Consider the following 115,343-nt stretch of genomic DNA (forward strand, 5'->3'; position numbering starts at 1 on the left):
TCGGCTTCAGCGCGGCCTGAATCGCGGCAAAAATAGCATCAGGTTCGCTCATGCGACCCAGACCGTATTCGCCACAGGCCATATCCCCTTCATCAGGCCCGCTGAACAGCACGCCATCAGCGCGCAAGGTCGCCAGATTGCGCTGCGTGGCCGGGTGATGCCACATGCGGACATTCATGGCTGGCGCCATCAGAACGCGCTTGTCGGTGGCGAGCAAAAGCGTGGTTGCAAGATCATCGGCCTGCCCGTTGGCCGCAGAGGCCATCAGATTGGCCGTCGCTGGAGCCACCACCACCAATTCGGCCTGACGCGACAGGCTGATATGGCCCATTTCAGTCTCATCGGTCAGGTCAAAAAGGTCCGTATAGACCTTGTCCCCTGACAGGGCGGCGGCACTCAAGGGCGTGACGAACTGCTGGGCGGCCTTCGTCAAGACAACGCGCACCGCCAGACCCGCCTTTTTGATCAGGCGGATCAGCTCCAATGATTTGTAGGCGGCAATGCCGCCGCCGACGATCAGCAGTATACGAGGTGGGCTTGCAACAGTCATAAGAAGGTCTTTAATGGCCTTTGCGAGGGTCTGGCAAGACATATGGGGGACGCATGAGGATCGCACAACGCCTTCTTGTGGCATGGGGGCTTCTGTTGCTTGCGGCCTGCGATGCCGGGCCGTCGGCCGTCCTATCGGATGAAAAGAGCGAGGCCCCGGCAAGGCAGGTGGCCCCGGTCGAAGCCGCGGCGCCCCGCGCCACCCCGTCTGAGGCACTATCGCCAGTTCAGGCCGATGCCCCGGCAAAGCGCGAAGACAGCGACGCCATACGTCTGCCCGTCGGCCCGCAGGTGGAAATCACCTCCACCCACTATGGTGACTGGCCTTTGTGGTCGTCGAACCGCAAATACAGCGCCTATCAAAACGCCACCCATCATTTTGAAAAGCATGGGGGCGAGGTGGGTGCGCGGTCGTATGAGGAATGGCTAGGCATGGTGCACGGTTTTATCCATGCACCGCCCGAGGGGGTTGAAACCCTGGTTCGTAACAATGGCGACACTTTGTTTTATGATTCCAGGCGCAATGTCTTTGCCGTAATGACAAAAAACCGAGCGCCGCGCACCCTGTTCCGCCCCTCAGAGGGGGCCCGCTACTGGCAGAAACAGAAACAGATCGAGGCGAAGCGCCGTACAATCACGCGTGATAATTTTGACCCCAGCGTCGATTAAATTCTTTTTAGATAAAATGATTTAAGGTGGGCGTAAGTGATAACCTCCCGGTCAGAGCTGTGATATCCTTAAGTAAAAGCCTGCGTGCCCTTTTCAGCGTCTCCGCCAATGATCCCGAACTGGCGGTGGCGCAGTTTCACGCCTTGTCACGGCAGGTGCCCCTGCTCTATTTCCTGCTGATCGTCAGCTCTCTGGCCGTCAGCTATACTTTTTCCCACCTAGCCCCTCTGTGGCTGTCGGTATGGCTGCCGGGCACCTTGTGCCTGATCGCCGGTGTTCGCGGGATTCACTGGTGGCGCAAGCGTCATCAAACCGTGACCCCTGACTTTGCCGTCGCTCAGCTTCGCCGCACCACCAAGATGGCGGCATTTCTGGCTATTGGGTTTATGAGCTGGGGCCTGAGCCTGCACCCCTACGGCGATCCCCACGCGCAGGGCCATGTTATCTTCTACATGGGCATCACGGTCGTTGGCTGTATCTTCTGCCTTATGCATCTGAGATCGGCCGCTATTCTGGTGACATTGATCGTCAATGTGCCCTTTATTCTGTTTTTCGGTTTGTGGGGTGATCAGACTGAACAGGCGATTGCCGTGAATATTGTGCTAGTCAGCGCAGCCATCCTGACCATTCTGATGACGCACTATCGCGACTTTGCTGACCTGGTGCGTTCGCGTCGCGACCTGATGACCAAGCAAGCCGAAACACAGGCCTTATCCGACGAAAACTTTCGCATAGCCAATCTCGACGCTCTGACCGAACTGCCCAACCGCCGCCGCTTCTTTCACGATCTGGAAAAGGCCTTTGCCGAGGCGCAGGCCGGACGGTTGGCCCTGTCCGTCGGGGTGCTTGATCTCGATGGCTTCAAGCCGATCAATGACACCTATGGCCACGCCACTGGTGACCGGGTGTTGAGCGAAACCGCGCGCCGGCTTGAAAAGGCCTGCCTGGGCTTTATCGACGCTAAGGCCGACATCTACCGGCTGGGGGGAGATGAGTTTGGTCTGATCGTGCGCGATGCGGCGTCCGACGAGGCTTTAAGTGAGGTCGGTCGCGATCTGACCGATGTTGTACGCCTGCCCTTTACCATCGGCAGCACACACGCCCACATGGCCTGCTCCATCGGCATGGCGACGTGGTGCGAGACCATACAGTCAGCGGAAATCCTGTTCGAGAATGCCGACTATGCGCTCTATTATGCGAAGCGCAATCTGCGCGGTCAGACCGTTCTGTTCAGCGACAAGCACGCGGCAGAAATCCGTACCCAGACGCAGATCGAACGCCATCTTCTGTCCGCCGATCTCGAACAGGAGCTGATCCAGCTGTTTCAGCCGATTGTCGATCTGAAAAGCGGTCGTGTGCTGTCTTTTGAGGCTCTGGCTCGCTGGTACAGCCCGCAATTGGGGCTGGTTGCGCCAGATGTGTTTATCCCTGTGGCCGAACGCGCCGGCCTGATTGGTGGCGTCACCCGAGTGCTTCTGGAAAAGGCGCTGCGTGAAATGCGTAACTGGCCTGAGGATATCGGTCTGTCTTTCAATCTGTCAGCCCATGACATCTGCGCCGCCGAAGGGGTGGTGCGACTGGTAGCCATCGTCAATGCGTCCGGCATTGACCCCCGACGCATCGACTTTGAAATCACTGAAACGGCGATGGCGCACGATTTCGTCAAGGCCCGTCAGTCCATGCAAATGCTAAAAACCCTCGGCTGCCACCTGTCTCTGGACGATTTCGGCACCGGCTATTCGTCGCTGAGCTATGTCCACCGCCTGCCGCTTGACCGCATCAAGGTCGATCGCAGCTTCGTTACTGATATCGAAAACGACAGCGCCAGTAAGGTGGTGCGCTCCATGACCGGGCTTTGCAGCGACATGGGACTGAAATCGATCATCGAGGGCGTCGAAACTCAGGAACAGCTGGGACGCTTGCGCGAAATGGGCTGCGACATGGCGCAGGGCTATCTATTCGCGAAGCCGATGCATCCCAGCATGATCGCCGGTTATCTGGCCGACACCAACCGAATTAAAGCCAGCCACGCCGTTTAAAAACCCAGTAGGGCACCAGCACAGCCACGCCCATAAGACCCAGCGCCAGTGGGTAGCCCAACGCCCAGTGCAGTTCCGGCATGTGGTCGAAATTCATGCCGTAAATGCCAGCGACCAGTGCTGGCGGCAGGAAAAAAACCGCCGTGGTCGAAAAGATCTTGCCGATCTGGTTCTGTTCGACATTGATCATCCCCAGCGCGGCATCAAGCTGAAAGCTGATCTTGTTCGACAGGAAGGTCGTCTGCTCAGCGATGGACTGCGTATCCTTAATAAGGGTGCCCAAAGCGCGGCTATGATCGGACTGACCGGCGGGCGTATGGGTACGCAGAAAGCCCGCCACCCGCTGAAGGCTCGATATGCTTTCGTGGATGCGTGAGTTGAGGTCGGCCAGCAAGCCTAGTGACTGCAGCACACCGTGCATGATGTCCGATGGCGTACCCTTCTCGCCTTCAAATCCGCGCGGTGAAAAGATGCGCCGCGACAGGCCGTCAAGACCGGCAATCACCTCATCGGAATGGACCACGGTTCGCAGCACAATGGCTTCCAGCAAGCCCGTCAGGACGTCCACACTGTCCGGAAAGGCCTTTGGCGTCAAAAGCAAGCGTTCCTGAAGCGATAGAAAGGGCGGCGGATCGATATCGCGCAGCGTAATCAGGAAATCCGGCGTCAGGATAAAGGTCACCGTTCCGCAGGCGCGCGCGTCGCGGTCGTCGCTAATGACGGCGGCGGTCATATAGGCGGTACCATCGCGCGTGTACATGCGGTTGAGCGCGTGGTTGCGCCAGGTTTCTTCACGCGTCGGCAGGGCGATATTGAGGTTTTGCGGCAGATGCCGCAGTTCCTCTTCGGTGGGGTTGAGCAGGTCGATCCACACCGGTTCGTCCGGGACGTTCTGGTCGGCCTTTTGCTGGGTTTCCGAGATACGCTCGCCGATGCGGTGGAAAATGGTGATCATGCAACGACCCTTTTCCGTTCATCCTGCGCCCAAAGCCTTGCTTAATATTTAAACTGGAGAGGCGTGGCCGCGCTCAGGCGCGCGGCGCCTGTTCTCAAAACCGACTGATGGCGATCCACACCATAACGCCCAGAGCCAGTACCGAGGCGATCAGGGCCAGGGTCGAGACGGTGCGGCTGTGGCGCAGTTCGGATTGCAGGGAGATGAACGCCCGCCTTTCGCGTTCGCGGTCCGCCTCATCGTCGTCATCCAGCTTTAGCTTATGCGCCAGCTTGTCGATCAGGCGGCGCGCCTCGGCGACCGGCGACAGTTCCGACTGAATGAAGTCGCGCACCACCGGCCGGGCGGCTTCCCAGATATCATGTTCCGGATAGATGCGCCGCGCCACGCCTTCGACACTGACCATGGTCTTTTGCAGCAGGACCAGTTCAGGCCGCAGGTGCATGTCGAACTGCGCCGTGATCTCAAACAGTTGCGTGAGAAGCCGTCCCATCGACACCTCGGTCGCGGCCCGCCCCAGCACTGGCTCCCCCACGGCGCGCAGGGCCTGCGCGAAGGCCTGAACATCGTGATGCTTGGGGACGTAGCCCGCTTCGAAATGCACCTCGGCCACGCGCTTATAGTTGCGGCGCAGGAAGCCCCACAGCATTTCGGCCAGATAGAGCCGTTCCTTGGGCTTGAGCCGCCCGACAATGCCGAAATCAATCGCCGTCAGCTTATCCGGGGCCTGCGCAAACAGATTGCCCTCGTGCAGGTCGGCATGGAACATGCCGTGGTTCAGCGCCTGAGACAGGAAGGCGCGGATCAGGTTGTCGGCCATGGCCTGCGGCTGAAGACCCGGCTGGGTCAGGGCTTCGGGACGGCTGAGCGGGATGCCTTTGGCCCATTCGATGACCAGAACGCGCTTAGCCACATGGTGCCAGACGACTTTTGGTGCCGACATATAGGGTTCGGCATTGATGATCTGCCCCAGTTCGTCCGCTGCCGAGGCCTCAAGCCGCAGGTCCAGCTCCAGCAGGAGCGACTGCGCCACCGTAGCGACAAAGGCTTCGGGCTCCAGACGGCGCGAGGCGGGCGACAGAAAGGCGATGATTTTGGCCGCCAGCGTCATCATGGCGATGTCGTCGGCAATGATCTGCTCGATGCCGGGGCGCAGAATCTTCACCGCCACCTGCCGCCCGTCTTTCAGGATGGCGCGGTGCGCCTGCGCGATGGAGGCGGCCCCGATGACTTCGCCAAATTCAAAGAAGACGCCATCGACCGGCTTTTCCAGCGCCTCTTCGACCAGACGTCGCGCCGTCGCCGCATCAAACGGCGGCAACTGATCCTTCAGGTGGCTGAGGTCGCGGATAAATTCATCCCCGAAGATGTCGCCGCGCGTTGAAAGCACCTGCCCCAGCTTGATAAAGGCCGGGCCCAGCTTTTCAAAGGCACGGGCATAGCGTAGCCCCACGCGGTCCTGTGGCCCGCGACGCGCAAAGAAAAAGCGCAGGGAATTGGAAAAGAAACGCGAAGGCGGATTGAGCTGATAGCTCAGTTCGCGCGGGATCAGCACGTCCTCACGCATCAGGACGAACCCGGCCTTGATCAGGCGGAAAAACGAAGAGAACACCGACGCCAAGGCTTACGTCCAGCCGTAATGCAGGGCGCACACCCCGCCGGTGAAGTTGGTAAAGCCCGTGCGACGGAAACCCGCCTTGTCCATCATGCCGCGGAAAGTCTCCTGATCCGGGAAGCGTTTGATGCTTTCGACCAGATACTGATAGGAATCGCGGTCATTGGCGATCATTTGCCCCATGAAGGGGATGATTTTAAAAGCGTAAAATTCGTAGCTGCTTTCAATGAGTCCGGTCGTCGGATGTGAAAATTCCAGACAGAAGAAGCGACCGCCGGGCTTTAGTACGCGTTTGGCCTCATTGAGCGCTACCTGCACGTCGGCGACGTTACGGATACCAAACGAGATGATGTAGGCGTCTACGCTATTGTCGGCGACAGCGAGATTCATAGCATCGCCGACTGACCAGGTGATTTCCGGCTCAGAACCCTTTTGGATGCCGGCCTCGATCATCGCCTGATTATAGTCGATGATGCGGATCTCCGCGTCTTTGCCGCCTCGGCGGGCCTTGGCGGCCCGCGCTAGCCTAGCCAGACGCCGCGCAATGTCGCCCGTGCCGCCTGCACAGTCGATGATCACTTCACCTGGCTGCGGGTTGAGCTTGGCACAGGCCGCGTCCTTCCACAGGTGGTGGACGCCCACCGACATGACGTCGTTCATCAGGTCGTATTTGGCGGCGACGTTTTTGAACACGCCGTGGACCAGATTGACCTTTTCCTTCGCCTCCACATCGCGGAAGCCGAAGGTGGACATTTTGGGGGATTCGGAAGGGGCCGTCTGTTCGCTCATGCGAGGGTTTTTAGACCAGCCGCGCGGCTTTGGCGATAAGGAAAGTCCTTATTTGGACGCCTGCGTCGTTTTTTCCCGCCCGATCAGGGCCAGAGCCGCCTTAGCGCGGTATTCGTCCAGCGACACCTTATGGTCTTCGTTGTCGTCATAGAGCGAGATGAAGAATTTGGCATCGGCCTTTATCGCCTCCGGATCATTGCCCGTATGCGGCAGACGCGGGGCCTCGTCTTCGGTGATGAAGCCGTCGCGAGTGCGGTCAAATTCGGCAAAGATACGCTTGATTTCGGCTTCACGCTGCGCAGGGGTCATCTTGTCCGTGCGCTCGGTAAAGTTGGGCTTGTGCTTCGGGTCGATGACGTCCTGCGCCACCACCGCGCCCGGCACAGCCAACAGGGCCAGTGAAATCAGGGTCGCACGCATGAAGAGTCTCCCGGACAGTATCTTACGCATCATATGAGAGTTTACCCTGCCCATTCAATGGGGCGGCATTGGGGCGGGCAAAAGAGGGCCTTATGAGGATGCGCCTATGTAGAGGCCGATACTCTGGCGACTATACCGTCACCGACGAAGAACGCGACTGGCACGCCGAGCGCGTAAAGCTCTTGCAGGACACCGTCGCCAAGACACGGTTTACGCCCCACGCCAAGGGGGTCAAAAGAGCGGGGTTTATGCGGCTTGAACGGCGGGCTCGAGGGAGAACAGCTCGAACTTCCTATAAATTAGCTTAAGAGATACAAAGGATTTATTGACGCTCAAGCTTTGACGTCGACTTAATATAAGCTACGACAAAGAATAAAACAAATCCAAACAAACCATTCCATATAGCAGGAACAGTCAAAATACGCCCTAATTTTTCGGACTCGTGCATTCGACCGATAACTATAGGAATTCCTATATACATAGCAATCGATATCTGAAAGACATAAGCTTGCCAAGAAATTTCCTTTAGAAAAAGGCCTCCTGTCCGTTGATACCAATATGTTTTTGATCTGGAAACAGACATTGAAAAATCTCACTTTTTAGCAAATATTTCCTTAAACCAATTCTTAGTATCCTCTACAAGCTTAGGGATATTAGTCGTTGTCGTTTTGTAATTTGATGCACTGGCTCCTACGTTGTAGTTGCGCTCCCGCATATGCTGGCTGACCTTAAGCTATCAGGCGTCATTACAGGAGGACATCATGACGGCGACAGCGGACTATTTCGTAGGATTGGATATATCACAGAAGACCACTTCGATCTGTGTCATCGACGCGGCAGGCAAAATATTCTGTGAAGGGAAAAGCCTGACACGCCCGGAAGATGTCAGAGGATGGCTTGCCAATCGGTTGGAGGATGGCAAGACACTTAGCATAGGCCTCGAAGCCGGGACCATGAGCAGCTGGATGTATTCAGGGCTCGTCAGGTTCGGCTTTTCGGTCATCTGCATGGAGACCTTCCAGGCACACCGCTTCCTCGCGACATACCGCAACAAGACGGACAAAAATGACGCTCGTGGTCTGGCCCAACTTCTGCGCATGGGAGGGGAAGACTTCCTGCGTGTTGTCCAGATCCGTTCCCAGGCATCGCAAGAAACGCGGGTATTACTGGCAATGCGTGATCACCTGGTCAGCCAGAAAGTCAGCCTTGAGAACCATATCGCCGGCGTGCTGAAGCCCTTTGGTATCATCGTCGAACGCGGCGCCGTACCGGCCGAGACCTTCTTTAGGCGTACTGTCGAAGCGCTAGCCATCGCAGAACGTGACGGCGTGCATGTCCGGGATTTCGTGCTGCCCTCACTCTTGCTGTACCGGACCGCTGCCGAGAAGATCCAGCCGTTGACGGCCCGGATCGAGGAAATCGCCAACAGCATAGACGTGGTACGCAGGTTCATGGACATTCCGGGTGTCGGCCCTGTCACGGCGTTGTCGGTCTATGCAGCGATCGACAATCCTCACAGATTTACAAAATCGTCGGATGTAGCGGCTTACTTCGGCCTGACGCCAAAACAGTATCAGTCCGGAGAGTTCAACAAGATGGGGGCGATCTCCCGCCGCGGTGATCCCGGAACAAGACGCGTGCTGGTAATCGCCGCCACTGTTCTGCTTAGTGCTTCCCAGGAGTGGAACACGCTCAAGGCTTGGGGCGTGCGACTGGCGAAAAGGATCGGGTTTTCGAAGGCGCGCATCGCCGTCGCCCGGAAACTAGTGATGATCATGCACCGTATTTGGGTCAACAACGACCGTTTCCGACCCAAGCTCCTTTCAGCCGAGGAGCGCAAACTCCTGAAACAGGAAGTGGCGCCGAAACCTCCGAGATTCAGCGATAGGCCCCCAGAGGCGATCGCCTGAACGAAAACCCCGGTGAGATCTGAAGCCGGGGGTCTTGCAGCAAGACGGCAGATGGGTGAGTGACGTGCGGTCGGGTGGCCGGCGGACGGCACATATGTGCAATTCGCGTTGAGGCCGTGGCTCCTATTGGTCCCGCCTGTTTGTTCTGAATTGAACAACGTAATGTAGCTGCGGTTTCGCCAATTGACCGCATGACTACGGAGAGACTCCTGATCTCGCTGCCAGACATACAATTAGACTAAAATGGTGACGGGCTTCGCCCGCACACAGACAACTGTGTCTGCTTGCCAACTTACAAACGCAAAATTGTTTGAGAATTCAGTTGCTTAAAATGGCGTTGACAACCGCGCAACTAGAGACCCACCTTATACACCATATCAGCCAGTTATTGTTTTACGCTGCCTGATGTCGGGACTGAGGCGCCCCCAGGCCCAACCGAGGCATTGCTGGTGTTTGCGTCGCCAAGCAATTGGTTTGTATTCGTGGCATTTGAAACAAGCCCTCCTGTCGAAGCACCTGCTGAGCCGCCCACCGCCGCTTGCTTATCGTTGTTTTCTCCAGCCATACCGCCATAAGTAAGCTGCACATCGCCAATGAGATTGCCCTTTCCGTCATGCGAAATGACAGCGGCGACGTTAATCTGAATAGCGGCACCATGTGTGGCGCCACCTCCCCCCGCCTACACTTCCATAAACTCCTGCCGTTCCCTTAGGAACAGTTTCCGCAATAGCGTTAGCGTTCGTGCCGTCAGGGCACACGGTGTGGCCTCCGTTACAAGCGTCCAGTCCGGTTGGATCCGTCTTATTTGTTGGATCCCCACCGGTGTAGGCATACAGGTTCAGGTCGTCCTTTGATCCGACAGGGTCGGTTTGTAAAAACTGTCACCCCTGACGCGGCAGATCGTATCGGGATGGATTTTCCCCCGTTGCCTCCGTGGCTTACGGCGCATTTTCGCCGTCGCGATACACGCGCTGGCTAAAAATCGCCTTGAGGCGGTTTTCTTCAGATTTCAAAGACCTTCAGACGCACGATGGCACACACCCGCGCACGTGGGAAGACCGGATTCAGTCTGGCTGAGAGGAAGATAGGGCAGATATCAGGCGATGGCGCTGAGGCCGTTCTTCCGGACGACGGACAGAAGCCGCAGCGCGGGACCGCCAGGACGCTTCTGGCCGCGCTCCCAGTCCGATACCAGGTTCGCCGACACGTTCAGATACCGGGCAAACACACCCTGTGAGACGTGCTCATGCTCGCGGATGGCGCGGATGTCTTCCGGGCTCAGCATGGGTGCCGGTGCCAGGCAGGCCTCATCGAAGTGACGCATCGTCCGCTTGTCGATTGCACCCTCATCATGCAGCCCTTCCATCATCTCGTGCAGGGCCGCAAAGGCTTCGCTCTTATAGGTCTTCGTCATCGCTCGTCACCTCTACCCATTTGCCTGTCTCCACCTGGACGGCTATCTGTGCCTCGGTCAGGCCCAGCACAAACCCGGCGGCCAGACGATATTCCTTCAGTTCCTCCGGCCCCAGATTGGCCTTGTCGTTCTTGGCGAAGCCATAAACGAACACGGCTCGATCCTGCGCCTTAAACAGGATGATGGTTCGGTAGCCACCGGATTTCCCGGCACCAGGCCGTGCCACGCGCTGCTTGATCACCCCGCCGCCCAGATCAGCGTCGATCAGACCTGTCTCGGCATTTCGGATCGCCTCAACAAGCGTCGTGTCCTCGATTTTCTCTTTCCGCGCAAACTTCGCGAACCAGACATTCTTGTAGATGCGCGCGGAGGGAGGCTGGGATGTCATGTAACCTTCTATCACACTTAGTGTGAGCTTTCAAACGTCGTCCCGGTCGTCGTCATCGTCGTCCGACAGGATCAGGTCGAGGCCCTGCAAGTCGGGCGGCGACAGGCCGTCACCCGGTGTGCGCAGGCTTGTGGCTCCCGGATGCGTGCGGGTATGGATCGCCTGAAGCTGGGCGACGGAGACCCGCGTATAGACCTGAGTGCTCTCAAGGTTCTCGTGGCCAAGCAAGGCCTGGATATAGCGGATATCCGCCCCGCCCTCTAACATCAGGGTCGCGGCCGTATGCCGGAACAGATGGCACGCCCCGGCCTTGCCGATATTGGCGCGTGCGACGTAGCCCTATAACAGCCAGAATCTCCAGATTCCGGCCTTTTCTCACACCCCAGAGGCATAAAAAACGATGTGCAGACAACAGCTTACCGGCTCAGAGAGACGGCCTTTTATCTTGCGGCCATTGAGCATTCCGGCCGAGTTCTAAATTTTTGAGCTCGTGGAGGCTCGTTTAGCTATGATTGCAACAATTATGATTGCCAAAGAAACAGCAAACGACCCCATCAAGCCAAATTTCAAAATAAAACTCTCAAGTTTGTCGACGTATACAATCCCGCCGTGAGTATCATAAGGAAATAGAAAATTACCATATGGCTTGGAAATATTCCGGACAGTTACAATTTTTGCTAAATGATTCACGTAAAATCCAAACAGAAACGTAAACATAAGTGCTGCATAGACCATAAGTTTTTTCATTAATCACCTATCTATTGCAAATGTTCCCAGGGCCTGGGTAGCAGCCGGACGGTTGAACTTCACCTTTCGGCAATTGGGGGTCTACAACAGTATTGTTTATATCACCGGAAACACTCCCCCCTGCGCCAGGACTAATTGAAATTGACCCAGAAATTACGTCCTGCCCCTTAGAATTTTGTGCTGTTGCGATTGAACCGGACACAGGACCCAGTTGCCCTGTAGCTCCTGTGCTCGCCCCTTTTTGGTCATCGACAGTACCATTTGCCACACTCACCGTAACAACGGGCCCTGCATTCGTTCCACCTCCAGCTGACGGGCCATAGGATGTCGTTGCAACAGTCTTGGCATTACCAGACGTATCAACAGCCACGCCAGTCTGAGTAGAACCATGGGCCCCTGCTGTTCCGGCAGCAGCATTTCCTGTCGCTCCCGCTGTTATAATCAAGGTTGTTCCTGGCGCGTTATTATGACCGGTAGCTTTGGCAAATTCATCCTGCTTCTGTCGCGTTTCAGGCGAAGCGGTTCCATGACATCCCCAAGGATTACAAACCTGAGCTAATCCAGTTGGGTCACTTGCATTGATCGGGTCCCCACCCACATACCCATACAAATTCAGATCATCTTTGCTGCCGATGGGGTCGGTTTGTAAAAAGCGTCCACCACTCAGGTCGTAGCGTTAATTGACACCTTACCGGCTATCGGGCCCGTAATTGCCGGTGGCGCTGTCGCTGGCTACGGTTTCGGCGGCGGCAGTGGCGGGCGCTTCGATTTTCAGCGCCGGAGCCTGTGCCCCTTCGAGCTTGGACGGCGCGTGCAGATCGTCACGCACATAGTGGTACATGCGCTCATCCGAACAGGCGCAGACGCGGATGTGCTGGGTGCCATCGCGCCAGATGATCAGCGGATAGCGGATCGGCACGCCATTATCGCCCAGAAGCGGTTCCAGTTTGGCGATAAAGTCACGGCTGGCCTGCACCACCGCTGAGCGCGCCAGATCATCGTCGGCGGCGCGGAAGGTCGGCTGCCACGCCTCTTCGCTGGCGGCACGCCATTGCTTGTAGAGCGGATAGGAGCGGTTGAGCCAGATTTCGGCGATGGTCGAACGTTCCGAGGCGGTCGTTGTCACCCTGCCTTCGACATCCATCGGCGCGAAGGGCACGAGGCGGATATCGGCGCCAATGGCTTCGAACTTCGGCAGTTCCTGATCTTCCCACACCTTGCATGTCGCGCAGTTGCGATAGGTAATGACCCAGATTTCCGGTCCCTCCTTGCCCGACGCCGCATAGCCCGACGAATCAAGAAGCTCCTGAATATCCTTCTGCTTTTGCGTGATGGTTACGGGGGCCCAGCGCACGAAATTGTCCCAGTACAGCCAGTAGCCGGTAATGCCCAGCACAGCCGCAACAATCAGGAACAGTATGGCGTAGAGTATATGCTTTCTGGTCATCCGGCGCTCAGCCCCTCTTGAACCTGATGACTATACGCGCGTTATGCGGCATCTGTTAAGGGTTTGGTTAACAGATTCAGCCCCATGACAAGGCAACAAGGCCGAATATGATACCAGTGAGGGCCGCAAACCACAGCCACAGATAGGGGCCCCTGGCCTTCGGGCGGCGGGAATCCTCACTTTTGGGGGCTGGGTTCGGGGTGTGCGAAGCGGGCATGAGATAGCCTTAGCAAGAATAACGGGACAGCGAAAGACTGAGGAGGGGCAGGATGGCGTTACCGACGCCGCGTAACATTGTCGAAGAACTGATTATCGAGCGCGCACCGCGTCTGGCCTCATCGGTTGCGTGGCCCGTGGCGCGACCGCTGTTGTATAGCCTTTTGGGCTACGAACGGGCCGTGCGTATGGCGCAGGCGATTGCGGACCTGTCCGGAGCCGAAGCGCTCGACTATATCTCCCGCCTTCTGTCGCTTGAGGTCATGGCGCGCGGGGTCGAGCGTATCCCGGCCACGGGGCGCTGCGTCGTCATCTGCAATCACCCGACCGGCATAGCCGATGGCATTGCGGTCTATCACTGTCTGCGGAAAGTGCGCGCCGACATTACCTTTTTCGCCAATGCCGACGCCTTGCGGGTCAATCCGCGCTTCGCAGAGGTGCTGATCCCGGTCGAGTGGGTCGAGGCCAAGCGCACGCGCGAAAAGACCCGCGCCACGCTGAGTGCGGCACGCGCGGCGTTCGAAAGTGAAAAATGTGTGGTGCTGTTTCCCGCCGGGCGGCTGGCGCGACGCGGGGCGGACGGACAACTCAGCGATCCGCCGTGGCAGACCACCGCCTTGTCGCTGGCGCAGAAATACGACGCGCCTGTGGTGCCCATGCACCTGTCGGGGCCTAATTCGGTATGGTTTCATGCCTTCAACCGCGTCTCGCAGGAATTGCGCGACATCACCCTGTTCCATGAGTTTCTGAACAAGGCGGGTCAGCGGTTTGACCTGACGGTGGGGCCGCTCATGCCGCCCCATAAGCTCGACGCCGAGGTGGGCCTGTTGTGCGAGCGGCTGAAGACCTATATCGAACGGGAACTGCCGCTCGATCCGGACCGCCCTGCCCTATGACCTTTTCCGACGATTGCTTTCTGGCCGACGATAGTACCACTGCAGAGTGGGGGGCGTGGCTGGCCACGCAGCTCAAAGAGGGGGACGTGGTCTATCTGCTGGGCGATCTGGGGGCCGGAAAATCGACCCTGGCGCGCGGGCTGATCCGGGCGCTGACCACGCCAGACGAAGACGTGCCGTCGCCGACCTTCACCCTTGTTCAAACCTATGAAGGTCGTGATTTCGACATTGCGCATTTCGACCTCTATCGCCTGACCGACCCGGAAGAGGTGCATGAGACCGGCTTGTTTGAGCTGGCCGATACCCATCTCTGTCTGATCGAATGGCCACAAAGATTGGGGCATTTCGCCTTTGACGCCCCATGGATCGTGCGCCTAAAAGAAGAGGCTGCGGGCCGTCGCGTGACGCTTAAGCGGCCCGCCCCATAAGAGCTTTAAATGACCGATCGAGAAGACCTCCGCGTCCGTTTTCTGCAACAGGCGGGCCTTGCCGAAGCACGGCGCGACCCGCTGCCCGGTGATGCCTCGACTCGGCGCTATGAGCGCCTGACGCGGTCAGACGGCTCAACCCTGATGCTGATGGATCAACCGCCGACGGGCGCGCAGCCCTGCCCGCCGGACGCCAGTATCGAAGACCGACAACGGCTTGGTTATTTTGCACAGACTCGTCTGTCTGCGGGGGATATGACAGCGTTTGTCGGGGCCGCGACCTATCTGAGCGCACGGGGCTTTTCGGCGCCGAGTGTCTATGACAGCGATCTGGACAACGGCCTGATCCTGCACGAAGACCTCGGCAATGCCCTGTTTGCCCGTCTGATCGAAGAGGGGGAGCACGAAGCGCCGCTGTATCTTTCGGCGGTGTCCGTGCTGGCCAAACTGCACGAGGCGCCACCGCCCGCCATGGTGGGTGAGTGGCCGTTGCTGACCTATGACGCGCTGGCGCTGAAAACCGGTGCCGACCTGTTTTTGGAATGGTTGCCGCAGTATGATCCCGGCTTGCGCTTTTCTGAACAGGCGCGCGCCGATTGGGACGGCCTGTGGGCCCCGTTGCGCGCCGAAGCCGAGGCCAGCGCCAGCGTCTTCATCCACCGCGATTACCACGCCGAAAACCTGCTGTGGCTTGGGGAGCGCGAAGGCGTGGCGCGCGTCGGCCTGATTGATTTTCAGGACTGCCTGAAGGCGCATCCGGCGTGGGACCTGCATTCGCTGTTGCAGGACGCGCGCCGCGACGTGTCACGTGAGGTGGAGGCGCTTTGTCTCGACCACTATTTCAGCCTGCGCCCCGAACAGGACCGCGAGGCCTTCATGCGCCTCTACACAGCGCTGGCGGCGCTCAATCAGGCGCGTATTCTGGGCGTCTTCGCCCGGTTGGTCACGCGCGACCACAAACCGCGCTATGAGGCCTTCATGCCGCGCATGTGGCGACATCTGGGGCGCAATCTCACGGCACCCGCACTGACCGGGGTGCGCAACTGGTTTATGGCCAACGGTCTGGGGGGCCGCATCGCATGACACAGATCAAAACCGCTATGGTGTTAGCCGCAGGGCTGGGCACGCGGATGCGGCCCCTGACCGATGACCGGCCCAAGGCCTTGGTCGAAGTGGGCGGACGCACGCTGATCGACCACATGATCGACCGGCTGAAAAGCGCGGGCGTCGAACGTTGCGTGGTCAATGTCCACTATTTCGCCGATCGGCTGGAGGCGCAGCTCAAAAGCCGCAACGATGTCGAGATCATCATTTCCGATGAGCGCGACAAGCTGCTGGAAACCGGTGGCGGCCTGAAAAAAGCGCGTCCGCTGCTGGGCGATGATCCGGTACTGGTGGCCAATATCGACAGTGTATGGATCGAAGACGGCGGCCATGACCGCGCCATTGCTGATATGCTTGAGCGATGGAAGCCTGACGCCATGGACGCCCTGTTGCTGCTGGCCGATATGGCGCGCTCCAGCGGTTTTGATGGGGCAGGCGACTTCTTCCTTGGTGAGGATCAGCGTCTGAGCTTCCGCGGTCAGGCGGAATCCGCGCCCTTCAACTATATGGGCGTGCACATCACCCATCCGGACATAGTGGCGGATGTGGCCGAAGACGCCTTTTCCCTGACGCCGATCTGGCGGCAAAAAGCGGCCGAGGGTCGCCTGTTCGGGGCGCGGATGCACGGCAACTGGATGCATGTCGGTGACCCTGCTGCGCGCGATGCCGCCGAAGCGCGGTTGCAACGGGCATGAAAAGCCGCGACCTCTTCGTCACCCCGGCCCCGCGCTGGTACTCCATTCCGTCCGGGCGACCGTTCCTTGATGATCTGGCACGGGGACTGTGTGAGGCGCTGTGTGATGACCTGCCGCACGCCCTGATTCTCACCCCGACCCGACGCGGCGCGCGTCAGATGGCGCACGCCTTTACCGATCAGTGCCGGGCCAAGGCCCTTCTGCTGCCGCAGGTGCGAGCACTGGGTGATCTCGAAGAGGGGGAGCCACCCTTTGATCTGGAGCATTTGGGGCTCGACCTGCCGCCCGCCCTGTCGGCGACGCGGCGGCGCTTCGAACTGGCGAAGCTGATCAAGGCGCATTACGAAAGCGATGTGCCGCTCAACGCGCGAACGGCCCTGGAACTCGCGGATTCTTTGGCAAAATTTTTCGACTCTTTGGCTCTGGAAGAGGTAAGGGCCGCAGATAGACTGGACCGTCTTGTCCATGATCCGGACCTGTTGCACGACGGTATGGCAGCTTTGGCCGAACACTGGCAGGTATCAGCGCGGTTTCTGGCCATTGCCGTCGATCTGTGGCCGAAGCGTCTGGCTGAACTCGACAGGATGGACCCCAGTCAGAGGCTGGTGACGCTGATTCATCGCCTTGGCGATCAGTGGGAAAAGACCCCACCCACCCAACCGGTCATTATCGCCGGGACCACCGGCACCACACCGGCTACGGCGCGGCTGATGGGGCTGGCCTCGCGTTTTGAGCAAGGGGCCGTCGTCCTGCCCGGTCTCGACCTGTCGCTGGCCGAGGACGTGTGGGCACAGGTCGGCGATTCGCACCCGCAGGGGGCCATGAAGGCCCTGCTGGATCGCCACCGGGTCAGCCGTGAAGTCGTCCATACCTGGCCCGTATCGATCGAAGCTGACCGCGCGCGTCACGCCCGCCGGCGCGTCCTCAACGAAGCCCTGCGTCCCGCCGAGGCCACCAAGGACTGGCGTACCCAGATTGCCGCGCTGAAGGCGGGATCGGAAACCGCCATTAAGGACGGCTTGAGCGGCCTGAGCCACATCGAAGGCCGCAATGACGAGGAAGCCGCCGCCGTCATCGCCCTTCTGATGCGCGAAGCGCTGGAAACACCGGGCAAGACGGCCGCTCTGATCACACCTGATATCACCCTTTCGCGACGGGTAACGGCCCGTCTGTCGCGCTGGGGCGTGCGGCCTGACTCCTCAGCAGGGGACGCCCTGATCCACAGCCCGGTCGGGCGCTTCCTGCACAGCCTGCTGGATCTGATTCTGGAGCCCTTCGATGCAGTGAAGCTTCTGGCTTTGTTGAAGCATTCTCTGTCTCGCTTCGCCGACGACCGCCACGTGAATATATTGGAAATCATAGGCTTACGAGGCGCCAAACCCCGTGATGCCGACGAGGTTCTAAGCCGTCTGACGCAGAAAGAGGCTGTTGAGGCCGCTGCCCTGTGGCAGGACTATATCGGCACCTGCGCGGTCTGGCATAAGCCAAAGACAGACCTGTCCGAATATGTTCGAACCCTCACCGTCTGGGCCGAATCCGTGGCCGCGCACGACGGGCAGGCCCTATGGAGCGGTGCGGCAGGCGCTGCGGCGTCCGCGCTTCTGGCCGATCTGATCGCCGAAGGGCGCGATTTCGTGGTCGAGGACGATCAGGTCTTTGTCGATATTCTGCGCCGGGCGCTACGCACGGCTACCGTGCGCACGGGGGGGCACACCCATCCGCGCCTGACCATATTGGGGGCTATCGAAGCGCGGATGTTCTCCGCCGACCGACTGATTCTGGCCGGTCTGGAAGAAGGGGTGTGGCCGCAGGCGGCCGAAATCGACCCCTTCCTGTCACGCCCGATGCGCAAGGCGCTGGGCCTGCCCTCGCCCGAACGCCGCACCGGCTTGTCGGCGCATGACTTTGTGCAAGGCGCCAGTCAGCCGGAGGTGTGGATGGTGACGCGCCAGCGCCGCGAAGGCGAGCCGCAGGTGCAGTCGCGCTGGCTGTGGCGGCTGGAAACCCTGACCACCGGGGCGGGCGAACACCTGCCGACCCAACCGCAATGGCTCGATTGGGCACGGCGCATGGACGGCCCGTTGAGCGTCGTGCCTGAGGCCCTGAAACCCGCCGCCCGGCCCCAGCCTGCGCCACCGGTCGAGGCGCGACCCCTGCAACTGCCGGTGACGCAGGTCGAGATGCTGGAACGCGACCCCTATGCCGTCTATGCGCGCTACGTGCTGGGCCTCAAACCGCTCGACCGGCCGAACGAGCCCTTCGAGGCCCTGCGTCGCGGCACCGCCATCCACGCCGTTGCCGAAAAATTCGCGGTGGACGACATGCCTCTTGGCGAGGCCGGGGTGCAGGTCTTTTGCGACCTGCTGGAGGCGCAATTGCGCGCCGAAAACCTCAGCGAGGCGCAACTGGCCCTGCAACGCCCGCTGTTTCCCCTGCTGGCGCGCGACTATGTGGCCTTTGAGGCCGAGCGTCGCGCTGACCGTCCGCGCCTTCTGATCGAAGAGTCAGGCAAGCTGACCATTGACCTGCCGCGTGGCCCCTTCACCCTGACCGCCAAGGCAGACCGCGTGGAAATTCATGAGCGCGGCGTCGATGTGATCGACTTCAAGACCGGTCAGCCACCGTCACCCAGGGCGGTGATTGCCGGCTTCTACCCGCAGCTCACCCTGACTGCCGCCATCCTCAAATACGGCAGCTTCAACGGGTTTGAGGACATCCATCGCGCCAAGGGTCTGGGTGAACTGGTCTATGTTCGGTTGGGGCAGGATGTGGTCAAACCGCGCGTGGTTTACGACAAAAAGAATCCGCTGAGCGCTGATGAGATGGCCGATCGCGCGCTGAGCCGCCTCAAGACGCGCCTGATGCAGTATGAAAACCCCAGACAGGGCTATCTGTCCTGGCGCGCGCCGCAATACCGGCTGGAGCGCGGCGGTGATTATGACCAGTTGGCACGGCATTATGAATGGCACGTTCTGGGCGACCGCGAGGCCGAACCCGCAACGGAGGAGGGCGAATGAACCCGCAAAACGCCGCCGCCGATCCGGAAGTGTCGTGCTTCCTGACCGCCAATGCCGGTTCGGGCAAGACCTCGACGCTCGTCAACCGCGTCGCGCGTCTGCTGCTGCGTGGGGCGAAGCCGGAGCACATTCTGTGCGTCACCTATACCAAGGCCGCCGCCGCCGAGATGCAGGGCCGTCTGTATGAGCGGCTGGGCGGCTGGGCCGTGGCCGAAGACAATAAGCTGGCCGATCAGTTGCGAGCCATCGACGAAAACCCTGATGATCTGGCCACGGCGCGCGCCCTGTTTGCCAAGGCGCTGGAAACACCGGGCGGGCTGAAGATTCAGACCATCCACGCCTTTTGCGAAAAGCTGCTGCGGCGGTTTCCGCTTGAGGCGGGTTTAAGTCCGTCGTTTCAGGTGCTGGACGATCTGATTGCGCGTGATCTGGCGCAAAAGGCGCTGGAAGGCCTGTTGACCCTACCCGAAGGCGGGCACCGCGACCGCCTGATCCGCACGCTGAAAGCCCAGAAGTTTGAACAGCTTCTGTCGCAGTTCATCTATCAGCACGACCGCATCCGCGAGGCGCTGGATAACCTTTTGGCCGACGCCGAACACAACGGTCTGTCTTTTAGTGGTTACCTGTTCAAACGCCTCGATCTCGACCCGCCAATGACGCCGGAACAGGTGGTCGATGCCTTTGCCGACGGCCTGAACTGGGACGTGATACCCGAAATGGCGCGGTCACTGGCCACAATCACTACCAAGGGCAATCAGAGCCTGTCGGAAACCTTGCTGCGCCTGTCCGAAACGCGCAAAACCGGCGAGCCGTTTGATTTTGAAGCGCTCTATGCCGTGTTCTACACCGCCAAGGGCGAGCCGCGCAAAGACCTGTGCTCGACAAAGAGCGCTCAAGCTGACCGCGATACGCTGGAACGCTGGCGCGAACCGCTGGCCGAGGCGGTGGAAAAGCGCAAGGCCGCCGAAACCGCACTCAACACCCTCTATGCGGTGCGACTGTTTGAAGATTTCAGCCATATCTATCAGGACCTGAAACGCCGCACCGGGGCGCTCGATTTTCAGGATTTGATCAGCCGCGCCAAGCGTCTCCTGTCCGGGGCCTCCATGTCACAATGGGTGCTGTTCAAGATGGATGGCGGGCTGGAGCACATCTTGGTGGATGAAGCGCAAGATACATCAGCCGATCAGTGGGACATCGTAGATGCGCTGGCCGGTGAGTTCTTTTCAGGCGCTGGTATTGTATTCCGGGACTCGAATGTTGACCGCACAATCTTCGCTGTGGGCGACGAGAAGCAGTCAATTTATGGCTTCCAGGGTGCCAAACCCGATCTTTTCATCGGAAAATCTCAGCAGTATCAGGCTTTGATTGGTGACAGGTTCAAAGCGCCCGAAATGTTGCAAAGCTGGCGGTCATTACCGCAAGTTTTGGAATTTGTTGATAAGACCTTCGATGGTCCAGACCTATCGGAAGCGCTGACGCTCACCCAAGCCAAGCTCATCAAGCATGAAGCGGGCCGACAAGCACCTTTGGCCATGGTCGAGCTGTGGCCGCCCCTCTATCCCCTGCCTGTGCCCGATCTGGGCGAGAGCGATGACGAAGACATCGCGCCCGTCGACGCCTCCGGTGCGGCCCCGGCCAAGCGGCTGGCGCAACAACTGGCTTTCCATATCGCACAGGACATCAAACAGGGCCGCAGCGTTATCGACAAGGCGTCTCGCCAGGCGCGCCCTATGCACGCCGGCGATGTGCTCATTCTGGTGCGCAAGCGTGACGCCCTGTTCGAACATATTATCCGTGAGCTGAAGCAGGCGGGCGTACCGGTTTCGGGAGCTGACCGGCTCAAACTGTCGGACCACATCGCGTTTCAGGACCTGCGCGCCCTGATGCGCGTCTGTTTGCAGGCAGGCGATAGCCTGTCTCTGGCCGCCGTCCTGCGCAGCCCCCTATGCGACCTAAGCGAAGACGACCTGTTCACCCTGGCGCGCGTCGAAAAGGCCAGTCTGTGGCAGGCGCTGAACCGTCTGGCCGAAGAGAAACCGCGCTTTTCCGAAGCGCAGAACTTCATTGGCTGGGCCTTGTCCGAAGCGCCACAGCGCACGGCGTTCGATTTTCTCGGGCTGGTGCTCAATCGCCGCGATGGCGCGGGCCGCACCCAGCGTCAGCGCTTCGTCACGCGGTTGGGCGTCGAGTGTGAGGATGTGCTGGATGAGACGCTGAACCTGGCGCTGAAAGGCGAAGGGGTGGGGGCGATTGGCCTGATCGACTTCCTGAACCTGTGTGAATTCAATGCCTCGGAGATCAAGCGCGAACAGGAAGAGGGCGGCGACCGCGTGCGGGTGATGACCGTGCACGGCTCCAAAGGTCTCGAAGCGCCGTGGGTGATTCTGCCCATGGCCCCCGGTTTCAAATCGACGCGCAATGGCGACCTGCTGCTGATGTCGGATGAGGGTGATCTGCTGGTGTCGGCGCGCGGCAAGGACGGTGACCCGCAAGCCGTCAGCGCGGTCAAATCCGCCCGTGCCTTACGCGAAGCCAAGGAGGGCTTGCGGCTGTTCTATGTGGCCCTGACGCGGGCGCGCGATCGCCTGACCCTGTGCGGCTATCGCGGCAGCCGCGCGGCGAATGGCCCCTTCCCCGACTGGTACGATCTGGCGCAGGACGGTTTCGACCGCCTGCCGCGTGAGGCTGTCACGGCAGTGGGGCTGGACACAGTGGTTGAATTCGGTGCTCCGAAAGCGCCTTCCGAAAAGTGGGAACCGGTTTTCGGAAGCGAAGGCGCGTCTAAAAATGCTCAGGACCCTTCTGAAAAAACGGAAATTCTTTTATTCGGCGCACGCGCGCCGTTAATGACCGCTGAGGCGCAAGCCGCTCATATACAGACCGGTCTGCCTGCCTTCATTTCCGCCGCACCCACCCCCGATCCAGAAGCCGATGTCGTCTGGCGTGCTGTGTCGCAGCTCAGTGACGAGGATCGTTCCGCCGAAGACCGCGCCCCTTCGCCTCTGGCGGAACAGAAGGGGCAGGGACGTTTCGGGCGCGGTCTGAAAATCCATAAGCTGTTTGAAATCCTGCCGGCCCTGCCCGTAGCCGACCGTGATGAGGTGGCCGCACGCTGGCTAAAGCGGCAGCCCGATCTCGACGACGCCCAGCGCGACGAAATCCGTCAGGCGGTGATGGGGGTGCTGACCGATGCGCGCTTTGCCGACGCCTTCGGGCCCGATTCGCGGCCGGAAGTGGCGCTGGCCGGACAGGTTGGTGTCAATACGCGCGGCGAAGCGGTGTTTATGTCCGGACGCATCGACCGGCTGGTGATTGGGCCCGAGCGCGTGCTGGTCATCGACTACAAATCGAACCGCCCCGCCCCGGACAGCGCCGAAGAGGCCGCGGCCGACTATCAGCGGCAAATGGCGGGTTACGTTGCGCTTTTGCGGCAGATCTATCCGGACAAGTCCGTCGAAGCGGCGCTGTTGTGGACGGACGGACCGAAGCTGACGCCCTTAAGCGAGGCTTTAGTAAATCTCAGGCTCAGCGAAATCAGGGGCCATTGATTTCTGATGCGGGCTTACTTACCTTTGTGACAAGTTTGAATCTGTGCCCATTTCGGGCGAGATAGGAAGTGCACCCATGTCCACCGCCACCGTCAAGGTTACCGACGAGACCTTTGAAAACGACGTCCTCAAATCCGACAAGCCGGTTCTGGTCGATTTCTGGGCCGAATGGTGCGGCCCGTGTAAGCAGATCGCCCCTATTCTCGACGAAGTGGCCGAAGCCTATGGCGACAAGCTGACCGTGTCGAAGATCAATATCGACGATTCCCCCCTGACGCCGTCGAAGTTCGGCGTGCGCGGCATCCCGACCATGATGCTGTTCAAGGACGGCAAGATGACCTCGATGAAGGTCGGTGCCATGCCGAAGTCGAAGCTGGTCGAATGGCTGGCCGAAGCCGGTATCGCCTAGTTTTAAAGCCAAAAGCTGATAGGGTGCGGGCGTGGAGCGCAGGCTTCACGCCCGCATTGTTTTTTTGCACTCCCCCCGGCACATCAGCGACATGGCGGCAACAGCGTACAATATTCTGATCAATGGTAAGGCGGGCACGGTCCTGAACCTGGGGCACGACTCTATCACGGCGGCGATTGAAGCCAGTGGTATGGCGGTGAACGAACTGCTGTTCGCCGAGCCCTCTGAGATGGAAGCGGCCCTCGACCGCTTCGCTCAGTCTCCGCATCCTCTGCTGGTGGGCGGCGGTGACGGCACCTTGCGCTCGTGCGCCGATACCCTCAGCCGCAAGAACAAGGCCTTTGGCATCCTGCCGTTCGGCACTATGAATTTGTTGGCGCACGATCTGGGGATGAACACGCTGGATGAGGCGCTGAAAGCCTATGCCACAGGCGCTTCAGAAACGCGGATCGACGCCGGTGAAATCAATGGCGAGCTGTTTCTGTGCTGCGCCTCGGTCGGCGTTATGCCCGAAGCCTCGGTGTTTCGCGAACAACACCGCACCAATAACTTCCTGCTGATGGTGCCCTACTTGTTCTGGTTCGTGGCTGACTATTTCGAACGGCGCAAAAATGCGCGCATCGTGCTTCAGAATGGCAAGCGCCTGCATCGCTTCCGTTCGCCCGCCGTCGTCATTTCAGCCAATCGCTATGCCGATACGACGCGCATCGACGAGAGCAATTTCAAACGCAATGACCTTCAGGGCGGGGAACTGGCGGCCTATATCGCTTCGACCCGCACCCGCGTCTCGCACCTGCGCTTTCTGACGCGGCTTCTGGTCGGCAACTGGAAGTCGGACCCGGACCTGACCGAACTGACCGGGACGCAGATGACGCTGTGGACCCGTCATCGCAAGGAAAAGGTCTCGGTTGATGGCGAGGTGACGGACCTCAAGACGCCGCTGGATATCAAGCTCAAAGCGCGCTACGTGCCCCTGCTGATCCCGTTGCGCGAGGCCTGAATGCGCGTAGCCCATATTTCCGACCTGCACTTCGGGGCGCACGACCGGCGCGTGACCGAAACCCTGATCAGCACCCTGATCGAGCTGGAACCCGATCTGGTGCTGGCCAGCGGCGACATCACGCAGGATGCGACGGTGGCTGAATTTGTCGAAGCCGCAGACTTTTTCAAACTTTTGCCCATGCCGGCCTTTGTCATTCCTGGCAATCACGACCTGCCGGGCCTTGACCTGCGCCGCTTCATCCAACCGTGGAAGCGATACCGCGACCATATTGCCAGAGAGCTTGAGCCCGAACTGCACGCGGATCTGGTCGATATCAAGGGCATCAATTCGGCGCGCATGATCCTGCCGGCGCTCAACTGGGCTTACGGTTCGATCAGCGCGCGTCAAAGACAGGATATTGCCGATTTCTTTGGGGCTTCGACGACGCCGTGGCGCGTGCTGACCGTGCATCACCCGCCGCTTAACCCGTCGGAATTTCCGCTGGATGTGACGGTGTTCAACAGCGACAAATTGCTGAAAACCGTCGGCGAGCAAAAGGTCGATATCGTGCTGTCCGGGCACCAGCATCACGCCTATGTCGAAACGCGCGTGATCAATGGGCACACCACCCTGTTTGTCTGCGCCTCGACCGCCATGTCGGTGCGTATTCGCAAACAACCGCAGGGCTTCAATCTGCTGGATTTCACCGACAAGAGCGTGCGTATCGAACTTCACCAGCTCAGCGGCGATCGCTTTGTGACCCAGTCGGCGGTGACTCACACCAAGGTGTAGCCCCTCTCGACAAGTTGCAGGATTTACGAAATAAGGACCGCATGTTGTCCGCCCTGCCTGTCGATCCGTCCAAATACACCGCCTTTTTGGGGGCGATGTTCCTGATGGCCATTACGCCGGGACCGGCCAACCTGTTCTGCATCTCCACTGGACTGGGACGTTCCGCACCCAGGGTTCTGATGGGGGTGTTCGGCATCAATACGGCCACCCTGATCTGGTTTGTGGCCGCCGCTTTCGGCCTGCACCTTCTGATCACCACCCTGCCCGTCGTCTTTCACGCGATGACGGTTGCCGGGGCCGTCTATCTTTTGTGGATCGCGGTCAAGACCATACGGGCGCGCAAATCGCACAGCGCGCATGAGCTGGACCTGCCTGCAAATGCGCAGACCCTGGCCCGCGAAGGTCTATGGGCGACGTGGAAGGACGGTTTCATGGTGCAGTTCCTGAACCCCAAGGTCACTCTTTTCTTCACCGCTGTTCTGCCACCCTTTCTGGCGCTTGACCGCCCGATGACGACGCAGATGCCGGTCTTTGCCGCCACAGCCATCGGCATGGATGTGATCACCATGACAACCTATGGCCTGAGCGGTCTGGCCCTGACGCGCTTCCTCAGCCGGGGTCGCAATCGCGAATATTTCGAGGTCTGTGTCGGCGGGCTGCTGGGCCTGATCGCTGTCGTCATACTGATGCACAGCGCCGCCGAGCTGTTGCGTTAAGCGGCTTCTTTTCGCTTGATTTCCATGCGGTCTGTGCGACCCTGCTCCTCAGGTTTAACAGCGAAGGGAGGTGATCCGATGTCTAATCGTCATAGGCCGAAGGCGGCAGATAAGGAGATCACGATCCAGCTTGTGGGTACGGATCGCCTTTGAGGCCATAACGGCTAAAGACAAGAGAGAGGGCTGTGTGATGTCACGCAGTCCTCTTTTTGTATTCAGGCTTTACTTCTGTGGGGATCAAATCCCCGTCGTCTTCTCGATGGTTTCGCTGACATCGTATTCGCGATCATTGTCCTGACCGCTCAGCGTGTCGGCATCGAGGTCGGCACCGGTATCCTTATCCAGAGGCGTAAGGTCGTCTTCATCTTCCTCGAGCCCTTCATTTTCAGGGCCTTCGTCGTCGGTGAGGTCTTCGTCTGTGTTGCGATCGGTCTCATTCGGCGTAATTTCCGCCGCCTGACCAATAGCGTTGGCCGGATCGGTGTCTGCCGGAATTTGGGTCTGTTCCATCATGCGGGGCTCTCCTTTGAAAGTTCCAGTCTGAGCCCTTCGCCAATAAGGATCGAGGCGGAGCATAGGGGCTCACCATAAGGATTGGCCGCGTCAGCGAGGCGATGACTTTTTTAGGTCTTCGTAAACAGGTCTTAACCCTTTGCATGCGATTAACCGGGCTTAACCATAAGCCTAGAGACTGCCCCGCATGAGCACGGTTACCGCCCTCGTCTGGAATCATCTGGAGTCCCGTTTCACCTATGTCTGGCGTTCGGTGCCGATGGCGCGCCTGCGCGGGGCGCTGGTGTGCCTTCTGGGTCTGGCCTCGCTGATGGCCTATGCCTCCTATCGGGCGACCGACGCGAGCTGGAATACGGCCAGTGCCGAGCCCGTGCACAATTTTCTGGGCGGCTTTGGGGCGATCATTGCCGATATTGGCCTGCAATCCCTGGGGCTGGCCGCGTGGCCGATGGCGGCCCTGATGACGTGGTTCGGTCTGGCGCGCCTGATGCAACTTGACCCCGATGAAGGCCGTCGCACCCTGCGTATCCACAGCCTATATGGCGCCCTGTTCGTGCTGATGCTGGCGGCGGCGCTGGCGCCCCTGCATCTGGGCGACGCCAATTCGCCCTCGATTGGCGGGTTTTGGGGTACAGGCACGCACCATCTGCTCAAAAGCCTGTTCGATTTCATGCGCCTGCCCGCCGGTGAGGTAATCGCCAGCCTGATCTTCGGCGCGGCCGCCTTGTGGGCGTTTAACCAGGCCCTGCGCCTGACGTCTGAGAGCTATGTCCGCGCCGCGGGTTTCGTTCTGGGCGGTTTCCGGGGCGCGCTGACCGCCTCCGGCCTGCCGGAAAAGGTCAATGCCGCCGTGACGCGCGAGCCCAAGGCGAAGGCGAAACGCAGCCAGAAGGCGCCGCAGCCCTTCATTGACGAGACCGATTACACGCCCGACGCCATGCCCGAGCCGGTGGTCAATAGCCGCTCCCCCGCTACGCCGGTATATGACGAAGACGCCCCGCCCTTCGATATTGACGATCTCGACCCTGAATCCGAACTGTCGGCCCCGGCCCCGCGTCAGGCCGCTCCGGAACCGAAAATCCGTATGGAGGCTCCGCGCCCGAAACCCTCAGCGCGCGAACAGGATGAGCGTCAGTCGAGCTTTGAGTTCCTCAAGCCGGGCAATTTCCGCCTGCCCGAACTGTCCATCCTCGCCAAGCCCAAGCCGCGCGCCGCTGGTTATGACGAGGCAGCCCTGCGCCAGAACGCCCGTATGCTGGAAAGCGTGCTGGCCGAATTCGGGGTTAAGGGCGTCATCGACCAGATCCGCCCCGGCCCCGTCGTCACGCTTTATGAGCTGGCCCCGGCGGCCGGGGTGAAGGGCGCGCGCGTCGTGGCGCTGGCTGACGACATTGCCCGCAACATGTCGGCGCGCTCCTGCCGCGTCTCCATCGTGCAGGGCCGCAACGCCATCGGTATCGAGCTGCCCAATGCGGTGCGCGAAACGGTCTATCTGCGCGACATGCTGGCTTCGGCCGAGTTTGAAAAATCGAGCCACATCCTGCCGATGGTGCTGGGGGAAAACATCGGCGGCGAACCCTACGTCACCGACCTCGCCAAGATGCCGCACCTTCTGATCGCCGGGACCACGGGTTCGGGTAAGTCGGTCGGCGTCAACGCCATGATCCTGTCGATCCTCTACCGGCTCGATCCGGAACAGTGCAAATTCATCATGATCGACCCCAAGATGCTGGAACTGTCGGTCTATGACGGAATTCCGCACCTGATCGCCCCCGTCGTGACCGACCCCAAAAAGGCCGTGGTGGCGCTGAAATGGGTCGTCAAGGAGATGGAAGACCGCTATCGCCGCATGTCGAAGATCGGCGTGCGCAATGTCGCCTCCTTTAATGAGCGCGCCAAGGCGACCGCCGCCGAGGGCAAGAACTTTATCCGCAAGGTCCAGACGGGTTTTGACGAAACGGGTCAGCCCATCTTCGAGATCGAGGAAATGGTGCCGGAGCCCATGCCCTATATCGTCGTGATCATCGACGAGGTCGCCGATCTGATGATGGTGGCAGGCAAGGACATCGAAGGCGCGGTGCAACGCCTCGCCCAGATGGCGCGCGCCGCGGGTATCCACCTGATTATGGCCACGCAACGCCCGTCGGTCGATGTCATCACCGGCACGATCAAGGCCAACTTCCCGACCCGCATCTCCTTCCAGGTGACGTCCAAGATCGACTCGCGCACCATCCTGGGTGAGCAAGGCGCCGAGCAGCTCCTCGGTCAGGGCGACATGCTGTACATGGCAGGCGGCGGGCGCATCACCCGCCTGCACGGGCCGTTTGTCGCCGACTCCGAGGTCGAGGCCGTGGCCGAATATTTGCGCTCGCAAGGTTCTCCCAACTACCTCGAAGACATCACCGCCGGTGGCGACGATGACGGCGATGGCGAGTCCGGCGGCTTTGGCGGCGAAGGCGGCGGTTCGGGCGACGACCTCTATGACAAGGCCGTCTATTACGTCACCATCGACCGTAAAGCTTCGACCTCCTACATCCAGAGGAAGCTGCAAATCGGCTATAACCGCGCCGCCTCCCTGATGGAAAAGATGGAGCAGGAAGGCGTCGTCGGCCCCGCCAACCACGTCGGTAAGCGCGACATTCTGGTCGGCCCGCCGCCGGGGATTTAAATGGGCTTCGCCGGTCAGGGAAAGCCCCTGCACCCGATAGATAGGACTGGACAGGTTCGAACCCAAGGCGGCATAAATCGTTTATGACCACCGAGCCTGCTTTCTTTGCCTATCCCTTTGACGCGGCCTTTTCCGAGGCTGTGCGTATTGGCGACACCCTCTACCTGTCCGGCCATATCGGTGATGACGACGACGGCAATCTTGCCAGCGGTTTTGAGGCCGAAGTGAAGCAGATGATGGCCAATGTGACGGCGTCTCTGGCCCGCTTTGATCTGGGGCTGGACGCCCTGATCTCGGTGCGGGTCATGCTTACGAATATGGGACAGATTGAGCGCTTCAACACGCTGTTCGCGGCCTGTTTTGGCGACAACCCCCTGCCCGTGTGCTCGGCCTTTGGCGTCACGGAACTGGCGCTCGACGCGACGGTCGAGATTGAATGTGTGGCAAGGCTTTAAGCCCCGTTCACCCGCGGTTTAGTTTACGGCCATCATGTGCGGTCCTTATGTCATATTGACGCCCTCAACCCGTCATCATAGCCGGTTAGGGTCTTTCTCAACGGATCGTATCACCGTATGAGAGAGATCATGACCGAGCTTACCAAACGCGCCCTGCTTACGGGCCTCACCGCCGCCAGCCTTTTGACCACCGCGCCTGTGTGGGCGCAAGGGCGTAACACGATCCAGCAATTCGTGACCCCGCCGAAGTTCAGCGCGCAGGATCAAGGGCGCATCGACCGCGCCGTCGCCTATCTGCAATCATTAGGGACAGGCGGCGGACGCTTTGAGCAAACCGATTACAAGGGGCGCACCACCGCCGGTAACTGGTGGCTGCAACGGCCCGGCAAGATCCGTTTTGAGTACGATGCGCCCTATTCGCTGCTGGTCGTATCGGATGGCAAGACGGTCAATACCTGGGACCCGCGTCTGAAGGCCTTTAACCAGTACCCCCTCAACGCCACGCCGCTGTCTCTGTTCCTGTCGAAGCAGATTCGCCTCGATCAGGGCGTCATCGTCACCGAGGTCACGAGGACCACGGACGGCTTCCGCCTGAAGGCGCGCGACCGCCGCCGCGATGTCGAAGGCTCTATCCTGATGACCTTCATCGAGCGCGGCAATGCCCTGCAACTGGGGGAATGGACGGTGACGGATCAGCAGGGCAAGGGCACGCGCGTCAAGCTGGTCACCTTTGACCGCAATGCCGCCGTGCGCCCGGATCTGTTTGTGCTGAAGAAACCGAAGGGCGCGAGCTAAGGTTTCGGCTGCGCAATCGCCTTGACCCGCACGCGCGAGCGGCTGGTGACGCCGTCGGCATCGACGACGCTGACCTCGTAAAAGCCTTCGGCCTCAGGCCGCCATTCGACGCGGCCTTCCGTATCGGCCACAATCGGCTCGCCATTAACGTACCAGCTCAGCGGCCCCTTGCCCCGCGCCGAGGGTTTCAACCCGCGCGTGGCGCTCAGCTTGCCCCCCGTCACCTGCCCCTCGACATAGACCGTCGCCTGATCCGGCGGGAAGAGGATGGACGGCCCGCGCACGGCGGGTTTGAGCGCCTTCAACGCTTCGGGCGCTGCCGCCGGGGTCAGGCTTTGCGGCGCCTGCGACGGGGCATTGATCTGATCGAAGACATCAAACAGCAAGGGTGCGGAGGCTTCACGCCCCGTCTGATCGGCGCGCGAACCGCCATCGGGGCGGCCGGTCCACACTAATACGGCATAGCCGCCCGCCACCCCGACCGCCAGCGCGTCACGAAACCCGTAGGAGGTGCCGGTCTTATAGGCCGGGCGGCTGGCCGTCTTCATCAGATGCGCGGGCAGGCGTCCAGCCGGCGGCGGGGTTTCGCGCAGGATGCTGATCACGCGCGACGCCGCATCGGCGGCCATCAGTCGCTGACCGGGACGGCTGAGATTGGCCTTGGCGTCGGCTTCCGTCCAGGCCAGCGGCTTCATCAGGCCCTTATCCCCCAGAGCCGCATAGAGCGCCGCCAGGTCCTGCAATTCGATCCCGGCACCGCCAAGTGCCAGAGCCAGACCGGCGTCACGCAGGCCGGTCTTGGGGCGGATCAGGTGTACCCCCACCCCTTGCAGACGCGATTCAAAGGCCCCGGCCCCGATGCGGTTGAGCACCGCCACGGCGGGCACATTAAGCGAGTGCGTCAGGGCTTCCTTGGCCGACACCTCACCGTGGAACACCTTGTCGAAATTTTCCGGCTGATAGTCACCAAAGCGTGTTGGGGCGTCCATCAGGCGCGTATCGGGGGCGACGATGCCTTCTTCGAAGCCAAAGCCATAGATGAAGGGTTTGAGCGTTGAACCAGGTGAGCGTATGGCCTGCACCATGTCGATCCAGCCGCCCGTGCGGTCAAGGCCCGCGGACCCAACGCTGGCCCGCACGGCCCGCGAACGGATTTCAATGACTAGGATGGCCGTCGAAGAGTTCGGGCCCTGTGCCACCGCCGTTTGCCGCGCCAAGACTTCCAGTCGCGCCTGCAACGGCGCATCAAGGGTCGTCACCACCGTCGCCTGAAGGCCTCTGGCCTCCGACGCCAGCCTTCCCGCCGCGTGCCAGCCCAATGCCGGGAAGGCAAAACGTTTGACGATCATAGGCTCCGTTCTGGCTTCGGCCACCTGAGCGGCACTAAGCACGCCCTTGGCCGCCATGCGCTCCAGCACAAGGTTGCGCGCCCGCAAGGCGCGTTCCGGATGACGGTCCGGGCGGCGCGCTTCCGGTGCTTGTGGCAAGGCGATCAGCAGCGCCTGTTCACCCAAAGTCAGGCTTTCCGGCTCATGGCCGAAATAGGACAGCGAGGCCGCGCGCACCCCTTCCAGATTGCCGCCATAGGGGGCCAGTGTCAGATAGAGCGACAGGATATCGCGCTTGGAAAAGCGCGCCTCCAGTTGCCATGCCCGGAAGACTTCGATCAGCTTCGACAGGTAGTTGCGCGGTTTGGGTTCCAGCAATCGCGCCGTCTGCATGGACAGGGTCGAGCCGCCGGAGACGATGCCGCCCGCCGACAGGTTGGAGCCGAAGGCGCGCACAATGGCCACGGCATCGACCCCCTGATGCCACCAGAAACGTTCATCCTCGACCTTGAGCAGGTGTTTGATAAAGCCGGGGTCGGTGCGGTCGAGGTCGGCACGGATACGCCACGTCCCCCCTTCGACAGGGAGCGCCCTGAGCCACGCGCCATTGTGATCCAGCGCCACCGCCGAGGCGGCTTGGGCGCGCGTCAGGTCCGGCGGCAGGGCCAGATCGGCGACGCAAACCGCCACCTGAAAGGCCACAAAGCCGATCAGGGGTTTGATCAGACGGGGGATCAGCCGGTCCATCCCATCAATCTTCACGGCTGCCTCGCGGCGACGCCTTGCGCCGAAAGCAAGGCAACGGCTTTGTGGTCGAAAGACACAAACGTCCCTCCCCCCAGCCACGCCCCTTCAAAAGCGATAACGCCATCGGCAAAATCGCCCCCGGCCCTCAGGACTGCCAGCCCCGCTTCGACCGCCGGACGGTTGACCTCCACATGCGCGGTGGACATTAGCGCCTCAATGGCTGCGGCGATATCTTGTGTCCCGAAGCCATAGACCCGACGCAGCACCCAGACGAATTCACACAGACAAGGCAGGGCGATGGCAATAAGTGAGGCTTCGGTCAAAAGCTTCGCCGCCAGATCACCCTGTACCGGGTCATCGCGAACGACCGCGCGTACCAATATATTGGTATCAACGCTGATCTTCATTCCTCGCCTGCCCAGCCAGCGGCGGCGGCGGCGTCCATCTCCTCAAGCGAGGCGATCTTGTTGGTGCGGTCCGACAGCAGGCCAATAAAGCCTGTAATCGAGCCCGCCGGTCTGGCCGCGCGGATGACCCCACGCCCATCCGGCAGAAGATCAAGCTCAATCTGTTCACCCGGCCGAATGCCCAAATGCTGAAGCACCTCTTTGCGGAAGGTCACCTGCCCGCGCGAGGTTACCGTCAATGTCGTCATGTCACACCTCGCCGCAGATTGTAATGCAAAATTGCATTACAATCAAACAGCCTTGCAATGGGCTTATCGTGGCGCCACCGTTAGACGTCCGCCCGCCGTGCGTGCATAGAGATCGTGGCGATAGAGGTCCTTCACCTCAACGCCCGGCAGGTAGTAATCACCCGGCGTCACGGCGCGTGCCACATAGGCCATGGCAAAGCCGCTGTTGGCCGAGACATCCAGCGCCGCCACATAACGGTCATCGCGGGCTTCCTGCACATCCGGCTGGCTGAGGTCGCCCACAAAGCGGAAGGGTCCGTTCTGGGCGTCATCGCGCGAAAGGGTCATTTCAATCTCGAAGCCGGCGGGCAGCGCGTCATCGACCACGATCGGACGGGTTTCGGCATAGTTCGTCCGTCCACTGATGACCACCAGCACCTTCTGACCCTGCACGATCTGCGACGGGTCGATACGCTGGCCCTGAAGCGTATAATAGGCCTTGTCGATCGTATAACCCCTGGCCTCAGCCGGGGGCGGGGCCACGGGCACACCGGTAACGGTGATGGTGCGCCACACCGCGCCCTTGCCCTGATTGGTGAACTTCGCGTCCCTGACCGCAGCGATCTGGAAGCGTTGCAGGCTCGACTTACCATCCAGCGCCTTGACATTTTCGCCCTTGATGCTGAGTGGCCCAGCCAGAGCCAGCATCAGGGAGGCCGCTTTCAGCACCTGCGCCTGTTCCTGGGTATTCATTTCGTCCGGGCCTTTGACATGGCGTTCCAGCAGCGGGATGAGCGTCTTCGCCGTATCCAGCTCCCCGGCTTCATAGGCCAGAGCGATGACGGCGGCCACATCGCGCAGCGGCGACTGATACCAGTCATAGGTGGCCTTGTAACCCATGCCCTGCGCCGCCTGACGGAAGGCCGATCTGGCCCGCGCCTTGTCGCCCATCAGGGCCAGAGCCGCACCGACCTGCGCTTTCGACACGGGTGACCGCTCGGCCTTGAACTGCACATCGTGATACCAGCGCAGACGCGCCAGATCGCCCGACCCCGCCTTGGCCATCACATAGAGGGCGTAGGCCGAGGCGCGCGAACGCATCTCTTCCGAAACAGACTTGGCGGCCATGGCGTTCCACCACGGACCCTCTTCGATCTTGAGACGGTAGGACACCGAGGTGAAACCTTCCGGTTTCGACATGTCGCGCATGGCGTTCATCGCCTTGTCGATGACCTCCTGCGGCACATAAACGCCGCGTTTGCGTGCCTCGATCAGGAAGTCTGTGGCATAGGCCCCGATCCAGCCTTCGGCTTCCCCGTCACCGGCGCGCCACAGGCCAAAGGCCCCGTCCGCCGACTGACGATCCAGCAGGCGGTTGACCGCACCCTTGAGGATGGTCTGAGCCCGCGCCGCATCCGCGCCGCTGACATAGAGCCACGGATAGGCTGCCGAGACGATCTGTTCGGTGCAGCCATAAGGGTAGCGGTTGAGCGCCGCCGCCAGCGGGCCCGGATCAATACCCCGGAAGGGCGAATAGGAGACCTGAACCGTCGCCGACCCCGGTTGCAAGCCATTGAGGAGGTCCGGCGGCAGGGTGAAAACCGCCCCCGGTGCCTGCTGGTCGATGACCGTGCGCGTCTGCGCGCCCCAGCCCATGCGAGTCTGAATCTGATAGTCCTCATCGAAGCCATAGCCCTGACCCGACAGGGCCAGATTGATCTTCGACACGCCGACCGTGGACGGGGCCTGAATGAGGATACCCTCCTGCACGCGCTGACCCTGACCGATATTGAAGGCTTTTTTGAAAGTGGTGACGATACCGTTGAAGCCCTTCACGAGGCTCTCATACAGGCCCGGCTTGCCCTCAACATTGTTCAGTTCCAGCGTGGCATAGGCCTTATCCCCCGGCGCGAGGAAGCGCGGCAGGGCCAGTTCGGCCACCACCGGCTGACGCACGGTGAGCTTGTCCTCGGCCGAACCTACGGCATCGTCGGTCCAGGCCACAGCCATGATCTTCAGCTCGCCATTGAATTTGCCGACCGGCAGTTTGATATGCGCCTTGCCATCGAGGCCCGTATTGACGACCCCCGACCACAGGGCGACCGTCTTGATGGGCGTGGTGGTCAGGCCATCGCCACCGATCTGATCCCCGCCGAAGACGTCCGCCGCCGCGCCCATATTGGGATCGAGCAGACGGCCATAGTCATCACGATATTCCAGCCCCAGCGCCCGCTTGCCGAAATAGAAGCCGGCGGGATCGGGCGTCTTGAACTTGGTCAGGTTGATAATGCCCTGATCGACGACGGCCAGCGACACACGCGCCGTCTTGCCGAGGCCGGCGCCTTCGACCTTCACCGGTACGTCGATAATCGCCTGACCCGATTTCGAGAAGTCGGGACGAAACACCTTGTCTTTAAGGTCGAGCGTGACGTTCAGCTTGCGGTTCTTGGGGTCAAGCGGCACGTAGATGAGGCCCATGGCCCGGCGCGGCTTGGAGGCATCGACCGGGTCTCGCGGCTGCACCACGCTAACCATCACATAGGCCCCACCGCCCCAGCGCGCATCGGTCTTGAGCCGCACGGTGGTGCCGTTATCGCCGACACTGACGGTTTTCAGGTCAATCAGGCGGTCATTGGCCACCGCGATCTGCGCCTCGCCCTTGTATGGCGATTTCAGCGTCAGCGAGATCGTATCGCCCTGCGCATAGGTCTGCGATCCGGCCGTCAGGCGCACAAAATCCGGCGCTTCGGTGCCGTCGGACGGCGCGCCCCAACCAGCGGCGAAGCGGATCACCGTCTTTGCCCCCGTTGAAGGCTGCGTGATCTCCAGACGGTAATCGCCCCAACCCAGACGATTCTCGAAATTCAGCGGCGATGCGGCCCCGATCTCATAATCCTTGTCCGAGATGACCACATCCTTGGAGGTCCGCCGCCATTGCCAGCGCCCGTCCTGCTGATACCAGTCGTAGTTCCAGTTTTCCGAAATCAGCTTGACCTTGACACCCCGCGCCGTCACCGGGGCACCCTGCGCATTGAGGGCAATCAGGCTGAAAGCCGTCACCGGGTTTTCGCCACCCTTGGCATCCCTGGTGTCGAGCTTGACCCCGACATAGACGGGCTTGGTACGGATGCGCAGCGTCTCCACCTCGCTGACCGGACGGCCACCGGGCTCAAACACCGAGGCGGTGACCAGAGCGGTCAGCGGCTGATCGGTGTCGTAAGCAGAGGCAAACGGCAGCACCGCCTTGCCCTCGGCATCGGTCGCCGTTTGCGGCAGGTCGGCATATTGCTCATCGAACGGCGTCTGTTCGTTACCGAAACGATAGTCTTTATACTTCGGGAAGGGGTTGCGATCGACGCGAACGCGCGCCGACCCCGAAACCGTCAGGCCGGACCCCGACGCGCCATAGAGGAAGCGGGCGGTGACCTGCACGGCGCGCGTCTCATTCACAGCCGTCAGCGGCCGCTCAACATCGGCCTTCATATCGACGCCAAGGCGCTGCGGTGCAAAGTCTTCGACGGCGAACCCGGCGCTGCCCTGTTCTTCGTCAATGCCTTCGATCAGCAGCTTGGCGCGCCATTGGCCGCGCGGGGCCGACTTCGGCAGGGCGATATTGGCATAGGCAAAGCCCTGCGGCGTCTGGGCGAACGGATAGCGGAAGGCTTCGACGCCCGACGGGCGATAGACGACCAGCGCGCCCTTGCGGTCTTTGATGGCCTTGCCGTCCGGATCGCGCACCAGCGCCACCAGACGCACCGTCTCACCGGGGCGATAGATGCCGCGATCCGTATAGAGATAACCATCCACCAGCGCATTCATCGTGCGACCATCGGTCAGCTTCTCATCCGAACGCCCACCCACGCCCTGCGACGAGAAGTCCATCGGCGAAGCGTGGATGTCCATGGCGGTGAAGTCTTCCGCCGGGCCATAGGCCATGATCATCTTGGGCGACAGGGCGTCTTCGCCCTTCAAAAGGGCCTTGTCGAAATGCACGCGGCCATCGGTGGTGGAATTGGCAGAGGCCAGTTCTTCGCCGTTCTGCGCCACCAGCGCCACGCGCACCGACCCCATCGGGCGGGCGGTTTTCAGCGAACGCACCACCACATCCACCCCGGTCGTGCCGGTATAGGTGGTCAGCGCCATATCGGTGAACAGTATCCAGCGGCGGGCCTGCGCCGGCTGATCGCCCTCCTTCTTGTCACGACCACCCGAAGCGTCGCGCACCTTCACCACATAGGCCCCGGCCTTGAGGTCTTTCAACACGGCCCCCAGCGGGAAGACGGTAGTGACGCGCTCACCCGCGCCGCCCTTCACCGCCACCTTGCCGGACCAGATCTTGTAGCCTTCACCCTTGGGGCTGTCCTCACCCCATTCGTAGTCGTAATCGCCTTCGGCAGTCGCGTCCGGCGCACTGATCGTCTTGCGCACCAGATTGCGGTCGCCAACGCGCCAGACCTCAAAGGCCAGGGTCGAGACGTTCAGGCTTTCGACCGCCACCCCATCGGATTCCTCACGCGGCAAAATGACCCCATTGCCGGCGAAACCGACATAGGGCGGCTTTTCCCCGAAGGCGAAATCGACATCGGCATTTTGTTTCAGCGTATCCTTACTCGCCGACGGCAGGCCTTTCAGCAGGGTCACGCGGCGGTCGGTAAAGCCGAAGCCACCAACGCACAGCTCCGAGCCCTTTACCGTCACCGCCGGAGCCGACGGCAATTCCGGTGACACCAGCACATAGTCGCCATAGGATTTGGAGGCATCGAGCGGTTTGGAGAATTCGATACAGGCCTGCGGCGACGACCCCGACGTATCCAGCCTTTGTTTCCAGACGGCAAAACCGGCAGGCTTCATACCCCCTGAACGCGGCGCGTTCTTGTCCCGCACCTTGCCGAACAGCTTGCCCATGGTTTCGGTAATGGGAATCTGACCTTGCGGAGCCGCCTTGCGGAAGCCGCCCTCGGTCGCCTTGGCCGTCAGAAACCCTACGCAAAACCCAGAAATCAGGACCGCAGCGGCGGCACTGAGGACGGTACGGTTACGCCAGTCGATCATCGGGGACCCCCATATATTTGGGCTTGAGTATGGGCCGGTTCCGCCCGAACGTCAAAACCCCTGTCTTGGGGAGGGCGTGAATTTTTTTTGGCGGTAGCGTCAATTGAAAGCGTCTATTAACCTATCGCTAAGCTTACTCTTTTCGTAAAGGGTGAGTACCCCCGGAGCCACAACCGGTCTCCTTTTGGGCTGTGAGGACTGAGTGAGTAGCTTTTCGCGTGTTCTGGCGCTGGTCGTCGATGATAACCACTACATGCGGGTTATTGTCTGCACCATGTTGCGCGCCATGGGGATTACCCACATCCGCGAAGCGTCCGATGGTGCCGAAGCACTGGAAATCGTGCGCGACTGGCGGCCCGATGTCATCATCACCGATCTGGTCATGGAAACGCTGGACGGCATCGAAATGACGCGCCTGATCCGTACCGGTTCCGACAGCCCCCACCCCTACGTGCCGATTATCATGATGACCGGCCACACCGACCGCTCACACGTGCTGGCGGCGCGCGATGCCGGGGTCAACGAGTTTGTGGCCAAACCTCTGACGGCGCGCGCCCTGATCGACCGCATGAAAAGCGTGATTGATAACGAACGCGCCTGGGTCAAATCGGCCAGCTACACAGGCCCCGACCGCCGCCGCCGCAAAAGCCCGGATTACCGAGGCCCCTTCCGCCGGGCCTCGGACAAGGCGGAAAATATCTAGCCCGCCTCTCTGCAAAGCCCGAAACTCTGCGGTGGCAATTTGACCTTGCGCATATTTTTTGAACGTTTTATTGGGTGTCGTTCAATAAAATAAAATGCCCAAGGTTCCCGCATGCGTTTGTCCTCCCGCCGTCGCCTACCTGCCCTCGCCGTCCGCCTGCTGAGCGCCAGTGCCTTGGTCAGCCTCATGGCGGCTCCCGTATGGGCACAGGAGGTGACCGAAGTGGTGGTGACGGCGCGTAAGAAGCCGGAATCGCTGGCGCGTGCCCCGATCTCTGTGGCCGTGATTACCGGAGACCAGTTGCGCAGTGGCGGGGCCTATGATCTGCGCGATGCGCAGGTGCTGACCCCGTCCCTTCTGATCACCTCCACCGCCAACGAAGCCCAGACCACGGCGCGGTTGCGCGGTGTCGGCACGGTGGGCGATAATCCGGGGTTGGAGTCTTCGGTCAGCGTCGTCATCGACGGTGTGGTGCGGGCGCGCACGGCGACGGCTATGAGCGATCTGGGCGTCGTTGAGCGTATCGAAATTCTCAAAGGGCCGCAGACCAGCCTGTTCGGCAAGGGTGCGTCGGCGGGCATTATTCAGGCCGTCACTCAGGCCCCGCGCTTTACGCCGGAGCAGGTCTATGAGCTGACAGCGGGTGAGCGCGGCACCTTCGCCGCCACCGCCTATGTGTCGGGACCACTGGCCGACAAATGGGCCGGATCGCTGTCTCTGGTTCACCGGCAACGCGATGGCCAATACCGGATCAATACGGGTCAGGGGCCGCGCAGCGACACCCGCGACGGCGATCAGAACTATGACTCTTTACGCGGTCAGTTGCTGTATATGGACGCCGACCGTCTCAGGGTGCGGCTGATTGCCGACTATACGGCGCGCGACGAAAACTGCTGCACCGGCACGGTGGTTCAGGTGGGCGCAACCGCGCCGTGGATCAACAGTCTGGCATCGGGTCAGGGGGTGGCTACCACCGCCAATATCGACGGGCGCCGCGCCTTCAGCAACCGCTCAACCGCTCAGCATATCAAGGATGGCGGCCTGTCGGCGGAGGTCAACTGGCGGTTCGACAGCGGCCCGACTCTGACCAGCGTGACGGCCGCACGGCGCTTCGATCACCGTCAGGGCTACGATGCCGATTTTTCAGGCGCGGACATCTATTACCGCATTCCGGATGATTTCGGCACGCGCTTCGATACGCTCAGTCAGGAATGGCGACTGTCCGGGAAAAACGGCCCGCTCGACTGGCTGACCGGCGTCTATCTGTCCTCGGAAAAGGTGACGCGGCGCGATTCTTACGTCTATGGCGAAGACTATGAGCCCTATCTCAGCCTGCTGCTGTCCAGCGGCGCTTCGACGACTCGTGTATCCAGCCTGACCGGTCTGACCGCCGGCAGCGCCTATCCCATCGGCGGCGGGGCGCGCGACATTCACCGTCAGACGGAACGCAATGCCGCCCTGTTCGCCAATCTCGACTGGGCCCTCACGACAGAGGTGTCGGCGGTACTGGGGCTGCGCCTCAACCGTCAGACCAAGACGCTGAACTCCGCCTACAGCAATACGGATGGCGGCGTCGGGTGCGCGGCGGCACAAAAGCTGGGGTCGTCGGGTCTGGGGACGCTGTGTCAGTCCTTTTCCAACCCCGCCTTCAACCGTCTCGACCTGACGCAAAAGATGTCGGACGACGCCGTGACCGGCACGTTAAAGCTGAGCTGGCAGACCACGCCTTCGCTGATGAGCTATGCCTCGGTGGCGCGCGGCTGGAAGGGCGGCGGCTTCAATCTCGACCGCGAACAGACGACGACCTATGCGGCCGATCGCGATACGTCCTTCCGTGCGGAAACCGTCACCGCCTATGAGGTCGGGCTGAAAGGCCGCTGGTGGCGCGGGCGTCTGGCCTTTGATGCTGCCGCCTTCCATCAGGACTTCCGCGATTTTCAGCTCAACACCTTCCTCGGCGCGACCTTCCTTGTCACCTCGGTGCCAGAGCTGACATCGCACGGCATAGAGACGGAAACGCGCCTGACGCTGAAAAACGGCCTGCGTCTGGTCAGCGGCGTCACCTGGTCGGAGAGCCAGTTCGGATCGCAGCCCGTGCCCGGCCTGCCGCGCCTCACCGATGCCCGCGCCTCGTTTGCCCCCAAATGGTCAGCGACGCTTCAGGCCGATTATCACCGCGAATGGCAGGGCCTGAACTGGGGCGCGGCGCTCGATGCCCGCTATAATTCCGATTACAATACCGGTTCTGATCTCGCCCCCATCAAGATTCAGGGCGCTTATACATTAATGAATGGCCGTCTGAGTGTGGCGAACCATGATGAGACGGTGGCGCTCGACCTGTGGGGCACCAATCTGACTGATGAAACCTATTATCAGGTGGTGTTTGGCGCGCCTTTGCAGTCGGGTACGTTTAATGCCTTTGTCGGTCAGCCGCGCACCATTGGCCTGACGCTGCGTTTGCGGCGTTGATAGCCTCAGGCGTCGTTAACGCACAGGCGATTTGCGGTACGGTCGGGGTCTGTGCTATGGCCCCGCCCAATGACCGATCTGCCTGAACATTCCCCTGAAACCCCCGCGCCCTATCGCGTGTCGGTGCTGACCATGTTCCCGGAAGCCTTTCCCGGCCCGCTGGGGGTATCGGTTCTGGGGAATGCGCAAAAAGAATCTGGCCTTTGGGCGCTTGAGCCTGTGGACATTCGGACCTTTTCGAGCGATAAGCGCGGCTTTCTCGACGACACCCCTGCCGGGGGCGGTCCCGGACAGGTGCTGAAGGCCGATGTAATTGCCAAGGCGCTGGACAGTCTGGGGGCCGATGACCGGCCCAAAGTCTATATGAGCGCCCGTGGACGGCGGCTCACTCAGGACAAGGTCAGGGAATGGTCGAAGGCCTCGGGCCTGATCGTTTTGTGCGGTCGGTTTGAAGGCGTCGATCAGCGCGTACTGGATGCGCGCGGCTTTGAGGAAATCAGCGTCGGTGACGCCGTCCTTGCGGGCGGAGAGTCGGCGGCGATGGTCACCATAGAGGCGGTCGTGCGGCTTATCCCAGGGGTTCTGGGGGCCGCCGAAAGCCTCGATACGGAGAGTTTTGAGGATGGTCTCCTCGAACACCCGCAGTACACGCGACCGCGGACGTTTGAGGGCCTCGACATCCCCGAAGTGCTTTTGTCCGGCGATCACAAAAAGATGGCCGCGTGGAAGCAAAAACAAAGAGAGGCAACCACGAAGGAGCGCAGACCGGACCTCTGGGCGGCGTATCTTTCCAAATCACAGGCAAAAGGCGCTCCCAAAGCGGAGTAAGCCCAAAATTGGAGTTACATAATGAACCTGCTTCAAAAGATCGAAGCCGAAGAAGTCGCCAAGCTGAAAGCTGGCAAGACCGTTCCGGCTTTCCAACCGGGCGATACCGTCCGCGTCAACGTGAAGATCAAGGAAGGCGACCGTGAGCGCGTTCAGGCCTATGAGGGCGTCGTGATCGCCCGCGCCGGCACGGGCATCAACGAAACCTTCACTGTCCGCAAGATTTCCTTCGGCGAAGGCGTGGAGCGTAAGTTCCCGCTGCTGTCGCCGAACATCGACTCGATCGAAGTCAAGCGCCGTGGCGTCGTGCGTCGCGCCAAGCTGTACTATCTGCGCGACCGTCGCGGCAAGTCGGCCCGTATCGTCGAGCGTTCGCAAAACTCGACGCGCGGCTCGAAGGGCGACGAACTGCGCGCCCAGATGGCGGCCAGCGAGTCCACTGAGGGCTAAGCCTCTACCGCTTGTCAAAATTGAAAACCCCGCTGGTTCATCCGGCGGGGTTTTTTCTTGTGCTATCAAGCCATTGTGCAATCGGTTTTTAAGTGGCGGCCGTATCAGGGAGTGTTAATCTCGCTCAAACCCTTGCGAAAAGAGGCCCTGATGAAACGCCGCGATCTGTTGCTTACCGGTCTGAGCCTGAGCCTGCTCCTAACCACGCCTGCCTGCGCCCAGACGGCCAGCCGCCCTGCGCCTGAGTCGAACGCCTTTGAAGCCAGCGTATTCGCCGAAGGCATCGAACAGCCCTGGGGCATGGCCTTCCTGCCCGACGGGCGTTTGCTGGTTACGGAAAAGGCGGGCGGCATCAAGCTGATCAGTAAAGACGGCAAGAGCCTTCAGTCGATTTCCGGTGGCCCCACCGTGGTCGATTATGGTCAGGGCGGACTTTTGGGCGTCGCGGTCGATCCGAAATTCAGCGAAAACGGCCTCGTCTATTTCAGTTTCTCCGAAGAGGGCGAAAACGATACGGCAGGTACGGCCGTGGCGCGTGGCAAGCTCGACGGTTCGGCCATTACCGGTCTTCAGGTCATCTGGCGGCAAACACCCAAGGTCGAAAGTCCCAACCACTGGGGCTCGCGCATCGTCTTTTCCAAGGATGGGCAGTACCTGTTTATCACCGTCGGTGACCGCGCCAATCAGCGGCCTATGGTGCAGCGGCTCGATACCACGATCGGTAAGACGCTGCGCATCCGCCCGGACGGCTCGATCCCCGACGACAATCCGTTTGTGAAGACGGCCGGAGCCAAACCGGAAATCTGGAGCCTGGGGCATCGTAATCAGCAGGGGGCCTTTGTGCACCCGGAAACCGGCGATCTGTGGACCAATGAGCACGGTCCGCAGGGCGGCGACGAAATCAACATCGTCAAACCGGGTAAGAACTATGGCTGGCCACTGATCACCTATGGCGAAGAATATGGCGGCGGCAAGATCGGTCAGACGGCAAAGGAAGGCTTGGAACAGCCGCTCTATTACTGGACCCCATCGATGGCTCCCGGCAATATGGTCTTCTACAACGGGCCTTATAAACAGTGGCACGGCAAGGTGTTTGTCGCCTCTTTGAAGTTCAAATATCTCGGCATGATTACGCTGGAAAACGGCAAGGTGGTGAAGGAGGAGAAGCTGCTCACCAATTTCAAGGAACGCATCCGCGACGTGGTGCAGGGGCCGGACGGTGCGCTTTATGCGGCGTTTGACAATGCCGAAGGCCGCATTGTGCGCGCGGTGCCGAAGTAACCCGGAACTTCTATAACAACAAGAAAGGGCGATCCCATAAAAGGGGTCGCCCTTTCTTGTTGTTTCAAGACGAGGGGCCGCAGCCCCTCGACCCCTTTTACATGCCACCCGGACGCGGGCCCATGCCGGGGCCGCCCATTATACGCATCTGGTTCTGCTGGGCATTGGCCGGAGCCGGGCCGCCAAAGGTGTAACGCAGACCGACGTAGAACACACTGGCCTGCTGGCTGCGGCTCGATTCCGAATAGACGGTCTTGGTGTCGGTATAGCTCACCGACTTGCCCGTATTCAGAGGGTCGCGCACCGTCACCGTCAGGGTAGCCTTCGGCGTCAGCTTGCGGGCGTAGGTGATGTTGCCCATACCGAACGGCTCGGTATAGCCTTGGCCGGTCAGGGTCTTGCCGCGCGCGAAGAAGAAGGCCTGAAACGTGTCTTTCGGCGTCAGGGTGTAGGTGAAGTTCATACGACCATTGACCGAATCCGCTTCCTGCGTGCCATTGGCCGGCGTGGTCAGTTCGGTGCGCGCAACATCGCCACCCAGAGACAGGTTCAGCTTTGGCGTCAGCTGACCATTGATATTGACTTCGACGCCGCCCGCCGTGCTCGACCCGCCGTTTTCCTGCGTCGTCAGCAGCACATTGCCCGTCAGGAAGCGGCTCGTCTGCGTGATGACGTCGTTGTTTTCGCGGTAATAGCCACGGATCTGATAGTTGATCTTGGGCTTGGTCACCTCATAACCCATTTCGAACGAGTCCGTTTCCTGCGGCTTGAGGTTCGGGTTGCCCTGACTGACGTTCTGCGCATCGACATAGGTGATCGCCGCATTAAGCGCCTGCGGGTTCGGACGTTGCAAACGACGCGCGTAGGAGAAGCGCAGCTTGGCCGTATCCGACAGCAGGTAGGTGGCGAAGAGGCTGGGGCTGACCTTGGTGTAGTTGATGCTGGTGCGCGTCCCCGTATTGGCCAGCAGGGTGTCGAGGTCGAGGTTTTCGACGCGCACGCCGCCCAGAACCACCCACTTTTCGCCAAACGGCTTCTGATAGGTGGCATAGGCCGCGCTGATGGTTTGCTTGTACTGGAAACGGCTCGACAGGAGGGCATTGCTCAGACCGTCGGCGCCGATACCGGTCGATTCATTGCTGACCGTATTGTCGTCGCGCGTGATCTGAATACCCGTGGTCAGCTGATCCGTGCCGACCGGGCGGTTATAGTCGATGCTGAACACGGCACTGCTCAGCGCGCGCGACGAAATCTTGGTGTCGCTGGTCGTCGATACGGTCGGCAGGGTGAAATTATTGATATTCACGTATTCGCTGCCGCCCGTCGAACGGCTGATGCGCAGATCGGCCTTCAGGGTTTCACCCGGCAGGTTGCCCGTATGGCTCCAGGTCAGGGCGAGGCTTTGGTCTGAGCCCGGGTTTTTGGAGCGCGACTGGTTGATATAGCGCTGCGTCGCGGCCCCCAGCGCATTATAGGTCGCCGAAACGCCGGTGCCTTCGCTGGTGAATTCCCGCTTGTTATAGGTCACCTGCGCGCTCAGGGTGTTGGTGTCGTCCAGATTATAGTCGATACCGCCATTGAGGGCGAAGTTGGTGAAACCGCCGGTACCTTCGCCATTGGAGTCGGTGCGCGAAACGATATTGCCATTGGCATCACGATTGATCAGGCGGCGCGTCGTGCGGCCTGTGCCGCTTTCGTCGCGGTAGTTGATGCCGCCATTCAGCGAAATCTTGCCCACCGTATAGCTGCCGTTGACGCCGCCATTGTAGCGACCATCGCCCACAGCGACATTCGCCGAGCCGAAGCCGCCCGGACGGCGGTTCTTGCGCATCACCAGATTGATGATGCCGCCGGTACCTTCGGACGAAAACTGCGCACCCGGATTGTTCATCACCTCGACCGAAGCGATATCACCGCCCGACATGGCCTGAATGGCCCCGGCGCGGTTGTCGCCCTGCATCATGGCCGAGGGCTTGCCGTCGATATAGACCTGCACATTGGTGTTGCCGCGCAGGGCGACATTACCGTTGGCATCGACCGTGACGCCCGGCACCTTGTTCAGCGTATCTGCCGCCGTACCAATGGCCGCGTCAGCATTCTTGCTATTGTCATAGACCTGACGGTCGATACGGTTCTGCGACTTGGCCCCGGTGACGGTGATGGTGGTCGGCTCGTCAGCCTTTTCAGGCGTCTTTTCCGTGGTCTTCTGCTCGGCGGGCTTTTCAGCGGGGGCGGTGGTGGTCTGTGCCGCCGCGGCGGACACCAGCAAAAGTGAGGCGAGGACGGACAGGCTGGTGCCGGCGAGGCGTTTGGAAGAGGACATGTGGGTGCTCTGAGAAAATGTATGGGCGGGCAGGTCCGCCGTCCTTATACGACGCGATGGCGCACCCCCGTTGCTTTCTCCATACATTATTTTGCAGATATGACCCGTTAAACGTTTGTAATTTTGGGTAATTTTGTGGCGTTTGTTGCGCGTGCGAAATGTTATCGCACCTTAAGTCCCAGTTCCGAAAGGAGTTCTGCGGCCTGAGAGCGCGAAATGGTCGCCCCTTTAAAACGGCGCGCATCCTCAAGACGCACACCGCCGATATCCGTTCCGCGCAGATCCGCCCCTTCAAAGCGCGCATGATCGAGCAGGGCATCGCGCAGGCTGCATTCTTCGAACACCGCCTGCCGGAAATCGCAGCCTTGCAGATCGGCATTGGTCAGATCGAGCGATTTCAGCGTCTGTTTGACAAAGGCAAAATTCTTCAGCCGCGCATCATTGAGGCGGCAGTCCTCAAAGCTGACGTCCATATTGCGGCTTTGGCTGAAATCGGCCCCGGTCAGCTTGCAGCGCAGAAAACGCGCCTGTGCGAGGCCCGCCCCCTTGAACGGGGTGTTGTTGAAATCACAAGCCGTGAACTGCGCCTCGGTCAGATCGGCGGAGGTAAAATCGGCCTGCCCGCCCTTGCAGGAAATAAATTGCGCCTGCTCCAGCTTCGCCCCGCGAAACTTGGTCTTGCGCAGGATGCTGTCTTCGAACACCCAGCCGTTCAGAATAAAATCGCTGAGGTCCAACCCCTCGGCCTCACAACCGACCAGCCGCATCGGCTCACCCTTGTTGGCCAGAAGCAGGATCGCACCGCGGTCAAGGATTTGGTCGCTGAGTGTGTGCATGGGAGAGCTTTAACGCTTTGCGGTCATGGGGTCGAGGGGCCTGTGGCCCCTCACCTTGGACCCATAAAAAAGACGGCCCCAAGAGGGACCGCCTTTTCTTTTTGCCTAAGGCAAGGGGGCACAGCCCCCTTGACCCTATTAGTCGCGGCGGGGACGACGCGAACGGCGCGGACGGTCGCCGCCCGAACGCTCTTCGCCACCTTCATCGCCATCGGCTTCCGGTGCTTCACCCGAAGCCGCACGGGCTTCGTCACGGGCGGCCTTTTCGGCGGCCAGCTTTTCGGTGAGGTCTTCGCCGGTTTCCTGATCGACGACCTTCATCGACAGCTTGGTCTTGCCGCGATCATCAAAGCCCAGGAACTTCACCTTCACTTCGTCGCCTTCGCTCAGGACGTCCGAGGTCTTGGCGACCTTTTCGTTCTTGATCTGCGAGATGTGGACGAGGCCGTCCTTGGCACCAAAGAAGTTCACGAACGCGCCGAAATCGACGACCTTCACGACCTTGCCCTTATAGATGGCGCCGATTTCCGGCTCCGAAGCGATGGACTTGATCCAGTCGCGGGCGGCGTCGATCTTCGACTGTTCGGAAGCGGCGATCTTGATGGTGCCGTCTTCGCCGATGTCGATCTTGGCACCGGTCTTTTCCACAATTTCGCGGATGACCTTGCCGCCCGACCCGATGACCTCGCGGATCTTTTCGGTCGCGATCTTGATCGTCTCGATCTTCGGCGCAAATTCACCCAGCTCTTCGCGGGCACCCGAAATGGCCTTGTTCATTTCACCGAGGATGTGCAGACGGCCTTCATTGGCCTGACGCAGCGCCTTGGTCATGATCTCTTCGGTGATGCCCGGAACCTTAATGTCCATTTGCAGCGAGGTGATACCCAGCTCCGTACCGGCCACCTTGAAGTCCATGTCGCCTAGGTGATCTTCGTCACCCAGAATATCCGACAGAACCGCATAGCCGTCCTTTTCGAGGATCAGGCCCATGGCGATACCCGATACCGGACGCTTCAGCGGCACGCCGGCGTCCATCAGCGACAGCGAGGTGCCGCAGACAGTGGCCATCGAGGACGAGCCGTTCGACTCGGTGATCTCGGAAACAACGCGCAGGGTATAGGGGAATTCTTCCGCCGACGGCAGCATCGGGCGGATGGCACGCCATGCCAGCTTGCCGTGGCCGATTTCGCGGCGGCCCGGCGAACCCATGCGGCCCGCTTCACCCACCGAGTACGGAGGGAAGTTGTAGTGCAGCAGGAAGCGTTCCTTATAGGTACCTTCCAGCGCATCGATGAACTGCTCGTCTTCGCCGGTACCCAGCGTGGCCACGACCAAGGCCTGAGTTTCACCACGGGTGAACAGGGCCGAACCGTGGGTGCGCGGCAGGACGCCGACTTCCGACACGATCTGACGGACCTTATCGACGGCACGACCGTCCACGCGCTTGCCGTGGTCGATGATGTCACGACGCAGGACGTCGGCTTCGCATTCCTTGAAGGCCGAACCGAAGACGGCAGCTTCGACGCCTTCCGGGTTCTCTTCGGACTTCACCAGAACGGCCGCGGCCTTCTTCTTGGCTTCGCCAACGGCGGCGTGACGCTCGTGCTTGCCCTTATGGGCATAGGCGGCGATGATGTCCGGGCCGACCAGTTCCTTGATCTTGGCCACGACGTCCGAGAAGTCTTCGGCTTCGAATTCGAAGGGCTCCTTGGCGGCGTGTTCAGCCAGCTCGATGATGGCATCGATAACCGGCTGCATACCGGCATGGGCGAACATCAGCGCGCCCAACATCTTGTCTTCCGACAGTTCCTGCGCTTCGGACTCCACCATCATCAGGGCGTCCTGCGTACCGGCGACCACGAGGTCGAGCGCGCTTTCCTTCATCTGATCCAGAGTCGGGTTCAGGACATATTCGTCATTGATGACGCCGACGCGGGCACCACCGATGGGGCCCATGAAGGGCACGCCCGACAGGGTCAGAGCCGCAGAGGCGGCGACCATGCCGAGGATGTCCGGATCGTTTTCCATGTCGTGCGACAGCACGGTCACGACGACCTGAACTTCGTTCTTGAAACCCTTGACGAACAGGGGGCGGATCGGACGGTCGATCAGGCGCGAAACGAGCGTTTCTTTTTCGCTGGGGCGACCTTCACGCTTGAAGTAGCCACCCGGAATCTTACCGGCGGCGAAGGTCTTTTCCTGATAGTTGACCGTCAGGGGGAAGAAGTCCTGACCCGGCTTCGGCGCGCGGGCATAAACCACGGTCGCCAGCACGGTGGTTTCACCGTAGGTGGCCAGCACGGCGGCGTCCGCCTGACGGGCGATACGGCCGGTTTCGAGCGTCAGTTTGCGCCCGGCCCACTCGATGGTTTTTCTTTTGATGTCAAACATGTGTGTCTTTCTGTCACCCGGCAGGCCCATTCCTGACGGGGTGGCTGAAGGGTGGCGGCCTGACTGGGCGGCGACCCGGTGTAAGAAAGGGCGAATCCCTTCCCGAAAATATCTGCCGTATCGTCCGGCAGATGAGTAGTGTCCCGATTTGATGGGACCGTCACGCGAATTGTGTGCCCGGATCGCGTTCCGGGTATCCATAGAGCCGGTTTCCTTCCGATGGTACGAAACCCGGCTCTAAACTTTACCTTGTCGCGCCTGTGAGTCCGAAAACCGCTTCGCACGTTTCGGCATGCGCTTGAATACAATCAGGGCCTGACGTGGCGTCAGGCCCTGAGAGATAGTCTTAGCGACGCAGACCCAGGGTCTCGACGATCGCCGTGTAACGGGCGGTGTCGGTGGCCTTGAGGTAGTCCAGCAGGCGGCGGCGTTGCGACACCAGCTTAAGAAGGCCACGACGGGAGTGGTTGTCCTTCTTGTGCGTCTTGAAGTGCTCGGTCAGGTTGGCAATGCGCTCCGACAGGATAGCGATTTGCACTTCGGACCCACCCGTATCGTTTTCCGAACGGGCGTGGGTCTTGATCAGTTCAGCTTTACGCTCAAGCGTGATCGACATCGGGGTCTCCTTTCACGGACAAGGTCCGCAGGGTTACAGGTTGATAAGGCGTGTGGGGTAAAATTGCCCCAGACGCAATTCGCCCAGGGCAACGATGTCTCCGTCCCGGTGCGCCCAAAGGGTACGCCCGTGCTCCGATTTTCCCGATTGTGACCGGATTTTCAGAGCGTCTTCCGCCGTTTGCGTGCGGGAGAAGGACAGGGGGATTTCGCGACCCTGTTTGAGCCTTGTGGCCTCGTCTTCCGTCACAGGCAGGGCCGGGATGTCGTCCAGCGCCGTCTCTACGGGAAGCAAAGCGTCCAAAGCGGCGTCTCTATGCCTCAAATCCTCTAACTTTTCCACCCCTGCGGACAAATTAATGTCGAAGCCGCCGACGCGCTCACGGCGCAGCGCACTGACGACACCCAGCACGCCCAGCTCCAGCGCGAGGTCACGGGCAATGGCCCGCACATAGGTGCCCTTGCCGCAATGGAGCAGGAACTCAGCCTCATCGGCGGAGAGAATACGCTCCAGCGTCAGGTCGTGCACGACCACCGGCCGCGCCTCCAGCTCGACCTCCACGCCTTCGCGCGCCAGATCATAGGCGCGTTGCCCGTCGACCTTGATCGCCGAAAAGGCCGGCGGAGCCTGTTCGATTTCACCAATAAACTGCGGCAGAACTTCGCGGATTTCCGCCTCGGTGGGGCGCAGATCATCCTGTTCGAGGATCTCACCTTCGAGGTCGTAGCTGGCTGTGCGCTGCCCCCAGCGGACGGTAAAGCGATAGACCTTATCGGCTTCCATCAGATAGGGGACGGTCTTGGTTGCCTCACCCAGTGCGATGGGCAGGATACCCGACGCCATCGGGTCCAGCGTACCGGCGTGCCCGGCCTTTTGCGCGTTGAACAGACGTCGCACGAAGCTGACGGCCTGCGTCGAGCCCATCCCTACGGGCTTGTCCAGACAGACCCAGCCATTGACCAGATCACCTTTTTTCTTACGTGCCAAGGTTTAGTCCTCGTCCTCTTCCTCAGGACGCGGATCGTTTCTGAGGTCTCTGGCCACGTCCGGACGCATGAACAGGGCGTCGATACGCGCCGCCTCATTGAAGCTTTCGTCGTGCAGGAACCGCAGGTCCGGCGTGAACTTCATGTCGATCATGCGCCCCAGAATCCCGCGCAGGAACTTGGCGTGACGGTTCAGCGCCTCAATCGCCGGGGCGATCTTGTCCTTAGAGATGGTCACGCCGCCCAGGCCAGCCCCCAGCGGTTCCACAAACACCGTGGCGTGGCGCAGGTCCGGTGAACAGCGGACTTCGGTAATGGTGATCGAAACCCCCTGCAGGGCCTCGTCGTGCAGTTCTTCTTCGCGCAGGATTTCCACCAGCGCGTGACGGACCAGTTCGCCGGCGCGCAACTGGCGCTGGCTGGGTCCCTGAGCCTCGGCCTTGTGGCCGCGGGTTTTATCGGAGTGTCTTTTCATCCGCCCCCTATAAGCCTTTTTGACAGATTTTCCATGAGATTCTGCACGCGCAGGGCGCGCTTGCCAGTCCCTGATAACGTTGTCTATAGTCTCGCGATAAGGCCCGACCACAGAGCGGGCCATTCAGGGAGAAACAGTATGGCCACCCCCAAGAGTGTCCCTTCGACGCCGCAGCGTCTGGAGGGGCTGGATGCCCTGCGCGGTTTTGCACTGTTTGGTCTGTTCATGGTGCATATGCCGGAACTGTTCGAACTGTACTGGGCGCATCCGGTCACCGATCCGACGCAGCTTGTCTGGCACAATGTCATTTTCACCCTGTTTGGCGGCAAGGCCTTTGCGCTGATGGCCCTGTGCTTCGGCGTCTCCTTCTTCATCATCATGGACAATTCGGCGCGTAAGGGTGTCGATTTCACCGGACGCTTTCTGTGGCGACTGGCGGTGCTACTAATCATCGGCCTGCTGCACGGCCTGTGGTATCGCGGCGATATACTGGAGGTTCTGGCGCTCATGGGCGTGCTGCTGGTCCCCTTCTATCGGTTGAAATCTAACGCTCTCATCGCCACCATCGGTGTCGTCTGCCTGCTCCAGCCTTTGATGTGGATTCAACTGGGGGCCGCGCTGAACGAGGCCGACTGGGCTAATCGCCCGTTCGGTTATTGGGGCGGCACGATCCCCGAAGCCTATCTGACCGGCAAGAGCCTCCTTGAGACCGTGCGTCAGAACTGGGTGGACGGCCATCCGTTCAAGTGGATGTTCATGTACGAGTCCGGCCGCCTGAGCCAGATATTGGGCCTGTCCCTGATCGGGCTTTGTCTGGGGCGCATCGGCTTTTTCAGTCAGCCGGAACGCTTCGGGCGGGCGCGCCTGATCGGTCTTGTCCTTTCGCTGATCGCCGCCCTTATCCTGTGGCATAGTCAGGGCCTGATCAGCGGCCTGATCCCGGCAACCGAGGCATCGCGTATGCCCAATGCCCTGTGGTCCGGTATCTGGTCCAGTTTGACCGATCTCAGCATCATGCTGACCCTTATGTTCGGGTTTCTGAGTCTCTATTACGGCCCGTTGCGTCGCTGGCTGAACGCCTTTGCCGCCCCCGGTCGCATGACGCTCAGCCTTTATGTGGGGCAATCCCTGGTCTTCGTGCCGGTCTTCTACAGCTTCGGTCTGGGGCTGCACGCCACGATGAGCCAGTCTGAAGCGGTTGTGCTCGGCCTCGTTGCCTTTGCAGCACAGATGGGTCTGGCGCACCTGTGGTTCCGCCATTTCCACTATGGCCCGCTGGAATGGCTGTGGCGGGCGGCGACCTATTTAACGCTTAAAGTACCTTTTAAACGCAAGGCTTAGGTCGCCGCTCTTTTGTTGCGCTAACGCTTCGCTCTTTGAGCGCGGGCGACCTATCTGACGCTTAAAGTCCCGTTCAGCCGCGCGAAATAAAGGCGTTCAACGGCACATAGAGGCCCAGCCGGTTCCACGACGCCGCCTGCATCAGGGTGCGCAGCCAGTTGACATAGGCCTGCGCCATGGCAAACGACAACTGGTAATAGGCCATGACCATGCGCGAAATGGCGTCATTGACCTCATAGCCGACAACGATATCGGCCTCATCCGCGGGCGTCTCAGCGACCGGCTGAAAGCGGATCGGCGTCGTTTCGACCGGCGCGACAAACCCCTCCAGAGCGTGGGCGATATAGGCGTTCAGGCCCGCCCCGTCATAGACGTGCGCCGCCGCCTCGTCCTGCACATGCCGTCCGGCATCGTGAGCGTAATAGCTGAGGATGGCCTGACACACCGCCACGTCGTAACAGTACTGACGCCGCCCCTGATAGGTCAGAACGGAATGGGCGGCGGCGCGTTCTTCGTTCATCTCCGACAGGCGCGTCTTGATCGCGCGAATACGCGGTTTGTCGCTGTCCCAATCGCGGCTGATCGTGCCGATATGGGCGTTTTGCACCCCGCACAGCCGCGCCAACCCGCGTTGAGTCAGGTACAGCGCGCCATCGCTCAGACGGCCCATGCCCACACCCGTCACTTCCGCATATTGCACAATATAAAGGTTCGAAACGGGCGTTTTCGTCCGTTTCCGCTTGGCCGCTGACATGGTGTTTTTTCCCCGATCCGTTGACTAACATTGCAACGCGGTCAGGGGTTTCGCAAGCGCGAAATCAGCTAAACACGATCGTCTTACCGCCATTGATGATGACGCGGCGTTCGGCGTGCCAGGTAACCGCACGCGCCAGTACGCGGGCCTCGATATCCTGACCGATGGCCACCAGTTGCTCCGGCGTCAGCCCGTGGTGCACGCGCTGCACGTCCTGTTCGATAATCGGCCCTTCGTCGAGGTCAGACGTCACATAGTGCGCCGTCGCCCCGATGATCTTCACCCCGCGCTGATGCGCCTGATGATACGGCTTGGCCCCTTTGAACGACGGCAGGAAGGAGTGGTGGATATTGATGCAGCGGCCTTCCAGCCGACGCGAAAAGTCGTCGGACAGGATTTGCATGTAACGCGCCAGCACGACCAGATCGGCCTGATGCGTCTCGATCAGGTTGAGGAACTGCGCCTCCTGCTCGGCCTTGGTGTCCTTGGTGATCGGCAGGTGGACATAGGGCAGGCCGTTCCATTCGACGAACGAGCGCATATCCTCGTGGTTCGAGACGACGGCGGCGATTTCCACCGGCAACAGGCCTGACCGCCAGCGGTGCAGCAACTCGTACAGGCAGTGACCAAACTTCGACACGGCGATGATGACGCGCGGGCGCACACTCAGATTATGGATGTCCCATTCCATGCTGAAGCGGTGGGCGATCGGCTTGAACCCTTCGCGCAGGATCGACATGGGCGGCATCCGCGAACCGGCCTGTTTGAAGACCACGCGCACATAGAACATGTCGCCCTGACTGTCGTTGAACTGGTTCGACTCGACAATGGAGATGTCGTTGTCGTTCAGATAGCCGGAGACCGCCGCGACGATACCGCGCGTGTCCGGGCATTTGATGATCAGAACGTAATGGGACGGGTCGAAAAAGGTCGTATCGGGCATGGTCCGCCTATAGCAGGCAAATCTTGCAGAAAGTCAAAGGTTTCAAATGAAAGAAAAGGCGTGGGGTCACAGACCCCACACCCCGCAATCGTCACAGACACTGTAAACCTGAAAAGAATTTGGCCCGGCAGTGCGCCGGGCCAAACACTTTTAACAGATTAGAGTGTGCGCTTGATCTCTTCGACCGTGAAGCATTCGATGAAGTCGCCCTTCTTGATGTCCTGGAACGGACCGAAGGACATACCGCATTCCTGACCGACCACGACCGAGTTGACCTCGTCCTTGAAGCGCTTGAGCGTGGTGAGCACGCCCATTTCCTGAATGACGACATCGTCGCGCAGGATACGCACGCGCGCGCCCTTTTCGACGCGGCCTTCGGTGACGCGACACCCGGCGACCTTGCCGACCTTGGTGATGTCGAACACTTCGAGCACTTCCGCGTTGCCGAGGAAGGTTTCGCGCTGGATCGGGGCCAACATGCCCGACAGCACGCCCTTGATGTCGTCGATCAGGTCGTAAATGATCGCGTAGTAGCGGATTTCGACGCCTTCGCGTTCGGCCAAGTCACGCGCCTGCTTGGAGGCACGGACGTTGAAGCCGATGATGGGCGAGTTGGACCCCTTGGCCAGTTGCACGTCCGACTCGGTTATACCGCCGGCGCCCGAATGGATGATCCGCGCACGGACCTCTTCGTTGCCGACCTTTTCCAGCGAGCCGATAATGGCTTCGGCCGAACCCTGCACGTCCGCCTTGACGATAAGCTGAAGCTCCTTGACCTTGTTGTCCTTGAGCTTCGACATCATGTCCGACAGCGACACGCCCACCGGAGCCACCATCTTTTCACGCTTCACGCGCTGACGGTACTCGGTGATTTCGCGGGCACGGGCGTCGTTTTCCACCACGGCGAAGGCTTCACCCGGATCAGGCGCCTGATCGAGGCCGAGGATTTCCACCGGCTGCGACGGACCCGCTTCAGGCAGTTGCGCATTGCGTTCGTCGATGAGGGCGCGCACGCGGCCCCAGGCACCACCGGCCACGATGATGTCGCCACGCTTCAGCGTACCACGCTTGACCAGAACCGTGGCCACAGGACCACGACCCTTGTCGAGCTTGGCTTCGATCACCACGCCTTCGGCGGTACGGTCCGGATTGGCCCGCAGGTCCAGCACTTCGGCCTGAAGCAGGATGGCTTCGACCAGATTGTCGAGACCCATGCCGGTCTTGGCCGAGACTTCGACGATCTGGGTTTCACCGCCCAGCGCTTCGACGACGACTTCGTGTTGCAGAAGTTCGTTGATGACGCGCTGCGGATTGGCTTCGTGCTTGTCCATCTTGTTGACGGCGACGATGATCGGCGTCTTGGCCGCACGGGCGTGGTTGATGGCCTCAATCGTCTGCGGCATCACACCGTCATCCGCCGCCACGACCAGCACCACGATATCCGTCACATTGGCACCGCGCGCACGCATGGCCGAGAAGGCCGCGTGACCCGGCGTGTCGAGGAAGGTGATACGCTCACCCGACGGCACCTTGATCTGATAGGCACCGATGTGCTGGGTGATACCACCGGCTTCGCCCGCCGCCACATCTTCCTTACGCAACGCATCGAGCAGCGAGGTCTTGCCGTGGTCAACGTGACCCATGACGGCCACGACCGGCGGACGCACCACCGTATCGTCGTCATGGTCGGCCGCGTCGATAAAGCCTTCGAGAACGTCGGCTTCGGAGACGCGCTTCACGTTGTGACCGAATTCCGTAGCCACCAGTTCGGCCGTATCGGAGTCGATCACGTCGTTGATCTTCAGCATCATCCCCTGCTTCATCAGCATCTTGATGATGTCCACAGCGCGCACGGCCATACGGTTCGACAGTTCCTGAACCGTGATAACGTCCGGGATGACCACGTCACGCGACACGCGCGCCTGTTCGGTGGTGACGCCCTTGCGCTTTTCGCGTTCACGCTCACGGGCCCGGCGAACCGAAGCCAGCGAACGCATACGGTCGGCGGCGCCTTCGTCGTCCCCCACAACGGCTTGCAGGGTCAGGCGGCCTTCGCGACGCTTGGGCTCGCCACGGGTCTGCGAGACGGCCTTGGTCGGCGCACCGGCCTTGCCGCCGCGACGACCACGATCATCATCGTCCCCGGTACGGGCACGCACATCGCCGGGCTTACCCGCCGGCGAACCGCGCGAGGAACGGATACGATCGACTTCCGACACAGCCGGAGCGTTCGGGGCCACACCGGCCGGACCGCGCGGCGGACGCGGCGAATTGGCCGAATAGCGGACGGTTTCACCGGCCGGACGCGGACCGCGGTCGCCCTGCGGACGGTTCGGATCTCTGGGGCCACGATCGCCTTGCGGACGATTGCCGTCGCGGTTAAACGGCGGGCGATCCCCTTGCGGACGGTCGCCACGCGGCGTGCGTTCGCCATAGTTGGGACGGTCGCCTTGCGGACGATTGCCATCACGGTTGAACGGCGGACGATCCCCTTGCGGGCGGTCTCCGCGCGGACGATCTCCGTACTGACCCTGAGGACGGTCGCCTTGCGGACGGTTGCCATCGCGGTTAAACGGCGGACGATCTCCCTGCGGGCGGTCACCGCGATTCCCGTCTCTGGGACGATCTCCGTACTGACCCTGAGGCCGATCACCTTGCGGACGGTCTCCGCGCGGGCGGTCGCCGTATTGTCCTTGAGGACGGTCGCCTTGCGGACGATCCGAGCGGGGGGCGCGATCATCACGGAAGCCATCGCGGCGGTCTTCGCGCGGGGCGCGCTGGGCCGGACGCGACAGAGCCTCTTCGATGGGGCTGCGACGCGGGGCTTCGGCCTGAGCCGGAGCGGGCGCTTGCGGAGCCGGTTCTGACGGCGCGGGAGCCGGGGCAGGCGCTTCGGACTTCGGTGCCGCTTCGGCAGCCGCCGCACGGCGGGCCGCCTCTTCGCGGGCGCGTTGTTCGGCCTGACGGCGCGCCTCGGCTTCGCGGCGCTCCTGATCGACGCGCGCCTGTTCCAGAACGCGGGCGCGACGCTCCAACTCATCCTGACGCAGACCGCCCGTATTGCCACCCGAAGGCGCCGGACGCGGTGCCGACGGCGCACCCTGCGGGGCAGCCGGACGCGGACGCGCCAGGTTTTCACCGCCGGCGCGCGGCGCGCCACCAGTGCCCTGAGCCCCACCCGAAGGCGCACCTTGCGGAGGCGTGCCGATGCGGCGCTTGGTTTCCACCACCACCGTCTTGGAGCGCCCATGGCTGAAGCTCTGCTTCACGGTGCCGGTGGACACATTGCCACCGACGCGCGGCTTCAGGCTCAGCGGAGCGCGGGTATTATCGCCTTTGGGGGCTTCGGGTTTATCGTCTTTCGGATCGCTCATTCAGCTCGCAACATACACATGATGAAACCGGCATTCCGGCTTCGTTTCGGACAATCGTTATTCGGTTTGAGCGATAGGGCCGTCATAAACGCCACATACAGTTTCGACACATCGCTCTGGCCACGATCAGACCGTGAAAAGATCACGCCCTGATAGTCGCTTTTCAGTTTGAGTTAAAGGGCCTTTCGCGCCATTGGGCAGGAAACAACGCCTCAAACCCACCAAGGCGTTCCGCTTCACGCGAAAACGCCGCCGCCCGCCGACCCTCGATCAGGGCGGCATGGATTACATTTTCGAGCCCCAGGGCGAGGCTCAGCTCATCATTGGAAAACAGGCCGCACAGTCCGACGGACGGCGTCTGGCCATTACTGAGGTTCAGAAGTTTACTGCGACCATCTTCGGCCCCGTCCGAGGCTTCGATCAGCCACGCGGCACGGCCGGCCGCGTGAGGCGCGGTTTTGCCTAATTTAAGCGCTGTGGCGACTTTTTCAAACCCCGTCACCAGATTTCCTTCGCGTCGCGCCAGCCCCAACTGCTCCAGCAGGCGTCTGCGGATCAGGGCGGGCACAAGGGTATCAAGGCCTTCCGGTGTTTTGACCGCGCGTTTGGCCGCACGCGAAAACAGATTCTTTTTGATGGCCAGAGCCAGACTCTCGGCGTCGGCCTTCAGCCACAGCCCGCGTCCGGGCAGGGTTTCCTTGAGATCAGGCACCACAAAGCCGTCCGGCCCGACCACAAAGCGGATCAGGCCGTCGCGGGGAACCGACTGGTGTGAAGCGACGTCCCGACGGTGGGTCACGCGCACGGAAACGGTCTGAGACGGGGTCTCCCCCGCCTCAGCCAGATCGTCATTCAGATCGATAAGGGTCTCATTGTTCAGGGATGGCGTCATTCGCGCCCTCCTCTTCATAAGACTCTTCGGATTCTTCGTAGGCCTCTTCCGGCTCCGGCGCTTCGATCCAGCCCGCCGCGATACGCGCATTGAGGATCAGGGCCTCGGCATCGGCTACCGACAGGGAGAAGCTTTCCAGAGCGCCCGGTACGCGGACCTTTTCGGCCCCGCGCTGCTCAAAGCCGCCGCGCACTTCGTCGGTAGCCAAATCGGCCAGATCTTCAACCGTCTTCACACCGGCTTCGCCCAGAGCAACCGCCATGGCCAGGGTGATACCCGGCACGTTCAGCACCTCGTCCTCGACGCCCAACTCAACGCGCTTGGCGTTCTGCTCGGCCTCGAAGCGCTCCAGATAGTCACGGGCGCGCGCCTGAAGCTCAGCCGCCGTGTCTTCGTCGAAGCCTTCGATGGCAGCGATTTCCATCTGATCGACATAGGCGAGGTCTTCGACGGTCGAGAAGCCTTCGGTAACCAGCAACTGCGCGATGACTTCATCGGCGTCCAGCGCTTCCTGGAACAGGGCGGTGCGCTCGGCAAATTCCTTCTGACGACGCTCAGAATCCTGCGACTCGGTGATGATATCGACCTGCCAGCCCGTCAGTTGCGAAGCCAGACGCACGTTCTGACCGCGACGGCCGATGGCGAGCGACAGTTGCTCATCCGGCACCACGACCTCAACGCGGTCTTCTTCTTCATCCAGAACGACCTTCGACACTTCGGCCGGGGCCAGAGCATTAACGATGAAGGTGGCTTCGTCCGGCGACCACTGGATGATGTCGATCTTTTCGCCTTGCAGTTCACCGACCACGGCCTGCACGCGCGACCCGCGCATACCGACGCAGGCCCCGACCGGGTCAATCGAGTTGTCGTTGGACAGGACGGCCATCTTGGCGCGCGAACCCGGATCACGGGCGACCGACTTGATTTCGATCACGCCGTCATAGACTTCCGGCACTTCCTGCGCGAACAGCTTGGCCATAAAGCCGCCGTGGGCGCGCGACAGCATGATCTGCGGGCCCTTGGTTTCACGGCGCACATCATAAATATAGGCGCGGATACGGTCATTGACCTGAAACGCCTCGCGCGGGATCGACTGATCGCGGCGCATAATGCCTTCGCCGCGACCCAGATCGACAATGACATTGCCGTATTCGACGCGCTTGACCGTACCGTTGACGATTTCGCCGACGCGGTCCTTGAACTCATCATACTGACGCTCACGCTCGGCTTCCCGCACCTTGTGCGTCACGACCTGACGCGCCATCTGCGATTGCACGCGACCCAGTTCGAACGGCGGCAGGACTTCTTCGTAGGTCTTGCCGACGAAAGCGTCCTTGTCCTCGCGCAGGGCCTCGGTCAGGCCGCGCTGCGCGTATTCGTTCTCAAGCTCTTCGTCCGGCACCACCGTCACGTAACGGGTGATAGTCATTTCGCCGGTGCGCGGATCGACACGCACGCGGATGTCGTGGTCGGCCCCATAGCGCGAGCGAGCGGCCTTTTGCACCGCTTCTTCGATGGAGGCGAGCACGACCGACTTGTCGATCTGCTTTTCGCGCGCCACGGCGTCGGCGATTTGCAGCAGTTCCTGACGGTTGGCGCTGATTCCGGTAAAGCTCATGTCACTGTTCCCAGTTTAATTTTTTGTCAGTTTGTCGTCGTCGTCATCGCCGAAATCGTCCTCGGCGTCGTCGAAATCTTCATCGTCAAATTCAGCGTCCGCATCGTCGCCGAAATCGAGGTCTTCGTCCTCTTCTTCGTCATCCTCACCCTGCTCGCGGCGAAGGGCGGCCTTTTCGGCGCCGATCTTGAGCAGTTCGTCATTGAGCACCAGCTTGGCGTCGATGATCCAGTCGAACGGGATCATCGCCGTGTCTTCCTCGCCTTCGAGGTCGATAGCAACGTATTCGCCGTCTTCGGTGCCATTCAGGATACCGCGGAAGCGCTTGCGCCCTTCGGCCAGACGATCCAGCTCCAGACGCGCCTCAAGCCCCGAATAGGTGTCGAAATCCTTCAGGCGGGTCAGCGGACGGTCGATACCGGGCGACGACACTTCGAGAATATATTCGCCGGTGATCGGATCAGACTCTTCCAGCCAGGCCGACAGGGCGCGCGACAAGCGAGCGCACTGATTGACGGTGATGTCGCCGTCGGTCTTGCGCTCAGCCATAATCTGTAAACGACGCGCGCCGCCCGGCTTGTTGGAGCCCATCAGGCGCACGCGCACAATGTCGAGCCCCAACGCTTCGGCAATGGGGTCAAAGGCTTCGATCAGCTTGCGGTCTTCGGTGGTCTTGGCGCGCAAAATAGGTCCTCAGATGGTTCGTCCGCTGCGTTTCGGGCAACAAAAAAGCGGCTGGCCTTCTTGAGGGCCGCCGCCGGGCCGCAAGGCCATTCGGACGATGTTGAGGTGCTTATAGACCCTTGCCGCCGGTTTGCCAAGCCCAATAAACGGGCGGTCGCTGCCCCTACTTCATACGGATCAGGGGATAGAGGTCAAAATACTCCGCCGGCACGTGCAGAGCCGCCGTGTGGCCTGTGTAGAACATCATCAGCAACCACGTGGCGTATCCGCCAATGCCGACCGTTACGACCAGAAGCCCCCACGACACCGGCCGCAAGGTCTTTTTGAAAATGTCGAACAGGATGCAGCCCATATGCACAAACAGGGCGAAGATCGCCAGTCCGTAATAGGGGATAAGCGCATACATCCAGCCGCTCTGCATCAGGCCCGCGACGATAAGGTAGATATCGCTGTCCACAGTCAGCAATTGACGCACATAGAAGATAAAGGCGACGTGGGTGAGGGCGAAAAAGGCGATATAGGTGCCTGAGGCCGCCTGAAGCTGATGCACGAAATCCTTCTTCTTCGCCCAGATTTCCCGCGCCAGCGCCCAGCCGGTCAGTATCTGCACCAGAAAGGCCAGCAGCACGACCATCTCGACCACCGGGTGGCGATAGACTATGCGCGCCACGGCCATAAAGGCGATGTGGGTATTGAGCCCCTGCAAGCCGACAAAATGGTTGGCCATGTGCAGGCACAGAAAGGCAAAGACAAACCCCGCCGAAACCTTATGCAGGCTTTCCATGGACGACCCCGTTACCCGGACATTAACCATAGTTAATACAGGCTAAATCGGGGGCGATGGCTACAGGTTTGCGTCGAACCGGGGTGAAATGCCGTCTTTTCGCGTCAATTTCGCGCGTGACGATAAAAGTCGAGGAAGACCGGCGCGCAATCGCCCAGCTTCTTCTCTTCATAACGCGTGGTCACGTGATCTGCGGGGGGCGTGTTCCATTCAGCTTGTGACTGGGCAGGCCAGTCAAAGGCGGCGTGCGCCGTGGCGCGCTCCAGCGTCCAGTCGGCGTAGTCGGCCCAATCGGTAGCAAAGCGCAGACGCGCCCCGTCCTTCATCACGCGCGCCAGGGCATCCAGCGTTTCGGTCTGGATGAAGCGGCGCTTGTGGTGGCGGGCCTTGGGCCACGGATCGGGGAAGAGGATGAACACCTTATCGACCGAGGCCGCGTTCAGGCGGTCGATCACCGGGCGCGCATCGCCGGGCATCAGGCGTACATTGTTCAGACCGCGCTCATCGACATGGCGCAGCAGAGAGCCGACGCCATTGAGGAAGGGCTCAAAACCGAGGATCAGCGCCTGAGGATTACGCTCGGCCTGTGCCGCCAGATGCTCCCCACCGCCGAAGCCGATCTCCAGCCACAGCTCGCTGTAACCGCCAAGGTCGCCAGCACCGAGTTGCGCGATCAGGGCGTCATTGACTTCGATGGTCGGGAGCAGCGTGTCGAACAGGTCGGCCTGACGCGGCTTCAACGTGCGCGACTTGATGCGCCCGAACGAGCGCATGGGCCCCCACGACGGCGAAATGGCGGGCGGTGTTTCGTCTGACATAGAGCGCCTTTTGCAAAAGCACCTCCTCTGAGGCCAGAGGAGGTGCCGGGAAAGCCGCTCTCTTAAAACTCGCGCTTAAGCGCGTCAACCAGATCGGTGCGCTCCCACGAGAAGCCGCCATCGTCTTCCGGTGTGCGGCCGAAGTGACCATAGGCCGCCGTGCGCTCGTAGATCGGTTTGTTGAGGCCCAGATGCAAACGAATGCCACGCGGCGTCAGACCACCGATCAGTTCGGGCAGTAGGGCTTCGAGCTTCGCTTCGTCCACCTGACCCGTGCCGTGGGTATTGACGTAGAAACTCAAGGGGCGCGACACACCAATCGCGTAGGAGACCTGAAGCGTGCAGCGCTTGGCGAGGCCCGCCGCGACCACGTTCTTGGCCAGATAGCGCAGGGCATAGGCCGCCGAACGATCGACCTTGGTTGGGTCCTTACCAGAGAAGGCACCGCCACCGTGCGGGGCGGCACCGCCGTAGGTATCAACGATGATCTTGCGGCCAGTCAGACCGGCATCGCCATCCGGGCCGCCAATGACGAAATTACCGGTCGGATTGACCAGCCATTCGGTATCCGCCGTCACCATGCCCTGCGGCAGGACTTCGAGCGCGTAGGGCTTGACGATGGCTTCCACATCCTTCGGCGTCAGGCCTTCCTTGTGCTGGTGCGAGATCAGCACCTTGAGGATGCGCGACGGCACGCCGTTTTCGTACTGCACCGTGACCTGCGACTTGGCATCGGGTTCCAGACGATGATCGCCGCCGTGACGCGCTTCGGCCAGACGACGCAGGATATTATGCGACCATTGCAGCGGGGCCGAGGTCAGCTCCGCGGTCTCATCCGAGGCATAGCCGAACATGATACCCTGATCGCCGGCACCCTCGTCCTTGTTCTCAGAAGAATCGACGCCCATGGCGATGTCGGCCGACTGGGCGTGCAGGTGGCAGGCATAGTGGGCCGTGGCCCAGTGGAAACCCTTTTGCGCGTAGCCGACATCCTTGATGGCGGCGCGCACCTTGTCTTCCAGACCCGCGATGATTTCGCGCATCTTGTCATCGGCGGCGCGCACCTCACCGGCCAGAATGACGCGTTCGGTGGTTACCAGCGTCTCACACGCGACGCGGGCTTCGGGGTCTTCGCGCAGGAAGGCATCGACGACGACATCGGAAACCCGGTCGGCGACCTTGTCCGGATGGCCTTCGGAGACGCTTTCGGAAGTGAAGATGTAGGACGGGCGCATGGCGGAACTCCGCGGTTCAACTAAGTGTTTGCACACTCATATAAACATATCTTTATATGATCAAGTCGTTTGTGGGGTAACCACTACAGCGAAATGACTTTAGGAGGAATCGCCACTTCGCTTTAAATTTTTGTTTTGTCGCAATGTTTTTGCGGAAAACCGCTCACACTTTTGGCTTCGCCGAACTCCGTTTCCGCACATCGCTCCAAGTATGCCCATTCCCACAATAAAAACCCCGCCGGTCGGGCGGGGTTTGCGGGGAGGTAGGTCTGTCTGTAATCTTTTAATCTTCGCTGTCTTCCGCCAGTGCACGCACCAGCTCAAGGATACGGCGGCGGTGCTTGGGGTTTTTGATGCGCGGAAACGCCTCAGCCAGCTCAATGCCCTCGGTGGTCATCAGGAAGCCGTGCACGAACTGCTCGGACTGTGACTCCGAAAAACCTTCAACGGCCTCGGACTCACCATAGCCTTCAAAGAAGTAGGCTACCGGGGCCTTAAGCGCCCGCGAGATTTCATGCAGCTTCGACGCGCTGATGCGGTTGGACCCGCGCTCGTACTTCTGCACCTGCTGGAAGGTCAGGGAGATGGTTTCTGCCAACGCTTCCTGCGACATTCCCAAAAACTTGCGACGCATACGCACACGCGCACCGACATGCAAATCAACCGGATTCGGACTGCGGTCCGTCTTAGAATTTTCGTCCAACTTTGCCTCTTTACTTTTTACAGCCGGCGTTGTCGCCGTACCGCTTTTTGTCGTAACACCCCCTCCCATCCGGACCTGGGAGGCGGTCATCTTTCTTGGTTGTTTTTGCTAACGTTTACAAAAGTCACAAATACCAATGGAATCAAGCAAAAAAGCGCCACAAGCATGAGGTGCAGGTGCCGCCAAAGCGTGTAAGGGGCAAATGATACCGCAGACGGTAACATCACATCACGAAAGCCTGATTGACCGATGCCAATTTCCGAGCCCGGAACGATGCGCCCAAGGGGGTCAATCACCGCAGAGACACCCGTAGGGGTTGACCGAACCATGGGCAGACCTTCTTCGATGGCGCGATAGCTGGACAGGTTGAGGTGCTGCACCGGTCCGGTTGTCGGGCCAAACCACGCATCGTTGGAAATATTGACAATCCATGATGGCCGTAGTGGGGCAGACGACGGTTTGATCTCACCCGAGGCCAAGGCGGGGAACAGGCCTTCATAACAGATCAGCGGCAGAAACGACGGCAATCCCGTGACCTCGACCGGATGCGTACGCGGGCCGGGACTAAAGCCGTCACCGACATGCGCTAACTCCTTTACGCCAAGGCTTTCCAGCACGCTTTCGAACGGCAGAAACTCACCAAACGGCACCAGTTTGAACTTGGAATAGACAACCTGATAATTTGTGCCGGTCTTATCGCGCGATAGCGCCAGCATCGAGTTACGCCATACAAGGGCGTCATGGTCATCTATCGCGCGGTGATAGGCGCCCCATAACAAAATCTGATCTGGCTTAAGGAGGCCAGCAAACAGGTTTGCAGTCTCCGATTGTGGATCGAGCAAGTTCTCAGCAGCGTCCGGAAGCGCCCCTTCCGGCCAGATAATAACGTCTGGGTAACCCTTATTATCACGTTTTGTAACGGACTGTAAAAATTCTCGCTTCGCGTGTGCCTGACTATAGGTCACATAGCCGCGCATGACCTTGAGCAACGCGCCTTCTGTCCACTTGGCGCGCTGACCGATGTTTGGCTGCACAAGGCGTATCCATGTGCCCGTGGTCGCAACCTCGGTCGTGGACAGGCGAACAAACCCGAAGGTGAAGCCCGCGACCAGCACGGCCGCCGACACGGCCACTGGCCACAGACCCTTCAAGCCGTATCCACGACGGCTGACCGCCGGACTGGCGAACAGGGTGACGGTAAACAGGCTGAGGCCATAGACGCCGAACAGCGCGGCCAGTTGCGACATCGCCGAACCGGCCTTCCACGTGGCGCCGGCCGGATTCCACGGAAACCCGGTCAGGATCGTCCCGCGCAGCCACTCAAACAGGCAGAACAGACCGGCAAAAACCAGCCAGCGTGACCAGTGCCCCGCCAATCGCCCACTGGCCAGTTTGCGATAGACTGCAAACGCCGCCCCCCAGAACAGGGCTATACCGCCGGGCAGCAGACAGACCGCAAACGGGGCCATCCAGCCCTGATTGCTGGCATCGACCAGAAAGGCCTCCGCCACCCAGAAACAGCCGACGAGGAAATAGAGAAACCCGGCCCACCAGCCAATGGCAAACGCCTTGCGCAAGGGCCTGGGGCCGAGGTCCTGATCAAGGCTCCACAGAAGGACGGCATAGGCCAGAAGCCCCGGCAGAAATCCGAACGGCGGCTGCGCCAGCCCCAGCAGCACCCCCATCAACGCCGCCTGCCGTTTCGGCCCCACATAGCGGCGGTACAGGGCGAAGGCGGGCGCCAAACGGGCACCGAGTTCGGTCAGGGTCATACGTCTTCCGGAATCAGGTCGGGTTTGCGTTCGTGACGATGCAGACGCAGGCGTTTGATGCGGCGCTGATCGGCGTCCAGCACTTCTATATCTATCCCCGCCGCCGCGTAAGGGATGATTTCGCCCGGCTGCGGTACGCGCCCCGCCAGCACAGCCACCAGCCCCCCCAGCGTATCGACCTCATCCTCGCCGTCTTCGGGGAACAGGCGCAGACCCAAGCGTTCCTCAAGCGTCTCCAGCTCAACGCGGCCACTGACCTCGATCTGCCCCTCGGCGGTCTCGATCAGGTCTTCGGCTTCGTCGTCGTCATATTCATCGGCAATGTCGCCAACCACGGCTTCGAGCAAGTCTTCCAGCGTGACGAGCCCATCCGTGCCGCCGTGTTCGTCGATCACCAGCGCCATGTGCGACCGCTCGGTCTGCATCTTCAGCAGCAGGTCCGTCGCCGACATGGCTCCGGGGACATAGATCAGTTCGCGCTTCAGGCGGTCGGTCACGGGCGCGTCCCAATCGGGAATGCGCCGGTCATCAGACGGCGCCAGCAGCTTGAACACGTCTTTTACGTGGATGACGCCCACCGGATGATCGAGATTGTCGCTATAGACCGGCAGGCGCGAATGCTCGCTTTCGACGCAGACCCGCACCAGTTCGGACAGGGTGGCGGTGTCTTCGATGCCGATAATATCGACCCGCGGCGTCATCACGTCAGATACGCGCAGGTTCTGAAAGGCACGGGCGTGTTCGATCAGGTCACTGGAAGCCTCAGGACGGTCGCTCAGACTGAGCGGCTTTTCCGCCTCGTCCGGCCCCAAAAGGCCAAAGAGGTTCAACAGGGTCTTTCTGGGTCCGGTCGGGCGCTTGGCGCTACGACTGTCAGGCTCCGGCATGGTCAGTGGCCTATTTCTCTAGGTAAGGATCGGCAATGCCGAGCCCGTGCAGGATCTTGCGCTCAAGGTCTTCCATCTCCTCGGCTTCGGGATCATTGATGTGATCATACCCCAAAAGATGCAAAGCACCATGCACGCTGAGGTGCGCCACATGGGCTTTGAGCGTTTTTTTCTGTTCTTTCGCTTCGCGCACGCAGGTCTCAAACCCGAAAGCGATATCGCCCAGATGCGGGTGCATCATATCAGGCGCGGGAAAGGACAACACATTGGTAGGCGCGTTCTTCTGACGGAACTCCTTGTTGAGCGCCTTCATTTCGGCGTCGTCGGTCAGCAGCACCACCAGGTCCAACTGCTCCTTCGCGCCCAGATAGGCAAAGGTCGCCTCAATGGCGCCGGTGACCACCTCCGACACATCGGGCAGGGCTTCGGTCCAGTCGTCGTGTTCGACCTCAATGTCGATCAGGGGGGCAAATTCAGTCATGTTTTTCGCTGTCATAGGCACGCACGATACGCGCGACCAGTTCGTGACGCACCACGTCTTCGGCGGTCAGGCGCGACACCCCTACCCCCTTCACGTCGTTCAGAAGGCCAACGGCGTGCACCAGACCAGAGTCCGAAGCGCGCGGCAGATCGACCTGCGACGGATCGCCGGTGACGACCATTTTCGAGCCTTCGCCCAGGCGCGTCAGCACCATCTTCATCTGCTGTTTGGTGGTGTTCTGCGCCTCATCGACGATGACATAGGCGTTGGACAGGGTGCGACCGCGCATATAGGCCAGCGGCGCGACTTCGATTTCGTTGCGTTCGCGGCGGCGACGCAGGCTTTCCGCCCCCAGAATATCATCCAGCGCCTGCCAGATCGGCATCAGGTAGGGATCGACCTTTTCATTGAGATCACCGGGCAGAAAACCCAGCTTTTCGCCCGCTTCGACCGCCGGGCGGGTGATGACCAGACGATCCACCGCCCCCTTTAGCAGCAGCGACGTACCGTGCGCCACGGCCATAAAAGTCTTGCCGGACCCTGCCGGACCCAAACCGAAGGTCAGGTCGTTGCGCAACAATTGCTGATAATATTTGGCCTGCCCCTCGGTCTTGGGGGCAATGGCGCCTTTGCGGCCCATCACGATCACATGCGATTGGCCGTGGTGATCGGCCCACACCGGTGATTTACCCGTCGGATTCTGGATCAGGGTGCGAACATCGACCTCGCTGATCTCCACGCCTTCGTCATAAAGCTCAGACAGGGCGTTGAGGATGACGTGGGCGCGCTGACGATCGCGCACCTTGCCCGTCACCTGAAACCCGCCGCCGGGCGTTTCGATCAGCACATGATAAGCCCCTTCGATCAGGGCCAGATAGCGCTGCGCCGGTCCGGACAGGGCCAGAACCTTGTCTTCGCTCAGTTCTATGAAATCTTCGGTGGCAAGGGTCAAGCGTGTACCTTTTCCAGTTCCCCGATCAGAGAATTGTTCCCCACGCCCACAATCTTGACCGGCACGATCTGACCGATCAGGTGCGCCGCGTCTTCGGCAAACACCGCGTGCAGCCAGGGCGACCGCCCGACGGCCTGCTGACCATAGCGGCCCGGCTTTTCAAACAGCACGTCGATGGATTGCCCCACCAGCGAAGCTTTAAACGCCTGCGCCTGCTCATTGATCAGGGCCTGAAGCGCCTGAAGGCGGGCATCGGCCACGGCCTCATCGACCTGACCCGGCATGGCAGCGGCCGGTGTGCCCGGACGCTTCGAATATTTGAACGAGAAGGCCGAGGCGTAACCGACGGTGCGGATCAGGTCCATCGTTTCTTCGAAATCCTTGTCCGTCTCACCGGGGAAGCCGACGATGAAGTCACCGGACAGGGCGATGTTCGGCACGGCGGCTTTCAGGCGCGCGATCAGCTCGATATAGGCCTGACGCCCGTGCTTGCGGTTCATGGCACGCAGGATCTTGTCCGACCCGGACTGCACAGGCAGGTGCAGATAGGGCATGACCGCAGGGTTTTCCGCATGGGCGCGGATCAACTCATCGGTCATGTCATTGGGGTGCGAGGTGGTGTAACGGATACGATCCAGCCCTTCGATCTCCGACAGGGCCTGCATCAGGCGCGGCAGAGTCGATTCCTGACCATCGACCTCAAGCCCGTTATAGGCATTAACGTTTTGCCCCAGCAGCGTGATTTCACGCACGCCTTTTGAGGCCAGTGAACGCGCCTCTTCGAGGATCGAGGCCACCGGGCGCGACCATTCGGCACCGCGCGTATAGGGCACCACGCAGAAGGTACAGAACTTGTCGCAGCCCTCCTGAACCGTCAGGAAGGCCGTAGGACCGCTCGCCTGACGCTCGGTCGAAAGGGCGTCGAACTTGTCTTCGGGGGCGAAGTCAGCCTTCAGGCGCTCGCCCTTGGCGCGGGTGGTGCGCGCGATCAGTTCCGGCAACTGATGATAGGCCTGCGGACCCACGACCAGATCGACGGCCGGCGCGCGGTTCATGATCTCTTCGCCCTCGGCCTGCGCCACGCAACCGGCGACCGCAATCGTCATACGCCCTTCGCCGCGCGCTTCCTTTTCCTGGCGCATCACCTTCAGGCGGCCGATCTCGGAATAGACCTTTTCCGCCGCCTTTTCACGGATATGGCAGGTGTTGAGCAGCACCAGATCAGCGCCTTCGGCCTGATCGGACACGGCATAGCCCAGCGGGCGCAGAAGGTCAGCCATGCGCTCGCTGTCATAGACGTTCATCTGACAGCCGTAGGTTTTGATGTGCAGCTTTTTGGATGCGGCGGATGCGGTTTCACTCATGCGGTGCTTATGAGGTTTCAGGCCTCGTTTTTCAAGGCCAAAGACCGGATTTTATCCACATGGGCGTGGCCGGGGCCGGCCCCTTCGGCTTATTTGTCGTCGAGCGGCACGCCGTACAGTTCAAGCTTATGACCCACCAGCTTGTAGCCCAGCTTTTCGGCCAGAGCAGTTTTCAGCTTCTCAATCTCTTCATCGAAAAATTCGATCACTTCGCCCGATTTGATATTGATCAGGTGGTCGTGGTGATCTTCACCTGCCTGTTCATAGCGCGAACGGCCATCGCCGAAATCGTGGCGTTCGACCACGCCCGCTTCTTCGAACAAACGCACCGTGCGATAGACGGTAGCCAGCGAAATATGGGGATCGACGGCAGCAGCGCGACGGTACAGTTCTTCGACGTCCGGATGATCCGTGGCCTGAGACAGCACACGGGCGACGACCCGGCGCTGATCGGTCATGCGCATACCTTTTTCGACGCATTGCTGTTCGATACGGTCCATGCGGCCCTCCCGGATTTGTCGTTTATACATTGCGGCGTTGCGCCGCACCCCTATGGAATTAAGGGCAATCGTCTCAAACCGCAAGACTGAGAATAAGGGCGTCCACCAGCGCGCCGCCGCGACGACTGTAATAAAGCGGGCGACGGCCGACCTTACGGAAGCCCAGACCCTCATAAAGCGCGATAGCGGCAGGGTTATCGACGGCCACTTCGAGGAACAGGCTGCGGATATCTTTATGCGCCAGATGCGCTATCAGGTGCTGCAACAGGGCGCGCGCATGACCACGTCTTTGGGCGATCGGATCAGTCGCGATGGTCAGGATTTCGGCCTCATCGACGACCACCGAGATCAGCACAAAAGCCTGAAGCCGCTCCGCCTCATAAACGCCAAAAGCCGAATATTTTTCGCCTTTCAAATATTCCGAGAAATCAGAATTGTTCCAGCCAAAATCGAAGGTCTGCGCGTGGATTTCTACCAATCGCGGGTCAAATTCTTCAATTTGGCGAATTCTATTCATATTATCTGGAAATTTCTTCTCTCAGGCGAAATTGATCACTGATTTGTCCGAAACCTTGGCATCGGCGTCGCGCATATAGAGCGGCGTCAGGTCATCATAGGCGGTGGTCTGAGCAAAGCACAGGGTTGCCATCGCCTTTAAATCCGGCAAAACATCCGCGGCAATCTGTGCCTGCGGGAAGCGTTCGGCCAAAAGCGGTGCCGCCGACCCGATCAGCCAGTCCCAGCCACTACCCATGTCGATTTCATCTAATTTTACAATATCATACGACTCAGGGGGTGAAACGATGTTATCGGCGTCAAGGCGCTGGCCATAGAGCTGTCCGCGTCCGGCATCGTGCGCCACCAGTCGTCTTTGATTATCAAAATCCGCTGCCCGCCCCATCAGCTCCAGCGTCGAAAATCCACGCAAACCTATGCCCAGTCCCGACGCCATACCCTTGGCGAAAGACAGACCGACACGCAGGCCCGTGAACGAGCCGGGCCCTAAGGTCACGCCCAAAATATCGACATCGCGTGGATTGATTCCGGTTTTTTCGAAACATTTCAGAGCGGCGGGACCGATAAATTCCTGATGCCCGCGCGTCATATGTTCCCTGAGTGCCACCACCTCAGAGACGGACCCGTCTTTATGCGAAAAAAGCCCAACCTGACAGGCATTTAGCGCTGTATCTATGACAAAGGCCACCGCCACCTTACAGGACCTGCTCGATGGTTTTGACTTCCGGCACATAGTGTTTCATCAGGGATTCCACGCCCTGACGCAGGGTGGCCGATGAGGACGGGCAGCCCGAGCAGGCCCCGCGCATATGCAGATAGAGCGTACCGGACTCGATGTCGAAGTGTTCAAATTCGATGTCGCCGCCGTCCTGTGCCACCGCCGGACGCACGCGCGTATCGAGCAAATCTTTGATTTCCAGAACGATTTGCGCGACTTCGCCCTCATAGGTGCGCTCATTGACGGCACCCTCTTCGTTGAGGATCGCACGGCCCGAGGCATAGAAGTCCATGATGGCGGCCAAAATCGGAGCCTTGATCTGTGCCCAGATCAGACCCGCCTCCGGATCACGCTTCACGGTCAGGAAGTCAGAGCCGAAATAGACGCCCGCCACGCCGTCAATCTGAAACAGAGACAACGCCAGCGGTGATTTTTCAGCCTCGGTCTCGGTGCGGAACTCCAACGACCCTTTACCCAGAACCTCACGGCCGGGGATGAATTTCAACACGTCGGGATTGGGTGTGGCTTCGGTCTGGATGAACATGAGAGCGGTTCCGGGTAAATCTCTCGCTCAAATGGGGGCAAACGCAGAGGATGGCAAGGGGGATTGGGGCTTTAGATGTTCCTCATGATGGGGGCCAACACACGCATCACAAATACGGCAAATAGAGCCACCAGCCAAAAAATGCCGAATCCTATCAAAAGAATCCAGGAAATAAGTATGCGCAGCCCACGATGCGTCATGTACGGATTATTGAAATAGTCCGGAAATTTAACCATCAAGACCCCAGCAATTGTTCCCAATGTAGAGGCAATTAAAACGGCTATATCATTTGGAATATTCATTCTATCCCCACCTCAACCGGCGCTGCGCGCCACTTGCTCCCTCACGGAGAAGATCTTTTTACATCAACTCTTCGATCGCTTCATCGCTGATATCGCCCGGCACCACGGTGACCGGCACCGGCCGCGTGCCACCCAGCGTTCCTACCCCTTCGCGGACCAGCAGATTGACCAGCGGACCGGGATTGCCACCCGACGCCCCGATGACGATGATCTTGATATCGCGGTCGGCGATCAGGACTTCGCGGATGGCGTCCTTCATCTGCCCGGTCTTGATGATGATTTCCGCCGGGCGACCGGATTTGACCGCCGCTTCGTCGGACAGGGTGGACAACAGCGTCTCGGCCTCTTCGCGCTGTTCGCGCTCGATTTCATCGCGCACGCCCGCCCACTGGCTGTAGTCGGTGGGCGGCAGGACGCGCAGCAGGGTGACCATGCCTTGCGTCACGCGCGCCCGCACCGAGGCGTAGCTCAGTGCGGCGCGGAATTCGACGCTGTCGTCGGCGATGACCAGAAACTTTCTCATAGTTTCTGTACCCACTGACGCAGGGCGGCATTGACGATGCTCAGCTTGGCGAAGCTCCAACCGGCACCCGAGCCTTCGATTTCACCCAGCAGGGACTGCAACGGTGCCACCTGCGTAGCTTGTGCCTCGGCCCAGGCCTCAAGCCCCTGAGCGTCGCGACGCACGGCGGCCACCACCGACTTCTGTTCGGCATAGATGTCTTCGATCAGGCGACGGATGGCCATACGGTCCCACGGATCGGCGGAATAAAGCTCGCCCGCTCCGGCGCGCAGACGGTCAAAGCCAAAGCGTTCCCCGGTCGCCAGATAGAGACTCGCCGCTTCGACCACGTCCCCGCCATCGGCCAGATCGACCATGTCGATGGCGCTGGTCCACGACAGCAGGGCTGACACCCGGCGCGACAGGTCCTCGGGCGCCCCGGCACTGATCAGTTTTTGCGCCCGTGCCTCGACGCGCGCCGCTTCGTTGGGGCTGAGCACGCCTTGCGCCGACAACAGGGTGGCAATACCCGTCTGATAGGCGTTGATCACCTCGGTCAGGGTTTCCGGACGACCGGCGAAACGACGGGCGACGAAATAGACCTGACGGCGCAGGAAGGTGGCGATGGCGTTATAAAGCGCGGTCTGAGCCGCTGCCGGAATCTGCGTATCGAGCGCCGAGACCTCGGCCCACAGGGCATCGGTCCCGAACAGCCGCCGCGCCCCTTCGAACGACAGGGCCAGCGCCCCGGCATCGACCGCCGCCGCCTTTTGCAGACGCAGAGGGAAGCTGGGACCCAGAATATTGATCATCTCATTGCACAGCACCGTGGCCACGATTTCGCGGTGCAGACGGTGGGCGCGGATGTCGTCAATAAAGCCGTGCAGCGGCTTGGGGAAATAGTCGATCAGGGCCTCTTCGAACACCGGATCGTCGATAGCGGTCGTCTCAATGAGGTCGTCGGACAGCACGATCTTGCCATAGGCCAGCACCACCGCCAGTTCCGGACGATAGAGCCCGGCATTTTGCGCCTTGCGCGCCTCCAACTGCGCATTGGTCGGCAGGCCCTCGACCTTGCGGTCCAGCTTGCCGCGCTTTTCGAGCGCCGTCATAAAGGCCTGCATCGAGGCATTGTCACTGAGCGCCGTCGATTCCAGAAGGGTCAGGGCCAGGGTCTGAGCGTAGTTGTCCTTCAGCACCAGATGCCCGACCTCATCGGTCATTTCAGCCAGAAGTACGTCTCGCGCTTCGATGGTCATGCGGCCAGACTGCACCAGACGACCCAGCAGGATCTTGATATTGACCTCGTGGTCCGAACAATCGACACCCGCGGAATTGTCGATGGCGTCGGTATTGAGCTTCACGCCCTGCGCCGCCAGCGCGATGCGACCGGCCTGAGTGATACCCAGATTGGCCCCCTCCCCGATCACGGCAGCACGAATATCGCCGGCATCGACGCGGATGGCGTCATTGGCCTTGTCCCCGACCTCAAGATGCGACTGCGACGCCGCCTTGATATAGGTGCCGATGCCGCCGAAATAGAGCAGCTCCGCCGGGGCACGCAGAATGGCCTGCATCAGCTCAAACGGCGTCAGGCTGGTGGCCTGAATATCAAGCGCGGCGCGGATTTCCGGTGTCAGCTCGATCGACTTCAGACCGCGCGAGAAGACGCCGCCGCCCGTCGAAATCTTCGCCTTGTCATAGTCCTGCCAGCTTGAGCGCGGCAGGGCGAACAGACGCTCACGCTCGGCAAAGGACACAGCCGGATCGGGGGTCGGGTCGATGAAGATGTCGCGGTGATCGAAGGCCGCGATCAGCTTCGTTTGCTTCGACAACAACATGCCATTGCCGAAAACATCACCCGACATGTCACCCACGCCGACCGTGGTGAAGGCCTCGGTCTGAATGTCCTTGCCACGTTCGCGGAAATGGCGCTTGACCGCTTCCCACGCGCCGCGCGCCGTGATGCCCATGACCTTGTGGTCGTAACCGACGCTGCCGCCTGACGCGAAGGCGTCATCCAGCCAGAAGCCGTAGTCGCGCGCCACGCCATTGGCGATGTCGGAGAAGGTCGCCGTGCCCTTGTCCGCCGCCACGACCAGATAGGGGTCCGGCGCGTCCCAGCACACCACATCCTTCGGCGCGATAATGCCGCCCTGGGCATCGAGATTGTCGGTGATGTCGAGCAGACCCGACAGATACATCTTATAGGCCCGCACGGCTTCGGCGCGGATGGCGTCAGGCGCGCCACCTGCCGGAAGCTGCTTGGGATAGAAGCCGCCCTTGGAACCGACCGGCACAATGACGGCGTTCTTCACCTGCTGCGCCTTGACGAGGCCCAGCACCTCGGTGCGGAAATCTTCCTTGCGGTCAGACCAGCGCAGGCCCCCGCGCGCCACAGGCCCAAAGCGCAGGTGCACGCCTTCGACCACCGGCGACCAGACGAAGATTTCGCGGTAGGGCTTGGGGTCGGGCAGGTCGGCCAGCTCGCGCGAGGCGATCTTGAACGAGATATAGCCCTTTTTCTGGTAGTAGTTGGTGCGCTGAATGGCCCCGATCAGGGCCGCGATGCGCCGCAGCACGCGGTCGTGCTCCAGCGAGGTCACGCCTTGCAAGAGCGTATTGATACGCGACAAAGCCGCCTCGACCTCAACCTTGCGCGTGTCGATGGGCGTGTCATTGACGGCAAATTTGAGATCAAACAGATAGACCAAGGCCGCCGCCACATCCGGATAGGCGCGCAGGGCTTGCTGTTGCACTATGGCGCTGGGGTCGAGACCCGACTGCCCGCGATATTTGCACAGGGCGCGCAAAAGCGCGGCTTCGCGCCAGCTCAGACCCAGAAGCGTCAGGGCATTGAAGCCGTCGATCTCGGTTTCGCCACGCCACAGCGCCATCAGCGCCCCTTCGAAATCCTCGCGGAAATCGGCAAAGGCCGTCGGGTGCGCGGCGGGGAGTTGCACGATAAATTCGTGGATGAAGTGGCGCGGCACGTCGGCGGATTCGATGCGGTGACCAAACTCCTCCAGCGTCTTCAGCCCCATGCGCTCCAGCACCGGCAGGATGTCGGACAGCGGGATGGCCGTTTCGGCGCGGTCATAAAGTTTCAGCGAGAAGCGGTCGCTGACCCCTTGCGGCTGAAAGGCGCGCACGGTGAGCGGGTGCGCCTCGTCCAGTCCGGCCAGAATGGCGATATCGGTGACGGCCTCGTCGATGCCATAGCGTTCCTGATAGGCGACGGGGATGGCGCGCGCCCATTTCACATAGTCGGCCTGCGTGTGGCCGGTCTCCAGAGCCGCATCCTCGACGCGCTGCGCCCAGTCGAGCGTCAGATCGGTCACGCGGTCTTCGATATCGGCCAGATTGGGGTCCGGATGGCCGCCCGGCGTGACACCGATAATGTAGTGGATGCTCGACAGCGCACCGCCCGTCACAAAGGGATAAAGCGCGCTGACGCGGCCACCAAAGCCTTCGGCCAGCAACCGCCCGGCGCGTTCCTGCACCGAAACACTATAGGTGTCGCGCGGCAGATAGAGGAGCACCGAAATGAAGCGGTCAAACGGATCACGGCGCGCAAACAGCCGCACACGCGGCCGGTCGGAAATGTGCAGCACGCCGCGCGTAATACGCAGCAGATCGCTTTCCTGAATCTGGAACAGCTCGTCGCGCGGATAGGTTTCGAGGATATTCTTCAGACGCTTTTCGGCATAGCCGCCATTGTTGAAGCCTAGCCGGCGCGACTCGCTCAGGACGTGCTCGCACTTCTTGCGGATCAGCGGCACTTCAAAGGCCGGACGGTCATAGGCGTCCGAAGTGAACAGGCCGACAAAGCGCGTTTCGCCCGACGGTTTGCCATCAGCGCCGTAATGCTTGATCGAGATATAGTCCATATAGACGCGGCGATGGACGCGCGACTTCAGATTGCCCTTGGCCACGGTGACCGGCTCGGAGCTGGCCAGATGGCTGAGCAGCTCACGGCTGAGGATGGCCGGTTCCGATCCGCGACGCAGGATGGCGCGTTTGTCGCGCAAGACGCCGTATTCTTCCTGCAACAGGTTCAGCGGTTCTTCAGCGACGTAATTGCCGTCGGCGCTGCGCGGATAGACATAGGTGCGCGCCCCCAGAAGAACGAAATGGTTTTCCGACACCCAACGCAGGAAGGCCAGTTCTTCCTGCAGCACCGCCGGATCGATCTGCACCACCGGGTGCAGGCTCAGAGCTTCCAGCGCCGTCATCTCTTCGGCCAGCAAGGCCTGCATACGCGGGAAGTCGTGCACGGCGGCGCGCAGATCATTCAGCGTCGTCTCTACGCCCGACAGGATGGCGGCGTGTTTTTCAGCGGGCTGACGGCCGACAAAGACCAGCATCAGGGATTCAGTGACCGCCTTGCCGCTGCCGCGTTGGCCCGTATCGTCGCGATTGACGGTGACAACCGGGTGGAACATGGAGCGGATGATCAGGCCCTGATCAATCAGTTCGCCCATGACGCTTTCAACGATGAACGGGGCGTCGGGCTGAACGATCTCAACGACATCAAAGGCGCTGTTGACCGGGGTAATGGTCTTCAAGGCCCCGGCCCCGTCGCGCACCGCGGCGCGGCCCCAGGACTCGGCGAAGAGGCGGCCCACCTCTTCGAGGCTCAGTTCCGACATCTCTTCCGGATCATAGTCTTCCAGACACTGGGCGAGAAAGCTGCGCGCCGCCTCATCCGCCGGACCCTTGAGCGCGGCGGTGAAGGCCGCCTCTATGCCTGCCCGCGCATCCGCGACAAGGGCGTCAAGTTCGGTCGAAAGGCTGAGGTCGTCCATGAGTTCCATCCACTGCGCTTGATGGCGTAAAGCTAAGGCCCACACCTATATAATAAGTGAATTATCCGCCAAAAGCACAGGCGAAGACAACGGCTTGGGGAAAATAAAGTTTCTGACGAAACGGAATGGGGTCATGCCTTCGCCGCCCGCCTAGGTCATTATGATTTCTGTTGAAAACATAATGATCTAGATTTTTGTTTAGCCCCTCGCCGGGCGGTGGCTTCGCCACCTTGGCCGCCGCCTCAATGGCGGCTTGAGCGGAATGATTCCATCAGAAATCATTCCGCTCTAAAGGATAAGCCGCTCACCCGGTCTGGCGGGTGAGCGGCTTCTTCGGAGCCACCCTTTATGGGGGGAAGGGCCACCCCGGAAATGGCTGCGCGGCCTATGGGGGGAAGCGACGCAAACCACGACTCATCGCTGAGCTGTTGTGATAGTAGCACGCAGGTCTTCAGACCCTAATCAGTCCTGATCGCGCTGTTATCACTTCTGTGTGAGAGAACTGTGTTCTTTGGTGTTGGTGCGGCGCAACTGAAATACCTTTTGCCAAAGGCCTTCGCGACGCTTTATTCATGGGGTTCCGACACAGGATAACGACATGACTCAGGGATTAGACATCGGCTTTTCCGCCGACGGCCATCAGACGCTTTTGCTCAACCGCGCCAACCGTCACGGCATCGTGGCCGGCGCGACGGGTACGGGCAAGACGGTGACGCTTCAGGTACTGGCTCAGGCTTTTTCTGACGCCGGCGTGCCCGTTTTTGCGGCCGATGTGAAGGGCGATCTGTCAGGGATCAGCCTGCCCGGAGCGCCCAATGAAAAGCTTCTGGCGCGCGCACAGGAAATGGGGATCGAGCTTACGCCCGCCGCCGCCCCGGTCGTCTTCTGGGACCTGTTCGGCCAGAAAGGTCACCCGATCCGCACCACGATTTCGGATATGGGCCCGCTGCTGCTGGCGCGCCTGTTTCAGCTCAATGAGGTGCAGGAAGGCGTGCTGAACATCGTCTTCCACGTCGCCGATAAGGAAGGGCTGCTGCTGCTCGACCTTAAGGACTTGCGCGCCATGCTCAACCACGTGGCCGACAATGCCAAGGAAATCAGCGCCCAGTACGGTCAGGTGTCCGCCGCCTCCATTGGTGCCATTCAGCGTCAGGTGCTGGCGCTCGAAAGTCAGGGCGGTGAGCAGTTTTTCGGTGAACCCGCTCTGCGCCTCGAAGACCTGATGCGTACCGATATTTCCGGCAAGGGTTATGTCAATATGCTGGCCGCCGACAAGCTGATCGGCAGCCCCCGCCTCTATTCAACTTTCCTGCTGTGGCTTTTGTCCGAGCTGTTCGAAGTCATGCCCGAAGTTGGCGACCCCGAAAAGCCGCGCATGGTCTTCTTCTTCGACGAGGCGCATCTTCTGTTTGACGAAGCGCCCAAGCCGTTGCTGGAAAAGATCGAACAGGTGGTGCGCCTGATCCGTTCCAAGGGTGTGGGCATCTATTTCGTCACGCAAAACCCGGCCGACGTGCCGGATTCGGTGTTGGCGCAACTCGGTAACCGCATCCAGCACGCCCTTCGCGCCTACACGCCCGCTGAACAAAAGGGGCTGAAAGCCGCGGCGCAGTCCTTCCGCCCCAACCCGGCCTTTGACACCATCGAGGCTATTCAGGGTCTGGGCGTCGGGGAGGCGCTGATCTCGGTGCTCGACGAAAAGGCCTCGCCCACCGTCACGGCCAAATCAAAAATCCGCCCCCCGGCGTCGCGTCTGGGGCCCGCCACAGAAGCCGAGCGCGCCGCCATCATCGCCAAATCGCCGGTATCGGGCATGTACGACACTCTGCGCGACCGTGAATCGGCGTTTGAGTTGTTAACAGCACGCGCCAAGGCCGAGGAGAGCGAAGCGGCTGAGGTCGAAACTCCACGCGCCGAAAAGAGCGAAAAGCCGGAGGTGCATAAACCCTCGGCCACGGAAAAAGCCGTCACCTCTGTCGCCGTCTCCGTCATCCGCACCATCGGCGTGACGCTCGGTCGTGAGCTGGTGCGCGGGCTTCTGGGCTCGATGAAAAAGCCCGCGCGCACCACGCGACGGAGATAAGAAAATACCTCGCACGTCCTGGTGTGGGCGTTATGGTTAACGCTTTTTTACCGGTTCCAACAGCAAGAGTGGAGGCATGGTTGCCCCGCTCCTTGCCCTTATTGCCTGGTCACTGATTGTGCTCGTCTGGCTCTATGCCCGGCGCATACCCGCCATGCTGCAACTGGGTCAGGATTTTCAGCTGTTTGCCGATAAGCGCCACCTGTTTCGCCTGCCCGCTGATGTGCGTGCCGTGGCGGACAACTATACGCACCTGACCGAACAGCCGACGCTGTTTTACGCCCTCAGTCTGGGGATACAGGTGTCCGGCCTCGCCGATCAGTTGTTTGTGGTTCTGGCGTGGATTTACGTGCTTTTGCGCATCGTCCACAGTCTGGTGCAGGGCATCGGCAACCACGTCATCCTGCGCTTTTGCGTGTTTGCCGCCAGTACCGGCATACTGGCCTATATGACGCTGCGGGCTATCCGGCTGGTGTTTGACTTCTAAAGGGGTCCAATGAAACGCGGTCGCATATTTTATATGTATCTCGCATTCTTTGGGTTAGGAATTGCGGGTGCGTTGGTTCAAAACATCTATGTGGTTTTTGCTGCGCCAATTGTAGCGATTGTCATATTCATGAGCTTCGATAACTGGCGCGATATGTACCGAAGGCATAAGCAGAAGCGTTCAGAAAAATAGCAGATCATTCCGCCGGAACGATACGCCACAGGCGCAGCTTGTGCTTGACGCGCCCGGCTTCGCGGCCCGCGCGGTCACCGTGGCCCATATAGAGGTCGGCGCGAATCTTTCCGCGAATGGCCCCGCCCGTATCGAGGGCCGCCACCATGCGGCGATAGGCGGGGAAGGCACCGCTGAGTGAGCCTGCATCGGCATCGACCCAGTATAAATCCCCATAAGGGTGGAAAGACGGATCAATGGCAATGGCCGCCCCCGCCGGGAGCGGGATCGCCGCCGCGCCCAGGGGTTCCATCTTGGTCATATCCATAGAGAAGAAGGCGTAGCGCGGATTCTGGTTCATTACTTCCTGCGCCACCGGCCCGCGATTATCGGCCAGCCATTGGCGGATCGCCTCGCCGGAGGTTTGTTCCTTCTTCATCAGGCCGCGTTCGGTCAGGGTTTTGGCAATCCCCACAAACGGCAGACCATTATCGGCGGCATAGGCCGCCATGAAGCGTGTACCGTCTTCCAGCGTCAGATAGCCGGAGCCCTGAATCTGCATAAAGAAATAGTCTTCGGGCCGCATGTAATAGGCCGGGCCCGTTACCGGTTGGGCTTCGATTTCGGCGCGCGTGTAATAGGGCACATAAAGCTCGCCTGCCCGCCGCGCCGCAAAGCGCTTACCCGCCGGCTGCGGCGGCGTCATCTGCGCCCCATCGACCAGTACCAGATCGGCGGGTTTAGTGCGGACGGGTTGCGAAAACTCGACCGAAGGGGTGGTGGTCGCCGGGTATTCCGGCACGAAATAGGCGGTCAGCAACCCCTCGCCTTCGATGCGTTCAACGCGAAAGCGCGCCTCAAGCCATTGCTTGATTTCTTCGGGCTGTTCAAACGCCTGTGCCTTCAGGGCATCGCAGGCCCTGGCATATTGCCGCCCCTGTCGATAGGCGCAGGCCCCACGCACGGCTTCTAGCGCAATAAAGGGGTCTGTCTGCTCCCAACCTGGCAGGACCGACAGGCTTTGCGACGGTCGCGACGGGAGAGGCTCAGACGGTGGCGGGGTCGGAACCCGCTGTGGGTCTGTCTGGGGGATAGGCGGTGACGGTACGGGTGACGGGCCCAGCGGGGGCTTGGGTTTTTCGACGCACGCCACCAGGCTCAGCGCCGCCACGGACACGCATCCATAGGCGAGCAAACGCCGCGCGGCGGTCAGCACCCCTGCCCTCCCCCTCAGGTTCATGCCTTGGCGGCCTCGACACGGGACAGAATCCACGGATTGGTCGGGGATTTGAGGTTTTTCTGGAAGGTCCAGAATTCCGCCGTTCGGCGATGCGCCTTTTTCGGTTCGCCACCGTCTGTGTCGGCCATCTCATAGAGAAGTTCCGACAAGAAGCGTACGCGCACCAGAGCCCGGTCGTCTTTCAGGTCGATCTGATCGAGATCCGTCTTCGGCGCTTCGACAAAAGACACAGTCATGGCCTTCTGTTCACCGCGCGCCTCGATGGCCTTGGCGAAGACGCCATAGACACTTTCCGACAGACGATCCTTGAGGCCTTCGATTTCCCCACGATTGAAAGCCAGCACGATCTGCTCATAGGCTTCGCGCGCCTTTTCAACGAAATTGACCTCGTTGAAATGGGCATCGCGCGCCTTCAGCGCGTCAAGGTTAGGCATACGCAAGCGTTCGGGCTGCGCCTTCGGCTCCTGTCCCGGCCGGTTGAACGGGCCTTCCGAGTCATCGCTTTTGGGGACCACGGGTTTGTCTTCGGCCTTGAATCCAACGCGGCGGCCCAGCACGTTATACAGCTGAAACAGCACGACCACGGCGATCAAGGCCAGAATCAGCAGGTCCCAGGGCATCAAAACGTCTCCGAACAGGGGTACAGCAAGGTCTAATCTTCCCTATATAGGCAAAGTTGAGGTAAACGGAACCATTCGTTTGATTGCCAATCGATTTTGTGCGTGCTAGGGCCGTTTTCAACCGGATATTAGATCGGATTTCGTTCAAAGCTGAACGAAAACCCGCTCTAATTTTTTTGTTTGGTCGCGCATTTGATTCCGAAAACCGCTAAGCACTTTTCGGAATGCGCTCTATACGCCCCACGGAGTTTTTAAGTTTAATGGCTGACGATTCGATCCCCGCCGAAAACGGCACTGGCCCGGCCACCGAGGCTCAGGGCGGCCCGCTGCCTGCCAATATGCAGGTTCTGGCCCAGTTCATCCGCGACTTCTCGTTTGAAAACCCGCGCGCGCCCAATTCGCTGCGCATGGATCAGCGTCCGGAAATCGACATGGGCGTGGAAATGAACGCCAAGGGTCGCCCGGATGGCCTGTTCGAAGTCGATCTGAAGCTGTCGGTCAAGGCGTCGAACCCCGAAGGCCCGATGTTCGCCATCGAATTGGTCTATGGCGGTCTGTTCCAGTTGGCCAATGTCCCGCAAGCGGCGATCGAGCCGACCCTGCTGGTCGAATGCCCGCGCTACCTCTTCCCGTTCGCCCGCCGCATCATCGCCGATGCGACCTCGGACGGCGGCTTCTTCCCGCCCTTCTTCGTCGAACCCATCGACTTTGCCGCGCTCTACATGCAGCAAAAGGGTCAGATCGGCGAAACCGCGGGTCAGGCATAAGCCATCAACCGGTTTTGACAAAAAAGACCCGCAGTCTGGGCTGCGGGTCTTTTTATTTGCCACGAACGGCACGAACGTCAAGCGCTTTTAACACCTGTGCCCGAAGGGCTTCAACGGCCGGATGCGGTCAGCATCTTCGGCCGTTGGTATTATACTGTCTTGCGGCAAGTGCGGATTTTGGACGCTTCGCGCTATGTATCCGCTCAATGAAGTTCGTGCTTTTCGTGTGGTTCGTGGCTAAAATTCTATGAGGTCGCATAGCCCCACATATTCTGGTCTTTGAGATATTTGAGGCAGAAGGCCTTGTGCGCTTCGGCTTCTTGCTCATGAATATGCGAGGGCAGGGGGCGCGGACGCTGGCCGTGGTTCATCACACGGATTTCCGTGCCGTCTTCCGACACCATGCCGTGCATCTTGAGGTCAAGGCCGCGTTCCTTACCGCCCGACAGCTCCAGATAGACGCTGGCCAGCAGACGTGCATCGAGCAGAGCCCCGTGTTTGTCGCGTTCGGCCAGCGAGATATTATAGCGTTTACACAGGGCATCGAGCGAATTGGCCATGCCCGGAAACTTGTAGCGCGCCAGCTCCAGCGTATCGACCCAGCGGTCGGGATCGGTGGGGGTCAGACCCAACCGCTCTAGCTCCATATTGATAAAGCCACGGTCAAACGAGGCGTTGTGCGCAATGATCGGCGCATCGCCGACAAAGTCGATAAAGGCCTGAGCCAGATCGCCAAATTTCGGCTTGTCCGCCACCATCTCATCGGTGATGCCGTGGACACGGATGGCGTCCGGTTCGATCAGCCGTTCGGGGTTGAAATAGTGGTGAAAGGTCTTGCCCGTCGGCAGCAGGTCGTCGATTTCGATACAGCCGACTTCGATCAGGCGGTGGCCTTTTTTGGGGTCAATGCCGGTGGTTTCGGTATCGAGGACGATCTGACGCATGGGTGTAATTTGACTCGCGTTTGCCGGGCTTGTCCAGAGTCAGGCGGCGTGCAGGGCGCGGATAATCTCACGCACCTGTTGACGATTGGCCTCAAGCGTTTGCGAGGTGTCGATGATGAAATCCGCGCGGCGCCGTTTTTCGGCGTCGGGCATCTGACGCGCCAATATGTCCGCAAACTTTTCCGCCGTCATGCCGGGACGCGCCAGAACGCGGGTGGCCTGAACCTCAGGCGGGGCGGATACGACGACCACCTTGTCGAAGGTTGTTTCCGCGCCGGTTTCAAACAAGAGCGGAATATCGCACAGGGTGAGGGGTGTGCCTGAGGCGGCATGATGGGCCAGAAAGGCCTCCCGATCCGCGACGGTCGCTGGATGCACCAAAGCATTCAGCCGGGCAAAACCGTCCGGTTTTTGCTTAAGGGCAAGCGATAGCTTGGCGCGATCAACCGCGCCGTCTGTCACCACCTCGCCAAAGGCCTCGACCAGCGCGGCTTTCAACGGTTCAGAGGTGGCGTATAGCCGGTGGACCGTCTCATCGGCATCCCAGACGGGCACACCTTCGTCGGCGAACATGCGGGCTATGGTCGATTTGCCCATGCCGATGGAGCCGGTGAGACCCAGACGGATCACTTTGTCTCACCCAGAAACTCAAGGGCCAGACCACGCACATCGAAGTCCGCATCCGGGGCCTGACCATAGAAGGCGGCGAAGGACGGGCGCGCCTGTTCAATCAACATCATTAGCCCATCAACCGTCTTCAACCCACGCGCCTCGGCCGCCTGTAACCAGTTGGTTTTCAAGGGTCGGTAGGTCATGTCCATAGCGGTTGCCGACGGATCGAGCGCGTCAAACAGGGGCAGGGGTCCGCCCGACGCCGCATTGATCACGGCTACCGAACCGGCAAAGGCGCGGTCGATATCGCTCAGGGCATAGGCACTGACGCCCTCTTTGAAAGCAAAGACGATCTCTTCGGCGCGGGCGACGGTGCGATTGACGATGCGCACGTCGCGGCAGCCCTTATCCAGCAAGGCGGCCACCACGGCGCGCGACGCCCCGCCGGCACCCAGAAGGGTAACCGCGCCTGCCGTCAGGTCACAGTCAGGTGCCTGTAGATGAAAGGCCTGAATAAGGCCGTGGCCGTCTGTGGAATCCGCGTGCACGCTGCCGTCTTCGTCAAAGGTCAGCAGATTGGCCGAGCCACAGCGACGCGCCAGATCGGTGGAGGTGTCGGCCAGCTTCAGCGCCAGTTCCTTGAACGGGGCCGTGATGTTCAAGCCCTTGATACCATTGGTGCGGCACGACAGGATGAGACGCTCAAACGCATGATCATCCGCCGGTGCAAAGGGCGCGTAGACGCCGTTAAGCCCCATATGTCTCAGCCAGGCCGTGTGCAGAAAGGGGGAGAGGGATTGCCGGATCGGCTGACCGACGACGCCGGCGACCCTGGCCGCGCCTGTGGGGAGGTGTTTCATGCCTGTATAATCTCATAATGTCTGAGCTGCGCCAGCAGAGGCAGCAGGGGCAGGCCCAGAACGGTGAAATAATCACCCTTGATCGAGTCGAACAGGTGGACGCCATGCGCTTCGAGCATGTAGCAGCCAACGCTGGACAGGATTTCCTCACCCGCCGTCTCTATATAGTGGGCGATAAAATCCTCACTGAGACGTCGCACAGTCAGGTCCGCCGTATCGGCGTGCGACCACAGAAGCTGACCATTTTGCGCCACCGCGACGGCCGAGTGCAGGTAATGGGTCTTACCCGAAAAGCGACGCAGTAAATCGGCTGCGTCGGCGAGTGTTTTCTGCTTGGAAATCAGTTCTTTGTCGAGTTGCAGCACTGAGTCTGCGCCGATGACCAGACCGGCCTGAGCGCGCGACACGTGCAGAGCTTTTTCCTGCGCCAGTTTCAGAGCGACCGCCTTGGGCGTAAAGCCGCGAAACAGGCACTCGTCCTTGATGACGTCTTCGTCGATATCGGCCGGAATTTTCGTGAAACTCAGGCCGCAATTGGTGAGCAGGGTGGCCCGAATCCTGGAGCCGGAGGCCAGGATCAGGGGAGGGGGAACAGATAGGGTCATATGTTAGCCGTCACTAGTGTCCTGAATCTGAAACTCGCATGTGCTTGATATCGCTCTCTGGCGAATTTCAGATTCAATAGGACACTAGCAAATTATTATAACTCGTATCGTTTTCGAATTTGAAGTTCGCCCGGCTCTCGATATCAAAATGAAGCGAACTTCAAATTCACGATACTAGGCCTTATGTAAAACGCGCGGAGCTTTTTCCGATTTGAAACAGACAGTCAACGCATACTTGGTTTCTGGCTTGATTTCTGGCTTGATTTCCGGGGTGCAGGGGTCCGCGACCCCTGCGTCTTAACCCTGAACTCAAAACCTAAATCCCACCCAGACGCCCGGTGCGCTTTTCATTGAGCAGGCTGATGATCGAAGCCGAGGTTTCTTCGACCGAGCGGCGGGTGACGTCGATCACCGGCCAGCCCTTGCGTTCAAACAGACGCCGGGCAGCGATGATTTCTTCACGCACGGCTTCGGCGTCGGTATAGGAAGTGGGCCGCTCATCCCCGGCGGTGGTATAGGCCAGAACGCGGGCCTTGCGGATCTGTATCAGGCGATCGGGTGAAGCGATGAGGCCGACGATCAGCGGCTCGCTCAGTTCGTCCAGTTCCGGCGGCAGGTCACGGCCGGGGACGAGGGGGATATTGGCGGCCTTATAGCCCCGGTGGGCCAGATAGATGCAGGTCGGCGTCTTTGAGGTGCGCGACACACCGATCAGGATAATTTCGGCCTGACGCAGCTTGTCGGCCAGAGCGCCGTCATCGTGGGCAATGGCGTAGTTAAGCGCTTCGATGCGGTCGAAATAGTCGCTGTCGAGATTGTGCTGCGCGCCGGACTTTTTGGAAAATTCGGCGGCCCCCAGATAGCGCGAATAGGCCAGAACTACCGAATCGAGTACGCCGATGGTGGGGATGTCGCGCTCACGGCAGAAGGTTTCGAGCTTTTGCCGCAGTTCGGCATCGACCAGGGTGTGCAGAACAATGCCCGGATAGGACTCGATCTCGGTCAGGGCGCGATCCATCTGCTTGTCCGAACGGATCAGCACATAGATGTGTTCGATGGGGAAGATACCTTCGAAGCGCGCCGCGGCCGCCTTGGCCAGAGCATTGAGGGTTTCACCGGTGGAGTCGGACACCAGATGAACGTGAAAATGGATACCGATTTTCGCGCCGGATGTAGTCATGAAATTTATCTGTGCACGCTTTCTGGGGAAAAACGGGGGAAGATTTGCGTCTCTATCGGGATAAACCTTCGCCTTCGCCGTGCCAAGCCGCCAAGCCGGGGAAAAGGTGAAAAACCGGGCGTATTCGGTCACCGGTTTTCCCCAATCACGGGCATCGGTGACTCTTTTGTGACGGCTTTGTGTGTAAATCTTAACAAAAAATTAACCGTGTATGGCCGCCACTCCCAGTCGTTAGGATTTTCTTAATCAGTGTTAGGATTTGGTTAATTATCCCGGATTCCCACAGGTTGTGAGAAATTAAAAATTCATTAACGTCGCTCTGTGCAAAGGCCGGGAAAACGGCCATCATTTTTCCCCGATGCGACGTTTTTGCGCAGCATCCACGGCCTAACTACCCCTTCTATCTTTCTAAAAATCTTTTAGAGGGATTGAGGGAATACCGTCCGAAGCCTATGGATTGACTCATGACCTCGCACACGCCATCCATAGTCTCGGTCCTTCAGGGACAGACGTTGAAAACGCCGCCCGTCTGGTTCATGCGTCAGGCTGGTCGCCATCTGCCTGAATACCGTGAGCTTCGGGCGACGACGCCGGATTTTCTGAGCTTTTGCCTCAATCCCGAAAAAGCCGCCGAAGCGACGCTGCAACCGGTACGTCGCTACGGCATGGACGGGGCCATCCTGTTTTCCGATATTCTAGTCATCCCTATGGCGCTCGGTCAGGACGTTCGCTTTGAAGCGGGTGAGGGGCCGGTTCTTGGGGACTTACCCTCTGTAGCGCAGATGGCTGATCTGGCTGGCTCGGCGGGAGAAGCCTTGAAGGCCGTCGGTGAGACCCTGAAAATCCTGCGTTTGGAACTGCCCAAGGAGGTGACGCTTCTGGGATTCTGTGGCGGGCCGTGGACAGTGATGACCTATATGCTCAATGGGCGCAAAGCCCATGACCGCTCACTGATCCGCGCCTTTGTTTATGAGCAGCCGCAACTGGTGGCGCAGGTGATGGACGTGGTCATTGAGGCTTCGGCGCAGTATCTGAAGATGCAGGCGGATTGCGGCGCGCAGGTCCTCAAAATCTTCGAAAGCTGGGCCGAAGGCTTTCCCGATCCCTTGTTTGATCAACTGGTTATCGAACCGCATCAAAGGCTGGTGCGGCGTGTGCGCGAACTGGGTGTAACCCTGCCCATTATCGGCTTTCCGCGCGGGGCCGAGGCGCGCTGTCTTGACTATGCCGATCAGGTCGAGGTGCAGGGCATGGCGCTGGGGACCGCCACGCCGTTGAAACTGGGGCAGGCGATCCAGAAAAAATTGCCGATACAGGGGGCGCTCGATCCGGTCGTTCTGCGTTCCGGTGGGGCTGCACTGGACGATATGGTGCTGAAAATGAAATCCGCCTGGGGGCAGGGGCCGTATATTTTTAATCTGGGGCATGGCATCTTTCCCGACACCCCCATCGCTCATGTCGAGCGGACGCTACATCTCATAAGAAGCTGATGAAAAAAGTCGCTGTTGTTCTGTTCAATCTCGGCGGGCCCCTGACCCAGGCCGATGTCAAACCGTTTCTCTACAACCTGTTCAGCGACAAATACATTATCGGCCTGCCGTCCCCTTTGCGGCAGATGGTGGCGCGCCTGATTTCATCTCGCCGCGAAACCTCGGCTCAGGCCAATTACCGCCTGATGGGAGGCGGGTCGCCCATCGTCAAGGAAACCGAGGCGCAGGCCGACGCCTTGAGCAGCCATCTGTCGAAAACCGTCAAGGATCTGGAGTTCAAGGTCTTTATCGGGATGCGCTACTGGCACCCGTTTATCGAAGACACGGTAAAGGCTGTTGAGGCGTGGCAACCGGATCAGGTGGTGGCCCTGCCGCTTTATCCGCAGTTTTCGACCACCACCACCCTGTCGTCGTTTGTGACCTTCAAAAAGGCCTATAAGGGCGCGGCTCCGGTCAAGTATCTGTGCTGCTATCCGCAAAATCCGGCCTTCGCCAAATCCTATGCCGATCTGATCCGTCAGAAGTTGTCTGGCCTGAGCAACCTCAAGGATTATCGTCTGCTGTTTTCGGCGCATGGCCTGCCGGAGAAGATCATCAAGAAGGGCGACCCGTATCAGGCGCAGGTCGAGGCCAGTGTTGCCGCCATCATGGAACAGGTGGGGAGGCAGATTGACCACGTCGTCTGTTATCAGAGCCGGGTGGGGCCGTTGAAATGGATCGGGCCTTCGACCGACGAAACGATTATCGACACGGTCAAAAGCGGGAAATCGCCCGTGGTTGTGCCCGTGGCCTTTGTCTCTGAACATATCGAAACGCTTGTCGAACTCGATATGGAGTATAAACATCTGGCCGATGAGCACGGGGCGAAGGACTATGTCCGTGTGCCGGTAGTTGGTATCGAGCCGCTGTTTATCCGGGCGCTGGGCGATGAGGTACTGCGCGCCATCGGGTCAGAGGCCACCATTATGGCCGATTACGCCTGTGATGCCTGCCACGGGCAATGCCCCAAACAAAAGGGCTTTTGAGCATGAACCATTACGACCTGCTGCGTGGCCTGCACATACTGGCCGTCATTGCCTGGATGGCCGGGCTGCTCTATCTGCCGCGCCTGTTCATCAACCATATCGCCAATCGCGACAAGCCGCAGGTGGTCGAAGTCCTGAGCGGTATGGAGCGGCGTCTGCTGCGCTTTATCATGAACCCGGCCATGATCGCCGCCTGGCTGTTCGGAGCCGGTCTGATCTACAGCAATGTGCACGACCGTTTTGGCTGGAAGTTCTTTTACGAGCCGTGGTTTGTGGTGAAGATGATCGGCATTGTGCTGATCACCGGGTATCATCATTTTCTCGCCGTGCGGTTCAAAAAGCTCCAGCGCGCCGAAGACATTGGTTCGGAAAGGTTCTGGCGCATCGCCAATGAGATTCCGGCCATCATAGCCATTGTCATGGTCATTGCCGTGACCACCGAAATGTTCACGATCTGAAATCACCTCTCTTTGATCGGGAAGGTCAGGTGAGGTCCGCCCTTGACCTTTCGGCGTTTGGGTGTATTGCTCAGAACCATTGCGCGCGCCAAACGGGTATTAAGTCGCGCATTTCCCGGCCCCACGGTTCTCGTGGTTTCAAGGCCTCCCCCAGTTTCCATACAGCGTTCACGCGCTGGCTTATCAGACAGGCACAGCCTAAGACCTTGACTTTGTTTATAAAGTCATCGTGACTGCGTGCCGTATCAGAGACCCCTCCCATGTCCGAAGACAATGAAATCGAATACGACACCACGCTGGAAGACGCTGCCGAAGACGAAAACGGCAGCGACACTGGCGATGACGAGTCGGAAAACCCCAATCAGGAAAAACTGTCGCTTCAGGAACTGAAGGACAAGTCGCCGGCCGACCTGCTGGCCTTTGCCGAACAGATCGGCGTTGAAAACGCCGCCTCCATGCGGATGCAGGACCTGATGTTTGCGGTTCTGAAAACGCTGGCCGAAGAAGGTGTCGAAATCACCGGCTCCGGCGTCATAGAAGTGCTGCAGGACGGGTTTGGCTTCCTGCGTTCGCCCGAAGCCAACTATCTGCCCGGTCCCGATGACATCTACGTGTCGCCGCAGCAGATCCGCCGCCACGCCCTGCGTACCGGCGACACGGTCGAAGGCCCGATCCGCAGCCCGCGCGAAGGCGAGCGTTACTTCGCCCTGTCGAAGATCAAGACGATCAATTTCGAAGACCCCGAAGCCATCCGCCATAAGGTGCATTTCGATAACCTGACGCCGCTCTATCCCGAAGAGCGGCTGAAAATGGAAATCGAAGACCCGACGATCAAGGACCGTTCGGGGCGCATCATCGACATCGTGGCGCCTCTGGGTAAGGGTCAGCGCTGCCTGATCGTCGCCCCGCCGCGCGTCGGTAAGACGGTCATGCTGCAAAACATCGCCAAGTCGATCGCTGCCAACCATCCGGAATGCTACCTGATGGTGCTGCTGATCGACGAACGCCCCGAAGAAGTGACGGATATGCAGCGCACCGTGCGCGGCGAAGTCATCTCCTCGACCTTTGATGAGCCGGCAACACGCCACGTTCAGGTGGCCGAAATGGTCATCGAAAAGGCCAAGCGTCTGGTCGAACACAAACGCGACGTAGTCATACTGCTCGACTCGATCACCCGTCTCGGCCGCGCCTATAACACGGTCGTGCCATCATCGGGCAAGGTGCTGACCGGCGGTGTCGATGCCAATGCTCTGCAACGCCCTAAGCGCTTCTTCGGTGCAGCGCGTAATATTGAAGAGGGCGGCTCGCTGACCATCATCGCCACTGCACTGATCGACACCGGTTCGCGCATGGACGAAGTGATCTTCGAAGAGTTTAAGGGCACGGGCAACTCGGAAATCGTGCTGGACCGTAAGGTCGCCGACAAGCGCGTCTTCCCGGCCATGGACATCCTCAAGTCGGGCACGCGTAAGGAAGACCTGCTGGTCGATAAGTCGGACCTGCAAAAAACCTACGTGCTGCGTCGTATCCTCAATCCGATGGGTGCCCAGGATGCCATCGAGTTCCTGATCGACAAGCTGCGTCAGACCAAGAACAATGGCGAATTCTTCCAGAGCATGAACACCTGATCCTTGCCAAATCAGGCGACACAGGATCATTGTGAATCTATCCGGGCCGGAGCAATCCGGCCCTTTGTTTATCCGCTCTCATTTGTCGATGCGAGCCTTGCGGAGACCCGCTATGAAAGTCACCTTCGATATCGAATGCACGCCGCAGGAAGCCCGCGCGTTTTTGGGCCTGCCCAATGTCGAGACGCTGAACGACTATATGGTTGAGCAGATGAAGGCCCGCGTCGAACAAAATATCCAGTCGATGCAGCCCGAGGAGATCATCAAGACCTGGTCGAGCTTCGGCGTGCAGGCGCAGGATCACTTCCTCAAGATGATGCAATCCGCGGCGACCGCCAGCATGGGCGGCTTCAAGGGCGGTAAGTAGGTTCTCGTGTTTCACGTGAAACAGACGATTTTCGCTTTGGCCTCGGCGCAAGGTCGGGCCGGGGTGTCGGTCATCCGCGTCTCCGGGCCTCAAGCGGCACAGGTGGTTGAGGCCTTGCTGGGGCGCTTGCCGCGTCCGCGCTATGCGACGCTTGGTCATCTGCGCTATGCCGGTGAGCTGATAGATCAGGCTCTGGTCCTGTGGTTCAAGGGGCCGAACAGTTTTACCGGCGAAGACTGCGCTGAATTTCATATCCACGGCTCACGCGCGGTGCTTGAACGCCTCTATGCGGTGTTTCGCGCCGAGGACCTGCGTCACGCCGAGCCGGGTGAGTTTTCGCGCCGGGCCTTTGAAAATGGCAAGTTCGACCTGACTCAGGCCGAGGCCATTTCCGATCTGGTTGAGGCCGAGTCTGAGGCGCAGCGGCGTCAGGCTCTGATGCAGCTCGAAGGTGGTTTCCGTGATCGCTATGCCCAATGGCGCGATGCGCTGATCCGTATTCTGGCCCATATCGAAGCCATCGTCGATTTCCCGGACGATGATATCCCGGAACACCTCAGCGAACTTATTATTTCGGATATTATCACGCTGAAGACCGAGGTAGGGGCGGCGATCACGGATGCGAGACGCGGGCAACAAATCCGCGAAGGTTATCGCATTGCCATTATGGGCAAGCCCAATGCCGGCAAGTCGAGCCTGTTTAACGCCCTGCTACAAACCGATGCGGCGATTGTGACGCCGATTGCCGGCACGACGCGCGATGTGATTGAATCTCCCATTCGTATCGGACCCTATGCGGCCTTGATCTATGACACGGCGGGCCTGCGCGAAACCGAGGACGTTGTGGAGTCCGAAGGTATTCGCCGGGCGAAGGCGAGGGGGCACTCGGCAGATTTACGCTTGTGGGTCGTGGATGTATCGGACGCACCGGAAGACCTGTCGGCCATGCAACCGGGGGACTATCTGATCCTCAACAAGACGGATCAAATATCTGCGGAATCCCTTGCAGCTTTTCGATCTCAGCATGAGAACAAAAAGGTCCGTCTTCTGGAAACCAGCCTGACCAGAGGTGAGGGGATTGAGGCGGTTCAAGGCGCTCTGGAGACTGATCTCGAAGCAGCCCTGTCTCTCAGCACCTTCCCCGCGGCAACACGGGAACGGCATGGCGAGCGTCTGCGCGAGGTCGATGCGGCTTTGGATCGCGCCCTGGGGATTGGTTTCGCTACACCCGAACTAATGGCCGAAGATATTCGCCAGGCGCTATCCTCTTTTGACGCCCTGTTTGGCCGCACCGATGTGGAGCAGGTGTTGGATCATATCTTCTCCAGCTTCTGCATAGGCAAATAAGAGTGTTTCACGTGAAACACGGATAACGACAAAATTAACACTTCTCGATTCGACCCGTCCGGCCTGATCTGCTATAGCCAGCCCTCATTCGTTTTCCGGACAGGTTGAAGCTCTATGACCCAATTTTGGGATGTCATTGTCGTCGGTGGAGGCCATGCGGGCACTGAGGCCTCGACGGCTGCGGCGCGCATGGGTGCCAAGACCTTGCTGCTGACGCACAAGATCGAAACCCTGGGTGAGATGTCGTGCAACCCAGCCATTGGAGGCTTGGGCAAGGGCCATCTGGTGCGTGAAATCGACGCCTTGGACGGCGTTATGGGGCGCATGGCCGATATCGGCGGCATCCAGTTCAAGATGCTCAATCGCTCCAAGGGGCCAGCCGTGCGTGGCCCGCGCGCTCAGATCGACCGTAAGCTCTATCGTGAAGCCATGCAGGCCGAACTGCAAAGCACCGAAAACCTGACGATTATCGCCGCAGCGGTCGAAGACCTGATCCTTGAGGGGGATACCGTCGTCGGTGCCGTCGATGCGCAGGGTGTCGAATACCGCTCGAAGGCCGTGGTGCTGACGACCGGCACCTTTTTGCGCGGCATCATCCATATTGGCGAAAAGCGCATGGCCGCCGGGCGGTATGGCGATGAGCCGGCCAATGGTCTGGGGCAACGCCTCTATGATCTTAAGCTCGATATGGGCCGTCTGAAAACCGGCACGCCGGCGCGGCTGGATGGCAAGACGATCAATTGGGATATTCTGGAAAAACAGGAAGGCGACGCGGTTCCGACGCCGTTTTCGACCCTGAACGCCGCCATCGACCGGCCGCAAATCACCTGCGGCATCACCTATACCAATGCCGACACGCACCGCATCATTCAGGAGCGCATCACGGAATCGGCGGTCTATGGCGGCCATCTGTCCGGACGCGGGCCGCGCTATTGTCCCTCCATCGAGGATAAGGTGGTGCGCTTTTCGGACAAGGACAGCCATCAGGTGTTTCTGGAGCCCGAAGGCTATGACGATGACACCGTCTATCCGAACGGTATCTCGACCAGCGTGTCTGAGGCGACGCAGGAAGCGTTTTTGCGGACCATTCGCGGCCTCGAAAATGTGGTTATCAAGCGCTACGCCTACGCCATTGAATACGATTATGTCGATCCGCGTGAACTCTATCCGACGCTTGAGCTGAAGCGCCTGCCGGGCCTGTTTCTGGCCGGGCAGATCAACGGCACGACGGGCTATGAAGAGGCGGGGGCGCAGGGCCTGATAGCGGGCCTGAACGCGGCGGCGCGCGCCGGGGGCCTGAGCCCGCTGGTGCTGGGGCGTGACGAAGCCTATATTGGGGTGATGATCGACGATCTGGTGACCAAGGGTGTCACGGAACCCTATCGCATGTTCACAAGCCGCGCCGAGTTCCGTCTGAAGCTGCGTGCCGACAATGCGGATCAACGTCTGTCGGATATCGCGTTGAAGATCGGCCTGATGGGCGAGCGGCGCAAGGCGCATTGGCTGGAGAAAAAACAGGCCTTGGCCACGGCGCGTCAGCGCGCTGACGAACTGAAGCTGACGCCCAATGAGGCCAATGCCTTGGGTATCCGCGTCAATGCCGACGGTCAGAAGCGCAACCTGCTGCAACTCCTGTCCTACGACACTTGTTCGCGGGATAAGCTGGAAGCGGTATGGCCGGAGCTTAAAGACTGGTCCGACAGCGTGTTCGAGCAGATCGAAATCGACGCCCTCTATTCGGGCTATCTGGGCCGTCAGGCGGCAGAGATCGACGCCTTCCGCAAGGACGAAAATCTCGCCCTGCCTGAAGACCTTGACTATGCCTTGGTGGGCGGGCTGTCCAACGAAGCCAGGGAGAAGCTGAGCCGCGTCAGACCCCTGACGCTCGGTCAGGCGCGTCGCATCGAAGGCATGACTCCCGGCGCGTTGACAGCGCTGTTGTTCCACGTGCGCAACCTGAAAAAGGGCGCGGCATAATCGCATGACAGAGTCGTTTATGACGCCAGAGGAAATGGCGACACATCTGGTGTTTCACGTGAAACAGGCGGCCATTGATGACCTTACCCGCTTTGGGCAGGTCCTCGCCGAGCGCAATGAGGTGATGAACCTTGTCGGGCCCGCGACCCTTCCGCACTACTGGTCGCGGCACGTCCTCGATTCCGCGCAGCTGCTGAACCATGCGCCGGAGGCCAGAAGCTGGGCGGACCTGGGCGCAGGCGCGGGTTTTCCCGGCGTCGTACTGGCCATACTTTTGAAACACCTGTCCACAGATTCAGGCGAAACACCCACAGACCGGCGCGTGTTTCTCATCGACTCTCTGGCCAAGCGCTGTCGCTTTTTAGGCGAAGTTGTGCGAGACTTGGACCTGCCGGCGACGGTGATCAACGACCGGGCGGAGAATGTTTCTCTGAAGGTCGATGTGGTCACCGCCCGCGCCATGGCCCCTCTGCCGAAGCTGATCGGATTTGCCGAAAGCTTCTTCCGCAAAGGGGCCGAGGGCTGGTTGCTGAAAGGCGAAAACGTCGAGGCGGAAATCGCCGACGCGCACAAAAACTGGGCTTTTCAGTCTGAGCTGTTTACGTCCTTGAGCGACCCGCGCGGTCGCGTCCTGCATATTCGGAGCGTTCGCCGTGCCAGATAGTTTCCCCCCGCACCCCATGCCCCGCGTTCTGGCGGTGTCTAACCAGAAGGGCGGGGTGGGCAAGACGACGACGGCGATCAATCTCGGCACCGCTTTGGCCGCCGTCGGTGAGACCGTGCTGATCATCGACATGGACCCGCAGGGGAACGCTTCGACCGGTCTGGGCGTGCCGCGTTCAGCGCGTACCACTACCATCTATGACGTCATCGTCGATCAGCAGCCCATTGGCGAATGCGCGGTCAAGACCTCAGTGCCCGGCCTGTACATCATCCCGTCGGACCCCGACCTGTCGGGCGTGGAGATCGAGTTGGGTCAGGCCGACCGCCGTTCCTACCGCCTGCGCGATGCGCTGGAGCATCAGGCGCAGGTCGGCGAGCTGGCCTATTCCTATGTGCTGATCGACTGCCCGCCGTCCCTGAATCTGCTGACCATCAACGCCATGAGCGCCGCCGATGCGGTGCTGGTGCCGCTGCAATGCGAGTTCTTTGCGCTGGAAGGCCTGTCGCAACTGATGCGCACCATTGATCTGGTCAAGGGCTCACTGAACCCGAAGCTCGAGCTTCAAGGGATTGTGCTGACCATGTTCGACCGCCGCAATGCGCTTTCCGGTCATGTGGCCAAAGACGTGCGTTCGCACTTCGGCGAGAAGGTCTATGAGACGGTCATTCCGCGCAATGTGCGGGTATCGGAGGCCCCGTCTTTCGGCAAGCCGGCACTGATCTATGATCTGAAATGTACCGGCTCGCAGGCCTATCTGAAACTGGCCCGCGAAGTCGTTCAACGTGAAAAAGTGCGCCGTGCGGCTGCCTGATCAGGACTGAAGGATACACATGTCTGAGAAACAAAGAGGTCTGGGTCGCGGTCTGTCGGCTCTGCTGAGCGACAATCAGGGCCCCGTGCCTATCGCCACCGCTGATGGCAAGCCCGCCGCGACGCTGGAAAAGCCGATCGAGATTCTGCAGCGCAATCCGGATCAGCCGCGGCGTTTCTTCTCGGAAGCGGAGATCGACGACCTCAGCGCCTCGATCAAGGAAAAGGGCGTGCTGTCGCCCATTCTGGTGCGGCCGTTGCCCAATCAAGCGGGGCAGTTTCAGATCATCGCCGGTGAACGCCGCTGGCGCGCCGCGCAAAAGGCAGGTCTGAAGACCGTGCCGGTTATCGTGCGCGAACTGGACGATCTTGAGGTGTTGGAAATCGGCATCATCGAAAACGTGCAGCGCGAAGACCTCAACCCCATCGAGGAGGCGCGCGCCTATAAGGTGCTGATGGAGCGCTTTGGTCGCACACAGGACGCGGTGGCGCAGGTGGTGTCGAAATCGCGCAGCCATATCGCCAATATGATGCGTCTGCTGGGCTTGCCGGAGGTCATTCAGGACCACGTCATTCACGGCCGCCTGAGCGCTGGCCACGCCCGCGCCATTGCCACGGCGGCTAACCCTGAAGCACAGGCTGAGGTGATTATTCAGAAAGGTCTGTCTGTACGTCAGGCGGAAATGCTGGCGCGCACAGCGCTGGCTGACGAGACCAAACCGGCGCGTCCCAAGGCACAACCCAATGCCGATGTGCTGTCGCTGGAGCAGGACCTTCAGGAATTGCTGGGCCTCAACGTCAAGCTGGACGACAAGGGCGGCAAGGGTGAGGTCCGCATCGCCTATGCCAGTCTTGAACAACTGGATGACGTCTGTCGCCGTTTGATGGCGGGTTCTTCGCTGAGGTAATTGGCGGACCCTTGATGCCGCCAGCGCTGGGAAGACTTACAATCCCAGCCGCCTGGCTCGTCCCGCAATGCTCATATAGAGGCGTTCGGCCAACAGCAGGTCCGGCATCCCGGTGGATTTGCACTGCTTGTCTGTCTCGATCAGTTCTTTAGACAGCGGGTCGAGATGAAGATCCGACCAGGCGCGGGACTGACGTAGAAACTCCGCTTCCTGCTTCCAGAAGACACCTGCCGCACGGGCGGCCTGCTTGGCGTCGATGCCTTTGGCCATCTGGGCTTGAATGAGCCGCAGCTTGACCAGATGGCCGTTAAGGGCGCGCAGGGCCGCAGAGCCGTCTTCGCCTTCGGCAAAGGCTCGGCGTAACCCCGCCTGAGCCGGGGCCATTTTCGCGCCAAAGGCCTGCAGGGCGGCATCGAACAGCGAGGCATCCGGCTCGACGCCTAAAAACTCCTGTAGTTCCTTTTCGTCGATGGTGCGGCGCGAACCTGGCCCGATAAACAGGCACAGGCGTTCGATCTCCTGACGTGCCACGCCGCGTTCCTTAGGCAGGCGGGCGGCGAAGATGTCCATGGCGTCGGGCGTCAGGGCCACCTCGTTCTGCGCCAGAGTCTCACGCGCCATACGCACCACGTCGCCGGTTTCGTCTTCATAGCAGGCGATGGAGGCGATGGCCTTGTCGGCATCGGCCAGCTTGCGCACGCCGGAGTCGCCCCCCAAACCACCGGCTTCGATCAGGAAGAAGGCATCGCGGTTCAACTCACCAGCGGCATGGGCCTTAAGCGCAGCGGCCACCTGTTTGTCCAGTGTGGCCTTTTCTGAAAAGAATTTGAGCCGTACCAATCGCCGGCCGCCCATCAGCGACTGCGCCTGAAGCTCGTCCTCAAGGCGGGCGGGATCGGCATCGATATCGGTATCGGTCAGCAGCGAGACGTTGAACGGGTCCTTGATGTCCGGGACGATCTTCTGGGCCAGTGCCTGCCCACGCTCCAGCACCTGCCCGCGGTCCTTGCCATAGATCAGACAGGCGATCACCTCACGCGGCGGTGATTTGAGGAATCCCTCAATCTCAGGACGCTTGACCAGCTTCATGGGCTTTAGCTGGCCGGAGCCGTTTTCTTGTCGTGGAAGAACAGCACCAGTTCGCTGCGGATACGTTCGCCAATAGCCGTGGCGGCACGTTGCTGCCCGTCTTTCTGGGCGGCGACGCCGGCATAGGGTGATTGCGCACTGGCATTGTAGGTCGTGGCATCGACGAAAGTACCCTGGGTCAGGACCTTGCGCGTTGCCGTTTCGGTCAGGGTGTATTCGACGCGCGTGGAAATTTCGGTCCGTACAGCGATGTCGTTGATACCGGGACCGACATCGTAACGTTTTTCGTCAAGCTTGACGCTCAGACGGTAGCGCTTTTGACCCTCAAGGGTGTTAAAGCCCGACACCAGATTCTGCCGCAGGAAGTAGCCAGTGCGCGAATCCGTGGTGATGACGTCGATATTGGCCAGCTCACCGGGCAGGCCCTTCTGCGCATAGACCGGGGTGAACCCGCAGCCCGTCAAAGACAGCGGAGCACTCAGCAGGGCGAAGGCCAGAAGGGCTTTGCGGATCATGATCAGCCTACGACAAAGTTGAGGATGCGGTTGGGAACGACGATGACTTTACGCACCGTGACGCCTTCAAGATGACGCTTCACGCCCTCGTCGGCAAGCGCCATTTCGCGGATTTCCGCCTCGGAAGCATTCAGTGGCACCTGAAGCTCACCGCGCTTCTTGCCATTGACCTGAACGGGCAGGGTATAGACGTCGTCTGTGGCCAGAGCCGGGTCGTATTGCGGCCAGGCGGCATCGGCGATCAGGCCGTCGTACCCCAGACGCGCCCAGCCTTCTTCGGCCAGATGCGGCGTCACCGGCGCGATCAGCCCGGCGAGGATGGTCAGGGCCTCACGGCGCGCCGCTGTACCCGTCTTCTGCACGTCAGAGGCGCGCAGGGCGTTGACGAATTCATACAGCTTCGCGATCGCACCGTTGAAGCGGAAGCCTTCGAAGCCTTCGGTGACGGCCTTGGCGGCCTTGTGCGCCACCTTGCGCAGCTCCAGCGCGGCGGCTTCGTCCGTTGCCGGCACATCGCCGTCGGGCAGGCTGTCGAATTCGGCCCACACCCGCGACGTAAAGCGCCACGAGCCTTCGACGCCTGACGCCGTCCACTGCACATCGCGCTCCGGCGGGGAGTCAGACAGCACGAACAGGCGCGCCGCATCGACGCCATAGGTGTCGAAAATGTCTTCCGGGGCGACGACGTTCTTTTTCGACTTCGACATCTTTTCGACGTCGCCGATTTTCAGCGCTTCGCCGGTGGACAGTTTGATGGCGCTGCGCTTGCTGCCTTCGCTGGTAATTTCAACGTCCGACGGATCGACCCATTCGCCAGAGGCCGTCTTATAGGTTTCGTGCGTCAGCATACCTTGGGTGAACAGGCCGGCGAACGGCTCCTTCACGTCCAGATAGCCGCAGGTGTTCAGTGCCCGCGTAATAAAGCGCGAATAGAGCAGGTGCAGGATGGCGTGCTCGATGCCGCCGATATACTGATCGACGGGCAGCCAGTAGTCGGCATCGGCCTTGCGAATGGCCTCTGAGGCGTCAGGGGCGGTAAAACGCGCGAAATACCACGACGAATCCACAAAGGTGTCGAGCGTATCGGTTTCGCGGCGCGCCGCCTTGCCGCAGTGCGGACAGTTGACGTGCTTCCAGGTCGGGTGACGGTCCAGCGGGTTGCCCGGCACGTCGAAGGTGACATCTTTGGGCAGGGTAACCGGCAACTGGTCGTCCGGTACTGGCACCACGCCGCAGTCGTCGCAGTGGATGACCGGGATGGGGCAGCCCCAGTAGCGCTGACGTGACACGCCCCAATCGCGCAGGCGATAGATGATGGCGCCTTCGCCGAGGCCCATGGACTCGATCTTTTCAATCGCCGTCGCCTTGGCGGTTTCGATGTCCAGACCGTCGAGGAACTCGGAATTAAAGATCGTACCCGGACCGGTATAGGCCTCGGTATCGACCGCGAAGCTGGCCGCATCGGCATCGGTGGGAAGTACCACTTCGCGCACCGGCAAATCGTACTTGCGGGCAAAGTCGAGGTCGCGCTGGTCATGGGCCGGGCAGCCGAAAATGGCCCCGGTGCCGTAGCCCATCAGCACGAAATTGGCGATCCACACGTCCAGAGTCTCACCCGGCTTGAACGGATGCACGACCTTCAGGCCGGTGTTGAAACCGAGCTTTTCGCCGGTGTCGATCTCTTCCTGTGTGGTGCCCCCCTTCTTCACCTGATCAAGGAAGGCTTCCAGCTCCGGGGTCTCAGGCAGAGCCTTGACCAGCGGGTGATCGGCGGCCACGGCGACGAAGCCCGCGCCGAACAGGGTGTCCGGACGGGTGGTATAGACTTCCAGCGGTTCGTGCGCGACGTCGCCCGCGAAGTTGAATTTGAACTTCAGACCCTTGGAGCGGCCGATCCAGTTGGCCTGCATCAGACGCACCTTGTCCGGCCAGCGGTCGAGCGTCGAAAGCCCTTCGACCAGATCATCGGCGTACTGGGTGATCTTGAGGAACCACTGGGTCAGGTTGCGCTTTTCGACCACGGCGCCTGACCGCCAGCCCTTGCCGTCGATGACCTGCTCGTTGGCCAGAACCGTATTGTCCACCGGGTCCCAGTTGACCTGAGACTCCTTGCGATAGACGAGGCCGTGCTTCAAAAGGTCGAGGAACCACTTTTGCTGCTTGCCATAGTAGCTGGGGTCGCAGGTGGCGAATTCGCGCGTCCAGTCGATCGACAGGCCCAGACGCTGAAGCTGCGCCTTCATGCTGGCAATATTGTCGTAGGTCCAGCCCTTGGGGTGGATGCCGCGTTCCATAGCCGCATTTTCCGCCGGCATCCCAAAGGCGTCCCAGCCCATCGGGTGCAGCACGTTGAAACCGCGCGCGCGTTTGAACCGCGCCACCAGATCGCCCATGGCGTAGTTGCGCACATGGCCCATATGGATGCGGCCCGACGGGTAGGGGAACATCTCAAGGACGTAGTATTTCGGCTTGTCGCCGGCCTGATCCTTCGACTTGGTCAGGAAGGTCTGGGCGGCGTCCCAGCGGGCGCGTTGTTTCGGTTCGGACTCTTTGGGATTGTAGCGGGACATCAACGGACCTTTTAGCGCAAACGGCGCGAAAAACAGGCGTTCGGCATAAACAAAAAGAGCGTCCGGGTCAAAGCCCGAACGCCCTTAATTTCGCCCTTAGCGAAGGGGCTTATTTCACGTTCGACAGACGCAGTTGACGCGCGCGCGTCAGGATGGCGTTTTCAATGTCGATCTGGGTCTGGGCCGAGACGCTGGCGTCCACCCACTGACCGCCCGTATTGACCTGCTTGTACAGCGACACGTTCAGGGCGTCGGCGCGCAGACGGGTATCGAGGATATAGACCGTGGCCTTGAAACGCTCATCCGGCTTTTCGGGGTTGGCGTACCAGTCGGTGACGATGATGCCGCCCCACGGATCGGCCGAAGCCAGAGGCATGAAGGAGATGGTGTCGAGCGAGGCGCGCCACAGATAGGCATTGACGCCAATCGTCGCATTGGCCTGCTCGCTGGTCGGCTTCGACCCACCCAGACCCAGGAAGCCGCGCTTTTCGGCCTTGGCGTCTATGGTAGTCTCGTCCTTTTTGCCGAAACTCAGGCAGCCCGTCAGGCTCAGAGACAGGGCTGCGGCCAGCGTAATCAGAGCCGCCTTCTTGATCGTCTTCATAGTGTGTCGTCCACTCCGCATTCTGTCCCGAAGCGCCACCCCCGGATTAAGGGCAATGGGCGTCTGGCCTGTTAACCGCTCTATAGCATGAGCAAACGGGGGTATGACAAGCCTTTCCTTGTCCCCCGGCCCCAGCCGTCTCTGGGCCGTCAGACCCGTTGAGGGGGGAGTACGGCCAAAATCCGGGGCAAGCTGGCACCCAATCGCGGCAGTTGTGCGGCAAAGGCGCGTTACGCTGGAAATCTGCGAGCGGTAAGGGCGTGTCTATTTGATCACATCTTTTGAGCGAATCTGACGGCTTTGCCAAATAACACCGATCACTATTGATTTCGCACGTGCAGGCTTTTAAGCGATTTATAACATATCCATGCCCTAATCTGGGTACAGGATAGGGACGGGCAGGCGATTGCGGGTATGTCAGGCGGTTACATAAATCCGTCACACATCCCGTATATGGCGTGCCCAACCAAGGTTTGAACGTGACTGGCCTGCGGGCTGATCATCGGAAGTGGTAGAGTTATGAAGCGGGTTATGGCAGCAGGGGTATCGGTTATGGCCGTGGCGCTTATCGCGTCCGCGCCGGCCTATGCGCTCAATAACCAGACCGCCAAAGCCAAGACCAGCGAAGCCACCGCGCCGCTGAGCCTGAGCACCCTTTCCACCGAGACCAATGCCGCTACCCGTCAGCAGTCGAAAATCTATCAGTGGTCGGTCAAGGGCCGCTGGGGGTTGAAGCTCGACCTCAATCAGGACGAGGCCCGCCCGTCTGGCTGGAACGACGTGGACGCCGGTGCCTTCTATAAGATCTCGCCCTCGGTGCGTGTGGGCGGTACGGTCGGTTTCGGCGAAAAGACCAAGTCGCTGCAACCGCGTGATCCGGCGGCCGACAAGGATCAGCCGCGCGTGCGTCTGGAAACTACGTTCAAGTTTTAATTATTTAAGCTGAAACGCTTCGACCGCGCCGAATCCGGCAAGACCGGAGTGCGTCAGGTGTTCGGCATTGTCCGCCCCAATGCCGCCCAACCCCAGAACCGGTACCGGGCTGAGATCGCAAAACATCTGAATGCCTTTGAGCCCCAGAGGCGCGACGTCTTTCGCCGAGGGACTCTGGCTGGCAAAAACCGGCGAAATGAAGAGGCCATCCAGAGCCGTCACCTCCGCCAGATCGAGCGTTTCGCAGCCGTGACAGGCCCCGGTAATCAGCCAGTCGCCGTGTCTTTCGCGCACATCCGGTGCGTTTGCCAGAGCCCGTTCGGGCAGATGCACGCCATCGGCGGCGACCTCTTCGGCTAATGCCACATCCTGCCCGATCAGCAATTTCACCCCATTATCATCACACAGGGTGCGCAAGACGCGGGCATGGGCCGTGGCATGAGGATCGCCGAAATGGCGGTAGATCACCCCCGCCCCCGCCGGCAGGTGCGCGACAATTTCTTCCGGATGCGGTGTGCGTTTGGGATCAGTGACGTAAAACAGGGCGGGCAGATCGCGCCCGTTTGCGCTGGACATATGCGCGTGGCGGGCTATGTCTCTGGCCCGGTTCATCAGAAAGGCGTAGCGGGTTCGGTATGTCATCTTCACCTTCGGCGGAAAATTACGCGCGTATTGTCAAAGGTCTGCACAAGACGCTGAAACTGACCGGGCGGCCGGACGATTCCGCCTGCCTGACCGCTGTGTCCAAAAACCAGCCCTGGGAGGTTATACGCCCGGTGCTGGAGGCTGGCCACCGGCGATTTGGCGAGAACCGCGTGCAGGAGGCGATGGAACGCTGGGGGCCGGAAAAGGATCAATATCCCGACCTGACCCTGTGCCTCATCGGTCCACTTCAAAGCAATAAGGCCGCCGATGCCGTGGCTTTTTTCGATATTATCGAAAGCGTTGACCGCGAAAAAATCGCCCGTGTCATTGCCGATGAGGCGCAAAAGCAGGGCCGCGCCCCGCACATCTATGTGCAGGTCAATATCGGCGAAGAAGCGCAAAAGGCCGGGATTTTGCCCGCTGAGGCCGACGCCTTCATCGCGACGGTGCGTGGCTATGGGCTGGAGCCGCGCGGTCTGATGTGTATTCCGCCGGTCGAAGGGCCGCGCGGTCCCTATTTCGCTTTGTTGCGCAAGATCGCCGAGCGTAACGGTATTGGGCATCTCAGCATGGGCATGAGCGACGATTTCGAAACGGCGCTGCGCTTCGGATCGAACGAAATCCGCGTCGGCACGGCCATTTTCGGTCAGCGCTGAATCTCCTCCCTACGCGAAGCGTGGGGAGGTGGCAACGAACGGAGTGAGTTGACGGAGGGGGATTGCTCAGACCCGTCCAAAGACTGCGGCCTTGGTCAATCTCTGCGTAATCCCCTCCGACAGGCCGCTTTGCGTCCTGCCACCTCCCCATGCCTTCGGAACAGGGAGGAGATTACTGGCTGATCTCCACATAGGTTTCGGCGTCGGCGGTTTTCAGTAATTCGCGCAGGTGGTCCACACTGAGCGCCACGCAGCCTTCGGTGCCGGAATAGTCCTCACGCGCCAGATGCAGGAAGATGGCCGAGCCCAGCCCCTTGACTGGCGGGTCGTCATTATGCCCCAGCACCACGATCAGGTCATAGACATGATCGTCGCGCCACAGCTTTTCGTGCGAGCCCTCAAAGGGCAGTTTGACAGGCAGGTTATACAGATCGCTCTCGGCATCGTCGCACCAGCCGTCATCGGGCGACAGGGCTTTTACGGGCAGGACCGTCTCCGGCACGGGCAAACGGTCAGGGCGATACCAGACATAACGCACCGGCCACAGACCCAGCGGCGAGCGCAGATCGCCCTCCCTTTTATCAGCGGCGGCAATAACGCCCCCTTTACCCAGAGCGCAACGCACCCTATCTGAGTTTAAGACTAGAAAACCTTCGGCGTATGCGGTAAAAATCTTGACCATAGGCCGGTTTACACCCTGAACTGATAAAAACACCCACAACGCTACAGGATTATGGTGCAACAAAAAACCCTGCTGATCGTTGATGACGATGACGAACTGCGCGAGGCGCTGGCCGAACAACTTGAACTGCATGAAGAGTTCAAGGTCACTCAGGCATCGAATGGCACCGAAGGCATACGCCTTGGGAAGACCATCAATGCCGACCTGATCCTGCTGGATGTGGATTTGCCGGATATGGACGGGCGCGAAGCCTGCCGCCTGTTGCGCAAATCCGGCCTGACCACGCCGGTGATCATGCTGACCGGGGCCGCCTCTGATTCCGATCAGATTCTGGGGCTGGATGCGGGGGCCAATGACTATGTCACCAAGCCGTTCCGCTTTGCCGTCCTGCTGGCGCGTATCCGCGCTCAGGTCCGCAGCCACGAAACCTCCGAAGACGCGACCTTCCGCATCGGGCCTTATGAGTTCAAACCGGCGCTCAAGCTGCTGATTGATCAGGTGCAGAAGAAGATTCGCCTGACCGAAAAAGAAACCAACATCCTCAAGTACCTCTATCGCGCCGGTGGCAAGCCGATCTCGCGCGAAGAACTGCTGACCGAGGTATGGGGCTATAATGCAGGCGTCACCACGCACACGCTGGAAACCCACGTCTATCGCCTGCGCCAGAAGATCGAGCCCGATCCGGCCAATGCCCGTCTGCTGATGACCGACGCCGGTGGGTACAGGTTGCAATTTTAAGAAAGCCGGGGCCTGATGGTCCCGGTTTTTTATTGGGGGGTAAGGTGGCAACAGGCTACTCCGGTACGCCTCTGGCGAAGAAGCTTGGATATAAGCCGGGGATGCGCGCGGCGGTGGTCGGCGCACCGGAAGACTATAAAAACTGGCTGGAACCGTTGCCGGAAGGTGTGGGGTTCGGCGAAGATGATCCGGAGCTGGTACACCTTTTCACCACTGAGCGGGCGGTTTTGGAAGCGGCGCTGACCCACTGGCGCACGGCGCTGAGGCCGGACGGCATGGTCTGGGTTTCGTGGCCCAAAAAGGCCTCAAAAGTGCCGACCGACATTACCGAAGACGTCATCCGCGAGGTTTGTTTGCCGCTGGGCTTTGTCGATGTGAAGGTCTGCGCCGTCAGCGACGTGTGGTCGGGTTTGAAGCTGGTGGTGCGTAAAGAGTTGCGCTAACTCTCCTCCCTGTGCCGAAGGCATGGGGAGGTGGCATTTTGAGCGTAAGCGAGAAATGACGGAGGGGGATTCCGCCATAATATCAAAGTATTGCGCCTTTGGCCAGTTTTTGTGCCATCCCCCTCCGTCAGCTCACCTTGTTCGCTGCCACCTCCCCACAGCAAAGCCGCAGGGAGGAGAGGTTACTCTCCCTCCGCTTCGCGGTGCTGGCGCTCGTTGTCTTCGTCGATGACGTACCAGGTGAACCACAGGGCGTCTTCCAGCTTGCCACCCTTGGCCAGATAGGGTTCCAGCACCGCCGGAAAGGCCAGTTTGACCTGTTCGGCGAAATCGTAATGCGCCTTCAGCTCTTCCCAGTCCTGTAGCGCCAGTTCCTCAACCATGCGGATACGCACCGCCCACGGCAGGTCAGCCGGAGCCAAACCCGCCGGGTCGGTTTCCACCCAATGACATTCACCGATGGCGTCCGGGATGCGGATCTGAAGCTGGCCGCCGAGGCTCATAAATCCGGCCTTGGTGGCGGCGCGGATCACTTCGGGGATATCCCTGATCTTCCACGCATATTCGTTGAAGCGGAAATCGGCCTTGGCCAGAATGTCGGCGGGCAGCCCGGCTTCTGCGGGCAGGGTGTCTTCGGTCATAGGTCGAATTCGATCTGAATAGGGGCGTGATCCGACGGCCGGTCCCATTCGCGGACGGAGTCGTGAATGACGGCGGCTATGGGCGAGGTGATGCGCGCCTTCAAGGCGGGATTGATCAGCAGGTGATCGAGCCTCAGCCCGCGATTGGACTTGCGGAAATCGGCGGCGCGATAGCTCCACCAGGTAAACAGCTTTTGCGGTTCCGGCCACAGTTCGCGGAAGGCGTCATGAAAGCCGCCCGCATCCATCAGATTGGCAAAGGCCTCCAGCTCCGGTGGGGTATGGCTGACCACTTTCAGCATCTGACGATGGCTCCACACGTCGTTTTCGCCGGGCGCGATATTGAGGTCGCCGGCGATCAGTAGCGGCGCATCGGAATTGCGCGTTTTCAGGTGCGCGGTCAGGCGCTCATAGAATTCCAGCTTGTGATCAAACTTGTCATTGGCTTCGCGATCAGGGACATCGCCGCCCGCCGGAATATAGAAGTTCCACAGGTCGATGCCTGCGACCTGTATTCCCTGAACGCGCGCTTCGCCGCGGCGGCAAAAGGGCAAAATCTCGCTAGTTTCAAACGGCAGTTTCGACACCAGCGCCACGCCGTGCCAGCCCTTTTGCCCGGTGACAAGCATGTGCGGATAGCCCGCGTCTTCGAAAGCCTTGCGCGGGAACTCACCGTTCTGACACTTGATTTCCTGAAGGCACAGGATGTCCGGGCGCACCATATCGAGGAAACGTATGACCTGATCAATCCTCAGCCGCACCGAGTTGATGTTCCATGAGGCAATCGACAAACGCATAACGGCTTCCTGACGCATAAAAAAACCCGGTCAGTGAGACTGACCGGGTCAGATGTTTGGCACATAACACGAAGAGATAAAGGGAAAAACGCACTCAGGAGACGTCGAAGCCGCCGCATACACTCCGTCGGGAGCTGTGGGAATAATGACACGGTTGTGGAAAAACTCAATGCACATTTCCGTGTTTTTTCGTTTTCAGGCGAATTTTTCGTTTACCTGTCCGGCGGGTCCTCCATGGTGTGCAGGTCACGGCCGCGCGTTTCCTTCATGAAGAGGAGAGCGACCGCGATGGCTGTGGCCCCGATAATCACCGGATACCACAGGCCAAAGAACAGATTACCTGAACCGGCGACCATGGCGAAGGAAATGGCGGGCAGCAGGCCGCCGAACCAGCCGGTGCCGATATTGTAGGGCAGGGACAGAGCCGTATAGCGGATGCGCGTCGGGAACATCTCGACAAGGGCCGAGGCCATCGGGCCATAAAGCGCTGTGGCCCCAACGGTGAAAACAAACAGAACGGCAAAGATGCCCAGCACATTGACGCGCTTCGGATCGGCGGCTTCAGGATAGCCGGCGGCTTTCAGGGCCGCCTTTAGATCGGTCACGGCATTGGTTTTCAGCGTCTTAAGCTCGTCCTTGGACAGAGCATCGCCCGACTGCACGGCGATGGTGCGATCGCCGATTTGCACCGTGGCAAACGTCGCACCCGGCTCGGTCGGCTTGTTGACATAGGGCACACCCAGCCCCGTCACCAGCGCTTTGGCGAGGTCACAGGATGAGGTGAACTGCGCCTTGCCCACCGGGTCGAACTGTACCGAACACTTGCGCGGGTCGGCGAAGATGACGACCGGCGTGCGGTTGACGGCGTCGTCCAGCGCCGGATTGGCAAAGCGCGCCATCAGATGAAAGCCGGGCACGAAGCTGAGCACGGCAATAGCGATGCCGAGGATCATCACCGGCTTGCGCCCAACCCGGTCCGACAACTGGCCCCAGACGACGTAGAGAACGGCGCTGACGATCGAAATGCTCATCACCAGAAGGTTGACGGTGGTGGGCGCCAGCTTGACGCTCTTTTCCAGAAACACCTGCGTGTAGAAGAAGGTCGTGTACCACACCACGCCCTGCGCCGTCATGAAGCCGAACAGGGCGATCAGCACCTGACGCAGGTTCGACCACTGACCAAAGGCTTCCTTGAACGGAGCTTTGGAGATATTGCCGCTGTCGTGCAGAGCGCGGAAGGCGGGGCTTTCGGCGGTCTTGGCGCGGATATAGACCGAAATAGCCAGAAGCACGGCGGAGACGATGAACGGGATGCGCCAGCCCCAGTCACCAAACGCCTCTTCCTTGACGATGGTGCGGGTCAGAAAGACGACCAGCAGCGCGATAACCAGCCCCAGAGAGGCGGAAGCCTGAATCCACGCCGTATAGGCGCCGCGTTTATCCGCGGGGGCGTGTTCCGCAACGTAAATCACAGCCCCGCCATATTCACCGCCCATCGCAATGCCCTGAAGGATGCGCAGCCCCACCAGCAAAAGCGGCGACCAAATGCCCGCCTGTTCATAGGTGGGCAGGAAGCCGATCAGCACCGTGGCCACCCCCATCAGCAGGATGGTGTAGAGGAAGGTGCCCTTGCGCCCTTTGCGGTCACCGATATGACCAAATAGCAACGCGCCGAAGGGCCGCGACAGGAAGCCCAGCGCGAAGGTCAGCAGCGCCAGGATCATGCCGGTGGTGTCATCAAGCCCGGTAAAGAAGTTCTTCGTGATGATCGAGGTCAGGGCCCCGAAAATGAAGAAGTCGTACCACTCAAAGGTCGTACCGGCGGCCGACGCCGCGACAATGGTACGCAGACCGGCTTCCTTCTGCACGCTGTCTGCCTGCGGGTGTGATGACATGGACTGACCCTGTTATGGTTAACTGTGTTATGCGTTGGACTGCGCATTTGATCGAAGCCGCGCGCCCTGACAAGGGGGGTGTTACGCAAACAACAGAAAACAATCGGTTTCGCCACGCCTTTGCCGACAGGAATTGACGGCGCACGACCTATGGCTTAGGCCAGAACCAGAGACAAAGTCAGAGGTTTTTTACAGCGTGACCATCCATTATCATGAAGGCGATTTGCCCAACGGCCTTGATCTGGGCGCCGTGGTTGCCATCGACTCCGAAACCATGGGCCTGCGCTTCGGGCGTGATGACCTGTGTGTGGTGCAGTTGTCAGCGGGGGATGGCGATGCCCACGTCGTGCGGCTCAACCGCCCGGCCTATGACTGCCCCAATCTGAAAGCCCTGCTCACCGATGCCAGGGTCTTGAAACTGTTCCATTTCGGGCGTTTTGATATCGGCATGTTCCTGCTGCATCTGGGCGTGGTGACGGCCCCCGTCTATTGCACCAAGATCGCCTCAAAGCTGGCGCGCACCTATACGGACCGCCACGGCCTGAAAGACCTGGTGCGTGAGCTTTTGTCCGTCGATATCTCCAAGGCGCAGCAAAGCTCGGACTGGGGGGCGCAAACCCTGACGCCGGAACAACTGGCCTATGCGGCCTCGGATGTGCTGCATCTGCATACCCTACGCGAAAAGCTCGATGTCATGCTGGCGCGCGAAGGGCGCAGCGAGCTGGCGCAGGGCTGTTTCGATTTTTTGCCGCACCGCGTCAAACTGGATTTGGCAGGTTGGGAAGATACGGATATATTCGCCCATTCATGGAGCTGAAAACGCCCCGCAGATGAGGATTTCTGCCGCCATGCCGGCCATTGAAACCGCGACGCACGACCATGCCGATGCCCGCCACCGCCTGAATATTCAGGCGCTGGCGTGGAAAAAGCGTTCGCGCAAGATCTCCCGTCTGCGCCTTATCTTTCCGGGCCTTATTATCGGCACGGTCTTGCTTATGATCGTGTGGATCGTTGTGCAGAGCGTTATCAATTCGATGAACGTCTATACGACCACCGGCGAAGACATCCGCATGACCAACCCGTTTTATACCGACCGAAGCCGCAACGGTGAGCGCTATGAGATGCGCGGTCTTGAGGCGGTGCGCAAGGGCAGAACGTCACAGATCGTCACGCTGACGGCACCGCGTATGGAAATTCGCTCTGAAAACAGCCGTCCCTCCGCGCTGGAAGGCGCGGTCGGTGTCTATGACGACACCAAACGGCGTTTCACGCTCAATAAGGATGTCACCCTGAATTCAGGCAATGGCCTGTCTTTGCGGACCCAGGCGGCTGACGTCGATCTTCAGAGTGCGGTGATTACCGGCAATACACCGGTCGAAGGCCGCTGGCAGACGGGCGTGGTCAATGCGCAGGCCTTCCGCGTGGAGCAGAACGGGCGCAAGGTTGTGTTTTATGGTAAGCCGGGACAACAGGTGACCGGCACGCTTTCGGGCGACGAAAACTGACATTTTTTTAAAGGATATTCCGGCCATGAAGATCAGGACAACAATGTGGGTGATGGGCGTGGCCGGGGTGCTGGCGGCACCGGTGGCGTGGGCGCAATTTGTCCCCACCAAGGAAAATCCTATTGCCTATGCCGCCGATACGTTCGAAGCCGATGATGGTAACCATACCGCTACCTTCACGGGCAGCGTGGAATTCCTTCAGGATACGTCGCGGCTGCGCGCGGATAAGGTGACGGTTATCTACGGCCAGAACCCGACGACGGGCCGGTGGGACGCCCTGTCTACCGCCGAAGCGGTTGGCAATGTGTACTATGTGGTGGACGATCAGGTGATGACCGGCAACCGCGCGATCTATACCAAAAGCACCGACACCCTGGTTCTGACCGGCAATGTGGTGCTCAAGCAGGGTCAGAATGTCATGGAAGGCAGCCGCCTTGTCTATGATGTCGGTGCCAAGAAATCGAGCATGGACGGCGTGCCGACCGCGGGCAGCAAGAGCCGCGTGCGCGGGGTCTTTTATCCGAACCAGGCCTCAAACCAAAATTCAGCGACTAAGAAGCCGCAATAAGATGACCGTTATTTCCACACTGGATGTGCGCAGCGCCGCCGATATGCGGATGACCGAAGCGAGTGATACGGTTGATGGCCTGCGCGTCGAAGGCATCGGCAAATCGTACAAGGAACGCGCGGTGGTCAAGACCGTGTCGCTGTCCCTGCGTCGCGGTGAGGCCGTGGGCCTTCTGGGGCCCAACGGCGCGGGTAAAACCACCTGCTTCTACATGATTACCGGGCTGGTGCAGCCAGATTATGGCACCATCAGTCTGGATGGCCACGACATCACGGCTCAGCCCATGTATCAGCGCGCGCGCATGGGGCTTGGGTATCTGCCGCAGGAATCTTCGATTTTTCGGGGCCTGACCGTCGAGCAGAATCTTCAGGCCGTGCTGGAACTGCGCCTCACCAGCCGTTCGCAGATCGACGCCGAAGTAACGCGCCTGCTCGAAGAACTGCACATCACCCATATCCGTAAGTCACCGGCTACGGCTCTTTCGGGGGGTGAACGTCGTCGTGTCGAAATTGCCCGTGCTCTGGCCTGTGATCCGTCCTTCATCCTGCTGGATGAGCCGTTTGCCGGTATCGACCCGCTGGCCATTTCGGATATCCGTGATGTGGTGGGGTATCTCAAACACCGCGGCATCGGTATCCTGATCACCGACCACAATGTGCGTGAAACGCTCGACATTATCGACCGTGCCTCGATCATCCATTCGGGCGAAGTGCTGTTTGAGGGCACGCCGGATGAAATCCGCCATAACCCTGAAGTGCGCCGCGTCTATCTGGGTGAAAATTTCGACGGCTAACCCCGATGTCTGCGGCTTTTCCACCGGTTTTTCCGGCCTGTGGAAAGGGGTTAACCTAATTTAAGGTGTTAACGTCTAAGCTCCGGTCCATGTCATTAGGGCAAAGGCTGGAAATCAGACAAGGGCAGGGGCTGGTCATCACGCCCCAGTTGCAGCAAGCGATCAAGCTTCTGCAATTGTCGAACCTTGAGCTGGAGGCCGTGGTCGAGGCTGAGCTGGAGCGCAATCCGCTCTTGCTGCGCGAAGACGGCGATGGAGGTCCGGACGCCCCGGATACAGACTCCGACCTGCCCCGCGAAGAGCGCGGTGAACTGGAACTCTCTGACCGCGATACACAGCAGGCCAATTCCGATCTCGACGCCTCCGAAGGCGATGTCTATGGCGACGATGAGCCGACGGTGCGCGAGCCTGTGGCCTCGGCCGACATCGGGGAAGGGCCGATGGTTGATTGGACCCGCGCCGGCAAGGGTGGCGGTTTCGATGGCGATGGTGATACGCTTGACCGCGCTATGAGCCGCGACAAGACTTTGGCCGAACATTTGATGGATCAGGCCCTGATCGCTGGGTTCAGCGCGCCCGAAATGGCCGTGGCGCAAATCCTGATCGACGCCGTTGATGAAGGCGGCTACCTGCGCGCCGATCTGACGGAAATCGCCGAACGTCTTGGCTGTGCGATGGACCTGATCGAAAAAGTCCTGACGGTCTGTCAGGGCTTTGAACCGACCGGCGTCATGGCCCGTTCGGTGCCGGAATGCCTGAAATTGCAACTGATCGAGCGGAACCGCTTTGATCCGGCTATGGCGGCGCTGATCGACAATCTGGAGCTTCTGGCGCGCCGTGATCTGAGCGCCCTGCGGCGGGCCTGCGGCGTTGATGACGAAGACCTGGCGGAGATGATCCGCGAACTGAAGGCCCTGACGCCGCGTCCGGGGGCGGCCTTTGGTGCGGAACCACAGGCCGGCGTGGTGCCGGATGTGTTTGTGCGTCAGGACCCGTCGGGCGGCTGGCGCGTCGATCTCAACAGCGACACCCTGCCGCGCGTTCTGGTCGATCAGAGCTACCACGCCAAGGTGGCGACCTCGGCGCGTTCGGATCAGGAAAAGACCTATCTCAATGAATGCCTGTCGCAGGCCAACTGGCTGATCAAGAGCCTTGATCAGCGCGCGCGCACCATCCTCAAGGTGTCGGCGGAAATCGTGCGTCAGCAGGACGGCTTCTTCGTCTATGGCGTTGAACACCTGCGCCCGCTGAACCTGAAGACGGTGGCTGAGGCCGTGGGGATGCACGAATCGACCATTTCGCGCGTCACGACCAATAAATATATCTCGACCCCGCGCGGGGTTTTTGAACTGAAATTCTTCTTCACCTCGGCCATTGCCGCGGCCGATGGTTCCGAGGCCCATTCCGCTGAGTCGGTGCGTCACAAGATCAAGCACCTGATCGAAGGCGAAAAGGCCTCTGGTGAAGTGCTGTCCGACGACCGCATCGTCGAAATTCTCAAAGAGGCCGGCGTTGATATCGCCCGCCGCACCGTGGCCAAGTACCGCGAAGCCCTGCGCATCCCGTCTTCGGTCGAGCGCAAGCGGATGATCCGTTAGAGCGGGATGATTTTAAATGGAAACATCATCCCGCTCTAAATTTTTGTTTTGTCGCGATATTTTTGTCGAAAACCGCTCATACTTTTCGACATATCGCTCTAATCAGCCCCTATTTCGATCTGTCTCAAAGGCCTGACGTGCCCGGCGCACATATTCGCCGACAGTCATCAGGCACAGGACCGCGCTTAGACTCAGACAGACCACGCCGACGTCAAAGCTGTTTAAGGGTACGATGATATCGGCCCCCAAAGGCAGGTCGCCATATTGCTCCGGCAGAATAAGCAAGCCAAATCCCAGAAATTGCAACGCAATCTTGGCGCGCTCCAGCGGTGACACCTGGATATTGAGTTGATCGGGCAGGGCTTCGTTGAGACCGGCGACCAGAAAATCGCGCGCCAGCAGGACCACGCCGCTCACCACCACGATTTCCGGTACGCCGCGCGTCAGCAACCCGCAAAACAGGGTCAGGGTCAGCAAGCGATCAGCCAGCAGATCGAAAAAGGCGCCGAAGCGCGAGGCCTGATTGAGCGCGCGTGCCAGCCAGCCATCGGCAATATCGCTCAGACCGGCAGCCGCAAAAACGATCAGGGCGGGCCAACTGTCTCCCTTGATCAGGAAGTAGAGCAGAGGGGCCATCA

General features: G+C 60.2%; 103 protein-coding genes and 2 pseudogenes (2 of these 105 cut by a window edge). 44 read left to right on the forward strand and 61 right to left on the reverse strand.

All coding sequences use genetic code 11. The features are described 5' to 3' along the window. A protein-coding gene (gene coaBC / locus ACK8OE_RS05505) for a bifunctional phosphopantothenoylcysteine decarboxylase/phosphopantothenate--cysteine ligase CoaBC (protein ID WP_410271728.1) crosses the window boundary here: on the reverse strand, positions 1 to 550 show its start. Its footprint begins 650 nt before the window's first position; only the first 550 of its 1,200 coding nucleotides appear in the window; its start codon is at positions 548 to 550; the stop codon falls past the left edge of the window. A gap of 53 nt (positions 551 to 603) precedes the next feature. On the opposite strand from coaBC, the gene ACK8OE_RS05510 reads away from it, so the two are divergent. Together ACK8OE_RS05510 and ACK8OE_RS05515 are read left to right on the forward strand one after the other, a co-directional pair. Next, positions 604 to 1,218, forward strand: coding sequence for a hypothetical protein (locus ACK8OE_RS05510; protein WP_410271729.1), 615 nt, complete (start codon positions 604 to 606; stop codon positions 1,216 to 1,218). Positions 1,219 to 1,277: 59 nt separating this feature from the next. Continuing rightward, complete coding sequence (locus ACK8OE_RS05515) at positions 1,278 to 3,257, forward strand: putative bifunctional diguanylate cyclase/phosphodiesterase (RefSeq protein WP_410271730.1); 1,980 nt, start codon at positions 1,278 to 1,280, stop codon at positions 3,255 to 3,257. Here ACK8OE_RS05515 and ACK8OE_RS05520 read toward each other — a convergent pair. The 4 genes from ACK8OE_RS05520 to ACK8OE_RS05535 all read right to left on the reverse strand — a co-directional run bounded on the left by ACK8OE_RS05520 (position 3,235) and on the right by ACK8OE_RS05535 (position 7,036). Further along, complete coding sequence (locus tag ACK8OE_RS05520) at positions 3,235 to 4,212, reverse strand: magnesium transporter CorA family protein (protein WP_410271731.1); 978 nt, start codon at positions 4,210 to 4,212, stop codon at positions 3,235 to 3,237. The two genes, ACK8OE_RS05515 and ACK8OE_RS05520, sit on opposite strands and share 23 nt — an antisense overlap. 94 nt (positions 4,213 to 4,306) lie before the next feature. Continuing rightward, entirely contained in the window at positions 4,307 to 5,833 is a 1,527-nt protein-coding gene (gene ubiB / locus ACK8OE_RS05525; protein ID WP_410271732.1) for a 2-polyprenylphenol 6-hydroxylase, read from the reverse strand. A 3-nt stretch (positions 5,834 to 5,836) separates the two neighbouring features. Beyond that, positions 5,837 to 6,580 (reverse strand): class I SAM-dependent methyltransferase, encoded by a 744-nt coding sequence (locus ACK8OE_RS05530; RefSeq protein ID WP_410272023.1) that lies wholly within the window; start codon positions 6,578 to 6,580, stop codon positions 5,837 to 5,839. Positions 6,581 to 6,664: 84 nt separating this feature from the next. Then, positions 6,665 to 7,036 (reverse strand): EF-hand domain-containing protein, encoded by a 372-nt coding sequence (locus tag ACK8OE_RS05535; RefSeq protein WP_410271733.1) that lies wholly within the window; start codon positions 7,034 to 7,036, stop codon positions 6,665 to 6,667. 761 nt (positions 7,037 to 7,797) lie between these two features. Here ACK8OE_RS05535 and ACK8OE_RS05540 point away from each other — a divergent pair. After that, entirely contained in the window at positions 7,798 to 8,946 is a 1,149-nt protein-coding gene (locus ACK8OE_RS05540) for an IS110 family transposase (RefSeq protein WP_410271734.1), read from the forward strand. Positions 8,947 to 9,581: 635 nt separating this feature from the next. Here ACK8OE_RS05540 and ACK8OE_RS05545 read toward each other — a convergent pair. From ACK8OE_RS05545 to ACK8OE_RS05570, 6 genes and pseudogenes are all read right to left on the reverse strand, one after another. Next, positions 9,582 to 9,815 (reverse strand): annotated as a pseudogene (locus ACK8OE_RS05545) (hypothetical protein); the annotation flags it as partial. Between the two features lie 227 nt (positions 9,816 to 10,042). After that, complete coding sequence (locus ACK8OE_RS05550; RefSeq protein WP_272739826.1) at positions 10,043 to 10,360, reverse strand: helix-turn-helix domain-containing protein; 318 nt, start codon at positions 10,358 to 10,360, stop codon at positions 10,043 to 10,045. Beyond that, positions 10,344 to 10,748 (reverse strand): type II toxin-antitoxin system RelE/ParE family toxin, encoded by a 405-nt coding sequence (locus ACK8OE_RS05555; protein ID WP_410271735.1) that lies wholly within the window; start codon positions 10,746 to 10,748, stop codon positions 10,344 to 10,346. The genes ACK8OE_RS05550 and ACK8OE_RS05555 overlap by 17 nt, the downstream gene beginning before the upstream one ends. Positions 10,749 to 10,778: 30 nt before the next feature. Next, a pseudogene (locus ACK8OE_RS05560) lies at positions 10,779 to 11,069 on the reverse strand (tyrosine-type recombinase/integrase); the annotation flags it as partial. 433 nt (positions 11,070 to 11,502) lie between these two features. Next, the gene (locus ACK8OE_RS05565; RefSeq protein WP_410272024.1) at positions 11,503 to 12,162 is read right to left on the reverse strand and encodes an RHS repeat-associated core domain-containing protein; all 660 of its coding nucleotides are present in this window, start codon (positions 12,160 to 12,162) and stop codon (positions 11,503 to 11,505) included. Positions 12,163 to 12,183: 21 nt separating this feature from the next. Beyond that, positions 12,184 to 12,942: a hypothetical protein gene (locus ACK8OE_RS05570; RefSeq protein WP_410271736.1), complete on the reverse strand. Its 759-nt coding sequence runs from the start codon at positions 12,940 to 12,942 to the stop codon at positions 12,184 to 12,186. A gap of 269 nt (positions 12,943 to 13,211) precedes the next feature. Between ACK8OE_RS05570 and ACK8OE_RS05575 the strand changes: the two genes are divergently transcribed. From ACK8OE_RS05575 to ACK8OE_RS05620, 10 genes are all read left to right on the forward strand, one after another. Then, positions 13,212 to 14,054: a GNAT family N-acetyltransferase gene (locus ACK8OE_RS05575; RefSeq protein ID WP_410271737.1), complete on the forward strand. Its 843-nt coding sequence runs from the start codon at positions 13,212 to 13,214 to the stop codon at positions 14,052 to 14,054. Next, positions 14,051 to 14,482, forward strand: a complete 432-nt coding sequence (tsaE, locus tag ACK8OE_RS05580) for a tRNA (adenosine(37)-N6)-threonylcarbamoyltransferase complex ATPase subunit type 1 TsaE (protein ID WP_410271738.1) — start codon at positions 14,051 to 14,053, stop codon at positions 14,480 to 14,482. Before ACK8OE_RS05575 ends, tsaE begins: the two co-directional genes overlap by 4 nt. A 9-nt stretch (positions 14,483 to 14,491) precedes the next feature. After that, entirely contained in the window at positions 14,492 to 15,565 is a 1,074-nt protein-coding gene (gene amgK / locus ACK8OE_RS05585) for an N-acetylmuramate/N-acetylglucosamine kinase AmgK (RefSeq protein WP_410271739.1), read from the forward strand. Next, positions 15,562 to 16,281 carry an N-acetylmuramate alpha-1-phosphate uridylyltransferase MurU gene (gene murU / locus ACK8OE_RS05590; RefSeq protein WP_410271740.1) on the forward strand — a complete coding sequence of 240 codons (720 nt, stop codon included), beginning with the start codon at positions 15,562 to 15,564 and terminating at the stop codon, positions 16,279 to 16,281. The genes amgK and murU overlap by 4 nt, the downstream gene beginning before the upstream one ends. Continuing rightward, positions 16,278 to 19,298, forward strand: coding sequence for a double-strand break repair protein AddB (gene addB / locus ACK8OE_RS05595; RefSeq protein WP_410271741.1), 3,021 nt, complete (start codon positions 16,278 to 16,280; stop codon positions 19,296 to 19,298). The genes murU and addB overlap by 4 nt, the downstream gene beginning before the upstream one ends. Continuing rightward, a complete protein-coding gene (gene addA / locus ACK8OE_RS05600) occupies positions 19,295 to 22,849 on the forward strand; it encodes a double-strand break repair helicase AddA (protein ID WP_410271742.1) in 3,555 nt (1,184 codons plus the stop codon). The genes addB and addA overlap by 4 nt, the downstream gene beginning before the upstream one ends. Positions 22,850 to 22,925: 76 nt before the next feature. After that, positions 22,926 to 23,258 carry a thioredoxin TrxA gene (gene trxA / locus ACK8OE_RS05605; protein ID WP_126422138.1) on the forward strand — a complete coding sequence of 111 codons (333 nt, stop codon included), beginning with the start codon at positions 22,926 to 22,928 and terminating at the stop codon, positions 23,256 to 23,258. Positions 23,259 to 23,349: 91 nt separating this feature from the next. Further along, positions 23,350 to 24,258, forward strand: a complete 909-nt coding sequence (locus ACK8OE_RS05610) for a diacylglycerol/lipid kinase family protein (RefSeq protein ID WP_410271743.1) — start codon at positions 23,350 to 23,352, stop codon at positions 24,256 to 24,258. After that, positions 24,259 to 25,032 carry a metallophosphoesterase family protein gene (locus tag ACK8OE_RS05615; protein ID WP_410271744.1) on the forward strand — a complete coding sequence of 258 codons (774 nt, stop codon included), beginning with the start codon at positions 24,259 to 24,261 and terminating at the stop codon, positions 25,030 to 25,032. 41 nt (positions 25,033 to 25,073) lie between these two features. Further along, complete coding sequence (locus ACK8OE_RS05620) at positions 25,074 to 25,748, forward strand: LysE family translocator (protein ID WP_410271745.1); 675 nt, start codon at positions 25,074 to 25,076, stop codon at positions 25,746 to 25,748. A gap of 237 nt (positions 25,749 to 25,985) precedes the next feature. Here ACK8OE_RS05620 and ACK8OE_RS05625 read toward each other — a convergent pair whose 3' ends face one another. Continuing rightward, entirely contained in the window at positions 25,986 to 26,261 is a 276-nt protein-coding gene (locus tag ACK8OE_RS05625; protein ID WP_410271746.1) for a hypothetical protein, read from the reverse strand. A gap of 187 nt (positions 26,262 to 26,448) precedes the next feature. On the opposite strand from ACK8OE_RS05625, the gene ACK8OE_RS05630 reads away from it, so the two are divergent. The 3 genes from ACK8OE_RS05630 (at position 26,449) to ACK8OE_RS05640 (ending at position 30,179) form a co-directional block, all read left to right on the forward strand. Further along, positions 26,449 to 28,929, forward strand: coding sequence for a DNA translocase FtsK 4TM domain-containing protein (locus ACK8OE_RS05630; RefSeq protein ID WP_410271747.1), 2,481 nt, complete (start codon positions 26,449 to 26,451; stop codon positions 28,927 to 28,929). A gap of 83 nt (positions 28,930 to 29,012) precedes the next feature. After that, positions 29,013 to 29,384 (forward strand): RidA family protein, encoded by a 372-nt coding sequence (locus ACK8OE_RS05635; protein ID WP_410271748.1) that lies wholly within the window; start codon positions 29,013 to 29,015, stop codon positions 29,382 to 29,384. A gap of 129 nt (positions 29,385 to 29,513) precedes the next feature. Then, entirely contained in the window at positions 29,514 to 30,179 is a 666-nt protein-coding gene (locus ACK8OE_RS05640) for a LolA family protein (protein WP_410271749.1), read from the forward strand. Here ACK8OE_RS05640 and pbpC read toward each other — a convergent pair. From pbpC to ACK8OE_RS05660, 4 genes are all read right to left on the reverse strand, one after another. After that, the gene (pbpC, locus tag ACK8OE_RS05645; protein ID WP_410271750.1) at positions 30,176 to 32,254 is read right to left on the reverse strand and encodes a penicillin-binding protein 1C; all 2,079 of its coding nucleotides are present in this window, start codon (positions 32,252 to 32,254) and stop codon (positions 30,176 to 30,178) included. The two genes, ACK8OE_RS05640 and pbpC, sit on opposite strands and share 4 nt — an antisense overlap. 11 nt (positions 32,255 to 32,265) lie before the next feature. Then, positions 32,266 to 32,661 (reverse strand): type II toxin-antitoxin system VapC family toxin, encoded by a 396-nt coding sequence (locus ACK8OE_RS05650; RefSeq protein ID WP_410271751.1) that lies wholly within the window; start codon positions 32,659 to 32,661, stop codon positions 32,266 to 32,268. Then, positions 32,658 to 32,909 (reverse strand): AbrB/MazE/SpoVT family DNA-binding domain-containing protein, encoded by a 252-nt coding sequence (locus tag ACK8OE_RS05655; RefSeq protein WP_410271752.1) that lies wholly within the window; start codon positions 32,907 to 32,909, stop codon positions 32,658 to 32,660. Before ACK8OE_RS05655 ends, ACK8OE_RS05650 begins: the two co-directional genes overlap by 4 nt. A 63-nt stretch (positions 32,910 to 32,972) precedes the next feature. After that, entirely contained in the window at positions 32,973 to 37,940 is a 4,968-nt protein-coding gene (locus tag ACK8OE_RS05660) for an alpha-2-macroglobulin family protein (protein ID WP_410271753.1), read from the reverse strand. A 202-nt stretch (positions 37,941 to 38,142) separates the two neighbouring features. Between ACK8OE_RS05660 and ACK8OE_RS05665 the strand changes: the two genes are divergently transcribed. From ACK8OE_RS05665 to ACK8OE_RS05685, 5 genes are all read left to right on the forward strand, one after another. Next, positions 38,143 to 38,643: a response regulator gene (locus ACK8OE_RS05665; RefSeq protein WP_290793793.1), complete on the forward strand. Its 501-nt coding sequence runs from the start codon at positions 38,143 to 38,145 to the stop codon at positions 38,641 to 38,643. Between the two features lie 111 nt (positions 38,644 to 38,754). After that, positions 38,755 to 41,112 carry a TonB-dependent receptor gene (locus tag ACK8OE_RS05670; RefSeq protein ID WP_410271754.1) on the forward strand — a complete coding sequence of 786 codons (2,358 nt, stop codon included), beginning with the start codon at positions 38,755 to 38,757 and terminating at the stop codon, positions 41,110 to 41,112. Positions 41,113 to 41,181: 69 nt separating this feature from the next. Then, positions 41,182 to 41,940, forward strand: a complete 759-nt coding sequence (trmD, locus tag ACK8OE_RS05675; RefSeq protein ID WP_410271755.1) for a tRNA (guanosine(37)-N1)-methyltransferase TrmD — start codon at positions 41,182 to 41,184, stop codon at positions 41,938 to 41,940. A gap of 21 nt (positions 41,941 to 41,961) precedes the next feature. Beyond that, on the forward strand, positions 41,962 to 42,390 hold the full coding sequence (gene rplS / locus ACK8OE_RS05680; protein WP_013477725.1) for a 50S ribosomal protein L19: 429 nt from the start codon (positions 41,962 to 41,964) through the stop codon (positions 42,388 to 42,390). Positions 42,391 to 42,540: 150 nt separating this feature from the next. Further along, entirely contained in the window at positions 42,541 to 43,671 is a 1,131-nt protein-coding gene (locus ACK8OE_RS05685) for a PQQ-dependent sugar dehydrogenase (RefSeq protein WP_410271756.1), read from the forward strand. A gap of 97 nt (positions 43,672 to 43,768) precedes the next feature. Here the strand turns inward: ACK8OE_RS05685 and ACK8OE_RS05690 are convergent, their stop codons facing one another. The 6 genes from ACK8OE_RS05690 to rbfA form a co-directional block, all read right to left on the reverse strand. Then, complete coding sequence (locus ACK8OE_RS05690) at positions 43,769 to 45,994, reverse strand: TonB-dependent receptor domain-containing protein (protein WP_410271757.1); 2,226 nt, start codon at positions 45,992 to 45,994, stop codon at positions 43,769 to 43,771. A 161-nt stretch (positions 45,995 to 46,155) separates the two neighbouring features. Then, the gene (locus ACK8OE_RS05695) at positions 46,156 to 46,830 is read right to left on the reverse strand and encodes a pentapeptide repeat-containing protein (RefSeq protein WP_410271758.1); all 675 of its coding nucleotides are present in this window, start codon (positions 46,828 to 46,830) and stop codon (positions 46,156 to 46,158) included. Between the two features lie 138 nt (positions 46,831 to 46,968). Next, complete coding sequence (gene pnp, locus ACK8OE_RS05700; RefSeq protein WP_410271759.1) at positions 46,969 to 49,221, reverse strand: polyribonucleotide nucleotidyltransferase; 2,253 nt, start codon at positions 49,219 to 49,221, stop codon at positions 46,969 to 46,971. Between the two features lie 346 nt (positions 49,222 to 49,567). After that, positions 49,568 to 49,837 carry a 30S ribosomal protein S15 gene (gene rpsO, locus ACK8OE_RS05705; RefSeq protein ID WP_013477720.1) on the reverse strand — a complete coding sequence of 90 codons (270 nt, stop codon included), beginning with the start codon at positions 49,835 to 49,837 and terminating at the stop codon, positions 49,568 to 49,570. Positions 49,838 to 49,870: 33 nt separating this feature from the next. Then, positions 49,871 to 50,824 (reverse strand): tRNA pseudouridine(55) synthase TruB, encoded by a 954-nt coding sequence (gene truB, locus ACK8OE_RS05710; RefSeq protein WP_410271760.1) that lies wholly within the window; start codon positions 50,822 to 50,824, stop codon positions 49,871 to 49,873. 3 nt (positions 50,825 to 50,827) lie between these two features. Then, positions 50,828 to 51,298: a 30S ribosome-binding factor RbfA gene (rbfA, locus tag ACK8OE_RS05715; RefSeq protein WP_410271761.1), complete on the reverse strand. Its 471-nt coding sequence runs from the start codon at positions 51,296 to 51,298 to the stop codon at positions 50,828 to 50,830. A gap of 138 nt (positions 51,299 to 51,436) precedes the next feature. On the opposite strand from rbfA, the gene ACK8OE_RS05720 reads away from it, so the two are divergent. Continuing rightward, positions 51,437 to 52,639, forward strand: a complete 1,203-nt coding sequence (locus ACK8OE_RS05720; RefSeq protein WP_410271762.1) for a DUF418 domain-containing protein — start codon at positions 51,437 to 51,439, stop codon at positions 52,637 to 52,639. A 73-nt stretch (positions 52,640 to 52,712) separates the two neighbouring features. Here ACK8OE_RS05720 and ACK8OE_RS05725 read toward each other — a convergent pair whose 3' ends face one another. The 22 genes from ACK8OE_RS05725 to ACK8OE_RS05830 form a co-directional block, all read right to left on the reverse strand. Then, positions 52,713 to 53,393 carry a hypothetical protein gene (locus ACK8OE_RS05725; RefSeq protein ID WP_410271763.1) on the reverse strand — a complete coding sequence of 227 codons (681 nt, stop codon included), beginning with the start codon at positions 53,391 to 53,393 and terminating at the stop codon, positions 52,713 to 52,715. 64 nt (positions 53,394 to 53,457) lie between these two features. Further along, the gene (purU, locus tag ACK8OE_RS05730) at positions 53,458 to 54,336 is read right to left on the reverse strand and encodes a formyltetrahydrofolate deformylase (RefSeq protein WP_410271764.1); all 879 of its coding nucleotides are present in this window, start codon (positions 54,334 to 54,336) and stop codon (positions 53,458 to 53,460) included. Positions 54,337 to 54,494: 158 nt separating this feature from the next. Continuing rightward, positions 54,495 to 57,710, reverse strand: a complete 3,216-nt coding sequence (infB, locus tag ACK8OE_RS05735) for a translation initiation factor IF-2 (RefSeq protein ID WP_410271765.1) — start codon at positions 57,708 to 57,710, stop codon at positions 54,495 to 54,497. A 163-nt stretch (positions 57,711 to 57,873) separates the two neighbouring features. Beyond that, entirely contained in the window at positions 57,874 to 58,602 is a 729-nt protein-coding gene (locus tag ACK8OE_RS05740; RefSeq protein WP_290793872.1) for an RNA-binding protein, read from the reverse strand. Further along, positions 58,580 to 60,220 carry a transcription termination factor NusA gene (nusA, locus tag ACK8OE_RS05745; RefSeq protein WP_290793874.1) on the reverse strand — a complete coding sequence of 547 codons (1,641 nt, stop codon included), beginning with the start codon at positions 60,218 to 60,220 and terminating at the stop codon, positions 58,580 to 58,582. Before nusA ends, ACK8OE_RS05740 begins: the two co-directional genes overlap by 23 nt. A 15-nt stretch (positions 60,221 to 60,235) precedes the next feature. After that, positions 60,236 to 60,904: a ribosome maturation factor RimP gene (rimP, locus tag ACK8OE_RS05750; RefSeq protein ID WP_410271766.1), complete on the reverse strand. Its 669-nt coding sequence runs from the start codon at positions 60,902 to 60,904 to the stop codon at positions 60,236 to 60,238. A 163-nt stretch (positions 60,905 to 61,067) separates the two neighbouring features. Then, complete coding sequence (locus tag ACK8OE_RS05755; protein ID WP_410271767.1) at positions 61,068 to 61,688, reverse strand: hypothetical protein; 621 nt, start codon at positions 61,686 to 61,688, stop codon at positions 61,068 to 61,070. 104 nt (positions 61,689 to 61,792) lie between these two features. Continuing rightward, entirely contained in the window at positions 61,793 to 62,506 is a 714-nt protein-coding gene (trmB, locus tag ACK8OE_RS05760) for a tRNA (guanosine(46)-N7)-methyltransferase TrmB (RefSeq protein ID WP_410271768.1), read from the reverse strand. Between the two features lie 62 nt (positions 62,507 to 62,568). Beyond that, a complete protein-coding gene (gene metK, locus ACK8OE_RS05765) occupies positions 62,569 to 63,741 on the reverse strand; it encodes a methionine adenosyltransferase (RefSeq protein ID WP_410271769.1) in 1,173 nt (390 codons plus the stop codon). 283 nt (positions 63,742 to 64,024) lie between these two features. Further along, positions 64,025 to 64,444 carry a helix-turn-helix domain-containing protein gene (locus ACK8OE_RS05770; protein WP_290793888.1) on the reverse strand — a complete coding sequence of 140 codons (420 nt, stop codon included), beginning with the start codon at positions 64,442 to 64,444 and terminating at the stop codon, positions 64,025 to 64,027. 86 nt (positions 64,445 to 64,530) lie between these two features. Next, a complete protein-coding gene (gene lnt / locus ACK8OE_RS05775) occupies positions 64,531 to 66,216 on the reverse strand; it encodes an apolipoprotein N-acyltransferase (protein ID WP_410271770.1) in 1,686 nt (561 codons plus the stop codon). Further along, entirely contained in the window at positions 66,213 to 67,103 is an 891-nt protein-coding gene (locus ACK8OE_RS05780) for a hemolysin family protein (RefSeq protein ID WP_410271771.1), read from the reverse strand. The genes lnt and ACK8OE_RS05780 overlap by 4 nt, the downstream gene beginning before the upstream one ends. A 10-nt stretch (positions 67,104 to 67,113) precedes the next feature. Next, the gene (gene ybeY / locus ACK8OE_RS05785) at positions 67,114 to 67,584 is read right to left on the reverse strand and encodes an rRNA maturation RNase YbeY (protein WP_410271772.1); all 471 of its coding nucleotides are present in this window, start codon (positions 67,582 to 67,584) and stop codon (positions 67,114 to 67,116) included. Next, positions 67,577 to 68,536, reverse strand: coding sequence for a PhoH family protein (locus tag ACK8OE_RS05790; protein WP_126422060.1), 960 nt, complete (start codon positions 68,534 to 68,536; stop codon positions 67,577 to 67,579). The genes ybeY and ACK8OE_RS05790 overlap by 8 nt, the downstream gene beginning before the upstream one ends. Next, positions 68,533 to 69,900, reverse strand: a complete 1,368-nt coding sequence (gene miaB / locus ACK8OE_RS05795) for a tRNA (N6-isopentenyl adenosine(37)-C2)-methylthiotransferase MiaB (RefSeq protein WP_410271773.1) — start codon at positions 69,898 to 69,900, stop codon at positions 68,533 to 68,535. The genes ACK8OE_RS05790 and miaB overlap by 4 nt, the downstream gene beginning before the upstream one ends. An 89-nt stretch (positions 69,901 to 69,989) precedes the next feature. Next, on the reverse strand, positions 69,990 to 70,400 hold the full coding sequence (locus ACK8OE_RS05800; protein WP_013477699.1) for a Fur family transcriptional regulator: 411 nt from the start codon (positions 70,398 to 70,400) through the stop codon (positions 69,990 to 69,992). 73 nt (positions 70,401 to 70,473) lie between these two features. After that, positions 70,474 to 70,917 (reverse strand): ribosomal protein S18-alanine N-acetyltransferase, encoded by a 444-nt coding sequence (gene rimI, locus ACK8OE_RS05805; protein WP_410271774.1) that lies wholly within the window; start codon positions 70,915 to 70,917, stop codon positions 70,474 to 70,476. 21 nt (positions 70,918 to 70,938) lie between these two features. Next, positions 70,939 to 71,649 carry a tRNA (adenosine(37)-N6)-threonylcarbamoyltransferase complex dimerization subunit type 1 TsaB gene (tsaB, locus tag ACK8OE_RS05810; RefSeq protein WP_410271775.1) on the reverse strand — a complete coding sequence of 237 codons (711 nt, stop codon included), beginning with the start codon at positions 71,647 to 71,649 and terminating at the stop codon, positions 70,939 to 70,941. Then, the gene (locus ACK8OE_RS05815; protein WP_410271776.1) at positions 71,612 to 72,178 is read right to left on the reverse strand and encodes a NifU family protein; all 567 of its coding nucleotides are present in this window, start codon (positions 72,176 to 72,178) and stop codon (positions 71,612 to 71,614) included. The genes tsaB and ACK8OE_RS05815 overlap by 38 nt, the downstream gene beginning before the upstream one ends. Positions 72,179 to 72,249: 71 nt before the next feature. Further along, positions 72,250 to 72,480, reverse strand: a complete 231-nt coding sequence (locus tag ACK8OE_RS05820; RefSeq protein WP_410271777.1) for a hypothetical protein — start codon at positions 72,478 to 72,480, stop codon at positions 72,250 to 72,252. A 58-nt stretch (positions 72,481 to 72,538) separates the two neighbouring features. Then, positions 72,539 to 73,003 carry a universal stress protein gene (locus tag ACK8OE_RS05825; RefSeq protein WP_410271778.1) on the reverse strand — a complete coding sequence of 155 codons (465 nt, stop codon included), beginning with the start codon at positions 73,001 to 73,003 and terminating at the stop codon, positions 72,539 to 72,541. After that, on the reverse strand, positions 73,000 to 77,799 hold the full coding sequence (locus tag ACK8OE_RS05830; RefSeq protein ID WP_410271779.1) for an NAD-glutamate dehydrogenase: 4,800 nt from the start codon (positions 77,797 to 77,799) through the stop codon (positions 73,000 to 73,002). The genes ACK8OE_RS05825 and ACK8OE_RS05830 overlap by 4 nt, the downstream gene beginning before the upstream one ends. A 589-nt stretch (positions 77,800 to 78,388) precedes the next feature. Here ACK8OE_RS05830 and ACK8OE_RS05835 point away from each other — a divergent pair. Next, positions 78,389 to 79,873: a helicase HerA-like domain-containing protein gene (locus ACK8OE_RS05835; protein ID WP_410271780.1), complete on the forward strand. Its 1,485-nt coding sequence runs from the start codon at positions 78,389 to 78,391 to the stop codon at positions 79,871 to 79,873. Positions 79,874 to 79,949: 76 nt separating this feature from the next. Then, on the forward strand, positions 79,950 to 80,360 hold the full coding sequence (locus tag ACK8OE_RS05840) for an MAPEG family protein (RefSeq protein WP_290793923.1): 411 nt from the start codon (positions 79,950 to 79,952) through the stop codon (positions 80,358 to 80,360). Between the two features lie 196 nt (positions 80,361 to 80,556). On the opposite strand, the gene ACK8OE_RS05845 is transcribed toward ACK8OE_RS05840, so the two are convergent. Continuing rightward, positions 80,557 to 81,747: an MltA domain-containing protein gene (locus ACK8OE_RS05845; protein WP_410271781.1), complete on the reverse strand. Its 1,191-nt coding sequence runs from the start codon at positions 81,745 to 81,747 to the stop codon at positions 80,557 to 80,559. Between the two features lie 20 nt (positions 81,748 to 81,767). After that, entirely contained in the window at positions 81,768 to 82,391 is a 624-nt protein-coding gene (locus tag ACK8OE_RS05850) for a Tim44/TimA family putative adaptor protein (RefSeq protein WP_290793928.1), read from the reverse strand. Between the two features lie 260 nt (positions 82,392 to 82,651). Here ACK8OE_RS05850 and secB point away from each other — a divergent pair, with 260 nt between their 5' ends. Further along, positions 82,652 to 83,158, forward strand: a complete 507-nt coding sequence (gene secB, locus ACK8OE_RS05855; protein WP_410271782.1) for a protein-export chaperone SecB — start codon at positions 82,652 to 82,654, stop codon at positions 83,156 to 83,158. A 245-nt stretch (positions 83,159 to 83,403) separates the two neighbouring features. Here the strand turns inward: secB and dnaQ are convergent, their stop codons facing one another. The 5 genes from dnaQ to ACK8OE_RS05880 form a co-directional block, all read right to left on the reverse strand. Then, positions 83,404 to 84,102 (reverse strand): DNA polymerase III subunit epsilon, encoded by a 699-nt coding sequence (gene dnaQ / locus ACK8OE_RS05860; RefSeq protein WP_410271783.1) that lies wholly within the window; start codon positions 84,100 to 84,102, stop codon positions 83,404 to 83,406. 39 nt (positions 84,103 to 84,141) lie between these two features. Continuing rightward, positions 84,142 to 84,732: a dephospho-CoA kinase gene (gene coaE, locus ACK8OE_RS05865; protein ID WP_290793936.1), complete on the reverse strand. Its 591-nt coding sequence runs from the start codon at positions 84,730 to 84,732 to the stop codon at positions 84,142 to 84,144. Next, the gene (locus tag ACK8OE_RS05870; RefSeq protein ID WP_410271784.1) at positions 84,729 to 85,574 is read right to left on the reverse strand and encodes a shikimate dehydrogenase family protein; all 846 of its coding nucleotides are present in this window, start codon (positions 85,572 to 85,574) and stop codon (positions 84,729 to 84,731) included. Before ACK8OE_RS05870 ends, coaE begins: the two co-directional genes overlap by 4 nt. Beyond that, positions 85,571 to 86,179, reverse strand: coding sequence for a Maf family protein (locus ACK8OE_RS05875; protein WP_410271785.1), 609 nt, complete (start codon positions 86,177 to 86,179; stop codon positions 85,571 to 85,573). Before ACK8OE_RS05875 ends, ACK8OE_RS05870 begins: the two co-directional genes overlap by 4 nt. 316 nt (positions 86,180 to 86,495) lie before the next feature. Beyond that, positions 86,496 to 87,359: a pyruvate, water dikinase regulatory protein gene (locus ACK8OE_RS05880; protein WP_290793945.1), complete on the reverse strand. Its 864-nt coding sequence runs from the start codon at positions 87,357 to 87,359 to the stop codon at positions 86,496 to 86,498. Positions 87,360 to 87,823: 464 nt separating this feature from the next. Here ACK8OE_RS05880 and hemE point away from each other — a divergent pair, with 464 nt between their 5' ends. The 10 genes from hemE to ACK8OE_RS05930 all read left to right on the forward strand — a co-directional run bounded on the left by hemE (position 87,824) and on the right by ACK8OE_RS05930 (position 98,033). Beyond that, positions 87,824 to 88,849 (forward strand): uroporphyrinogen decarboxylase, encoded by a 1,026-nt coding sequence (gene hemE / locus ACK8OE_RS05885; RefSeq protein ID WP_410271786.1) that lies wholly within the window; start codon positions 87,824 to 87,826, stop codon positions 88,847 to 88,849. Further along, entirely contained in the window at positions 88,846 to 89,874 is a 1,029-nt protein-coding gene (gene hemH / locus ACK8OE_RS05890; RefSeq protein WP_410272025.1) for a ferrochelatase, read from the forward strand. The genes hemE and hemH overlap by 4 nt, the downstream gene beginning before the upstream one ends. A 2-nt stretch (positions 89,875 to 89,876) precedes the next feature. Beyond that, the gene (locus ACK8OE_RS05895; protein ID WP_410271787.1) at positions 89,877 to 90,332 is read left to right on the forward strand and encodes a CopD family protein; all 456 of its coding nucleotides are present in this window, start codon (positions 89,877 to 89,879) and stop codon (positions 90,330 to 90,332) included. Positions 90,333 to 90,592: 260 nt separating this feature from the next. Next, a complete protein-coding gene (rho, locus tag ACK8OE_RS05900) occupies positions 90,593 to 91,960 on the forward strand; it encodes a transcription termination factor Rho (RefSeq protein ID WP_410271788.1) in 1,368 nt (455 codons plus the stop codon). A gap of 112 nt (positions 91,961 to 92,072) precedes the next feature. Then, positions 92,073 to 92,327 (forward strand): DUF6489 family protein, encoded by a 255-nt coding sequence (locus ACK8OE_RS05905; protein ID WP_013477677.1) that lies wholly within the window; start codon positions 92,073 to 92,075, stop codon positions 92,325 to 92,327. Positions 92,328 to 92,342: 15 nt separating this feature from the next. Beyond that, positions 92,343 to 93,674, forward strand: a complete 1,332-nt coding sequence (gene mnmE / locus ACK8OE_RS05910; protein ID WP_410271789.1) for a tRNA uridine-5-carboxymethylaminomethyl(34) synthesis GTPase MnmE — start codon at positions 92,343 to 92,345, stop codon at positions 93,672 to 93,674. A 114-nt stretch (positions 93,675 to 93,788) separates the two neighbouring features. Continuing rightward, positions 93,789 to 95,651, forward strand: a complete 1,863-nt coding sequence (gene mnmG, locus ACK8OE_RS05915) for a tRNA uridine-5-carboxymethylaminomethyl(34) synthesis enzyme MnmG (protein WP_410271790.1) — start codon at positions 93,789 to 93,791, stop codon at positions 95,649 to 95,651. A gap of 19 nt (positions 95,652 to 95,670) precedes the next feature. Next, entirely contained in the window at positions 95,671 to 96,315 is a 645-nt protein-coding gene (gene rsmG, locus ACK8OE_RS05920) for a 16S rRNA (guanine(527)-N(7))-methyltransferase RsmG (RefSeq protein WP_410271791.1), read from the forward strand. 16 nt (positions 96,316 to 96,331) lie between these two features. Then, positions 96,332 to 97,126 carry a ParA family protein gene (locus ACK8OE_RS05925; RefSeq protein WP_126422986.1) on the forward strand — a complete coding sequence of 265 codons (795 nt, stop codon included), beginning with the start codon at positions 96,332 to 96,334 and terminating at the stop codon, positions 97,124 to 97,126. A 19-nt stretch (positions 97,127 to 97,145) separates the two neighbouring features. After that, a complete protein-coding gene (locus ACK8OE_RS05930) occupies positions 97,146 to 98,033 on the forward strand; it encodes a ParB/RepB/Spo0J family partition protein (RefSeq protein ID WP_410271792.1) in 888 nt (295 codons plus the stop codon). Between the two features lie 36 nt (positions 98,034 to 98,069). Here the strand turns inward: ACK8OE_RS05930 and holA are convergent, their stop codons facing one another. The 4 genes from holA to ACK8OE_RS05950 form a co-directional block, all read right to left on the reverse strand. Next, on the reverse strand, positions 98,070 to 99,122 hold the full coding sequence (gene holA / locus ACK8OE_RS05935) for a DNA polymerase III subunit delta (RefSeq protein WP_410271793.1): 1,053 nt from the start codon (positions 99,120 to 99,122) through the stop codon (positions 98,070 to 98,072). 5 nt (positions 99,123 to 99,127) lie between these two features. After that, on the reverse strand, positions 99,128 to 99,637 hold the full coding sequence (locus ACK8OE_RS05940) for a hypothetical protein (protein ID WP_410271794.1): 510 nt from the start codon (positions 99,635 to 99,637) through the stop codon (positions 99,128 to 99,130). A gap of 2 nt (positions 99,638 to 99,639) precedes the next feature. Continuing rightward, positions 99,640 to 102,207 carry a leucine--tRNA ligase gene (gene leuS, locus ACK8OE_RS05945; RefSeq protein WP_410271795.1) on the reverse strand — a complete coding sequence of 856 codons (2,568 nt, stop codon included), beginning with the start codon at positions 102,205 to 102,207 and terminating at the stop codon, positions 99,640 to 99,642. 109 nt (positions 102,208 to 102,316) lie between these two features. After that, a complete protein-coding gene (locus ACK8OE_RS05950) occupies positions 102,317 to 102,811 on the reverse strand; it encodes a DUF3576 domain-containing protein (protein ID WP_290793976.1) in 495 nt (164 codons plus the stop codon). 531 nt (positions 102,812 to 103,342) lie between these two features. Between ACK8OE_RS05950 and ACK8OE_RS05955 the strand changes: the two genes are divergently transcribed. Further along, complete coding sequence (locus tag ACK8OE_RS05955) at positions 103,343 to 103,744, forward strand: NtrZ family periplasmic regulatory protein (protein ID WP_410271796.1); 402 nt, start codon at positions 103,343 to 103,345, stop codon at positions 103,742 to 103,744. Here the strand turns inward: ACK8OE_RS05955 and ACK8OE_RS05960 are convergent, their stop codons facing one another. Next, positions 103,745 to 104,386: a thiamine phosphate synthase gene (locus tag ACK8OE_RS05960; RefSeq protein WP_290793988.1), complete on the reverse strand. Its 642-nt coding sequence runs from the start codon at positions 104,384 to 104,386 to the stop codon at positions 103,745 to 103,747. On the opposite strand from ACK8OE_RS05960, the gene ACK8OE_RS05965 reads away from it, so the two are divergent. Then, positions 104,380 to 105,045 (forward strand): YggS family pyridoxal phosphate-dependent enzyme, encoded by a 666-nt coding sequence (locus ACK8OE_RS05965; RefSeq protein WP_410271797.1) that lies wholly within the window; start codon positions 104,380 to 104,382, stop codon positions 105,043 to 105,045. The two genes, ACK8OE_RS05960 and ACK8OE_RS05965, sit on opposite strands and share 7 nt — an antisense overlap. A 172-nt stretch (positions 105,046 to 105,217) precedes the next feature. Here the strand turns inward: ACK8OE_RS05965 and ACK8OE_RS05970 are convergent, their stop codons facing one another. Next, positions 105,218 to 105,727 carry a L,D-transpeptidase gene (locus ACK8OE_RS05970; protein WP_410271798.1) on the reverse strand — a complete coding sequence of 170 codons (510 nt, stop codon included), beginning with the start codon at positions 105,725 to 105,727 and terminating at the stop codon, positions 105,218 to 105,220. A 51-nt stretch (positions 105,728 to 105,778) separates the two neighbouring features. Between ACK8OE_RS05970 and ACK8OE_RS05975 the strand changes: the two genes are divergently transcribed. Continuing rightward, on the forward strand, positions 105,779 to 106,465 hold the full coding sequence (locus ACK8OE_RS05975; RefSeq protein ID WP_107875697.1) for a response regulator transcription factor: 687 nt from the start codon (positions 105,779 to 105,781) through the stop codon (positions 106,463 to 106,465). A gap of 44 nt (positions 106,466 to 106,509) precedes the next feature. Further along, the gene (locus ACK8OE_RS05980; RefSeq protein WP_410271799.1) at positions 106,510 to 106,908 is read left to right on the forward strand and encodes a DUF3052 domain-containing protein; all 399 of its coding nucleotides are present in this window, start codon (positions 106,510 to 106,512) and stop codon (positions 106,906 to 106,908) included. A 182-nt stretch (positions 106,909 to 107,090) separates the two neighbouring features. Here the strand turns inward: ACK8OE_RS05980 and ACK8OE_RS05985 are convergent, their stop codons facing one another. The 3 genes from ACK8OE_RS05985 to ACK8OE_RS05995 all read right to left on the reverse strand — a co-directional run bounded on the left by ACK8OE_RS05985 (position 107,091) and on the right by ACK8OE_RS05995 (position 110,241). Further along, positions 107,091 to 107,549, reverse strand: coding sequence for a hypothetical protein (locus ACK8OE_RS05985; protein ID WP_410271800.1), 459 nt, complete (start codon positions 107,547 to 107,549; stop codon positions 107,091 to 107,093). Further along, positions 107,546 to 108,346 carry an exodeoxyribonuclease III gene (xth, locus tag ACK8OE_RS05990; RefSeq protein ID WP_410271801.1) on the reverse strand — a complete coding sequence of 267 codons (801 nt, stop codon included), beginning with the start codon at positions 108,344 to 108,346 and terminating at the stop codon, positions 107,546 to 107,548. Before xth ends, ACK8OE_RS05985 begins: the two co-directional genes overlap by 4 nt. A gap of 212 nt (positions 108,347 to 108,558) precedes the next feature. Next, positions 108,559 to 110,241 (reverse strand): MFS transporter, encoded by a 1,683-nt coding sequence (locus ACK8OE_RS05995; protein WP_410271802.1) that lies wholly within the window; start codon positions 110,239 to 110,241, stop codon positions 108,559 to 108,561. A gap of 196 nt (positions 110,242 to 110,437) precedes the next feature. Here ACK8OE_RS05995 and ACK8OE_RS06000 point away from each other — a divergent pair, with 196 nt between their 5' ends. From ACK8OE_RS06000 to rpoN, 5 genes are all read left to right on the forward strand, one after another. Next, on the forward strand, positions 110,438 to 111,058 hold the full coding sequence (locus ACK8OE_RS06000) for a ribonuclease D (RefSeq protein ID WP_410271803.1): 621 nt from the start codon (positions 110,438 to 110,440) through the stop codon (positions 111,056 to 111,058). A gap of 13 nt (positions 111,059 to 111,071) precedes the next feature. After that, the gene (gene lptC, locus ACK8OE_RS06005) at positions 111,072 to 111,746 is read left to right on the forward strand and encodes an LPS export ABC transporter periplasmic protein LptC (RefSeq protein WP_410271804.1); all 675 of its coding nucleotides are present in this window, start codon (positions 111,072 to 111,074) and stop codon (positions 111,744 to 111,746) included. 25 nt (positions 111,747 to 111,771) lie between these two features. Then, positions 111,772 to 112,314, forward strand: coding sequence for a lipopolysaccharide transport periplasmic protein LptA (lptA, locus tag ACK8OE_RS06010; protein ID WP_410271805.1), 543 nt, complete (start codon positions 111,772 to 111,774; stop codon positions 112,312 to 112,314). Positions 112,315 to 112,363: 49 nt separating this feature from the next. Continuing rightward, a complete protein-coding gene (gene lptB, locus ACK8OE_RS06015) occupies positions 112,364 to 113,107 on the forward strand; it encodes an LPS export ABC transporter ATP-binding protein (protein ID WP_410272026.1) in 744 nt (247 codons plus the stop codon). Between the two features lie 89 nt (positions 113,108 to 113,196). After that, positions 113,197 to 114,705 carry an RNA polymerase factor sigma-54 gene (gene rpoN, locus ACK8OE_RS06020; protein ID WP_290794023.1) on the forward strand — a complete coding sequence of 503 codons (1,509 nt, stop codon included), beginning with the start codon at positions 113,197 to 113,199 and terminating at the stop codon, positions 114,703 to 114,705. A 102-nt stretch (positions 114,706 to 114,807) separates the two neighbouring features. On the opposite strand, the gene ACK8OE_RS06025 is transcribed toward rpoN, so the two are convergent. Next, positions 114,808 to 115,343: the 3' portion of a CDP-alcohol phosphatidyltransferase family protein gene (locus ACK8OE_RS06025; RefSeq protein ID WP_290794026.1), read on the reverse strand. 40 nt of this gene lie beyond the right edge of the window; 536 of the gene's 576 nt are visible here — the last part of the coding sequence; its start codon lies beyond the right edge, outside the window; its stop codon occupies positions 114,808 to 114,810.

Origin of the sequence: Asticcacaulis sp. W401b (assembly GCF_046503825.1) — a bacterium.
In the GTDB taxonomy this organism is placed as follows: domain Bacteria; phylum Pseudomonadota; class Alphaproteobacteria; order Caulobacterales; family Caulobacteraceae; genus Asticcacaulis.

Coding starts and splice junctions, on each gene's coding strand:
- rplS (WP_013477725.1), top strand. CDS start 41,962: ATGAACCTGCTTCAAAAGATCGAAGCCGAAGAAGTCGCCAAGCTGAAA.
- metK (WP_410271769.1), bottom strand. CDS start 63,741: ATGCGCCCGTCCTACATCTTCACTTCCGAAAGCGTCTCCGAAGGCCAT.
- rsmG (WP_410271791.1), top strand. CDS start 95,671: ATGACGCCAGAGGAAATGGCGACACATCTGGTGTTTCACGTGAAACAG.
- secB (WP_410271782.1), top strand. CDS start 82,652: ATGGCTGACGATTCGATCCCCGCCGAAAACGGCACTGGCCCGGCCACC.
- pbpC (WP_410271750.1), bottom strand. CDS start 32,254: ATGGACCGGCTGATCCCCCGTCTGATCAAACCCCTGATCGGCTTTGTG.
- ACK8OE_RS05620 (WP_410271745.1), top strand. CDS start 25,074: ATGTTGTCCGCCCTGCCTGTCGATCCGTCCAAATACACCGCCTTTTTG.
- mnmG (WP_410271790.1), top strand. CDS start 93,789: ATGACCCAATTTTGGGATGTCATTGTCGTCGGTGGAGGCCATGCGGGC.
- ACK8OE_RS05655 (WP_410271752.1), bottom strand. CDS start 32,909: ATGACGACATTGACGGTAACCTCGCGCGGGCAGGTGACCTTCCGCAAA.
- ACK8OE_RS05535 (WP_410271733.1), bottom strand. CDS start 7,036: ATGCGTGCGACCCTGATTTCACTGGCCCTGTTGGCTGTGCCGGGCGCG.
- ACK8OE_RS05670 (WP_410271754.1), top strand. CDS start 38,755: ATGCGTTTGTCCTCCCGCCGTCGCCTACCTGCCCTCGCCGTCCGCCTG.
- ACK8OE_RS05820 (WP_410271777.1), bottom strand. CDS start 72,480: ATGAATATTCCAAATGATATAGCCGTTTTAATTGCCTCTACATTGGGA.
- ACK8OE_RS05895 (WP_410271787.1), top strand. CDS start 89,877: ATGAACCATTACGACCTGCTGCGTGGCCTGCACATACTGGCCGTCATT.
- ACK8OE_RS05635 (WP_410271748.1), top strand. CDS start 29,013: ATGACCACCGAGCCTGCTTTCTTTGCCTATCCCTTTGACGCGGCCTTT.
- ACK8OE_RS05905 (WP_013477677.1), top strand. CDS start 92,073: ATGAAAGTCACCTTCGATATCGAATGCACGCCGCAGGAAGCCCGCGCG.
- ACK8OE_RS05850 (WP_290793928.1), bottom strand. CDS start 82,391: ATGCCCTGGGACCTGCTGATTCTGGCCTTGATCGCCGTGGTCGTGCTG.
- ACK8OE_RS05975 (WP_107875697.1), top strand. CDS start 105,779: ATGGTGCAACAAAAAACCCTGCTGATCGTTGATGACGATGACGAACTG.
- ACK8OE_RS05625 (WP_410271746.1), bottom strand. CDS start 26,261: ATGATGGAACAGACCCAAATTCCGGCAGACACCGATCCGGCCAACGCT.
- ACK8OE_RS05690 (WP_410271757.1), bottom strand. CDS start 45,994: ATGTCCTCTTCCAAACGCCTCGCCGGCACCAGCCTGTCCGTCCTCGCC.
- ACK8OE_RS05840 (WP_290793923.1), top strand. CDS start 79,950: ATGGTTGCCCCGCTCCTTGCCCTTATTGCCTGGTCACTGATTGTGCTC.
- lnt (WP_410271770.1), bottom strand. CDS start 66,216: ATGACCCTGACCGAACTCGGTGCCCGTTTGGCGCCCGCCTTCGCCCTG.
- lptB (WP_410272026.1), top strand. CDS start 112,364: ATGACCGAAGCGAGTGATACGGTTGATGGCCTGCGCGTCGAAGGCATC.
- tsaB (WP_410271775.1), bottom strand. CDS start 71,649: ATGTGCCGGAAGTCAAAACCATCGAGCAGGTCCTGTAAGGTGGCGGTG.
- rho (WP_410271788.1), top strand. CDS start 90,593: ATGTCCGAAGACAATGAAATCGAATACGACACCACGCTGGAAGACGCT.
- ACK8OE_RS05555 (WP_410271735.1), bottom strand. CDS start 10,748: ATGACATCCCAGCCTCCCTCCGCGCGCATCTACAAGAATGTCTGGTTC.
- ACK8OE_RS05870 (WP_410271784.1), bottom strand. CDS start 85,574: ATGAAACACCTCCCCACAGGCGCGGCCAGGGTCGCCGGCGTCGTCGGT.
- ACK8OE_RS05640 (WP_410271749.1), top strand. CDS start 29,514: ATGACCGAGCTTACCAAACGCGCCCTGCTTACGGGCCTCACCGCCGCC.
- ACK8OE_RS05925 (WP_126422986.1), top strand. CDS start 96,332: ATGCCCCGCGTTCTGGCGGTGTCTAACCAGAAGGGCGGGGTGGGCAAG.
- amgK (WP_410271739.1), top strand. CDS start 14,492: ATGACCGATCGAGAAGACCTCCGCGTCCGTTTTCTGCAACAGGCGGGC.
- murU (WP_410271740.1), top strand. CDS start 15,562: ATGACACAGATCAAAACCGCTATGGTGTTAGCCGCAGGGCTGGGCACG.
- trxA (WP_126422138.1), top strand. CDS start 22,926: ATGTCCACCGCCACCGTCAAGGTTACCGACGAGACCTTTGAAAACGAC.
- ACK8OE_RS05540 (WP_410271734.1), top strand. CDS start 7,798: ATGACGGCGACAGCGGACTATTTCGTAGGATTGGATATATCACAGAAG.
- ACK8OE_RS05725 (WP_410271763.1), bottom strand. CDS start 53,393: ATGTCAGCGGCCAAGCGGAAACGGACGAAAACGCCCGTTTCGAACCTT.
- rbfA (WP_410271761.1), bottom strand. CDS start 51,298: ATGAAAAGACACTCCGATAAAACCCGCGGCCACAAGGCCGAGGCTCAG.
- rpsO (WP_013477720.1), bottom strand. CDS start 49,837: ATGTCGATCACGCTTGAGCGTAAAGCTGAACTGATCAAGACCCACGCC.
- ACK8OE_RS05950 (WP_290793976.1), bottom strand. CDS start 102,811: ATGAAGACGATCAAGAAGGCGGCTCTGATTACGCTGGCCGCAGCCCTG.
- dnaQ (WP_410271783.1), bottom strand. CDS start 84,102: ATGCGTCAGATCGTCCTCGATACCGAAACCACCGGCATTGACCCCAAA.
- lptA (WP_410271805.1), top strand. CDS start 111,772: ATGAAGATCAGGACAACAATGTGGGTGATGGGCGTGGCCGGGGTGCTG.
- ACK8OE_RS05660 (WP_410271753.1), bottom strand. CDS start 37,940: ATGATCGACTGGCGTAACCGTACCGTCCTCAGTGCCGCCGCTGCGGTC.
- ACK8OE_RS05570 (WP_410271736.1), bottom strand. CDS start 12,942: ATGACCAGAAAGCATATACTCTACGCCATACTGTTCCTGATTGTTGCG.
- ACK8OE_RS05615 (WP_410271744.1), top strand. CDS start 24,259: ATGCGCGTAGCCCATATTTCCGACCTGCACTTCGGGGCGCACGACCGG.
- ACK8OE_RS05970 (WP_410271798.1), bottom strand. CDS start 105,727: ATGGTCAAGATTTTTACCGCATACGCCGAAGGTTTTCTAGTCTTAAAC.
- purU (WP_410271764.1), bottom strand. CDS start 54,336: ATGCCCGATACGACCTTTTTCGACCCGTCCCATTACGTTCTGATCATC.
- ACK8OE_RS05720 (WP_410271762.1), top strand. CDS start 51,437: ATGGCCACCCCCAAGAGTGTCCCTTCGACGCCGCAGCGTCTGGAGGGG.
- lptC (WP_410271804.1), top strand. CDS start 111,072: ATGAGGATTTCTGCCGCCATGCCGGCCATTGAAACCGCGACGCACGAC.
- ACK8OE_RS05800 (WP_013477699.1), bottom strand. CDS start 70,400: ATGGACCGTATCGAACAGCAATGCGTCGAAAAAGGTATGCGCATGACC.
- ACK8OE_RS05830 (WP_410271779.1), bottom strand. CDS start 77,799: ATGGAACTCATGGACGACCTCAGCCTTTCGACCGAACTTGACGCCCTT.
- ACK8OE_RS05510 (WP_410271729.1), top strand. CDS start 604: ATGAGGATCGCACAACGCCTTCTTGTGGCATGGGGGCTTCTGTTGCTT.
- ACK8OE_RS05955 (WP_410271796.1), top strand. CDS start 103,343: ATGGCAGCAGGGGTATCGGTTATGGCCGTGGCGCTTATCGCGTCCGCG.
- rpoN (WP_290794023.1), top strand. CDS start 113,197: ATGTCATTAGGGCAAAGGCTGGAAATCAGACAAGGGCAGGGGCTGGTC.
- ACK8OE_RS05780 (WP_410271771.1), bottom strand. CDS start 67,103: ATGCCGGAGCCTGACAGTCGTAGCGCCAAGCGCCCGACCGGACCCAGA.
- ACK8OE_RS05965 (WP_410271797.1), top strand. CDS start 104,380: ATGTCATCTTCACCTTCGGCGGAAAATTACGCGCGTATTGTCAAAGGT.
- ACK8OE_RS05960 (WP_290793988.1), bottom strand. CDS start 104,386: ATGACATACCGAACCCGCTACGCCTTTCTGATGAACCGGGCCAGAGAC.
- ACK8OE_RS05610 (WP_410271743.1), top strand. CDS start 23,350: ATGGCGGCAACAGCGTACAATATTCTGATCAATGGTAAGGCGGGCACG.
- addB (WP_410271741.1), top strand. CDS start 16,278: ATGAAAAGCCGCGACCTCTTCGTCACCCCGGCCCCGCGCTGGTACTCC.
- ACK8OE_RS05740 (WP_290793872.1), bottom strand. CDS start 58,602: ATGACGCCATCCCTGAACAATGAGACCCTTATCGATCTGAATGACGAT.
- rimI (WP_410271774.1), bottom strand. CDS start 70,917: ATGAATAGAATTCGCCAAATTGAAGAATTTGACCCGCGATTGGTAGAA.
- hemE (WP_410271786.1), top strand. CDS start 87,824: ATGACCTCGCACACGCCATCCATAGTCTCGGTCCTTCAGGGACAGACG.
- trmD (WP_410271755.1), top strand. CDS start 41,182: ATGACCGATCTGCCTGAACATTCCCCTGAAACCCCCGCGCCCTATCGC.
- ACK8OE_RS05575 (WP_410271737.1), top strand. CDS start 13,212: ATGGCGTTACCGACGCCGCGTAACATTGTCGAAGAACTGATTATCGAG.
- ACK8OE_RS05685 (WP_410271756.1), top strand. CDS start 42,541: ATGAAACGCCGCGATCTGTTGCTTACCGGTCTGAGCCTGAGCCTGCTC.
- leuS (WP_410271795.1), bottom strand. CDS start 102,207: ATGTCCCGCTACAATCCCAAAGAGTCCGAACCGAAACAACGCGCCCGC.
- pnp (WP_410271759.1), bottom strand. CDS start 49,221: ATGTTTGACATCAAAAGAAAAACCATCGAGTGGGCCGGGCGCAAACTG.
- nusA (WP_290793874.1), bottom strand. CDS start 60,220: ATGAGCTTTACCGGAATCAGCGCCAACCGTCAGGAACTGCTGCAAATC.
- ybeY (WP_410271772.1), bottom strand. CDS start 67,584: ATGACTGAATTTGCCCCCCTGATCGACATTGAGGTCGAACACGACGAC.
- infB (WP_410271765.1), bottom strand. CDS start 57,710: ATGAGCGATCCGAAAGACGATAAACCCGAAGCCCCCAAAGGCGATAAT.
- ACK8OE_RS05755 (WP_410271767.1), bottom strand. CDS start 61,688: ATGGAAAGCCTGCATAAGGTTTCGGCGGGGTTTGTCTTTGCCTTTCTG.
- ACK8OE_RS05930 (WP_410271792.1), top strand. CDS start 97,146: ATGTCTGAGAAACAAAGAGGTCTGGGTCGCGGTCTGTCGGCTCTGCTG.
- holA (WP_410271793.1), bottom strand. CDS start 99,122: ATGAAGCTGGTCAAGCGTCCTGAGATTGAGGGATTCCTCAAATCACCG.
- ACK8OE_RS05695 (WP_410271758.1), bottom strand. CDS start 46,830: ATGCACACACTCAGCGACCAAATCCTTGACCGCGGTGCGATCCTGCTT.
- miaB (WP_410271773.1), bottom strand. CDS start 69,900: ATGAGTGAAACCGCATCCGCCGCATCCAAAAAGCTGCACATCAAAACC.
- ACK8OE_RS05520 (WP_410271731.1), bottom strand. CDS start 4,212: ATGATCACCATTTTCCACCGCATCGGCGAGCGTATCTCGGAAACCCAG.
- ACK8OE_RS05940 (WP_410271794.1), bottom strand. CDS start 99,637: ATGATCCGCAAAGCCCTTCTGGCCTTCGCCCTGCTGAGTGCTCCGCTG.
- ACK8OE_RS05985 (WP_410271800.1), bottom strand. CDS start 107,549: ATGACCGAAGACACCCTGCCCGCAGAAGCCGGGCTGCCCGCCGACATT.
- ACK8OE_RS05530 (WP_410272023.1), bottom strand. CDS start 6,580: ATGTCCACCTTCGGCTTCCGCGATGTGGAGGCGAAGGAAAAGGTCAAT.
- ACK8OE_RS05875 (WP_410271785.1), bottom strand. CDS start 86,179: ATGACCCTATCTGTTCCCCCTCCCCTGATCCTGGCCTCCGGCTCCAGG.
- ACK8OE_RS05630 (WP_410271747.1), top strand. CDS start 26,449: ATGAGCACGGTTACCGCCCTCGTCTGGAATCATCTGGAGTCCCGTTTC.
- ACK8OE_RS05835 (WP_410271780.1), top strand. CDS start 78,389: ATGACTCAGGGATTAGACATCGGCTTTTCCGCCGACGGCCATCAGACG.
- addA (WP_410271742.1), top strand. CDS start 19,295: ATGAACCCGCAAAACGCCGCCGCCGATCCGGAAGTGTCGTGCTTCCTG.
- ACK8OE_RS05550 (WP_272739826.1), bottom strand. CDS start 10,360: ATGACGAAGACCTATAAGAGCGAAGCCTTTGCGGCCCTGCACGAGATG.
- ACK8OE_RS05815 (WP_410271776.1), bottom strand. CDS start 72,178: ATGTTCATCCAGACCGAAGCCACACCCAATCCCGACGTGTTGAAATTC.
- trmB (WP_410271768.1), bottom strand. CDS start 62,506: ATGTCAGACGAAACACCGCCCGCCATTTCGCCGTCGTGGGGGCCCATG.
- ACK8OE_RS05995 (WP_410271802.1), bottom strand. CDS start 110,241: ATGTCATCACACCCGCAGGCAGACAGCGTGCAGAAGGAAGCCGGTCTG.
- ACK8OE_RS05880 (WP_290793945.1), bottom strand. CDS start 87,359: ATGACTACATCCGGCGCGAAAATCGGTATCCATTTTCACGTTCATCTG.
- ACK8OE_RS05650 (WP_410271751.1), bottom strand. CDS start 32,661: ATGAAGATCAGCGTTGATACCAATATATTGGTACGCGCGGTCGTTCGC.
- tsaE (WP_410271738.1), top strand. CDS start 14,051: ATGACCTTTTCCGACGATTGCTTTCTGGCCGACGATAGTACCACTGCA.
- ACK8OE_RS05825 (WP_410271778.1), bottom strand. CDS start 73,003: ATGAGAAAGTTTCTGGTCATCGCCGACGACAGCGTCGAATTCCGCGCC.
- xth (WP_410271801.1), bottom strand. CDS start 108,346: ATGCGTTTGTCGATTGCCTCATGGAACATCAACTCGGTGCGGCTGAGG.